Source organism: Chryseobacterium sp. MHB01 (genome assembly GCF_034651565.1).
GTDB lineage: Bacteria > Bacteroidota > Bacteroidia > Flavobacteriales > Weeksellaceae > Chryseobacterium > Chryseobacterium nepalense.
Window position 1 is genome coordinate 519045 of record NZ_JAYEDA010000001.1, and the last position, 115343, is coordinate 634387.

The window sequence follows — 115343 nt, forward strand, 5'->3', positions numbered from 1 at the left end:
AAAATCGGGCTTTACCTCAACAAAAGTATAAATCGTGTCATGGCATAAAAGGCAGTCTATTTCTTCTTCTTCAGTTTTTGGACTTTTATAATTCACAGTGGCAAATACACTTCCTGTTTTTTGCAGATCCAATGCATACGTTTCATGTTTTGCAATGGCCATATCATTTAATAAAGAAACAAAGTCACCGTATGTATTATTTTTATCTAAAATAAATTCTATTCCGGTATCTTTTTCATTGCGTTTTTGAAGTGACTTAATTTCCGAAACATAAAATTTCGAATTTTCTTTAGCTTTTGAAGGATCAACTTTTATTTTTTTATAATCCCAGTTTCGTACGGATTCAAAACTAAGAGTACTATTGATTTTATCTACTGTTAATTTTGGGGGAAGCCAAATATCAACTACATTATATTTAGTTTTATCAATGTAGGGATTAATATAGTACCAAAATAAAACAGGTACAATCAAAGCGCTGATAAGCCCGGGGAAATAATATATCTTTTTCATGCAAATTTTTTTTTGAGTTGAAGATTTTCTTTAATGCTAAACATTGAAATATTTAAGAATAGCAAAAACCCAAAGATGATGTAATAAGTTTGGTTGGGAACATGATTGATGAAGGTCTCAGGTTTAAGAAAATTCAATGCAATTTTCTCTTCATAATTCTCGCCCCCTACAACGCCTCCACAAATATATTCTCTCTCTACAGCGTTCGGATCTTTGTACATATGGACCGCAAAGAAATGATTGGTTTTCTCCACGTCTACTCCGTAGGTTTCCTGCTTTGCCAGCTTCATGGCATCAATTAAGGCAATAAAATCCTGATAATTATTTTTATCTCCGATCACAAATTCAATTCCAGTTTCCTTTTCATTTCTTGCCTGAAGCTTTTTTAATTCCGAAACATAGTATTGCTGATTTTGCAGGGCCGTATTGGGCTGTACAACGATTTTCTTATAATTCCATTTTCGGTAGGGTTCAAAAGTATTCAGTGAATTTTCCATCCCTTTCTTTACTTTTGCAGGCAGTCCCAAATCCATGACGGTGTATGGTTCATGGGTTCTTTGGCTCCCGTAAAACCAAAATAAAATAGGAATAAGTAAAGCGCTGATGAGCCCGGGAACGTAATACATTCTCTTCATGCCATTAATTTTTATTAAATATAAATAAAACTTCAATAAAAATAAAAAAGTGATCCGAAAAACGAACCACTTTACTATTTAATGAATAAAATTCTAAACTTTGAATTTTTGAACTTTAAATCAGGATTTACCAGTCTCTTTTTCTTAAAATCCAGTACGATCCGACAATGAAGATGGCACACCAGACCAGACATGCGATCATGCTTTCCGTAGGGTAGTGGAATTCATATTTAAGGCCCATCATCTTTGCCATATTGAGCCTTATCATAGGATTAGGAATCAGGCTGGACATACTTTCCAATGGTAAAAGATGCGTAATAAAGAAATCATTCTGAAGCACTTCATTTCTCTGAGGCCCCTGCATTCCGCGCACTTTCATATATACTTCCACACCGGATAAAATACCTTCGCCGATCCAGAAGACAAAAAGAGCAAGAAAAACAAAAACCGATTTCCTCAACAAAATTGAAAGAAACATAAGGAAACAGAAGAACGTAAACAGCTTCACAAAATAATTTCCGATAAAGAAGATTTCTTCAAAAACCTTCGCAGATTCCGTCGTATTGGAGTATTTGTATCCCAGAAACATTGTGATCGCAAAAACAACTACCGTAGAAACTATAGTGAAAATACTGATGGTCAGCAATTTTGAAGAGATAAATTCTTTCCTGCTCAATCCATCAATTGTATTCTGTTTAAACATCCTGTTGCTGAACTCCTGCGAAATCGAAAAAACAATGATCAATCCCAGGAAAATTTTCAGCAAAGCCACAATCCATGTTGTGAAATTCCAGATTTCCGGGAAATTATAAATGCCCTGTTCTTTCAGATTGATCGTTCCTCCGAAAAGATCAAAATCGATCAGTCCGATGAAAAGCAAAGCAATAAGGATCGCAAAATACAGGATTGTAAAAATCTTGAATGGTCTGTAGTTCAGATTTTTATAATATTCTAGTTTAAATAATTTTATCATGATTATTTGGTGTTTTTTACAAGTTCAAGGAATTGAGATTCAAGAGAAAGCTTTTTCTTCGTTAAATGAGAAAGAAATATCCCCTGTTCGGCCAGCTTCTGGTTTAATGCGGACGCTGAAATAGATGCATCATCGCGGATCTGGGCTTTCAGGATATCACCATCCAGATTAACAGAAGTGAACCAACCTAAAGAATTCAATGCATTCAAAAGCAATGTATTGTTGTCTGCTTTCAGTTCAAAATAGCCATTGTTGGCCGTCATTTCATCCACTCTTCCGCAGTAGATGGAATTTCCTTCCTTCAGTACAATCACGTGGCTGCAGATTTTTTCAATTTCATCAAGTAAATGACTTGCAATAATAATGGTAATTCCCTGTTTTGCAATATTGCTGATGATCTCACGGATCTGGATAATTCCTTCCGGATCGAGACCATTCGTAGGCTCGTCCAGAATCATCACTTCCGGATTATTCAGCATTGCAGAAGCAATAGCCAAACGCTGTTTCATTCCCAGTGAAAAAGTTTTGAAAGTATCTTTTTTCCTCTCCAAAAGGCCTACCGTCTGAAGAACCTCATCAACTCTGTTGTAAGGAGTGCCTTTAATTTCAGCCACTATTTTCAGATTGGTTTCCGCGCTCAGGTAAGGATAAAAATTAGGCTGTTCGATGATGGCACCTATTTTTTTGAGCGTGTCCGGATCGGTTCCTTTTTTGCAAACCAATACCAGTCACCGCTTGTAGGGTTAATAGTGGAGAGAAGCATTCCGAAGGTGGTAGACTTTCCGCTTCCGTTGGGGCCGAGTAAACCGTACACATTCCCCTTTTCTACATCAAAAGAAATATTGTTCACCACAACTCTCTTGAATTTCTTAGTAAGATTCTTTACTGACAGAATTTTTTCCATGTAATTTGTTTTACATAGTAGTAGTCTGTTTAAAAAATCATTTGTTACAGTTTTATCCTAAATCAATTTAAATTTAATTTCAAATACGCTATTTTTGGTATTAAATCTGTTTAAATTAATTTAAAATTAACAACAAAATGGAAATCTGCTATACTAAAATTCAAAAGCTGTTTAAAAATCTGTTATCCGGATTTATGAGTTTTTTATCATTGGTGCAGACGTTAGTATTTCATCAAATCTTTATTTCTTGTTGTTAAAAATAAATGTTTAAAAAAGTTTAGTAATAATTGAATCTTTATGAAATTAGTTGATTTGGCAAAAGAACTGAATGTTTCCGCGGAAGCAATAAAACAGTTTATTCAGGATTTCGATCTTGACCTCATAGATTGTATCAGTATCAATTTTGAAATAAAAAAAGACTTTGAAAAGTTTGTCCGTGAAAACATCGAGTTTCTAAGGCTTTACGAAAAAGACCTTGACAAAACCAAAACCCTGGAGCAGATTGCTGAAAAGATCAATCAGCCTAAAGAAGAGGTGGAGAAAGTAATCAAAGAAGCAGATCCTAATATTTTTGATAACGGTTTTTTTAAATCTTCGGTGTCCAGCTACGGCATTGATAACAGATTGGGAGGTAATTACAAATTTGTGTATGATTATTTCGGGCACAAAACAAGTCTGCAGAAAAGAGATTTTATCGGGTACAGGGATTTGTTCTTCCATATTTCCACTGTTCTGGAACCTTTCCTTAATCCGCAGCAGATCAAAGACTGGGGAATCAATAAGCCCGCAGGGATTATTTTATACGGTCCTCCCGGAAGCGGAAAAATTTTCTGGGCCAACAAAATTGCAGAAATTATCGGGTATCAATTTAAGGAAGTAAAAAAACATTATCTCGGAACTTCTTTTGTGAACGGAAATCAAACCAATTTTAATGACTTTCTCATAGCAATGATGAAGGAAGAAAAAGTTCTCCTGTTCATGGAAGATTTTGATAATATTATGATGGCCAGAAAAGCTGAAAACAACGTTGCTTCCTGTAATCTTGAAACTCAGGAGATTATTCTGCATTATATTTCAAAATTTGAACAGGAAGAACTGCTGATGGTAGGTTCTGCCAATTCTGTTTCCGAAATCGATGAAGAAATTCTGGCTCCCGGAAGATTTGATGTGATGATTCCTGTTTTTCCTCCAAATCTTGCGGAAAGGTCAGAAATTATACTGTATGCGATGACCAGAAACCTCGAGAAAGATTCTCTTTTATTTAAAATCCTGAAAAACAACAAAGCCGATAAAATTCCTTTCTGGCATACCATCTCCTCTCAAATGAAGGTGTTCAGCAATACCATGCTGATCGATTTTACACAAAGTCTTAAAAAAAGAATTAAAAATCTCTACCAGAAAACCAGAAATGAAAATCTTAAGATCGATCAGAATCTTCTGAAAGCTGCTCTCCGGGATTCAGCAGGAAAGCTGACGGAAGAATACCTGGACCAGATCGCCAGATTTTTAACAGATGTTATTGTTAATAATTTTGACCAGTTCCAGAACAGAGTTAAAGATCTTAAATCTGAGCTCGATGCATACAGAGTGGTGGAAGAACCTAGAAGAGTCATCGGGTTTGCTCATAATGAAGAGGAAGATAAAGATGCGGGCCCAAAAAAGATTTAGGAATTCTTAATTCATCTTTATTAAAAAAATAAGATTAGAATTAATTGAAAATAAATTTCCGATTTTATGAATTCATAAACAAGGAATAAAAATTTCCTATTTTTGCAAAAAAAAAAATCGTGATAAACAACGACCAGATAAAAGAAATTCAGTCAAGAATTGACGACCTCCATAAATATCTTCAGATCGATAAAAAGAAGATTGAAATTGCGAATGATGACGAAAAAACCGCAGCTCCTGAATTCTGGAACAACCCGAAAGAAGCCGAAGCATTCCTGAAGCAACTCCGCTCCAAGAAAAAATGGGTAGAGGCTTATGAAGAAATTAATACTCAGTTTGAAGACCTGCAGGTGTTGATGGATTTTGCCAGAGAAGATCCCGATTCTGAAAAAGAGCTTGATGAAACTTTTCCTCAATTAGTGGAGAAAATCGAAGATCTTGAATTCAAAAATATGCTTTCTAATGAAGGCGACGAGCTTTCTGCAGTACTACAGATTACAGCCGGAGCCGGAGGAACCGAAAGCTGCGACTGGGCTTCCATGCTGATGAGAATGTACACCATGTGGGCGGAAAAACAGGGCTATAAAATCCGTGAACTGAACTTTCAGGAGGGCGATGTTGCAGGTGTAAAAACGGTAACGCTTGAAATTGACGGCGAATTTGCCTTCGGGTATTTGCGAGGAGAAAACGGTGTTCATCGTCTGGTAAGGATTTCACCTTTCGATTCCAATGCTAAAAGACATACCAGTTTCGTTTCGGTGTATGTTTATCCTTTGGTAGATGATACGATAGAAATCAACATCAATCCTGCAGATATTTCCTTTGAAACGATGAGGTCTTCCGGAGCAGGTGGACAGAACGTAAACAAGGTGGAAACAGCCGTTCGTCTCCGTCACGCACCAACAGGAATTATCATTGAAAACTCCGAATCCCGTTCTCAGCTTCAGAACAAAGAGAAGGCGATGCAGTTGCTTCGTTCCAGATTATATGAAATGGAGCTTGAAGAAAGAATGAAAGCCAGAAATGAGATTGAAGCCAATAAAATGAAAATTGAGTGGGGAAGCCAGATCCGGAATTATGTGATGCATCCTTATAAACTGGTAAAAGATGTGCGTTCCGGATATGAAACTTCGGATGTGGATTCTGTAATGAACGGAAATCTTACGCCATTCCTGAAAGCATTTCTCATGGCCGATGGAACCGCAGTTTCTGATGATGATATGGACTTGTAAAAGTCATGTTTAAATTTCGTTAAAATCTTATAATAAATTTCGGAATGACGTTTATTAATCCTATTTTTGTTACTTATCAAAATGTATGGAAGACTTCACTAATTGGAAAGATTTATTAAATCCTGAGTTTTATATTAAGCTTGGCGGATTTTGGCTTATTCTGTTTATTATTTTTGCTGAAACAGGTCTTTTTGTAGGATTTTTCTTACCGGGAGATTCACTTCTTTTTGTTTCGGGGATTTATTCAATTGACATTATTAGTGCAACGTTCGGATCTACAGGAAATGATTTCTTAGATACATTTATTCTGGCCTCTTCTGTAGCACTTGCCGCGATTATAGGAAATGAAGTAGGTTATTATTTTGGAAGAAAGGCAGGTTCTGCCTTATATAAGAAGGAAGACACATGGTTGTTTAAAAAAAAATATCTGTATCAGGCTCATGATTTTTTCGAGAAAAATGGAGCATTAGCCATCATCATGGCAAGATTCCTGCCGGTAGTGAGAACGTTTACACCCATTGTTGCCGGAATCGTAAAAATGGATAAAAAGGATTTCTTAAGAGATAATATCATTGGCGCAGTACTATGGTCTTTCTTACTGATCTTTGCAGGACATTATCTTGATAAGCTTTTCATTGATCAGTTCGGAATCGATTTGAAGAAAAAACTTGAACTCATTATTATTGTTATTGTTCTGATTACAACAGTACCGGTAATCCTGAAATTTTTATTCGGCAAGAAACAGGATTTTTCAAAATATGAAAATCATAAATTTGATGAAGACGAAGAATAATTTCATTCAAATTAAATAATACAAGCCTGCTCAAAAAAGCGGGCTTTTTTATGCATAAGATAAAATGCAAGTAAAATGCAAGTGGAAGAAATTTAAATCAATTGAAACGTTGTTTTTATCAATTAACCATCAACCATCAACCATCAACTATCAACCATTATCAATCATCACTCATCGATTATTACCCATTACTCATTACTCATTTTTGTTGAATCCATTCCAGAATATTCGGATAAATTAGGGTGTCTCTTTTTTTCTTGTTGAAAAATCTTGGGGCATGTCCCGTATTTTTCATAAAGACCAGTTTGTGCAGAATTTTCCGGGCGGTTAAAGCCGAATCAAGAGCAAGTCCCTGTTTTTTATTCACCAGAAAGTCCTGGTTACCCTGGAAAATCAGAGTCGGAACATCAGAAACATTAGCTATCGGACTGGCCTTTTTGAATTCCTCCGACATATTTTTCCTGTGAAATTTTTTTCCTACAACAGCCTGAAGCGTAGGGGAAGAATATTTGGAATAGAACGAATTCAGATATTCAGCAGAATAAAAATCGGTAGGAGCACTCATGGAAATAATTTTCCGGATCTGTTCGGGATTCTTGTATCCGTACAATAAAGCAAGATGGCCGCCCGCGCTTTCACCCAAAAGAATATAATTGTTTGGCTGTAGCTCTGCTTTTTCCGCCAGTTCATTGAACTTGGTGATAACTGTATTGATATCTTCCAGCTGTTCCCGGTAGGTGATTTTTTTTGATTTTGAAACCAGCCTGTAATTCATATTGATGCTCGGAATATTATGATTAAAAAGCATTTTCTGAATGTGGATCATATGCTCTTTTTTTCCATATTTCCAGGCCCCTCCGTGAATCAATAAGACAACCGGAGCATCATTGGGATAATCCGAAGGAAGGAAAACATCCATTTTTTGCCTTTTATTTTCACCGTACTTGAGATTGTATATTTTCTGTTCATTATTGGTTCCTACCCAGACTCTGAATTTTGTATTGCATGACTGTAATACAAAGCTGATTAATCCCAGAACGAAAAAATGATAATTAAGAATCAGCTTTTTCATAGGTTAAAAATAAGGAAAAAATAAACTAATAAGCAGCAGGGAGAACATGATTCTACTCACAGTTAAAGCTTTCTGTCTTGAATTTGGGTCTTTTAGATTCACCATTGAGTATAAAAGACTGGTTGTTGAACCTTTTAGCTTCATCATTGAGCCTTTTTGCCTGGAATTTGAAGCTTTTAGGCTTATCCGCGAGTATAAAAGGGTGATCTTTGAACCTTTTTGCCTCATCATTGAACCTTTTTGCCTGAAATTTGAACCTAAAAGGCTCGTTTTATTATTTAACTCATGAATTTGACAATTGTTCGTTTTCAACGGCATGGTTTTAAATGTATATTTAAATTCTTTCCAAAACCTTGATCAATTCTATAACAAGTCAAATTAAATAATTATTTTTGTTTAACAATTATTAAAAAAATATTAAAATTTATGGCATCTGGTTTTTTTGCTATTTTGGATGACATCGCAGCTCTGATGGACGATGTAGCGGTAACGAGTAAAATTGCGACTCAAAAGACAGCAGGAATTCTGGGGGACGACCTGGCAGTAAATGCCGAAAAGGCAACCGGATTTCTTTCATCCCGCGAACTTCCGGTATTGTGGGCTATCACTAAAGGTTCTTTTGTCAATAAGTTAATCATTTTACCGATTGTATTTTTACTGAACTGGTTATACGCTCCGGCGATTAACTATGTGCTGATTCTCGGGGGGCTGTATCTTTCTTTTGAAGGCATGGAAAAAATTATTGAATTTTTATTCCACCGTGATAAAAAAGGTCATGAAGTAGAGAAGGAAGTTGAAGACACAAAAGGGCAGAGCCCGGAAGAAATTGAAAAAGCCAAAGTAAAATCAGCCATAACCACAGATTTTATTTTATCCATTGAGATCGTTATCATTGCGCTGGGAACGGTATTGGAAGAAAGTCATCCTTTTATCACGCAAATTCTTGTAACAAGTCTGGTTGCATTTATTGCTACGGTAGGGGTGTATGGAATTGTTGCTTTAATTGTAAGAATGGACGATGCCGGATTCAAATTGATCAAGAAAAGTAATGATAAAGGATTTTTTGGAAAGCTGGGACATTTTTTGGTAAAAGCTTTACCAATTGTCATCAAAGGATTGGGAATCATTGGTACTGTTGCTCTGATTCTTGTAGCCGGAGGAATTTTTGCACACAGAATCGATTATTTTCACCATCTGTTTCCAACGTGGCCTTCTATCCTTAAGGAACTTGTTTTCGGATTAGGTGGCGGGTTGCTTGCAGTAGCTCTTTTTACTGCCGGAAAAGGAATTTATTCGCTGGCTTTTAAAAGGAAATAGTTTATAATAAAATTCATTTTTCTTTATCGGCGGCTTCTGCGAAGCCGCCGATAAAGAAACTAAAAAAGAGGCTTAAAGCCTCTTTTTTATTATATATTAGTTGAACAAGTCTTTCACCTTATCAAAAAAAGTTTTTTCTTTTCCGGATGGCTCAGCAACCATTTCACCGCTGTTCATCTGTTTTTCAAAGAAATCTTTCTGTTCTTTAGTAAGCTTTTGCGGAGTCCAGACATTGATATGGATAAACATATCGCCCTTTCCGTAACTGTCGATGCTTGGAAGGCCTTTTCCTGCTAATCTGAGGATTTTTCCGGATTGCGTTCCGGCATCGATGGTAATTTTCACCTTTCCGCCAACAGTCGGTACTTCTTTTTTTGTTCCCAAGGCTGCTTCAGCAAAAGAAATATACAATTCCTGGTGAAGATTATCACCTTCTCTTTTGATGGTTTTATCAACCTCTTCTTCAATAATTACCAAAAGATCACCAGGAATACCGCCGAAAGGCGCATCATTTCCTTTACCTCTTACATTAAGCTGGATACCGTCTCTCGCTCCGGCAGGGATATTAATGGTAACTTCTTCTTCGTCCTTGATAAGTCCCTGTGCATTGGCACCGGCCGGAATTTTATCAGCAACTTTACCGATTCCCTGACAGGTTCCGCAGGTAGTCTGCGTCTGCATCTGTCCGAACATCGTATTCATGACTTTCAGCTGAACTCCCGAACCGCCGCAGGTAGGACACGTTTTTGAAGTCGCCCCTTCAGCAAACTTCATTTTCTTTACTTTGATGGTCTTCTGCGTTCCGTTCACCATTTCATCAAGATTCAGCTTGATTCTGATTCGTAAATTGGAACCTTTAACCTGCTGACGTCCGCCTCCGCCACCAAAACCTCCGAAACCGCCCCCGAAAATATCTCCGAACTGACTGAAAATATCTTCCATGTTCATTCCGCCGCCAAAGCCGCCGCCTCCGAAACCACCGTTTCCGCCAACTCCCGCATGTCCGAATTGGTCATATCTGGCACGTTTCTGTTCGTCGCTCAGTACTTCGTAAGCTTCTGCAGCTTCCTTGAATTTTTCTTCAGCATCTTTATCGCCCGGATTTTTATCAGGGTGATATTTGATGGCCATTTTACGGTATGCTTTCTTTATCTCGTCGGCTGATGCAGATTTGCTGATCTCAAGAACCTCGTAATAATCTCTTTTTGACATCTCTTTTCTATAATTGATTATTGATAAATGATAATAGATATTTAAAATGGGTAAATAAATGAATATACATCAATTATCACTCATCATTTATCATTCATAAATTTTAATTTCCGGTTACTACTTTTGCAAAACGGATCACTTTATCTCCCAGCGTATATCCTGTCTCAATCACGTCTACAATTTTACCTTTAAGATCTTCTGACGGAGCAGGAATCTGAGTAATGGCTTCATGGAAGTCTACATTAAAGCTGTCTCCCGGATTTACCTCCATTGCTTTCAGTCCTTTTTCGGTCAATTTGCTTTTAAATTTATTGTAGATCAGTTCAACGCCCTGAAGATCCGAAGGATTACCATTTTTGGCAATTTCCTTTAAAGCTCTCTCAAAATCATCCAGAACGCCCAGCATAGAAACCATCATATCCTGATTGGCATACTGGAAAAATTCCATTTTTTCTTTAGACGTTCTTTTTTTATAGTTTTCGAATTCAGCGTACAATCTGATATAACGGTCTTTTTCCTCTGCCAAAAGTTCCTCCGCAGAAGGTTTTGCTGTCACATTGTCTTCTGATATCGCTTCATTCTGAATATTCGTTTCTTCCTGATTATTGATGCTTTCTTCGTTGATATCCTGATTTTCCATAATTCAATATTTATTTGGGTTAGTATTGACAAACATTCTGCCAAAGGAGAAAGGGTGACAATTAGGCAGACGGAAGTTAGAAGTTAGAAGTTAGAAGTTAGAAGTTTGCGGAAAAACTATCAACGATCAATCATCAATCATTTTTTAGGAGCTTTTTCGCGCTATCCACTCATACTCCTCGCGCAGCCGCATGCTTTCACCGCCAACGCGTGCTGTGGGGTATCCGTTACTATCGCGGCTAGGGTAGTAGGCTTGGTGACTTCGGGAACCTTAGCCATCATTGAAATCGCGGTTTGCAATATAAATATACTGGAACAGGGTAGTCCCTTCCATAGAAGGGTGGCGAAGACTCAAGAATTTTTGAAGGCGTGGTTTATTAGTTTAATCTAAATAATTAAATCTATTTAAATTCCTTCTCCAAAAAATGTCTGATACAGAAGATAAACATTTAAAACAATAATAATAAAAGAAATAATCCAGACACAGATTTTTAGAAAGGGTTTATTCACGAATTCTCCCATCTTCGCTTTATCACTGGTAAACATCACCAAAGGAACAACGGCAAAGCTCAGCTGCATGGATAATATGACCTGGCTCAGTACGAGAAGATCCGTAGTGCCCTGTTCACCATAAAGAATGGCGACAATCAACGCCGGGATTACGGCAATCAATCTTGTTATAAGACGTCGCAGCCAGGGTTTTAATTTAATATTCAGAAAACCTTCCATTACGATTTGCCCGGCAAGAGTTCCTGTTAAAGTAGAATTTTGTCCTGAGGCCAGTAAAGCAACGGCAAAAACAATGCTTGCCATGGAAGCGCCTAAAATGGGAGTTAGTAATTTATAGGCATCATGAATATCCGCTACATCGTGATTTCCGGAAACATGGAACGTAGCAGCAGCCAGAATAAGGATGGCGGCATTAATAAAAAACGCAAGCATCAGAGAAAAAGTGCTGTCTAATGTTGCAAATTTTATGGCTTCTTTTTTTCCCTCACTATTTCTTGGATAATCCCTCGTCTGAACAATGCTGCTGTGCAGGTATAAATTATGCGGCATAACGGTTGCCCCCAAAATTCCTATAGCAATATAAAGCATCGCCGGATTCTGAACGATTTCTGCTTTCGGCACAAGTCCTCCGAAAATTTCGTTCACGGCAGGCTCTGAAATCACCAGTTCATATACAAAACAAGCGAGGATAATAAAAATCAGCCCACCTACAATACTTTCAATCCACCGGAATCCTTTAGACTGGAGCAGAAGAATGAAAAGCACGTCTATTGTCGTTATAACAATTCCCCAGGTAAGAGGAATCTGGAAAAGGAGATTGAGTGCAATGGCTGATCCAATCACTTCGGCAAGATCGCATGCAGCTATGGCAATTTCGCAAAATATCCATAATATAAAGTTGGTAGTGGGACTAAAATGATCCCTGCAGGCCTGAGCAAGATCTCTTTCGGCAACTACTCCAAGTTTTACAGATAAATGCTGTAACACCATCGCGAAAATATTCGAGATCAGTATTACGGAAAGCAGCGTATATCCGAATTGTGCTCCTCCCGCAATATCAGTAGCCCAGTTCCCAGGATCCATATAACCTACGGCAACCATCAGTCCCGGGCCGGCAAAGGCAAGATATTTCCTCCAGAAACTTCCGTTCTGAGGAACTTTCACCGAAGAATATACTTCGGATAGTGAATTTGAGGTCTTATCTCGTCGCCAGGCGTTCTTTAAATTCAGATTCATAAAAATGTTAGAAATGACTAACAAAAGTAATTAAATAAATGAAAACTACAAAATCATCAATAAAAGATCCCGAAACATTTCGGGATCTGTAATATATATATTTAAATAAAATTATTTTGTAAAACGCACCGCCATTTTACGGTCAACGGCTCTTTCAGCATCAGAAGCAGAGGCATCAACCGTTGCAAACTCGCTTCCATATCCGTCTGCTCCGGTAATTTGTGATCCAACACCTTGTTTATCCAGCCATGATCTTATAAATTTTGCACGATCGTCAGATAATTTTTGGTTAGTGTTTTCATCTCCGGTTTTATCCGTGTAACCTCCTATTTTAACCTTAACATCAGGATATGCTTTTAAAATAGCTGCCAGATTTTGAAGTTGGCCTTCAGATCCTGCTTCAAGCTGGTTGGCACTTCCCATTTTAAAATTTACATGGTCAAAATTATACCACGTATCTTTTAATGCGTCATCATTTTGTGCATTTTTATAACCGTCTGATTTCAGAAAAGCAATCATTCGGTCTTCCATACCTCCTTTGTAGCCTTTTAACGGAGTGCCGTTCAGATCAATATCTTCATCAGCCTGAGTAGTAGATATTCCTGTCGCGGTATTGTTTCCGGTAGTAGTTGCGGTATCGGTTACCACTTCGCCGGAATCAGTTACGATAGTGGTTGTCGTTGTTTCTCTTTGTTCACACTGTCTCCAAATGAAATAAGCTGCGGCAATCAGCAATAAAAAAGGCAAAAGCCATTTCCAGATAGACCCGTCCTTATCTTTATTTTTATCGGGAAAAGTTCCATTAAGGGTTGTACTTCTGGTAACTTGAATTTTAGGTTCCTCCTGAGCCGGCATGTTGATCTTATCTCTATCATTGTCAAATTTATATCTTGCATCCCAGTCTCCCATATTAAGAGAAGCAAAGGAAAGTCCTGCAGGCAATAAAGTTGAAACAATCCCTTTCTGGTCATTAAGAAGACCTGAAATTCCGGCTTTATCCAGATTATTATCTGCAGCGTATTTGCTGATGGTGCCGACAGTTGCGCCGGTAACCAAATGTAAAAGAGAGTTTGAAGAATTATTACTGATTTCTGCGTAAGTAGCAACAGAATTCACAAGTCCGTTCATCTTATCGCCGAATATCTGCGTAAGTACACTGGCAATCGATGAATTATTTGAAGAATTTCCTGAAAGGTTATTCAGGATATCTGGTGAAGAGGAATTCATGATAGCATCCAATATTAAAGGATTATCAGAGTTATTGGCCAGTCCTCCTACTACAGCAGGCAATAATCCGCCGATCGCTTTTGAAATTCCCGATTCGCTTTCGCCATACTGTAAAGCAGCCTGCGATACCAAAGCCGGTCCCAGCTGTCCTTTAATAAGATCAATAATGTTTAGAGACATAGTAAATTATTTTGAGATTAATGTTGTAGAATGCTATCAAAAACTCGTCCAAACGGCTGTGATAAAAAAAAATCTGCAAAAATCCATCGGATTTTTGCAGATTCAAAATCTTATTTAAGATAAGTTAATATGCTTTTGCAAACAAAACTCTTCTTTTTGAAGGTTTTCCGGAAATAAGAGATACGCCTTCCTCGATATCATCATCCAAAGGAATACATCTTATGGTTGCTTTAGTCTCTTCCTTGATCTGTTCTTCTTCTTCTGCAGTTCCGTCCCAATGTGCATATAGGAACCCTCCTTTTTCCTCAAGAACTTTTTTGAATTCATCGTATGAATCAACTTTTGTTATGTTGTTCTTTCTAAATTCGAAAGCTTTGTTATAGATATCCTGTTGTATGGTTTTCAGCAAATCTTCGATGTAAGAATCCAGTCCTTCAATAGAACGTACTTCTTTCGTAAGATTGTCTCTTCGTGCGATTTCTACCGATTTGTTCTCAAGATCTCTGGGACCCATTGCAATTCTTACAGGAACACCTTTTAACTCGTATTCTGCAAATTTCCAGCCCGGTTTGTTCTGAGTGTCATCATCAAATTTCACGGAAATTCCTTTCGCTCTTAGTTTAGCCTGAATATCCAATGCTACTTCACTGATTTCAGCAAGCTGTTCTTCACCTTTAAAGATCGGAACAATTACAACCTGAATAGGTGCCAGTGTTGGAGGAAGCACCAATCCGAAATCATCAGAATGGGTCATAATCAACGCTCCCATGAGACGTGTGGAAGTTCCCCACGAAGTGGCCCATGCGTGTTCTATTTTTCCTTCTTTATTGGTGAATTTTACATCAAAAGCTTTGGCGAAATTCTGACCTAAGAAGTGAGATGTTCCTGCCTGAAGTGCTTTTCCATCCTGCATTAATGCTTCTATACAGTAGGTTTCATCAGCTCCGGCAAATCTTTCGGAAGGTGTTTTTAATCCCTGAATGACAGGCATTGCCATAAAGTTTTCTGCAAAATCGGCATAGACTTTATTCATTTTTTCAGCCTCTTCAATCGCCTCATCTTTTGTGGCGTGAGCGGTGTGCCCTTCCTGCCAAAGAAACTCAGCAGTTCTCAGGAAAAGACGTGTTCTCATTTCCCAACGTACAACATTCGCCCATTGGTTAATCAATATCGGTAAATCCCTGTAAGACTGAATCCAGTTTTTATAAGTATTCCAGATAATGGCTTCTGAAGTAGGTCGTACGATTAGTTCTTCCTCAAGTTTTGCATCGGGATCCACAATCAGTTTAGAAGGGTTATCAGGATCTGTTTTTAATCGATAGTGGGTAACAACGGCACATTCTTTAGCAAAACCTTCTGCATTTTTTTCTTCAGCCTCAAATAAGCTCTTGGGCACAAAAAGCGGGAAATATGCATTTACGTGACCGGTCTCCTTGAATTTTTTATCCATTTCGTCACGCATTTTCTCCCAGATTGCATAGCCATATGGTTTAATTACCATGCATCCTCTTACTCCTGAGTTTTCAGCTAAGTCGGCTTTTACTACCAACTCGTTATACCATTTGCTGTAATCTTCGCTTCTTGAGGTTAATTTTGCCATTAATTTTTTTTTAATTTTTTTAACTTTTCGCTATTATTGTTATCTAAAAATAAAAATCTATTTTTGATAGATTTTTGTACCTGTGGTAATGGTACATTTTTGGTACATTTTGCAAATATAATTTAAATAAAAAAATTTTTACGTTATCATGAAAAGAAATATACATAAAAATTTGCTTGGCGCCATTAAATCCAAAGGGATTTTAGCGGTGGCAGGCGGATTATTACTTATGTCCTGCGGTGCCCAGATGGGTGGATACAGTGAGACAGATGGCGTTTATTACGACCCGAATAAAGACACCTTACCGGAAGGCGTAATTATCAACGAGAGAGGAAACAGGGTAGGAGAGGATTATAATTATTATCAGGATGATTCTAATCTTATTCAGAATGCAGAGATCAATTCCAGAACAGGGCGTTATGAAGACTGGAACAACTATAACTGGAATAATACAGCAACCGACTCAGACTGGGGAATGTATGCAGGAAGTGAAACCAACTACTACGATAACTCGTGGGGCTGGGGTTGGGGTAATCCTTGGGGCTGGGGCGGCTGGTACGGAGGCTATAATCCGTATTGGGGCTACGGCGGTGGCTGGGGCATCGGACTTTCATGGGGAGGCTCATGGGGTTGGGGCGCCGGCTGGAATATGGGCTGGGGATATTCACCTTATTGGGGCTATAATCCTTATTGGGGATGGGGAGGCTATAATCCATATTGGGGCTACGGTGGCTACTGGGGAGGTAATTACTATGCTCCTTATTACAGAAGAAGCGGTGTTAACGGAAGAGGATTTAATACTTATAACGGAAGTTTTGCCAATAAATACGGAGTTACCAGTTCAAACGGTTTCAGAAGAAGTTCTACCGGTACCGGAAGTTTCAGAGACAATGCAAATAATGGAGGCTTTAGAGGATCTAATAACAGCGGTGGTTTCAGACAAGGAAATACTACCAATGGTGGTTTCAGAAATCAAAATGGGGTGAGACCTCAGGGCGGGTTCCGTAACCAGGGTCAGCCAAGACCAAATTACAATTATCAGCAGCCTTCCCAACCAAGAAATGACGGCGGTTTCAGAAATAATGGCAGCTTTAATAATTCCAACAGTGGCGGTGGCTTCAGATCAGGAGGCGGTGGCTTTGGCGGAGGAAGCGGCGGCGGTTTTAGATCCGGCGGCGGTGGAGGCGGCGGCTTCCGTGGTGGCAGATAATTTAAGTTAAATAACTATTCAAAAAAATAATGTTAAAAAAATCTTTAGCAATAATGAGTATTTCTGCTGCATTTTTTGCGCAGGCTCAAGATGTTTCAGTGATAAGGAATACGACGGATGTTTATTCCAATGCACCTAATATCGGTTCAGCAAAATTTAATGCCATGGCAGGATCTAACGGTGCGTTGGGAGGGGATGCCAATTCTCTTCTTACCAACCCTGCCGGTCTTGGAGTTGCCATTTCAGGAGAAGTTTCGGGAACGCTTTCTGTTACCAGCAATAAGAACACATCTTCTTATGCCGGATCGTCTTACGGATATACGATCAACAAAGGAGATCTTGGAAATGTCGGAGCGGTAATGACCTTCCAATTGATGACCGAAAGTGCATGGAAATTCATCAACATTGGTGTGAATTACTCTAATCAATCGATCGATAATTATATTGAAACTCCCGGAAATAGTAACTTAATTTATGATTTTCCTGATGCTACGAGTTCTTCATTAGGCAGACACGCATATGACAGGTATGGCTATATGTCTAAAACGAGTTTTGGTGTAGGTGCAAATTATAACAATAATTTATATCTTGGAGCGGGTCTTAATTTTTTCAATTCGTCAATTGACCAATCTGATACTGCAATTTTTAATTCTTTATCAAATGGCAGCTCAGAATACTTCAGTAAGCAAAACACTCCTTTTTATGAAAGAGGAAACGGTTTTTCGGCATCACTGGGGGTAATTGGAAAATTTGGACGAAATTTTAGACTGGGTGCTGCATTGGAAACTCCTACTTTCTGGAATATTGACAGAAGCTATAGTTTTTATAATGACCCGATTTACGGTGATGATTATGCTGTTGAAGACAGAAAGCTTACTTCGCCGATGAAAGCTACCGTGAGTGCTGCATTTATTGCTAATAAAAGTTTTGCTTTAAACGTCGATTATACATTGGGTTTAACAAAGCCTAAATATAAAGTATATGGAGATGCAGAGACTGAACTGAATGATTTCTTCAAAGACAATTACAAAAATCTTTCGGAAGTAAAGATCGGAGCAGAATACAGAATTAAGCAATTCAGATTAAGAGGAGGTTATGCGTATGCTTCAAGTCCTTTTGATGCACTAAATGTTGACAGATATACGGATAATGGCGGTATCACAGGTCAGTCTTACAATAATCTTATTTTAAATGACAGGAATGCACTTTCAGTAGGTTTGGGATATGATTTCAGATCATTTTATATTGACGCATCGTATCAGAATGTGACCTCAAAATATAGCAATCCGTTTTTATATGGAGTTGTTGATAATGCTTATGAAGCAGGATATTATTCTCCGAGCCGTTTGATCTCAAGTGATGCATATGCAGTATCGGATGTGAAAAATGTGAGAAATAACTTCTTTATTACCTTCGGATGGAAATTCTAATGTAATATAAGATTATATAAACAAAAGCTCCGATAATTTCGGAGCTTTTGTTTATTAATCAGGAAGTTATGTAATCTAATGATGATGTCCCAAATGCCCATGATCATGAAAAAGATGCATGACCAAAGCCAACGAAACTCCCAGAATTACCAAACCAATTTTCAACCAGTCGATATTATGGTTTTTGTTGCTTTCAAATATAATGACTGAAGAAATATGCAGAAAGATACCTCCTACAATAGCCAGAAAATAAGGCTGCAGATACGGATCAAAGTAATTACCCAACAGCATTCCCATCGGCGAAGCCAGCGCAAATAAAGCTACAATCAGCAATGAAGGATAGGATGGTGCAGATCTGGATTCATTTTTTCTGTTAAATAGAAAAGCTCCCAAAATAAAGGATATAGGTAGATTGTGAAAAACAATTCCCCATAGATAAGGAGAAAGTTCATGTTCATCATTTGCCAGAGGAATTCCTTCTATAAATGCATGAATAAAAAGTCCTACCATTAATGCCGCGGGAAGAATATTATGCTCGCTATGATGATGAAAATGGCCGTGTTCAAAACCTTTGGTGAGCGCTTCCAGAATCATCTGTAGTAAAACACCAATAATGACGAAGATACCCAGACTGGTTCCTGTTTCCGCAGTATATACCTGAGGAAAGACTTCGTTAAGACAGATGGTAATCAAAAATCCGGCACTTAAAATTAATAAGTTTTTAGCCAGCTTTTCTTTTTTTCCAAAATATTTTCCTAAAAATACTCCGGAAACAACACTTAAAATCAGTAAAAGAACAGTTATCATTTTTTCTTAAATAAATTAATGCAGCGGGGGGATTTTTCTTTATCAAATTCATTCAGCTGATAATCGCCCCAGATTTTAATTCGTTCAAAACCGCATTCTTCAGCGTAACTATTTATCGCTTCCAATGTATGAAGTTTTACTTTTTCAAAAAAATGGTAAGGTTTTCCCTTATCTTCAAACCGGATATCTTTAATTATATGTCTTCCTTCTATTTTTTTTGTAATCTTAAATTCGATATCTCCACGCGTTACGACAGCTTCAGGAACAATATTCTTCCGTACGAATTCTTCATTCAGATAATCCAGCACAAAAAAGCCTCCTGGTTTAAGAGCGTTAAAAACCGAATGAAAAACTTTTTTGTCATCATTTTCATTATCAAAATATCCAAAGCTTGTAAAGAGGTTGAATACGGCGTCCATAGGATCCGCATCAATGGGATTCCTCATATCATGGACGTCAAATGATAATGTCTGATTCTCAAATTTTTTATCAAATTCTATGCTTTTTCTGGAAAGGTCCAGACCCAAAACATCATATCCTAATGTATTAAGGAAAACAGAATGTCTTCCCTTTCCGCAGGCAAGGTCGATAATCTTAGCATTTGGCGGCAGTTGAAGGTCTGCCGTAAGTTTTGTAATGAAGTTTTCTGCTTCCGTGTAATCTCTGTTACTGTAAAGCAAATGATAATAAGGGGTATCAAACCAAGATTCAAACCATTCCATAATGCAAAAATAACTAAATTTGTGCGGTAAAAGGAAAAAGTATTTAATATTGAAAGATCGAAATATTCAATCATGCAATAATCAGAATGTCTAATCTTTTAATTCTTAAATATTTAAACTTTTAATAATAAGATATGGATACAGAAAATATACAAATTCAGATAAAAACATTTTTTGGGCTAGAACAGATTTTAGCGGAAGAAATTAAAAAACTCGGCGGAAGAAAGGTGGAAGTAAAAAACAGGGCGGTCAACTGCGAAGGGGATCTCGGTTTTTTGTATAAAATAAATTATTCTGCAAGAACGGCTTTAAAGATTCTGGTTCCCATTCATGAATTCAAAGCCTTCAATCAACATCAGTTTTACGACAGGCTTTTCAAATTCAATTGGGAAGAATTTATGGATGTTGAACAATCATTTGCGATTGACGCAACGGTAAATTCAGAAACATTTAAGCATTCACAATTCGTAACCCTGAAGATGAAAGATGCTATTGTTGATTATTTTCAGGAAAAATTCAAAAGACGCCCCAATGTTGAAACCCGAAATCCTGATATTAAATTCCATCTTCATATAGACCGGGAATTAATTACCATTTCCCTGGATTCTTCAGGAGATCCTTTGTTTAAAAGAGGATACAGACGAGAGCAGGGGGAAGCACCCATCAATGAAGTTCTGGCAAGCGGAATGCTTCAGCTTGCGGGATGGGATGGAAAGGGAAATTTCCTTGATCCGATGTGCGGCTCCGGTACACTATTAATTGAGGCAGCCATGATTGCCATGGATCTTCCGGCACAACTTTTCAGAAAGAGATTTGCTTTCCAGAACTGGAAAAATTATGATGCCGATTTATTTGCGAAAATAAAAGAATTCAGAGTCAATCGAATAAAAGAATTCACCGGAAAAATAATAGGCTATGATATTGACGCCAGAATGCTGAATGCCGCCAGAATAAACATCGAAGCTGCAGAAATGGAAGACGTTATAGAAGTTAAGAAACAGAATTTTTTCGATTCTAAAAAAGAACTTTTCCCGCTATTGATGGTTTTCAATCCTCCGTACGATGAGAGAATTTCTATTAATGATGATGATTTTTACAAAAAAATAGGAGATACCTTCAAGACCAATTATCCTAATACTCTGGCATGGCTTATTTCTTCGGATTTGGAAGCGGTAAAGAAAATAGGACTTCGGCCTTCAAGAAAAATCAAACTTTTCAATGGAAAACTGGAGACCCGTTTTTTACAGTACGAAATGTATGAAGGAACTAAAAAAGTGCACAAATTAGAAAATTAATCATACTTTGAAATAATAAAAACCCTCCTAATCATTATTCAGGAGGGTTTTTTATGAGTTAAAATGTATTACAAATTATTTTTCCATAGTTGAGTAAATGAAATAAAATCTGCAACGCTCAGCTCTTCCGCTCTTTTGTCCATGAATTCATGGGTTTTTAAAGCCTCCGGAATATTGAGAATTTTCAGAGCATTTGAAAGTTTTTTTCTTCTCTGGTTAAACCCTGCTTTTACGATCTGTTTAAACAAAACTTCATTTCCGGAAAGTCCTTCTTTGGGATTTCTTGTAAGTCGGATAACCCCTGATTTTACTTTGGGAGGCGGGTTGAACACATTTTCATGAACCGTGAACAAATATGAAGTATCATAATAGGCCTGGATCAAAACAGTAAGGATTCCGTAATCTTTCGTTCTCGGAACCGCGGCTGTTCTTTCAGCAACTTCTTTCTGAAACATGCCCACCATTTCGGGGATCAGCTCATAATGATCTACGATCTGAAACAAAATCTGGGATGAAATATTATACGGGAAGTTCCCGATAATAGCGATTTGTTCGTTTTTGGTAAATTGAAAATCCTGTTTCAGAAAATCACCTACAAAAGTTTCTTCCGTTACTTTGGGATAATTATTTTTAAGATATTCAATGGATTCATTATCTATTTCAGCAAGATAAATATGTTGATCTTTTTCCAGTAGATATTTGGTGAGAACACCCATTCCCGGGCCCACTTCCATTACATTTTTGTAGCCATCAAAACTCAGACCTTCTACGATTTTTCTTGCGATGTTTTCATCTGTCAGGAAGTGCTGACCAAGATGCTTTTTTGCTTTTACACTCAATGTTTTTTATGATTTTATTAACAGTGATTTTCTCTTTTTCGTTCCCAAATTTCGGAAGTTTTTTTCTATTTTAGCCAAAAATTTTAATATTAATGGCTAAATCTGTAGATGAATTTAATAAGAAAAGGCTTAGGTCTAGCAATATTACAGTGGTAATAAGTATTGCCTTAGTGTTATTTTTATTGGGATTAATGGGACTTATTTTAATCAATGCCCAGAAATATTCCGATTATATCAAAGAGCAGCTTGTGGTAAATGCCTACTTCGCTGAAAATTATAATGCTAAAGATTCTGTAAAGATTGCGAAAATGGAAGCCGAAGTTTTCAAGGAAATTCAGACGCTGGCTCCGGTGAAAAAAGCAACTTATATCACCCGTGAAATGGCATCTCAGGAAGCTAAAAAAAGCATGGGAATCGATACGGATGCCCTTTTCGAAGAAAATATATTTCCATCATCTATAGAAATTGCATTAAAACCGGAATATGTAGATCCTGCCAAAATTGATGAGGCGCTGAAAGTAATCAAAGCTGTTCCGGGCATTGCTGAAGTAAAAAACGACAGTACGCTGATGGTGGATGTCTATAATAACCTGAGCAGGATTCTAAAGTGGATCTTAGGTTTTTCTATATTGTTTTTAATTTTGGCGGTTGTATTAATCAACAATTCAATCCGCTTGAAAATATTCTCCAAAAGATTTATCATTAAAACCATGCAGCTTGTAGGAGCAAAAAGAAGGTTTATTCTTAAGCCTTTTATTATTGAAGCGGTTGTTCTTGGGGCAATTGGTTCCGTAATCGGGCTTTTGGCATTGTTCGGGATCTGGTACTATTTTACAAGCCAGATCGGTTCAGCCTTCGTACAGGACAATAATCAGTATTTCTGGCTGGTATTATTGGTATTCGGAGTAGGAATTTTTATCACGGTCCTGAGTACGGTAGTTGCTACCTGGAGATTCTTAAGATCAAATGTTGACGATTTATATTATTCTTAAAATGAGCAAAAAAACAAATAAATTTTCCGCAGAAGACTTCGGAAAAGAACCCAATGAAGTACCTCAGGAAACAAACTTTTATTTCGGAAAGGAAAACTTTAAGTGGATGCTGATAGGTCTTGCATTTATCATCGTTGGATTTCTTCTGATGATGGGTGCCGATGCCAATACCGTAGACGGAAAATTTGATCCGAATTCATGGAATGACGGGATCTTTTCTATCCGTAGAATCAGAATTGCACCGCTGTTTGTAGTCATAGGATTTGTGATCGAGGTGTATGCTATTTTAAAAAGAAAATAAACAATATTTTAGAATATAAACTTTGTCAGAGTTCAGGACTTTGACAAAGTTTTTTTTGATAAATACAAAAAAATATGGATTTAATCAAAGCAATAATTATTGCAATCATTGAAGGATTAACAGAATATCTCCCAATTTCTTCTACGGCGCACATGGGATTTACGGCCAGTTTAATGGGAATGCCGGAAGATGAATTTTTAAAAATGTTCCAGGTTTCTATTCAGTTTGGAGCCATACTTTCTGTAGTTGTTGCTTACTGGAAAAAATTTTTTGATCTGAAAAATTTACAGTTTTATTTTAAACTCGCTTTTGCAGTGATTCCTGCTCTTGTGCTGGGTTATCTGTTTGACGATAAAATTGAAGCTGTACTGGGCAACCAGATTGCAATCTCTTCAGTTTTAGTATTGGGTGGAGTTGTTCTTTTATTTGCAGATCGATGGTTTAAAAATCCTAAAATTGACGACGAGAAAGGGATTACCATAAAGAAAGCGGTTACCATCGGCTTTTGGCAATGTCTGGCCATGATGCCGGGAACCAGCCGTAGTGCAGCCTCTATTATTGGAGGGATGACTCAGGGCTTAACGAGAAAGGCTGCTGCAGAATTTTCCTTTTTTCTTGCCGTTCCAACAATGTTGGCGGTTACGGTATATTCTGTTTTTGTAAAAACGTGGGGAAAAGAAACGGCAAATCCACAGAAAGGATATGAGATGATTATGTCTTCACAGGATCATATAGTTATTTTTATTATAGGAAACATTGTTGCTTTTATTGTTGCATTGATTGCCATTAAAGCATTCATCGGTGTTTTGAATAAATATGGTTTCAAGCCGTGGGGCTGGTATCGTATTTTTGTTGGAATAGCTTTGCTGATTTATTTTTATTTTTTTCAATAGGCTAGAATAAATCAAACATTACTCATTACCCATTACTCATTACCCATTACTTATTATCCATCGACCATGACAGCTGAAGACTTACAGTCAGGACATCTATTTTTATTGGACAAACCTTTGGATTGGACCTCTTTTCAGGCGGTCAATAAAATGAAATATAAACTCAAAAGAGAATTTAACCTCCCAAAAAAATTTAAGATCGGCCACGCAGGAACATTAGATCCGAGAGCGACCGGACTTCTGATTGTATGTTGTGGAAAATTCACGAAAAAAATTCCTGAAATCCAGGACGCACCGAAAGAATACTGGACGGAAATTAAGATAGGTGTTCAGACCGAATCCTACGATACAGAAAAGCCGGAAATTCTTCACCAGGATATTTCGCATATTACGGAAGAACAAATTCATAGCGCATTAGAAAAATTTATGGGTGAAATAGACCAGATTCCGCCGGTTTTTTCCGCTATAAAAATTGAAGGGAAAAGAGCATATGACCTGGCCAGAGCAGGTGAGGAAGTTGAAATGAAATCCCGGAAAACAACTATTTTTTATATCAATGAAATTAAAATTGACCTTCCGCTGGTGAGTTTTACCGTAGGCTGTTCAAAAGGTACTTACATCAGAAGCCTTGCACATGACATTGGGCAGGAACTGGGAGTTGGAGCATATCTTACACAGTTGAGAAGAACCAAAATCGGGGATTACAAGATTGAGGACGCAACTTCTGATTTTCTGGAAAATGATTTTAGATTTAATCTGTCATGAAAAAATTAATAATAGCATTTGCCTTACTTTCTTTTTTAAAAGCTTTTTCTCAGGAAACCAAAGCTGCCAAACAGACGATGGGATTTTATTTTAACCCCTCCCTGCATCTTGGTTTTAAATTAAATAAAGAGAAAGAAATTCCCAACAATACGCAATATATCACTTCACAGCCGCCACAGAAAATCATGTATGGCATTACGGCGATAGGCGGTTATAATTTTCTTCCTAACTTTGCTTTAGGAACAGGGTTCAGATATAGTTTTATTCAGGACAACTATCATCTGATTTATCTGATGGTACAGCCGAAATTTATTTTTGATCCCGGCGACAGGCCATTTTATATTGAACTGAATTATGGAAAGCAACTGAATCATTCGGCAGTTTCCGATGCTGAATTTTGGGGTGGAAGATTGGGAATACAGGTTTCTTATTCAAAAAGGATCAGCCAGGAAGGAGGTATTTTCCTGGAGAGTTATAAATTAGGGAATTCAAATCCATTTTTTATCGGTATAAGCTATGGGGTGACGATTTTCAGTAATAAAAATTATACAGGATACGGAGAAGATTAATGGAAAAAACACGCATTAATAAATATTTATCGGAAGTTGGATACTGCTCCAGAAGAGCAGCAGATAAGCTTCTGGAAGAAGGGAGAATCAAGATTAACGGAAAAATTCCGGAGATGGGAACGAAAGTTTCCGATGAAGACGTGATTGAAGTAGATGGAAAGCCGATCCGTGAGCCGCAGGAAGACCATGTGTATATTGCATTTAATAAGCCTGTAGGAATCGTTTGTACGACAGATACCAAAAGAGAGAAAAATAATATCATCGATTACATCAGCCACCCGAAAAGAATTTTTCCCATCGGAAGGCTTGATAAACCAAGTGAAGGCCTGATTCTTCTGACGAGTGACGGCGATATTGTTAATAAAATCCTGCGTTCAAGAAATAACCACGGGAAAGAATATATCGTACGGGTCGATAAGCCGATTACGCCGAAATTTCTCGAAAAAATGAGAAATGGTGTACCGATTTTAGACACGGTAACCAAAAAATGTGAGGTTGAAAAAATTGATGAAATGAACTTCCGGATTGTTCTTACACAGGGACTAAACCGCCAGATCCGAAGGATGTGCGAATACCTCGGGTATGAAGTGAAAAAACTCAAAAGGATACGTGTTTTGAATATTAAACTGGATCTGCCTATTGGAAAATGGAGAGATCTGACAGAAGAGGAATTATCATCACTTCAAAAACTGGTTGAAGGTTCCAGTAAAACTTTTGATTAAATTGTAAGGTTAACTATTTTAAGTTTTAGCTAAGCCTTTATTTTGTCCCTATTGAAACATCGGGACTAAAGCCCGACGCTGTGTATATATTTCCATAATTTAACTTAGTAGTTTTTAACTCATTTAAGATAAAGTTTCATTTTAGCCTCATATTCCGGTTTGATCTTTAAAAGTTTCCACAATTTCTTTTCATCTTTTTCGGTAAGCCTGTAGAAAATAATTTTATCTGCGGAATATTTAAAATAGGGATGGCTTTTAAGCCATTCTTCCGGCGCTTCGGTCAAGGTATATTTTATAACATTCGATGTGTTAAGCTGAGCTGTGGAAAGCAGTTTCTCCATTAATGGTATATCGATGTTATACGTTGTTAATATCTGCTCCTTATTCATAAATCCACCCAGTTTTTTCCTGAAACCAATCATAGAGCCGGCTGCTTTTTCATCGAATCCAAATTCTAAAAGCTGTCTGAAAGTAATCGAATTCAGATCAACTTTAGAAAAGTCTGTTTTTTCCTGCTGTTTAATTTCAGACGGTACAGTATTGTGCCGGGCTGCAATGGATTCTTGATTTAATCTGATAAACGGCTTCAGTTCCTCAAATTTCTCAGTGGATATTACAAAACATTTCTGAATATCTTCGAGGTTTTTAAAGCTTCCCTTTAAATTCCGTTCACGGTAATTGACAATAATCTGTGACTGCTTATCAGAAAAGCCCAGCAATTTCCAGCCGTCGGTGTCTAATAGATTCGGATCGAAAGGACGGTATTGAATTTTAGTTTTTCCGGAAATTGAATTATTCTTGTAATAATTAAATCCGGCAGGTGTTTTTTCAGGAAGAATAAGATAAGATGATAACTTTTGATAATTTTCTTCGCTAATAATAAAACACTCTTTGAATTTTTCTTTGCTTACAAAACTTCCTCCCAGATAGTTTTTATATTTAACAATAGCTTCCGCCTGCCGCTCTGAAAATCCAAGCTTTATCCAGTCAGCTACAGCATAAAAATCGGGATTAAATTTTTGTGAAACCGTTATTGATTTCTTTTTAAAATGAGCAAAACCGTTCATGTTTGCTTCCCTGTTGTTTTCAGGCAATAATATGTACGGTTCCAGTTCTGAAAATTTTTCTTCCGAGACCGCAAAGCATTTTTTAAATTGTTCTTTAGAAAGAAATTTTCCGCCTACTATTTTTTTATAATTAAAAATGGTTGCCGTCTGCTTTTTAGTGAACCCTAAATGTTGCCATTGCTTTTCATCAAGATCATTCGGATCAAATTCTGCCAAATGTAGAGCAGTTGTATTATTGACGATAAAATGCACATCGGAGAAGTTTTCCTTTTCTTTGCTCCTGTATTTTTGAAATCCAAACAAAATAATCAGCAGCATTCCCATGAATGCAAGCTGTTGGTAATAATTTTTTTTCATCGCCGCAAACTTAACAATTCTGTCAGTTATTAACAATGAGCGGATTGCAATTGGATGATTTCAGAATATAAATTCAGGAAAATGATTGAAAAATATCCTGATAAAAAGAAAATCAACTTCAAATTTTACTTATTCCGAATCTTTTTCCACCAAAGAATCTTTAAGTTTCAACAGTTCAGCTTTTACAAATTCAAGCCTGTCGATTAATGTAATTGTTTCCGAGATTTTGCTGTTGGTGGTAAGGGCAATTTTGGCGCCGTCGAGCGTGTAACCTTTTTCTTTAACCAGATGATAGATGATCTGAAGATTTTTGATGTCTTCGGGAGTGAAATAACGGTTGCCCTTTTTGTTCTTTTTAGGCTTAATGATAGGGAATTCCTGTTCCCAGTATCTTATTAATGAAGTGTTTACATCAAATGCTTTCGCAACTTCTCCTATGGAATAATACAGCTTATCTGGTAAATTTATCTTCATTTTTAGAATCCTAATTTTCAAAGATAAAAATTTTTTAAATCTCATCAGCAAAACACTTCCGGAAAAGTTGGATCACGGGGTAAAAATCATTCTTAGTCAGCGTTTTTATTTTCAGTCCAGTAAAAAACTAAATAACTGCAATGGATCCGTTATTAATGTCTGCAAATGAGAAAATAACTTTGAATCTGATTGTACAAATCGTAAATTGTGCCATTAAAATTAATGTTGTATGAAAAATATTCTGCGGTTTGTCCCTATTGGTTTGGTTTTAGTAGTACTCAACTGCAAATCAGTAAATACCAATACTATGTTTTATGAAGACGTACAGCCGAAAAAAATTTCGGATCAGTTTACTTTTACAGAAGGACCTTCTTCGGATAAAGAAGGAAATGTTTATTTTACCGATCAGCCCAACGATAAGATTTATTACTGGGATTGGAAAACCAACCAGATTGTTGAGTTTCTAAATAATACGGGAAGAGCCAATGGTACTCATTTCGACAAAGATGATAATCTTATCACCTGCTCGGATAATAAAGGAGAGATCTGGAAAATTTCAAAAGATAAAAAGATTGAAGTCTTGCTGACAAATGTAGAAGGCAAAAGACTGAATGGTCCTAATGATGTATGGAATGATAAATTCGGTGGAATGTACTTTACGGATCCTTTATATGAAAGAGATTACTGGATCGGTTTTAAGAAGGAAACACCTCATAAGAGTTTGTATTACAGGAATAAAGATGGTGCCGTAACAAAAATTGAAACCTTTACGCAGCCGAATGGAATTGTTGGCAGTGAAAAATTCAAAAAATTGTATGTATCAGATATTGATGCCGGAAAAACATATGTTTATGATATGCTGGGTGAAGGAAAATTATCTGAAAAGAAACTTTTCTGTGAGATGGGCTCCGATGGTATGACGATCGATAAGCACGGAAACCTTTATCTTACCGGAAATGGGGTTCATGTTTTCAATCATGAAGGAAAAAAGATTTACCATATTCCTATTGATGAGGACTGGACAGGAAATGTGACATTCGGAGGTAAGGATAATAATGTATTATTTATAACGGCTTCCAAATCAGTATACATTCTTCCTACAAAAGTAACGGGTGTAAGATAGATATCATTTTTGGCTAATACATTTAATAAATTACCAACCTTGTCGGAATGACAAGGTTTTTTTATTGGATATTCTTAACACCAAAAGAGCAAATGTAACAAGAAATATATTTATTGATAAAATTTATATGCATGGCATATCAAAAAAAAGATTAATCATATATCATTAAATGGTGATAATAATTTTACTAAAATAGAATTATTGGAAAAAAAATAAATTTTTCTTTAAGTTTTAAATAATTTATTAAAATTTCGTATTGTATAATTGATAATTTATTATGTATAAATTTAAATATTATTCAATATATTACTTTAAATTGACTAAAAAAACTGAATGATGAAAAAAAATTATGTTGCGGTTGCATTTTTGATATGCTCCGTAGGCTTATTAAAAGCACAGGAGAAAGACTCGGTGGCAACCACCAAAATTGATGAGCTTGTTATGGTCGGCACGAGAGCCGCTCCAAGATCAAGTGTAACTACGCCCCTTCCGATTGATAATATTGATGCATCTATTATTAAGTCGTCCGGATATACTCCGTTAGGGCAGACTCTACAGTATAGAATCCCTTCCTTTAATTCTACAAGTGCTGCAGTGCAGGATGCTACTTCATTGCTTGATCCTTTTGAAATAAGAAACATGGGGTCTTCCAGAACACTTGTTCTTATAAACGGAAAAAGAAAAAATCAGTCTTCTTTAATTTTTACTCAAAATACAATTGGAAAAGGTGAAACGGGAACCGATCTTTCCGCTATTCCCAGTATTGCTATAAAAAAGATAGAGATTCTTCGCGATGGAGCTTCTGCACAATATGGCTCTGATGCAATTGCAGGTGTTATCAATATTATCTTAAAGGATAAAATAGATTTTACTGAGGCCAACGCGAATTTCGGAATGTTTTCCAAAGGCGACGGATTTTCTCAAAACTTTAATATCATTACCGGAACAACATTTAAAAACGGAGGATTTGTCACTTTTTCGTCAAATATTCAAAATAATGATTATGCCTACAGAAACGGAAATGTAAATCCTTATTGGGAGGCACAAACTTTCGGGGCTGATCAAAATGTGGTAAATGCATACCTCGCAAAATATCCAGATGCGCAAAATAAGAATGCTTACCCTAAAAAAAGCAATATAAGTTTTCTTGTAAACTCATCCGTAATCTTGTCTGAACATTCAAGTCTTTATGCTAATGCTTCACTGGCAGTAAAAAAGGTGAATAGCTTTGCTAATCACAGAACTCCTTATTGGGTGAATCCTAATAATGTGATTAATTCACCGGATGGATTTACTCCGACTTTTATTGGTGATCTCACGGATTATGGAGCTACGCTCGGGTATAAAAACAAAACTGAAAATGACTGGAATATAGATATGAGCGCTACCTTTGGAGGCAATAAGATTTTATATACGGTTGGAAATACTTTTAACTCCTCTTTAGGAGCATCCAGTCCTATTAATTTTAAGCCCGGTGGTTTTAGATTCAATAATATTGTGGGTAATATAGATGTTTCAAAAAGGTTTTCAGAAAGTGTGGCATTGGCTTTTGGTACGGAAGCAAGAAGAGAAGAGTATGAAATCTATGCCGGGGATTATGCTTCCTATTATCAGACGGGAGCCATATCTTTTCCGGGGATTTCTCAGGATGATGCTGGAATATTTTCACGATATAATGTTGGTGTATATGCAGATGCGGCATTTGATATTTCTGATGCTACTTCGCTTATTGCTACAGCACGCTTTGAAAATTACAGTGATTTTGGAAATGCATTGGTGTGGAAGGTAAGTGCTAAACAGAATATTATAGGAAAAAAATTGATAGCAAGAGCTTCTGCGTCTACAGGATTTAAGGCTCCGTCCCTTCAACAGGTTTATCTGTCAACTATTCAGAATGTTTTTTCAAACGGAACCATTGTATCGGAAGGGCTTTTTAATAATGTCGGAAAAGAGGCCAAAGCGGTAGGAATTCCTAGTCTTGATGCCGAAAAATCCCTAAACTTCACTTTTGGACTTGGTATTCAGCCCAATAAAAATTTCTCAATTACCATAGACGGTTATCTGATTAAGCTTTATGACAGAATTTTATTGAGCTCCAGAATGAGTGACCAGGCAACTATTTTAAGCCCGTTATCAGCAATTGGAATTTCCAACGTTACGGCAGCAAGCTTCTTTATTAATGGAGTAGATACCAATACTTTAGGTGTTGACCTTGTTGCAAATTACAGAAATATTAATATAGCTACAGGAAAGATGGCTCTCAACCTGGCAATGAATATTAATCACTCTGAAATTACAAAGAATTCAAGCAAGTTGGATGGATTAAACCTTGTAGCTCCTTTCAATAGAACGGAAGAAGCGCTTGCAACTACATCAAGACCTTCTTTAAAAGCAGTATTTGGAATAGATTATGCCATTAAAAAATGGAATTTTTCACTCAACAATACGCTGTTTGGAAAAGCTGTCTATGCGAATAGCGGAATGCCGGGAGCCAGCCTTGCCTGGAATGACCCTTCTGCAGCTTCGCAATCATATCTGGAATTTAGTCCCAGAGTAACATCAGATCTTGCAATCAACTATAATATTAATGATAAAAATACCATCAATCTGAGCGTCATGAATATCTTTAATGTTATTCCTAAATGGGAGTTGATGAACCTCCCTTCCGGTACCTCGTATGACGAAATTTATAATGCCGTCACCTTTAACGGAAGGTATCAGCAGTCAAGTTATGATGCGCAGCATTTCAGCATATTTGGAACACAGTTTATGCTGGGATATAATATAAAATTTTAAATAGGTATCTTATAATACATATTTAATAGAATGTTGGTTTCAAGTTGCTTTCAGGAGAAAGCAACTTTTTTTATAAATTAATAAGCCACTTCCATTTTCACTTTTTTGCCTTTCAGCTTTTCGTTGGCCAGCTTTCGTAAAACAGAATTCACTTTATTTCTTGAAACCGCAACATAAGAAGTTGTATCTTTTACTTCGATTACGCCTACATCTTCTTTTTGAAGTTCGCCTTTTTTCAGAAGATATCCCACAATATCCACTTTGTTTACTTTATCTTTTTTTCCGGCACTGATGTAGATAGTCTGAAAGGGCGTTTTTTCAGGAACTTTGTCAAAACCACTAACATTCTCTTCTGGGGTATCATTTTTAATAAAAGGAAAATTTTCTTCCTCTGTCATGATCAGATAAGCGAAACCTTTCGCGTTCATCCTTGCAGTACGACCGTTTCGGTGGATAAAAGCATCTTCTTTCGGAGGTAACTGATAATGTACAATGGATTCAACTTCTGGGACGTCTAACCCTCTTGCCGCCAGATCTGTCGTAATTAAAATTCTTGCCGAATCATTTCTGAACTTTAAAAGTGCCCGTTCTCTTTCATCCTGTTCCATGCCTCCGTGGAATGTTTCCCTGTCAATTCCTTTTTGATGCAAAAGCTCGGAAATTCTATCAACAGCATCGCGGTGATTACAGAAAATCAGGGTTCTCTTATTTCCTATCTTACATATTAAATTAAATAAAGTGTCCAGCTTTTCTTCCGATGTGGTCATTACTTTTTTTAATTGAATATCGGGTTTTACCTCATTTAATTTTAAAAAGTTGATGATCTTTTCGTCTTTAAGTCTGGTGAATGCAGGAATATCGTCCATTGCCGTTGCAGACGTTAATATTCTTTGTGATAGACCTTTTAACGAATTACAAATAAATTCCATATCATCATGGAATCCCAATTCCAGCGCTTTGTCAAATTCATCCAGAACCAGAACCTGAATGGTTTTCGGATCAAAATTGTTATTTCTTATATGGTAAACTACTCTTCCTGGAGTTCCTATCAACACTGCCGGAGCTTCAATAAGGTTGTTGACTTCAATTTTTTTATCATGACCGCCATAACAAACCGAAACTTTAAAATCTGTTCCCATTGATTTGAAAACCTGTTCGATCTGTAAGGCCAGTTCTCTTGCCGGAACCAAAATCAAAGTCTGAATTCCTGATGCATTTTTGCTGAGATTTCGGAGAACAGGAAACAAAAAAGCCAATGTTTTCCCCGATCCGGTAGGAGAGAGCAAAACAACGTCCTGATTATTTTCCGTAGCTTTATATGTAGATTTCTGCATCTGATTCATCTCCTGAATCTGTAGTTTTTGGTAGATCGATTGTAATTCCATGGTGCAAAGGTAGTGAATTTACATGGCGGTAATGAAGGAGTTTGAGAGACGGGATTTTGTTTATTGTTTTAGATTATTCATCCGTTTAAGAATCTCTTTCCCCCGAACAAGAGTAACATTGTAAGTCTGTTCGGGATTATGTATTGCTTTTTCATATAAATCTCTGGCTAAATTATTATTTCCCTGCACAAGATTAATGAATCCCAAGATTTCATATATAAAGTTTTGCAGTTTGATATCTGGATTGTTCTGAGCAGATAAATACGTTAAAATCCTTTGTGCTGCATCAATTTTGGGATCTTTATATTGTTTAATTTCATATCCAAGAGGCTTGCTGAACCAATAGTCCCACATGCTGCCGTTATTGTGCTCATTCCATGAATATTTTATAAGTTGTAAGGCGACTTCCAGTAAGGCAGGATCTAAATTTTTATTTTTTGAAGGAGATGTTCTGCTTTCCCCAATATAACGATCAATGGTAGGCTCCATGCCTTTATCCTTCATTTCCTGGAAAATAGATTCTTTAAGGTAGAGGGCGTGATTTTTTGAGAAACTTTCATAAGCAAAGGAAGCAGGAAAGTGATCTGCCAGATTTTCTATTCTGTATCCTTTTTTCAGCTCAGCTTTTAAATCAATTTTATATACTGTATTGTAATCATGGAAAAGATATACGTAGATGATGCCTCTTTTCAGATCGCATATCGTAGAATATAGAGTATTCAGTTCTCCTTCCTGATGGGTTTTATCCAGAATGGTTTTTAGAAAATTAATGTTATTTTGCGTAGATTCCGAGAGCATTTCATTGGCGATTTCAGGTCTTCTGCATGCTAGTTTTCCATTGATCATATTACAATTTGAATTGATCTGAAAGTCTCCTTTTTTTTCAATAATACCTTTTGGATTGATCAGTACGGAGTTTCCTTCCTTATCAGCTAATAAGACCTGAGACTGGGAGATGTAATCATATTTTTTTAAGATTATGAGGGCCTCTTTTACGTTTTTACATTTTCCTAAAACCTCCCACATGATATCGCCTTTATAAGGGTTTGTCAGGTTGAGCTTACTTAAATCATAATTGGCTGCGGCATAATCAAAAAACAGCCCATGTTCATTCATTGCTGAAGCAATTTGCATATCCGGTGCTCCGAAACAAACAGAAGCATAGCGGTCTTTGGTAGCCGGGTTATACCATATTCTGTTAAAAGGTGTAGTATCATCTTCATTAGCTGCTGCATATACTTCTCCGCCTCTGGAACAGGAAAAAATAGTGCATGCTTTTGCCGTACCTGAGCCGTACATAAGGATACTCATCATCATTAAAAAAATAGTTTTATTCATAATATATAGTTTTTATATTGGTTGTTTGATTGTTGTAAATAAATGTTGTTAAATACTTAAATAAAATTTAATATAAATTACGCTTGTTTTTTAAGTATAACTTTTTTAATCATAACAGAAAGAAAATCTGCTTGTTATTATAAAATAAAACTCGTACCTTTGCACCACTTTTGTGGCGAAAAGGTTTGAAAAGTAAATAACTATAAATTAATTACTTCCGTATTTTTCAATTCACATTTATCAAACCGTTGAAAGAGAAGGAATACAAATTTTATTAGAATTATGTCAAAAGAGACAAATTCAGCAGAATTATTATTAAACCAAAACGTAGCACCTGAACAATTTGACTGGGATTCTTTCGAGTCCGGTCTTGATGCTGATGCTAGAAAAGAGAAAAGCGATCTTGAGGAAATCTACAACGGATCTTTAAACAACCTTGACGATAATGACGTATTGGTTGGTAAAGTAGTTAGATTAACTGACAAAGAGGCTATCGTAGACATCAACTTCAAATCTGAAGGTGTTATTTCTCTTAACGAATTCCGTTACAACCAAGGCCTTAAAGTAGGAGACGAGGTAGAAGTAATGGTAGACAGAAGAGAAGACAAAACCGGTCAGTTACAGTTATCTCACAGAAAAGCAAGAACGCTTAAAGCTTGGGATAAAGTAAACGAACTTCACGAAACAGGTGAAATCGTAAACGGTTTTGTAAAATCAAGAACGAAAGGTGGTATGATCGTAGACGTACACGGAATCGAAGCATTCTTACCTGGTTCTCAAATTGATGTTAAGCCAATCAAAGATTACGATCAGTTCGTAGGTAAAACAATGGAGTTCAAAGTTGTGAAAATCAACCCTGAGTTCAAAAACGTTGTAGTATCTCACAAAGCATTGATCGAAGCAGATATCGAAGGTCAGAAAAAAGAAATCATCGCTCAGCTTGAAAAAGGTCAGGTTCTTGAAGGTACTGTTAAGAATATTACTTCTTACGGTGTATTCATCGACTTAGGTGGTGTAGACGGATTGATCCACATTACAGACCTTTCTTGGTCTAGAGTGAACCACCCGTCTGAAATCCTTGAAGACGGACAGACTGTGAAAGTGGTTATCCTTGACTTCGATGATGAGAAAACAAGAATCCAGTTAGGTATGAAGCAATTAGAAGCTCATCCTTGGGATGCTCTTTCTGCTGACCTTAAAGTTGGAGACAGAGTAAAAGGAAAAGTAGTGGTTCTTGCTGACTATGGTGCATTTGTAGAAATCGCTCCAGGTGTAGAAGGATTAATCCACGTTTCTGAAATGTCTTGGTCTACTCACTTAAGATCTGCAGGTGACTTCGTGAAAGTAGGTGATGAGGTAGAAGCAGAAGTATTAACTTTAGACAGAGAAGAAAGAAAAATTTCTCTTGGTATCAAGCAATTAAGCAAAGATCCATGGGAAAATATCGAAGCTAAATATCCTGTAGGATCTAAGCATGTAGGAACAGTAAGAAACTTCACTAACTTCGGTGTATTCGTAGAATTAGAAGAAGGTATCGACGGATTAATCTACATCTCTGATCTTTCTTGGACTAAGAAAATCAAGCACCCATCTGAATTCTGTGCAGTTGGTGATAAACTGGATGTTGTAGTTTTAGAACTTGATATCCAGGCTAGAAGATTATCTCTAGGTCACAAGCAATTGACAGAAAATCCTTGGGATGCGTTTGAAACAAAGTATGCTGAAGGAACAATCCACGCTGGTAAAGCAGTAGAAGTTCATGATAAAGGAGCTTCTGTACAGTTCGAAGATGCTGAAGTTGAGGCTTTCTGCCCGTCAAGATTATTAGAGAAGGAAGACGGATCTAAAATCAAGAAAGGAGAAGAAGCTGATTTCAAAGTAATCGAATTCAACAAAGAATTCAAAAGAGTAGTAGTTTCTCACACAGGTATCTTCAGAGATGAAGAGAAAAAGAATGCAAGAGAAGCTTCTAACAACAGATCTAACAACACTTCATCTTCAAACAATGAAGAAAGATCAACTCTTGGAGATATCGATGCATTAGCAGAATTAAAAAGAAAAATGGAAGAAGGTAAATAATCTTCACATATTTTTGAAATAGGCCACTCTTTTGAGTGGCTTTTTTATTTTAATATCGTTTTATGAATAATTTTAATTTAATTAAATAAATAAGTGTAATTTGTAAAATATTAAAATTTATTAAATTATAATATTTTTGACTATTTTTGTAATTATATTTAATTTATTGTTGTTTTTATTGTATTTTATTTTTATTTTGGTCTCTTTATTTGAAGTTATGAAAAAATATAAATTACAATTACTGGTTGCTTTTTATGCATTTTTACCCTCAATTTTTTTTGGACAGGATAATCAGGCATTAATAAGAGATTACATTTCTAAAAATAAAATCAGAGAATACAAAAAATCTGATCTTATCAACTTCGTCATTGACAATATTGATAACTCAAAATCGATGAATGGTGAAATTGTGAAATTTCAGCAGATGTATAATGGATATCCTGTTTATAATGCTGAAGGAACGGCGCTTATCAGAGACCGTAAAATTATTTATTATTCAGATACTTTCCTGAAAGATTACAGCTCAGCAATATCAGGCAATTCTGCAATAACAAAAGCTACAGCACTACAAAAAATTTCTGAATATCTTCAACTAACGGAAATACAATCTTATTCAATATTAGAATTTAAAGATCCCGAACCTGAAAATGGGAAAATGGTAAAGCAAAAACTAACTTATGTTTATGACAATGGGATTTTAACGTTAGCCTATCATTTTTCTTTCCCGGAACCTGGTGCCTTACATTATTGGGATATTCTTATTGACGCTAATAATGGAAATATAATCAGCAAAACAGATCTTAATCTGTCATGCAATTTCCATCATGATGCATATTCTCATGATGCAGTCAATTCTCAACGAGATTTAATAGGTCCGGTATTCGAACCTTATAAAAATAGTTTTTCACTATTAGCGCCTGACAATGCAAGTTATACTATTTTTCCTTTACCCATTGAAGCTCCTACTTTCGGCTCAAGGTCTACTGTAAGTAACCCGTGGATTCTGTCTGCTTCTCCGGAAGGGTGGCACTACGACGGTAATACCCGGTACACTATAACAAGAGGAAATAATGTGTATGCCTATGAAGACAATGCCGCAGCAAATGTTGCCGGATTTTCCCCGGATGCTGGTGCAACCAGAAATTTTAATTATTATTTTGGTATTAATGATGATCCTTTTACGAATCAAAGTGCTTCTATTACCAATTTATTTTATCTGAATAATAGAATCCATGATATTTTCTACACGTTTGGATTTACTCCTTCAGCAAGGAATTTTCAAAATACGAATTTTGGATTAGGAGGTATAGGAAACGATTATGTACAGGCTGAAGCTCAGGATGGAGGCGGTACAAATAATGCAAACTTTTCAAGTCCGGCTGATGGAAGCAGGCCAAGAATGCAGATGTTTCTTTGGTCCACTGTAAACAGGATCTTTTTCTATAATGCTCCGGGTACTGCTGTAAACCGACAGCCTATAGCCGGAACCGCGGTATTTGGAAATGCTTTGGATGCTGTAGGAGTTACCGGTAACGTTCAATTGTCCTCCGTGCTGGATGGTTGTACAGCGATACCCGCAGGTTCACTTACCGGAAAAATAGGCTTGATAGAAAGGGGAACCTGCAGTTTTACTGAAAAGGTAAAGAATGCCCAGAATGCCGGAGCGTCTGCTGTCATTATTTATAATAGTTTAGCTAATGGTAATACGGTTGGAAACATGTCTGGTACAGATGCTTCAATAATAATTCCTTCTGTTTTAATCTCGAATACTGAAGGAGAGTACATTAAAGATCAGCTTTCTGTTAATACCGTTGTTAATGTAACTTTAAAAAATGATCCTGCACTCAGTATAACTCCTGATGGAAGTTTTGATAATGGAATTGTCGTTCATGAATATGGACACGGTATTTCAAACAGATTAACGGGGACAGGTTCCGGCTGTTTAAGTTCTACTGTAAGCAAAGAACAAATGGGAGAAGGCTGGTCGGATTTTTTTGCATTAATGTTAACCAATAAACCGGGCGACAATGCATCGGTAGCGAGAGGAATCGGTACTTATGCCATAGGGCAGCCTATATCAGGAGGAGGAATCAGACAGGCAAAATATTCACCGGATTTCGCAATTAATGATTATACTTATGGTGATACGAATGGTATGGAATATACAAATTCAAGCGGACAGATAGTTCCGGATGTACATTCAATAGGATTTGTATGGGCTTCAGTGCTTTGGGATCTTCACTGGCAATATGTAGCAAAATATGGCTATTCATCGGATGTTACTGCTAATACAACCAACGGAAGCTCAAGAATACTTCAGCTGGTAACAGACGCTTTGAAACTTCAGGTTTGTAACCCTACATTTATAGATGGAAGAAATGCAATTCTTAATGCCGAACTTGCTACTACACAAGGCGCGGACCGATGTATGATCTGGCGGGCTTTTGCGAAAAGAGGGCTTGGAGTTAATGCATCAGCAGGATCCAAAACAAATATTAATGATCAGATAGAAGATTTTACCACGCCGGCAGACTGTATTTTGGCAACAGGTGAGGTTAATACTTCCAATAATACAATTACGGTTTATCCTAATCCCGCTAAAAATGAGTTTTTCATTAATTTTCCAGACAACGTTTTAGGCAAAGTAAATGTCGAGATTTATGACATGTCCGGAAAACTGATTTTATCTGAAAATAAAATTTCTCCTGATATGAAAAAATCAATTTCTACCGATAAGCTGACAAACGGAACTTATCTGGTAAAAGTAAAAGGAATGGGTATTGATAAAACATCAAAACTAATAGTGAAAAAATAAGTCAGATAACAATAAAATTCCCCGGCGCAAGCGTAGCTTGCGCCGGAGAATTTATCTATACGCATCATATCGAATTATTCCATTTATAAGCCGTAACTTTGCGGGCTTTTAAAAATGAATCATGCAGAAGAAAAATGTATTGAAAGGAGTTTTGTTTGTAGGAATCGGAGCAAGCATTTACGGAATGCTCGCAACCTTTGTAAAACTTGCTTATCAGGATGGTTATACAACTTCAGAAGTTACGACATCGCAGTTTGTATTAGGTTTAATCGGGCTTTTGATATTGAATTTTATCCAGACCATTACTTCAAAAAAAGTACTTTCGTCACCCAGTTCCGGAGAAGTACGAAACTTACTGTTGGCGGGTACATCTTTAGGTTGTACAAGTCTGTTTTATTATATTGCCGTTCAGTATATTAATGTTTCAGTTGCGATTGTTTTGCTGATGCAGTCGGTGTGGTTCAGTGTTATTGTTGAAAGTTTCACAACCAAAAAACTGCCACAGATGCGGAAAATTATATCGGTACTTATCGTTCTGGCAGGAACAGTGTTGGCTACAGATCTGGTCAACACACAAATTGAAATTGATTTCAAAGGTGTTTTTTGGGGATTAATGGCAGCAGCCTCATACACTCTTACCATGTTTACTTCAAACAAACTGGCAACACACCTTCCGGTTTTCAGGAAAAGCATCATTATGCTTGCGGGAGGTTCTTTGGTGATCTTTTTGTTTTTGATATTTGCTCAAGTTGGTCCGTTGCATATTGACAGTTTAAAGACTTTCTATCTCAATTTTACAGAAAATACAGACCATATTCACGCTTTCAGGTATTCAATTTTATGGAAATACGGGTTTATTCTGGCATTATTCGGTACGATTATTCCACCGATTTTATTTAATATAGGTTTTCCTAATGCAGGGTTGGGTTTAGGAAGTATTGTTTCATCTCTGGAGCTGCCGGTTTCAGTAACAATGGCTTTCGTATTGTTGGGCGAAAAAGTGGCGGCTGTCCAGTGGCTGGGAATTGCATTGATTCTTTTCGCGATTGTTCTGATGAATCTCCCGTCTAAAAAAGAATCTGCTGTGGTATAGTGTTTGAACAATTCATGAATCAAAATAAACTGTTCTCTCAGCAGTTTTAAAAGTAATTGTAAATAAACCACTATGAAATATCTTAAAAATATTCTAACTATTGTAGTACTGATTCTTGTTCCTGAATTTCTTTTTTCACAGATAAAACCACTTGATGCCGAACTCACCAACTATCAGTACCCATTTAAAGTGTATTTTCTGGATGTTAAATCCCAGAATAACGATCTGAAAATGGCATATATGGATGTACAGCCTAAAGAGTCGAATGGAAAGACTATTATGCTTCTCCATGGCAAAAACTTTAATGGAGCCTATTGGGGAAAGACAGCAAAAGACCTTTCTGATAAAGGTTTCAGAGTAGTTATTCCGGATCAGATCGGATTCGGAAAATCATCTAAACCACAAAATTATCAATTCTCTTTTTCGCAGCTTGCCGAAAATACAAAAGCAGTTTTAGACCATCTTAATATAGATAAGGCTATCGTTTTAGGACATTCCATGGGCGGAATGGTAGCCACAAGATTTACTCTTCTTTATCCTGAAAGAGTGGAAAAATTGATTCTTGAAAATCCGATTGGGCTGGAAGATTATAAAACATTCGCAGCATATCAGACCATCGATCAGGCATATCAGTCAGAGCTGAAGAACACAGCTGAATCTTATAAAAATTACCAGCTCACATTTTATTACGATAATAAATGGAAACCTGAATATCAGCCCTGGCTGGACTTAATTGCAGGCTGGACTCTCCATCCTGATTATCCGAAAGTAGCGTGGGATGCTGCTTTAACCTCGGATATGATTTACAATCAGCCTGTTTGCTACGAATTTAAGAATATTAAAGTTCCAACACTTTTGATTATCGGAACAAGAGATCGTACCGCTATAGGAAAAGACAGGACGCCAAAGGAACTGCAGCCTAAAATGGGGCAATATCAGTTGTTGGGAAAAAAAACACAGCAGGAAATCAGGGGTTCAAAATTGGTGGAACTTGAAAATGTAGGCCATTTACCACATATCGAAGTGTATGATAAGTTCTGGAATGCGCTTTATGGTTTTATCAGATAACTCAAAAAAATTCGGCTGCAAATTATTGACAGCCGATTTTTATTTAAATTCATTTAAATCAGGAAATGAGTTCCATAATCCGTAAAGCTACTTTCAGAGCTTCTGTTCCGTCTTCAATAGGAACTTCAACATTTTTATTTTCAATAATGGAATCCGCAAAAGAATTCAGTTCATCAAGAATTGCGTTATTCGGCTGAATATCCGGATATTCAAATAAAATCTGATTTTTTTCACCCTCTGCATTTTCAATAATCATATCAAAAGGTGTCGGATGTTCCGGTGCATCTTTCATTCGGATAACTTCAGCTTTTTTCTCAAGAAAATCTACGGAAATATAAGCATCTTTCTGGAAAAAGCGGCTCTTTCTCATGGCCTTCATGGAAATCCTGGAAGTAGTAAGGTTAGCGACGCAGCCATTTTCAAATTCAATTCTGGCATTGGCAATATCCGGAGTTTTACTCACGACACAAACACCGCTTGCGTGGATGTTTTTTACCTTAGATTTTACGATGCTTAGCAGGATATCAAGATCGTGTATCATTAAATCCAGAACTACCGAAACATCCGTTCCGCGCGGATTAAATTCCGCAAGTCTGTGGATTTCAATGAACATCGGGTTTCTAATATACTCTTTTGTTGCAATGAAAGCAGGATTATATCTCTCAACGTGGCCCACCTGCGCTTTGATTCCTTTTTCCCGGCATTGTTTTAAAAGCTCTTCTGCCTGCTCAAGGGTTTGGGTAACGGGTTTTTCTATAAAAAAATGAAGGCCTTTTTCAATTGCCTGTAAAGCATAATCATAATGATAAATGGTTGGTGTCACAATATCCAGCATATCGATTTTATCCAGCAATTCAGCAAAATTTTCAAAATAAGGATATCCGAATTCCGCTTCCAGTTTTTTTCCATTTTCAACATCTTTATCATGAAAACCTACAAATTCATATTTATCCGATTGATTCAGAAGCTTTAAATGAATCTTTCCTAAATGTCCGGCACCTACCAAACCTGCTTTTAACATATGTTTATTAAATTTTTGTAAATATAAGAATTTTAAAGAACGGTAGGCGGATGATCATTTTTAGGTTGATAAATACTGAATGTTTTTTTACTTTTGTAAAAAAATTATCCCTGAAATATAAACTAAATTAAATGGCGCAAGACTCGTTTGTACACAAAGGTAAAAGAAAGATTTTGGTGGATTATCTCAGGAACAGGATCGGAATATCGGATGAAAAGGTACTTTCAGCAATGAATGAGGTTCCAAGGCACCTCTTTATAGAAAGTATTTTTGAAGATTTTGCCTATGAAGACAGAGCTTTCCCTATTCTTGCCCATCAGACGATTTCTCATCCTTCTACTGTGGCGGAACAGTCCGAACTTTTACAGGTAAAAGAAGGTGAGAAAGTACTGGAAATCGGCACGGGTTGTGGTTATCAGACGGCAGTTTTACTGGCCATGAAAGCCTTGGTGTTCACCGTTGAAAGGCAAAAAGATCTTTTTGATTTTTCCAAAAAGAAATTCCGAGAAATGGGTCTTTATCCGAAATTTCAGAGTTTTGGTGACGGTTTTGCAGGGCTTCCTACTTTTGCACCTTTTGACAAAATTATTGTGACCTGTGGGGCTTCCGTTTTACCTACGGAATTGCTGAAGCAGCTTAAAGTCGGCGGTAAAATGGTGATTCCTTTAGGTCCCACAGATGAACAGGTTTTATACAGGTTTACTAAAATTTCACCAACCGAATTTGAAAAAGAAGAATTCGGGGCTTACAAATTTGTTCCGATGCTCGGCAATACGAATTTATAGTTTTGCAATAAAATTTGGCGTTAAAATAGTGTGTCTCATTTATCAATTTTAATGGGACTTTTCTTTGGTGGTTTGTTTTTTGATGAAATATCAGCATCTAAAAAAAATCAATACATTACAATGAAGGTATTTATCAATAAACAAATTCCGGAAATAGGGATTCATATGTTAAAGGATGCGGGTTTTGAAATTTTTATTCCTGACCACGATAATCTATCAAGAGAAGAATGGATAGGGTATTGCCAGAGTCACGATATGATTTTAAGTGTTGGAACTGAATTCAAATTTGACAAAGACTTTTTCAATGAATGTCCGGATTTAAAAGCAATTGCTTTATATTCAGTAGGTTTCGATCATGTTGATATTCAGGAAGCAGACCGCAGAAAAATTCCGGTAGGAAATACACCTGATGTCTTAAGTAAAGCGACTTCGGATATTGCATTTCTTCTCATGCAATCGGTGGCAAGAAGGGCAAGTTACAATTATGAAAAGGTAAAATCAGGAAACTGGGGAGATTTTGATCCGCTTCATGCACTTGGTCAGGAGCTCTACGGAAAGACACTGGGAATTTTCGGATTGGGAAGAATCGGTTATGAAATGGCTAAAAAATCAAAGGCGGCTTTTGATATGGGCATTATATATCACAATCGTCACAGAAATGAAGAAGCTGAAATTGAACTGGATGCAAAATATGTTTCCTTCGAAGAACTCATCTCACAGTCGGATGTACTGAGTATTCATGCGAATTTTAAACCCGAACAGACGGAACTTTTCAATGCATCGGTTTTTGAGAAAATGAAAGAGAATGCCATTTTTATCAATACCGCAAGAGGAGGATTTCACAATCAAAAAGACCTCTATGCAGCGCTTACAGAACATAAAATTTGGGGAGCCGGACTTGATGTAACCAATCCGGAGCCTATATACAAAGATGATCCGATTTTGGAACTTTCAAATGTTTGTGTTCTCCCGCATATCGGTTCGGCAACAGTTGAAGCAAGAAACGGAATGGCAAAAATAGCGGCAGAAAATCTCATTGCCGTTTCAAAAGGTGAAAAAATGCCTGCTGCGGCCAATCCTGAAATTTATTCAGAAAGATAGAAAAGCTAATTAAATTATTAGTAAATTTAATATGCAAATATTAATATTTAATTGCTAAATCAAACCACCTGTTTTTAGACTTGGAATTATTTTTGTTTATGTTGTAATAACACTAAATATATAATATTATGATACCCGAAAACAGCGAACAGGAACAGGAAAGAAGATTGGAACAGAGAGATTACCAACCTAATGAAGATATATTTAATCAGGAAGAACATATCCCCTTAGATGGTGATGGAAAACCAGTGTTTAATGAAAGTTCCGACGATGATAAATTAGACAAAGGACTTGACATTCCCGGAGCTGATGATCAGGCCGGAACCGATGATATCGGGGAGGATGAAGAAAACAGCTACTGGGGATATAGTGATAATGAAGATGATCACGAAGAACAAAACGACGACTTGATACGTTAACCTTGCCTTAACCGGTAAGGTTTTTTTATTTCCTGAATGTAAGAAATAATTAAATTTTTTAATTCAAAACTAATGCTGAAAGAAAATTATATAAATGTTATACATATTAATTTAGTATAAATATTTATAACTAAAGAAAATGTAACAGTTTTAATTATTAAATTTATCATTAAACAGTGATTAATTATAATTAAATTATGCTGAAATATTTACAAATTTTGTTCGTTTCTATAAGCGTATTTACATTTTCACAGGTTCCCGTGAATGTGAAGGTAAAAGATAACGCCGGAAATGAAAGTTTTAATGTTACCTGTAATAATAATCTGGACCCAAACGGATGTATTGCCTTAAGTGTTGAATATCCCGTACTCAGGCAGACAGCAAGTTATCAGGTCAGCCAGGAGCCATACAGTCCTGCGATTCCGATGAATCAGGGAACATCACTTAATGCAAACTATGATGACCTTTTTGCAGTAAAACTGGATCTGCCTTTTAAATTTTGCTTCTACAATCAATATTTTCAATCGCTGGTAGTAGGATCCAACGGAATGGTGACATTTGACCTCGCTCAGCTTGGAAATATCAATTATCCAAATGTACAGTGGGCAAACCCAAGCCCAAATCTTCCTAAAAATTCTATTTTCGGGGTGTATCACGATATGGTATTTTCTGCAGGAGATGCATCGGAAATTTATTATTCTACGATCGGTACCGCACCTTACAGAAAATTTGTCATTAATTTTTTTGAGGGCCGCGTGTCCGGATGTACCGACAGATCTTCCTCACAAATTGTTTTGCACGAAACAACCAATATCATCGAAGTTTTTGTTGAAAAAAAGCCTACTCCTTGTCCTACAAGAAAATTCGAAAACGCTTTGATCGGCGTTCTCAACAGCGACGGAACACAAGGCGCATCTCCTGCAAACCGGAATACCGGCGTATGGCAGGCTCTCCAGGAAGGATGGAAATTCAGTCCGCTGGGAAATGTCATAGAACCTGAGGTTACATGGACAAATTCTGCAGGACAGAGTGTCGGTACAGGAGTTCAGACAACTGTTTGTCCTACTCAAAATGATACCTTTACAGCCAACGTAAAATTTAATATCTGCGGAAACAGTGATCTTATATTAACGGATGATTTTCCGGTAACGTTTGATCCTACTTATCCTATTGCAAAAAACTATACTCAGAATTTTTGTGGAAATACTTCTGTAAATCTTACGTTAAGCAGTTTTCAGGGGAATCTTACAACGCAGAATCCTGCAGGTTTTCAGTTTAGCTTTCATACCAGCCAGCAGGATGCGCAAAACAACGTGAATCCCCTGCCAAATAATTATACGCTTACAGCCAATACCGTTTTATATGTCAGAATTCAGAATCCGGCTGCGCCTTCCTGTTTCAGGATCGCGGTACTTACTTTAAATCTTATTTCTAAAAGTTTACTTAAAAATACGATTGAAATCTGTGATACCAATAATGATGGAATAGAGTCCAACTATGATGTTGCCTCATTTAATACAGAACTTTTTCCTCCCGGAACCACCGGAATTTCTTACTATTTGTCACAATCAGATGCCCAGAATAATACCAATGCCCTTGTTGCAGTAAATATTACAGCTGCTACAAATCTCTGGATAAGGCTGCAGGAGGGTAATTGCACGTATATTTTAGGACCTGTAAATTTTCAGCTCAGCCCGGGAGTAAACTTAAATAACCCTGTAAATTTTACCTATACAGTCTGTGATATCAATGCAGATAATCAGGAACCATTCAATTATTCAACGGTTATTGGTCCGCTTATTACCACCCAAACCGGCGTTGTATTTGAAGCATATAATACCTATAATGAAGCATTTACCGGAACCGGAACGGTTTTAAATACTATTAAAAGCGGGATTTATACTATTTTCATAAGGGTGGAAATTCCAAACGGATGTTTTGCAGTGGCCACCGTAAATATGAATGTAACTTTTACTAAAATTGTTGCTAATGAAAAGAAAATCTACATTTGTTTTAACGGTACGGATGATATTGCAGTAGATCTCAATACACTTTCTGCTGGAATGCTGGTCTCTCCAACTTCGGTTCCCGTGACGGAATTTTATACCACAGCAGCAAATGCCAATGCCGGAATTAGTCCTATCAGTCCCAACCAGACGATTACGACAGACGGAAACCTCGTAACACAGACTTATTTTGTTCGTTTCGAAAATTCTGATGATTGTTATACGGTGCGGCCGTTGGTGGTAAATCTTGTACATCCGGTAATTGTACAGTCTGCATTTACGGTGTGTGATTTCAATAATGATAATTCGGAAAATGTACAGCTTTCCCAGTTTTCTCCGGCAATTATAGGAAATCAGAATGCAACAACTATTTTTTATCAGACTTCTGCAAATGCCATAGCAGGAACAAATCCGATTACAAATATTACCCTGAGCGGAACCCAGCAGATTTTTGTAAAAATAACATCCTATAATTGTGAACAGATTTATCCGGTAAATCTAAGTCTGACTTCAACACCTACGGTAAACCCTGAAGTTACTTTAACACTTAATACGATTTGCGATAATAACAATGACGGCAGCGAAAACTACAATCTTACCCAGGCCCAGGCCCAGATTTATTCAGGGTCAAATGTAAGTTTTACGTATTACCTGAATTATAACCCTGCTACCAATGTATTCTCCAATCAGATTGCAAATCCTGCGCAGTTTCCTGTTTCTGCAGGAAATGCAACAGTGTATGTAAAAGTAAAATTCAATAACAGTGAATGTTTTTCTGTATCAAAACTCAATATTCAGATCACTTTTTTACCGCCGGTTGTTTTGAATCCTGCCATTCTGGAAAAATGTGACGAAGAATTTAATCTGAATGAAACCTTCCAGCTCAGTGATGCGGTTCCTCAGTTATTTATCGCATCACAGAATACCTATCCGTTATCATCAATAACAATTACTTATTACAATACAGCAGCTCAGGCTAATGCAGGAAATTCAGCCAATCAGATCGGGCCGGCGGTTATAACAACTGTTTCTTCCGTTCAGGTGTGGGCAAGATTTCAGTCGCAGACTACCGGATGTTATTCAGTAGCTCCTATTCAGCTTAAAACCTATTTTCCGCCTAAAGCCATTAATTCAACGATAACAGTCTGTGATGAAAATTTGGATGGAAACTATGAAGTAAATCTGCTGAATTTTACGAATCTCATGGTTGATATTCCAAATCCTGCCAATTCATTCTCTTTTTATCTTACCCAGCAGGATGCGGAGAACGGAACGAATGCGATTGCCAATCCCGGAAATTTTACAGCGAATCCTTTTCCTGCTCAGCTGTGGGTAAAAGTTCAGAATATTCCTGGCTGTGACGATATTGCATCTGTTAATTTCAATTTTGGAAACAAACTTGTTTTACAGAATCCCGGACCTTTCCAGATTGCGGTCTGCGACATAGGAAATAACGGAACGGAAAGCATTGATCTCACCCAATTCCAGAACCAGATCTATACAGGAGCGAATGTTACTTTCACGTATTATCCTTCTCTGGCTGATCTTAATAATGGGACGAATGCGATTACATCACCTTCAGCCTTTAATTACATTCAGAGTGCAGGTTCCAACATCATATATGTAAAAGTAAGTGTTCCAGGCTCTTGTCCGAATGTTGTACAGATCAATCTTTCATTGAAGCCGACTCCGGTGTTCGATATTCCTACTCTTTATTTCTGTCCGGAAGGTTCTTTGGATTATACAGTACATATTGAAGGATATACCATCACCAGCTATGTGTGGACCAATCCGGCAGGACAGATTATCTCTACAACAGATACGATAACCGGGATTACTGTATTAGGAAACTATACGCTTACTGTTACAGCCCAAAATGGATGTACTTTCACCGATACATTTGAAGTCAAGCATTTTGATGTTCCCGTAATAGAAAAACTGGAGTTCAACGGAAATACGGCAGTTGTTTATGCCACAGGTCTGCAGACAATCCTTTATTCTATCGACGGAGTAACATGGCAGGCCGGAAATACGTTTTATAATTTACCGACGGGAATTACTACTTTCTATGTAAAATACGTAAACAGTGATTGTATTGTAAAACAGCAGGGCGTTGTTCTGGATATTAAAAATGCCATTACCCCGAACGGAGACGGTATCAATGATCAGTGGATTGTTAAAGACCTTCAGGTATTCGGAAACAGGATGTCAACGGTTAAAATTTACGACCGGTACCAGTATCAGGTTTTCGAACAGAGTTCAAACACGCAGTTTTTCTGGGACGGAACCATTAAGGGACGTGCAATCCCTACTTCCAGTTATTGGTACGTCATTACCCTTCCGGACGGCAGAACCTTCACCGGTTGGATCCTTGTAAAGAATAATAATTAAACCTTAATTAAATAATTGAAACCTCATTGAATACTCAGTGAGGTTTTTTTATTTTTGAAAAACCCTCCTCATGCCCTCAAAAAATTTCCCTATGTGGAATTATTTTAACGAACAAAATTCCCCTCCCTTGGAAATCGAGGAACGAGATTCGCCGATTCCGATTTATAAATAAAAATGAAAGAGGCATTGGTAGATTCGACCAACGGGAGAAGACGGGGTGGTTAAAAGAACAACAACAAATAATAAATAGCACAGCATAAAACCACCCTGTCAAAAATTCTTTGAATTTTCGCTACCCTCCACAAGAAGGGAATTTCAGGAGTGCCAAATTTCAAACATTAGTTGCAGGAATTTTTGAATTTGAATATCTTTAAAACTTTGAATTTTCAACCAATTGTAAACGTTAAACATAGAACTTTAAACTGTAATATGACTTTCCAGGAACACATACAGCAAGGCATCCCAAGCCAACTGCCACAGCCGAAACCTTACGAAACCAATATCAACCATGCTCCGAAACGGAAAGAAATTTTAGGGGAAGAAGAAAAAAAGCTTGCCCTGAAGAATGCTTTGCGATACTTCGAGCCTCAGTTTCATGCAGAATTATTGCCTGAATTCAGGGAAGAGCTCGAAAAATACGGAAGAATCTATATGTATAGGTTCCGTCCGGATTATGAGATGAAGGCAAGGCCAATTTCAGAATATCCCGGTAAATCGGAACAGGCAAAAGCAATCATGCTGATGATTCAGAACAACCTGGATTATGCAGTGGCGCAGCATCCGCACGAGCTGATTACCTATGGTGGAAACGGAGCGGTTTTCTCAAACTGGGCGCAGTATCTTTTAACGATGAAATACCTGTCCGAAATGACGGATGAGCAGACTCTGGTCATGTATTCCGGGCATCCGATGGGATTGTTTCCTTCGCATAAAGATGCACCGAGAGTGGTCGTAACCAACGGAATGATGATCCCGAATTATTCCAAACCGGACGATTGGGAAAAGTTTAATGCATTAGGCGTTACGCAGTACGGACAGATGACAGCGGGAAGTTATATGTACATCGGGCCGCAGGGAATTGTTCACGGAACAACGATCACGGTACTGAATGCATTCAGAAAAATTAATAAACAACCAAAAGGCGGACTGTTCGTAACCTCAGGATTGGGCGGAATGAGCGGTGCACAGCCGAAAGCAGGAAATATCGCAGGCTGTGTTACAGTGTGTGCGGAAGTAAATCCGAAGATCACCAAAATCCGCCACGATCAGAAATGGGTAAACGAAATTCATGAAAACCTGGATGAACTCGTTTTCAGAGTAAGAAAAGCGCAGGAAAACAAAGAAACCGTTTCCCTGGCTTACCTGGGAAATATTGTTGAGGTTTGGGAAAAATTTGATCAGGAAAATATAAGAATTGATATCGGTTCAGACCAGACATCGCTTCACAATCCATGGGCGGGAGGCTATTACCCTGCGGGGCAGAGCTTTGAAGAATCCAATAAAATGATGGCTGAAAATCCCGAATTATTCAAAGAAAAAGTACAGGAAACGTTAAGACGACACGCAGAAGCGATCAACAAACATACCGCCAAAGGAACCTATTTCTTCGACTATGGAAATGCTTTCTTACTGGAAGCTTCCAGAGCAGGAGCCGATGTAATGGCAGAAAATCCTACACTCGGAAGAGAATTTAAATTCCCTTCTTATGTTCAGGATATTATGGGACCGATGTGTTTCGATTACGGTTTCGGGCCGTTCCGTTGGGTTTGTACCAGCGGAAAACCGGAAGATCTTCAGAAAACGGATGATATTGCCTGCGCCGTTTTAGAGGAAATCCAGCAGAATTCTCCGGAGGAAATCCAGCAGCAGATGAAAGATAATATCCAGTGGATCAAAGGGGCACAGGAAAACAAACTGGTCGTGGGATCACAGGCAAGGATTCTGTATGCCGATGCGGAAGGAAGAATGAAGATTGCGGAAGCATTCAACAAAGCTATTCGCAATGGGGAGATCGGACCGGTAGTGTTGGGAAGAGATCACCATGATGTTTCGGGAACGGATTCACCGTATCGGGAGACTTCCAATATTTATGACGGATCAAGATTTACCGCAGATATGGCGATTCACAATGTGATCGGCGACAGTTTCCGCGGGGCAACCTGGGTTTCTATTCACAATGGAGGCGGAGTAGGATGGGGCGAAGTGATCAACGGAGGTTTCGGCATGCTGTTGGACGGAAGCGATGATGCCGACCGAAGATTAAAATCCATGTTGTTCTGGGATGTTAATAACGGAATTTCCCGCAGAAGCTGGGCCCGAAATGAAGGGGCCGTTTTCGCGATCAAAAGAGCGATGGAAGCAGAACCGAAACTCAAAATAACGCTTCCTAATTTTGTGGATGAAAGTTTATTCTAACGTCATTGCGAGGAGGAATAACGAAGCAATCTGTTGAATGGTTGAAAATTATTTGAACGGATTGCTTTGCTTTGCTCGCAATCACGGACAATAATAAAACCTGCTGTAAGGCAGGTTTTTATCTATAATAAGAAAGTCGTCCCATCAAGTAGCTTTGCAAAAGCGTATCGAGAAGTTAAAGCTAAAAGTCTTCAATCAGTGGTTCTCGATACATTTTTCTGCGCTGCGAAAAACACTCGAACTGCCGGAAGCCGTTACTTCTTTGCAGAGACAGTCGTCACTTCGAGTAGCTTTTGGAAAAAGCGTATCGAGAAGTTGGGTAACAGGCTCTTGATACATCCGACTGCAACAGGATAATTGATACTGGAATATAAAAAAAACCTGCTCAAAAGCAGGTTTTTCGTTTTTAATCTATCGTTCTATTTGGGTCCGTTAAACGTTATTCCCAAAGAAAAAACAGGCTTGGTCAGTTGCGTTCCGTTGATAAAACTCCCGTTTCCCATTACAAACTGATAACCGATCCTAGACGTAACATAGATCCCGACCTTTTCTTTGGTGATATTTCCCAGTTTGTAAGAAAGATCCAGTCCCGGCTGTATATTATAAAACAAATCCCGGCTTAATCTTCGTGGTACTTCATATTCATTCACAAACCATACTCCCTTGATTTGATTGTAAGACATTTCCGTATATGTTTCATCAGGATTTACCAGGCTTAGAAAATAGATCCCCGTAGAAATATAAACGCTTAAAGAGAAATTTTCTTTTTTGATCAGATCATTTTGGGCAAGGACGTTGAAGGTAGTATGATAAGATCTGGTTCTGTTCGCCTGATATCCAAAATCTTCCGAATGATTCTGTTGGGTATACGCCAGTTCGCCACCCAGCGAAATACGGTCATTCACATATATTCTTCCATTCATTTGAAAAGCTGGCAGGTATTTTTTGAAGGCAGGTTGTAATTCTAATCCTGCAAAAAAGGCAATATGATCTTTTTGCGCAAAGAACAGATTACAGGTTGATAGAAATCCCAAAATATAAATCACTTTTTTCATACGCATATAATTTACTGTTACATAGGCTAGACCGTAATATTATTAAAGGTTGCACATCTTTAAAAATGGTACGTTCTATATACAAGACGAAAAAAGGATTGAATGGTTGCCTGATCACAAACGATTCTTAAAAATCAGATTTAGGTAATATAGGGTTTTAGGATAAAAATCTTTTTAGATGGTAAAAATCCCGTCACTTCGAGTAGCTTTGCAAAAGCATATCGAGAAGTCGGTGATACGTTCTCGATACATTTTCTCCGCTACGCTTCGAAAAACACTCGAACTGACGGAAGCCGTTATTTCTTTGCAGGGAAAGTCGTCACTTCGAGTAGCTTTGCAAAAGCGTATCGGGAAGTCGGTGATACGTTGTCGATACATTTTCTGCGCTGCGCTGCGAAAACACTCGAACTGACGGAAGCCGTTATTTCTTTGCAGGGAAAGTCGTCACTTCGAGTAGCTTTGCAAAAGCGTATCGAGAGGTTGGTGAAGTTCTCAATACATAGAATTACATCATAAACCCAAACTGACGGAAACGTAAATTGAAGCAGCGGTATTTATTACATGAAAATATATACAATTAACAGAACAAAAACTTCGTATCAGCTGTTTGATGACCATCAAGTTCTTGTTGGTGAAGTTCTTTTCGATTACCTGATAAGAAAGAATATACGGGTAAAAATAAACCACCAGCTTTATCAAATGAAGTACTCCGGTTTGTTTGGAAATCGGGTGAAATTCCTTGATGATAGCGGGAAGGTAATGATCGATCATTCAAAAAACAGGATGTTCTATTACGGTGATTCACATACTGAAATTTATGACTTTAAAACAGAAGGGTGGTGGCATACTTCTACCCATTTGCTAAATCATCGGGATGACAGGCTGCTGATGTCTGTGAAATACAAAAATCTGTTTTTTACCCGGAAATATCACATGGAGATTGCAGACCCTGACTTCAGGCATGTATTAGTGATGCTCGCCTTTTTATATTACAATATAGAAATTATAGAAAATTAATGTTAAATAAGCGTTCCGTCACTTCGAGTAGATTTTGAAGAAATCATATCGAGAAGCTACTGCTAAAAGTCTTTTCAATCACTGGTTCTCGATACGTTTTTCTCCGCTACGCTTCGAAAAACACTCGAACTGACGGAGCGACTTCCGTATAGTGACCCCGCTTTGTCAAAGTTCCGATCTTTGACAAAGTTTAAAAATAAGAAAATCTGCTGTTGGCAGGTTTTTGTTTTATTTCTCCCACAATTTCCTAATCAGCTTTAGCAGTACCGGTACTTCGTTTCCGGAGGCTTTATCATCTTCTGTAATGGATTCTGTTGGGATGTTACTTTCTCTGTCCTGTTGTATCATTTCCAATTCAAACATTTCATCTTCATCTGGCAGCTGCTTTACTGCTGAACCTCCTTTGTGTGGAAATTGAATATAACCCTCCGGCGGTTGGGGCAATCTTTCCCAGCATTGGGTTGAACATACATTTGCTAATAACGGCAATACATCGGTTCCTACTGTTAGTGAAATCCATACCTGATTGGTTTCTTCATAGCTCATCGCTTTGCTACAAATGCTGCATTGTACGGTATCACCCAAATAACGTATAGGATTATTACTGAGATCCGGAAAATCCATTCTGTTTTTGTAATTGCCGTACAAGGCTCTTGTACTGACTCTGCTGTCTTTTAGGTTTTTGCAGCGGGTGATTTCATAAGGAAACCAATGTAAGTGGTACGAGGTATAAGGGTCGAAATATTCCAGAGATTCCATTTGCCCGATTTCCGGCGGAATACGTTTTAAATTACTTCCATACAGCCAGACCTTTTTTACTTTTTTCAGTTTTGAAATAGTTTCAGGAAGGGTAAAAATTTGAGAGAACAATTCCTGTCCAAGTTCCTCTAATGGCGAAAACTCTTCTCTTTCTTCTTGGGCAACTTTATCAACATATTCGCAAAGTTTTTCCCAGGCGACAGAATGGATGTCCTGAACATTATTTTCAATTTTTTGTATTCTGTTAGCCATGTTGCTTATCCTTCAAGATTATTGTTCAAATATAAAAATTTCAGAGTGTTATTAATGGAAAAACCTGCCAAAAGCAGGTTTTTCTTATTAGTGTGGATTATATCAAAATTTTGAACATAAATAGTTTAATAGACTTTCTCCAATGGATTCGGGAACAACATCTGTATTGTTTTCAAGTCCTTCGCCTGATTTTATCAAATTTCCATCTAAGTATTCAGCATAGGTTACTAAAGCCATAGTTTTTTCGGAACAGTTGAATTTCCATTTTTGCATGGAAATAGTTCCATTTTTTTTAACTGTGCCTTTTTTTGTTTTTACAAATTTATCGACATGTACAATTTTCAACCAAGTAGAAATATATTCAGAATAATCTTTTTTATAATAATCTTTCACATAATATTCACTCTTTGTATTATCTGTTCCAACGTATTCCCATTCCGTCTGAGCAAATGAAAATACAGGAAGAAAAAGAAAAATTGATATTAGTTTTTTCATAGTATAATATTTGGTTTTGTATGCTCACGGATTACAAATCCGCGAGATCGGGTGATTCTTTACTTAAAGCTTTTCTCCAACAATTTTTTATCGTTCTCACTTAGTTTTTCATATTCTTCAACAGTAATCCCTAATCTTTTCAGATTTCGATTAATATAAGCATTAGTTTCATTAATCAATCTTTGAGCATCATTAATCAGTACCTGATATTGAAGATCAATCAATTTACTTAACAAGAGAGCTTCAGCAATCTTATAATGACTTATAAAATTTTCCTTTTTTTCAAAACCGTAACTAAGAGTGTTGGTGATCTTTTTATTGCTTTCGACATTAAATGCATCGTAATATTCTGTAAGAGGTTTCATAAGAATTCTCTGCATTGTTTTATTATTGAAATTTTCTAATTGTAAAACGCTTTCTATCGTTGATTTTAAAACCTTTCTGGCTTTCTGTAAGTATATAATTTTATTGTCGTGAATATTGTACTTTTCCAATTCTATTGTTAAAGAATCGGCTTTTGCAATTCGCTTATTTAAAATTTCATCAACATTTTGTCCAAATGAAATTTCAAATAGAAAAAGGAACAAGATAAGATAAAGCTTTTTCAATTTTTTTTATTAATAATGTATTGTTTGCTTATATGAGGGATTGAGGAAATTCGGATTCCAGTGTTTCTCTTTCAACAACTTCAATATTTTCCTTATTCTTTATGGCTAACGTTTCTTTATATTCCATTGCCTCAGGCTCGGAAGTAAACTCGGCAGAGAAACCAAGCTCTTTTATTTTCCTCTCAATTTCTTCAAGAGTTACATTGAAAAATTCTTTTCTGAAATTAAACAAGTTTAAGGCTTTTTCTGAAAATGCTTTATGCAACTCATATTCTAAAGTTCTTGCTTCATCACTATAAATTAATGCATGGACATCAAACCTGAATGGAACTGAGGCATCTCCTAATTCCTTAATTCTATCCATAGGCTCTAACCTTCGGGTCATTCCAATTTTAAACACATTTTCTCCGAACGAACCAATATTTGAAATGACATAAACGTGACCTCTTTTCGTTTGTTGAGCCATTGATAAAGCTCTTTCTTTCTTGAGTTGAGCTTCCTCCAATTCTTTTTCTAATTCCGATATTTTATTTTGTAATTCTTCCGGATTACCGTTTTTGTCAGCAAAATCTTTCTTCACCTTTTCAAGGACTTTCAGATAATAGGCCTCTTCTTTCTCAGCTTCTCTTTGAGCTTTTTCAAATTCTTTTTTGGCTTTTTCTTCCTCTCGCAATTCTTCTTGCAAAGCTCTGAGTTCTTCTTTTTCCTGCTGCTTTTTTGCTCTGTACTCATATTCAAGAATAAGCTCTTGCATTTTGAGTTTAAAATACTTTTGAGTAATTTCTACTGTCTGGCTTTCACCAAGTTTATTTAAAGTTTCAAAAGATTTATTCAACCTCTCTTTGATCTGATTTACATTATTCCATTTTACTTTAGCAATAAGAGAATCCGCTTCACCGTTAAAAGCTCGTAAGATCAGCTTTATGAATCTATTTGTTGATGCTTTTCCTTTTGAAAGACTTCCGTCAACTGTCCAGTTTGTTCTACATATTGCGGCTGTTCCGTCTTTGATCATTGCTTTTTGGAGCTCAATAATTTTATTCTGTTCGATCCTGTAATCATCTGATTTTTCAAAATCATATATAGGCTCATAAACACCGAATTCAGATAGTTCTAAATTATTTTCAAATATTGAAATATCATTTTTCAGTTTTTTGTAGACCGTAATTGCATCTATATATTGTTGATTTAATTTTATAAGTTTAGTCTGTTCCTGTGCGATTTCTGATATGATGGATTTTTTTTCTTTTTCCAGATCTATTATTGGAGAATACTTTTCCAGATCTTTTTCTTTTTGAGTTCTAGATTGATTACAAGCATCCAAATCAGATTTTAATTCTTGTATTTCATTTAATTCTTTGTTTTTTAAAAAGTCAAAAAATCCCATAGTTTAGTTTTTTTAATTTCTTTAAATATCATGTTCAAATGTAATAAGAACAGATAATATCCCGTTACGGTTTCCCGTAGCAGCATAATTTCTTGTTTATTTATCAAACAAATAGCCGTTAAAAATAAAAAACCACTATCACATTCCATTCCGTATTTCTACGTAATTTAGAAACAACCCTGAAACAAATCTCCGTACACCTCCGGAAGTCTCCAACAGTCTGCGGGACTCTTCCGCACATCTCCGGAGGTCTCCTGCAAGTTGCGGGAAACCTTCGGAGGACTTCTTTGGTCTTGCGCAAAGTGCGGGGAACTTCCGGAGAGCTCCGGAGGTTTCCAACAAGTTGTTTGTAACCTAACAACTTTTTTATATATTTGGAACAGTGATCTAAAAATTTACACAAATGAAAATTGCTCTTACTAAATTGAGTACCAAAGATCTGGCTACTCTTGCCCAACGAATTATTTCGAATGCCCAATCGGAAAAATACCCTGTTATTTCCAACCATCCTCTTGTATCAGCGATACAGACTTCGTATGCAGCGTACGATGAGGTGTATACCAAGCAGATCTACAGCGGAAAAGGAACAGATGTTGCTACCGCCGATTATGAACGCGACGTTGCTTACAAAAACCTCAAAGCGTTTCTGAACGGTTACCGTAAGCTTTCCACGGCGGTTAATTATCAGCTGGCCGAAGATCTGTACCAGGTATTCAAGCAGTTCGGACTGGATCTTGACCGGCTGAGTTATTCATCCCAGACTGCCCAGATGAAAAAGCTGATTGAGGAACTGGAACGTCCTGAAAACAAACAGAAAGTCACCGCACTTTCCCTGGATGCAGCATTAAACGAGATGAAAACCAAGCATGACGCTTTTGAACTGATCTTTGCCGATCAGGCGGAAGCGAATGCAGATCTCCGGCAGATGTCCAGCGCATCGGCCATCCGGAAGGATCTTGAGAAAAACCTCAAATCGTATTTCAATTTGCTCACGGGCATGAAGGAAGTGTCGGGATGGGAGCTTTTCTACAGCGATGTGAATGAACTGGTAAAAGCGGCCAAAAATTCTTCATCCGGAAAAGACAAAGAAAACGATCAGCCTAAAAACGAATAATGGAATTAACTCAGCACCCCGCTGAGTTTTTTTATGATTTGTACGGAAGAATTATGGGAATAAATGTTACCATTTCCAACCTTTTTAATGGATACTGCATCTTTATAAAAAAAGATCTGCTATGAAATTAACGATACCGACACCATGTCATGAAAACTGGGATCAGATGGCTCCCGCTGAACAGGGAAGATTCTGCTCTGTTTGTGTAAAAACCGTAAAAGATTTTACCGCCGTTCCGGATGAAGAAATGGTTGATGCCTTTTCGCAAAATTCTGAAGATACCTGCGGCCGTTTTACAACGTCACAGCTCAACCGCGACCTGCAGTTTTCGCTAGTCAATACCCTTTTTGCAAAATTTGCGGTAGGCTTTATCCTGACTGCAGGAGGATTTACGGCTGTTAAAGCCCAGCAATGCGAGCCTAAACGCGACAGCCTGAACGAGGGCAGCATAAATGGGAAAGTTGTAGCTCCTGTAGAGGAGGATTCTTTTGAATCCAGAAGTATTGTTGTCGGAGGAATTCATTCCGAAAGCATCAGAACTAATCTTCCGCTGTATGTGGTTGACGGGAAAAGAATGAACGAAAAGAAATTCAGAAATATTGATCCGAAGATGATTGAGAACATCCGGGTCGTGAGAGGAGAAGAAGCAATTGCGGCTTATGGCAGGAAAGCGAAGAACGGAGCTATTGTTGTGACCACGAAGGTAAAACAATGATTTTAAAACAATAAAATAATTGTTTTTGTTGGTTGTTGTCATTCTGAACAGAGCGGAGCGGCGTGAAGAATCTTTTTAACCGCAGATTTCTCGGATTTGCACGGATGATTGAGTGTTTATCGCTGTGGTGAGATTCTTCCTTCGTCAGAATGACATTTATTTCAAATAGAGCAAATCTATTAATTCGCTCTTTTTAAAATCAATTTTTAGGTCTACCTTTATTCTATTCAAATAATATCACTAAATAATAATACAATAAAAAAGATCTATGGAATCATCAAGCACTCCTTCATTTCACGAAATATTCAAATCCTACAACGAAATTCCGGAAGAATATAAAGTTCCCGAAATCCATCAGCGCGAATATCTCCTGAATGGAGAACTGGTGGTGTGGAGCGGAGATGTACAGGAAATCTATTCGCCGGTCTGCATTCCTACGGAAAACGGACTGCAGCGAAAGCTGTTGGGAAGCGTTCCCAATATCGGACCGAAAGAAGCAATGGAAGTGCTGGATGCCTGCGTAAAAGCCTACGATAACGGGCTGGGAGAGTGGCCAACGATGTCTGTGGAAGGGAGAATTAAATGTATGCAAAAGTTTGTATACCTTATGATCAGGGAGCGCGACGTGATCATAAGGCTGCTGATGTGGGAAATCGGAAAGACATTGGCCGATTCTACAAAAGAATTTGACAGAACGGTAGATTATATCAACCAGACTATTGATGCGCTGAAAGATCTTGACCGCGAGTCGTCCCGTTTCCAGCAGGAAGAAGGTACAATTGCACAGATCAGAAGAGCTCCTCTTGGCGTAGTATTAAGCATGGGACCGTTCAATTATCCTTTAAATGAAATATTTACCACACTTATTCCTGCACTGATTATGGGAAATACGATTTTGTTTAAACTTCCCAAACATGGTGTTCTGGCACATTATCCGCTGTTAAAAGCATTTAAGGAAGCATTTCCTAAAGGAACGGTAAATACGCTTTACGGAAAAGGCGCTGAGATCATCACCCCGATCATGGAAAGCGGAAAGGTAAATGTACTGGCTTTTATCGGTTCCAGTAAAGTGGCCAATGGTCTGAAAAAGCTTCATCCGAAGGTTAATCGTTTACGTGCTATTTTGAGCCTGGATGCGAAAAATGCTGCCATTGTTACTAAAAATGCAAATCTGGATGTTGCGGTAAGCGAATGTATCCTGGGGTCGTTATCTTTTAACGGTCAGCGTTGTACGGCTCTTAAGCTGATCTTTGTACAGAAAGATGTTGCTGAAGAATTTACCCAAAAGCTTACGGCTGCTGTTGCTGCCATGAAACCGGGGCTGCCGTGGGAAAAAGATGTTAAAATAACACCGCTCCCTGAAGTGAATAAACCACCTTATCTGAAAGAATGTATTGAAGATGCAAAGTCGAAAGGAGCAAAAGTTCTCAATGAAAACGGTGGTTTCGGTGAAGAATCTTTCTTTTTTCCGGCCGTTGTTTATCCTGTTAACAGCGATATGAAGCTGTATCATGAAGAACAGTTTGGTCCGGTAATTCCGGTCGTTCCTTTTGAGAGCATTGATGAACCGATCGATTACCAGGTGAATGCGGATCACGGGATGCAGGTAAGCATTTTCAGTGAAGACCCGATGGAAGTATCGAAACTGATTGATCCGTTTGTTAATCTCGTAAGCCGGGTGAATATCAATTGTCAGGCACAGCGTGGTCCGGATGTTTTTCCTTTCACGGGAAGAAAAGACAGTGCTGAAGGTACGCTTTCGGTTTTTGATGCATTGCGTTCATTCTCAATCCGCTCTTTGGTGGCCGCGAAAGTAACGGAATCTAATAAAAACCTTCTGAATACAATTGTACGGGATCATGATTCTAATTTCCTGAGTACGGATTATATTTTTTAGATTGTAAATAAAGGATGGGCTGTTGTCATTCTGAACAGAGTGGAGCGGCGTGAAGAATCTTTTCTATTCATTAAGCTTGTCATGCTGAAACCTTTAGGTTCGACGGAGTCAAAGCATCTCAACACTGATTTATTGTGCATTTTATTAATTGGTTTAAATTCTTACCGGATGACACAAGGAGGGATTTGTTGAAGCAATGAATGCTTGTTTTAATGATATGGTGAATAATTGTGAAGAGCGTTTTAAATCACCCCGTCGTAAATTCTTTGAATTTCCGCCAACCCTCCAAAGGAGGGGAATTGCTGAAAAATTATGTAGTTTATAATATAAAATAAATTCGCAGCACCAAAGGTGCTGCGAATTTTGATTAAATGAAATCAAAACATGTATTGAAGAGAATTGTTATTGTGACGTAAGGAATCTGCTGATAATACCGTTCAGTTCTTCCGCGTGGGTTACATTAAGACCATGCGGCGCTCCTTCTATGATCATGAAATCGTTGTTGATAATTCCCTGAGCAGCCTGTTTTCCTGCAGTGTCAATAGGAACGATATTGTCTGAATCTCCATGTACGATGAGTGTTTTTACCGTTACGTTTTTCAATTCGGGACGGAAATCCGTATTGGCCCAACTTTCTGCACATTTGATCGTCGCGATAGGATTGGCGAATGAAGCAATGGCCCAATCATAGTCTAGCTGTTTTTGGCTGACTGTTTTTGAAAGCAGTCCGACATTGTAAAAATCTTTGTGGAATGATTCCAGGAACGTAATGCGATCTGTTTTTAAAGCATTCATAATCTCATCCAGCTTTTCCTGCGGCACACCATCCGGATTATCATCTTTCTTTTTTACCAGCGGGATGATGGATGAAATTAATGCTACTTTATCGATGTTTTCGGTTCCGTAATTCGTAAGGTAACGCACTACTTCGCCGCCACCCATTGAGAATCCGAAAAGGATCACATTTTTAAGTTCGAGCTGTGTGATAATTTCATGAAGATCTTTTGCCAATCCGTCGTAATCATAGCCATCAAGGCTTGGGGATGATTTCCCAAAACCTTTTCTATCATAAGAAATAACGCGGTATCCTAGATTGAGAAGAACAGGAATCTGCATTTCCCATGATTTTCCGCTCAGCGGCCATCCGTGAATCAAAATAATAGGCTGTCCCGATCCTAAATCTTCATAATAAAGCTGGACGTTTTGATCGTCCTGTTTTGTAATAAAAGGCATATTTATATTTTTTGGTGTACTCAGGAATCACAAATATTAAGCCATAAAAATCAAATAATAACTTTTATTGTCAGTTTTTTATTAATTGGACAGAAATGATCTATTTAGTTGTGAAAAATTCTTTTTTTAAAATAATAATTTTAAATTTTTGCATCATTTGTATAAATTAGTTAAGCTCAGGTTAGTCATTTTTTATCCGGAATTATTAAAAAAAATAGTATTTATTGTAACATTTTTTAAGGGGGATAACTAACCTCACAGAGAGTAAGAAATTATGGCCTCAACAGAACAGGATTTTTTAGATAAAATTGAAAAACATAAAGGAATCATTTTCAAGATTTCTAAAATGTACATGGACGATAAGGACGACCGGGACGATCTTTTTCAGGAAATTACCTATCAAGTCTGGAAGGCATATCCTAATTTTAGAGGACAGAGTGAATTTTCTACCTGGCTGTATCGTATCGCTCTTAATACCGCCATTATTTTTCTTAAGAATGAGAAAAAAAGAAGTTTTATCAGCGGCGGATCTTACACCGAATATAAAATTGCACATGAAGAATTTAATAATGAAAAAGAAGAAAAGCTGAGTGATATGTACAAAGCCATCAATCAGTTGAATTCTATCGACAAAGCCTTTATTTTCTATTATCTCGAAGATTTTTCCGGAAAAGAAATTGCCGAACAGATGGGAATCTCTGAAGGAAATGTGCGGGTAAAGATGAACCGTGCTAAAAACAAACTTAAAGATATTTTAAACTCTAATAAATCACAATAGTAAAATCAAATGTCATGAATATAGATGAATTAAAAAATACATGGAATCAGGACGATTCTTTTGACGGAATACCGGGAATCAGCATGGAGCAGAAGAATAAAATTAATCTTCCTCTTGAAAAAATCCGAAGCAATATGCGCATGGAATTCTGGTCTACGATAGGGATTTTTATTTTTGCGTTCACTGTGATCGCTTTATCTTCCGGCCCTTTTAAGTTTAAATTTTATATTACCATTCTTATTGCTTCGATGGTTTTCGTGACTTTCTTTTTTTTCAGTCAGTTTTTTAAACTGTATAACAATATGAGCAGCCCGATGATGAAGACCTACGACAGCCTGAAAGACCTGCTTCACCAGTTTGATCTCAATAAGCAGTATTATCTTTCTTTCTATCTTTGTTTTGTCCCGTTTTTAGTGTGCGAAATTATTATTGTCCTTGAGTTTATTCCAAGGCCGGTGCCCCTTTCCCATCTGAAAATCGCCGGCATTCTTATCGGCAGTATTCTTATCGTGATGCCTTTGCTGTTTTTTATCGGTAAATGGTGGTTTAGCCGACTATACGGGAAACACATCCGGCAGATTGAATCTCTTGTCAACGAGCTTACCTAGCAGTTTCGGCGGGCTGAAAGCCCGCCGAAACCTTTTATTGTGTATAATAAGCCGGAAATTCTCTTATTATGGCATATATATCCCGCCATTCGAAATAATCCGGACTTGCACTGCTTACATTTTTAAAGCCCCGATCCCTGAACAGTTTTTTCGTTCTGGAAACATGAAAGTACTGGGAAACAACAATAAGGCTATCGAAAGACATCCGCTTTGTTAGGGTTAAAGTATTATCCACACTGGCTCTGGTATTATTTCCGAGATTATCGACGATAATTACGGAATCGGGAACATCATGGGTTTTCAGAAACTCTTTCATTTTATCTCCTTCATAAAAGCCTTCTTTTCCCAGTCCGCCACTTACCAGAATTTGTTTTACACGTCCTGCTTTAAATAATTGCACTCCGGTTCTCAGTCGCATTTCCAGTCATTTGGACAAAGTTCCGTCTTCATTAACCTTATTTCCTAATATAACGGCAAGATCTGCTTTTGTACCATTGTCAGAAAGTCCATCATAAACAATGAAGATTGAATGTCCGAGAAACCATGTAAGTATTATAAAAGCAAGTATTTTAAATACCTTCAATGTGTTTTTAATCATCAGTTAATATGATTATTTTATCGTTTTTTCTTTTTCAATTTCTTTAAGAATCCAGTTGAGCTGAGGATCTTTTTTATGGATAATATCATCCATTGTTTCCTTAACCTGAATATCCGGAGTTACTCCTTTTTTTGTATGCGTAGGCGTAATATCAGGTTGTACAAAAACAAGCCCGATCGGCAGATCTATCTTTGAATTGGGCAGAGTCTGGTATGAATAAAATCCGGCTACTGTTCCGTCATTGGCACCGCCGGTTTCTTCGCCGACGAGAACAGCTCTTTTATCATTTTTAAGTTTAGAAGTAAGAATGGATGATGCTGAAAAACTGGCTCCGTTAATCAACACGAAAACTTTTCCGGTAAAAACATTTTTATCGGGTTTTGAGAGTTTGTCAGCTTTTATTTTATAGTAAAATTTCCCGTCCTTTTTGTAAGTGCTGAAAGTCTGTGCAAAGAAAAAAGCAGGGTAAGCGAGAGTTTTGAAAGTGTATTGCAAAGCATTGCTTTTCCTGAAATAATTGGTTTTTAATGGTGTTGTTGCAGAGTTTACCTCGGAAGGTTTAATCAAAATATACGGTTCGGGAGAAAGATAGGAATACAACTTGTGAATTTCTTCCAGCGAACCTCCGTAATTGTTTCTTATATCAATAATAAGATATTTTGATTGTGCATTCTTTATGTTTTCAAAAGCATTTTTGTAAAACTTTCCTGAATATACTCCCGAAAAACTCTTCACCTGAATGTAAGCAATGGTACTGTCTTTACCAAGAAACCTAAAATTTCTGTTGTAAGAATCATTAAAAGCAACGTAATCATTGATTTTTTTCTCATCCGTTCTTTTTTTGTTTTCTTTTTCTTTTTTTAAATCACTCTCGGTTTTTGATTCTCGTGTCAGCTGATAGTTTTTTTTCTTGCCATTATAAACCGTTTCAATAAGGGCTTTATTTTGGAAGCCTTTTTCTGCCACGTAATAATTGAAAAAGAGGTCTTTCAGAAAATACGGCTTAAAGGTAGTGTTAAATCCGTCGGTGCTGATGAGCCTTCTGTATCTGTCGATATAATAAGAGACAGGTGTATGATCAATGGCCAGGATTTCTGTTCCGGGTTTGATATTTTCAATAGAATCTTTATTTCGGATAATAAAAAGACGGTTCCCCTGAATGTAATAATCAAAGCGGCTGAACATTCCTTTTTTATTTTCCAGGTCTCTGATTTCTTTTTTACTGATCCTTTTGGACGGAATTCTCAGCGAAAGATGACCTTCACGGATATCTGAAATTACCGGCTGCAGCTTAAAATAAAACTGAAGCGGTGTAAGTGGTGAATTAATGGTCTTTTTTACACTGTCAAATTTATGATCAAATTCCTGCTGTGAAATATACAAGAAAAGCTGGGGGTGCATTTCTTTGATCTTGGAGTAAGCAAAATCCACATCCTGTTTCAGCTTTTCAGGCGGAATAGATATTTTCTGCAGTTCGTTGTGTTTCCGGACAGATCCGCAGGCTGTAATCAACAGAAGAAATAACAGGATGAAATAATTTTTCTGCACTTTTTTTATTTCAAAATTAAAATTTTAGTTATTATGTTTAGAAAAAAGGCTTACTTTTTTCATATAAATTAAAGGTTTTATTTTCTGTAACCGTCATATATGATATTGTCATCTATTAACATTTATCTAAAAAAATGATTTACATAGTTATTAGTCTTGCTGTTTTACTTGTCTTGGTGTATTTTATCATTACCGGACAAGAGGTTTTTGGTTCAGAAGCAAAAGGAGAGCGGTTGATTAAAATGCAACGTTCCCGATATTATAAAAATAAGCAGTTCCAGAATATTTCTTATACTCCGGCGTTGGCAGAAGGTTATTCCATGCCCAAAGTAATGTTTAATTTTCTGTTTGACAAAAAAGATCCTCATCTCAAACCTTTATCAAGAATTCCCTCAATACATACAGACCTGAAAAGTCTGCCAAAAGATCAGGACGTTTTTATATGGCTTGGGCATTCCTCTTATTATATCCAGACCGACGGAATTTCTTTTCTTATTGATCCTGTGCTCAGTTCGTACGGCTCTCCTTTTAAGTTTTTCAATAAAGCATTTCCGGGGGCAGATGTTTTTAAACCTGAAGATATTCCTGCCATTGATTATCTGGTCATCACTCACGATCATTATGATCACCTTGATTATCCTACGGTAAAAGCGATTAAAAACAGAGTTGGGAAAGTTATTCTCCCTTTGGGAGTAGGTGCACATCTTGAACGATGGGGCTATGCACCGCAGCAGCTGATTGAAGAAGAATGGGGAACTGAAGTTGATCTGAAAAATGAGATTAAAATCATATTTACTCCGGCCAGGCATTTTTCGGGCCGTAAGATGAGAAGAAATGCTACTTTATGGACTTCATATGTTCTGAATACGCCTACTAAAAAACTATTTCTTGGTGGCGACAGCGGCTATGATACCCATTTTAAAAAAATTGGAGAAACTTACGGGCCGTTTGATTACGCAATCATCGAAAACGGACAGTATAATGAAGCCTGGAAATATATTCATGCTTTACCGGAAGATGTTATTCAGGCGAGTATTGATGTAAAGGCCAGAAATATTATCCCCGTACATTCTTCCAAGTTTGCCCTTGCTCTGCATTCCTGGAATGAACCTTTAAAAAAAGTGACAAGCCTGGCAGAAAGTAAGAACCTTTCTGTTGTAATACCAATGATCGGTCAGCCTGTCGATCTTAATACAGCAGAACATCATTTTGAAAAATGGTGGGAATTCGAATAATTAGGTGTGCCAGATATTTTTATAGCGTGAAGGATGATTTTCAAACTGCTGCCGTACAAAATCGCATTCAGGATCTATCAGGAGATCTTTTTCTTCTGCATAGCGTACGAGTTCATCCAGTAGCATTTTAGCATATCCCTTTCCTTCATGGTTTTCGTTAAGTTTGGTGTAATATACAATTAACAGTCTGCCATCAACCTCGATAGACATATATCCGGATTTTTTACCGTCTATCAGTATCTGCAACTCATCCTCATAGGGAGATATTTCAAATTTTATATTTTCCATAATATTTATATTTTCAGTGTTAATGAAATAATTTTGAAAATTTACCCTCTTAAAATTACAAATTAAAAATGATATACGAACGGAAACAGAACTTATTCATCATCCAACTATACATTCAATTTTTTAATAACCGGTCACGAGACCGGTTATTTTTATTTTATCTATTACTGTTATTTTTATATTAAGTGTTGTTTGATTTTTATAATTTTGATGAATGGAATTTAACGAAACAATAAAAGGTTTTTACAAACGTGTAGGACTGCAATGCATTAAAACACCGGGAGTAGGTCATTTCAATGTATTTTCACGTGAGAATTGTTCTTTAATAACACCTTATAGCAGAAGAGATTATTATAAAATTTCATTGATCATAGGAAAGGGTAAATTGCATTACGCGGATAAATGGATTTACGTAGATCGCCCTGCTATATTATTTTCAAATCCTTTAATTCCTTATTCCTGGGAAGCAGAAGATAATAACCAGAAAGGATATTTCTGCCTTTTTACCGATCATTTTGTGCATGACGGGAACCGTTTGGGAAATCTTCAGGATTCCAGCCTTTTTAAAATCGGTGGAACTCCGGTTTTCTTTATTAATGAGGAACAACAGAAAACTGTTGCGGACATCTTTATAAAGATGATGACCGAAATTCAGTCGGATTATCTGCATAAATATGATATGCTTAGGGCTTATTTGCATCTGCTGATCCATGAAGCCATGAAAATACATCCTGCGGAAAATTTCGAATCTTACCAGAATGCTTCACAGAGAATAGCTTCTTTGTTCATGGAATTACTGGAAAGACAGTTTCCTATTGACAGCCCGGAAAGGTTTTTAAAGTTAAAAAGTCCTGTTGATTATGCTGAAAGCCTTTCTATTCATGTTAATTCTTTAAACCGGTCTGTAAAGGAGATTACCGGAAAAACCACCAGTCAGCAGATTGCAGCAAGGATTATTCAGGAAGCCAATGCATTGCTGAAACATACAGATTGGAACATTGCCGAAATAGCCTATGGTTTGGGATTTGAAGAACCTTCTTATTTTACCAATTATTTTAAAAGGCAGACCGGAATATCACCCAATGCAGTAAGAACTGCTGTTGTTTGATTTTTATAATTCTTTGTTTGAATTCTATATTGAATACAAAGTAGGGCTGTTATAATTTTGTACTGTAAATTTTAAATCACAGTTATCATGAAATTTAGAACATTAGGAAAAACAGGAGAACGATTGTCTGCCATTGGATTAGGATGTATGGGAATGAGCACAGCATATGGACCAACTGACGAACAACAGAGCATAGATACATTGCATAAGGCGTTGGATTCGGGTATAAACTTTTGGGATACGGCAGATATGTATGCCAATGGCGAAAATGAGAAACTGATTTCAAAAGTGTTGGTTCCAAACCGCGATAAAATTTTTATTGCTACCAAATTCGGATTTCGCTTTAAAGACGGAAAAGCCGGCCATAGTGGAGTTCCCGGAACGTATTTTGACGGTTCACCGGAGTGGATTAAAAAAGCTGTAGATCTGAGTCTTCAACGGCTGAAAATTGATGAGATCGACTTATATTACGCACACAGGATAGACCCTAATATTCCTGTTGAAGAAACTGTCGGAGCCATGGCTGACCTGGTAAAAGCGGGAAAAGTAAAATATTTAGGATTGTCTGAGGCATCTGCAGAATCTATCAGGAAAGCGCATACAATTCATCCGATCACCGCATTGCAGTCTGAATATTCTTTACTGACAAGAGATATCGAAAAAGAAATTCTTCCAACGATCAGAGAACTGGGAATTACCTTAGTACCTTATTCTCCGTTGGCCAGAGGGCTTTTTTCGAATATTAATGAAACTGCAAATTTCGGGGACGATGATTTCAGAAAATCGCTGCCTCGCTATCAGGAAGAATATCTGGAAAATAACAGAAATCTGGCGAAAGAAATCAATGAATTTGCTCAATCCAAAGGTGTTAAAGGAACGCAAATAGCTTTAGCCTGGGTTCTGAATCAAGGGGAGGACATTATTCCTATTCCGGGCACAAAACGTATCCAATATTTAGTAGAAAATATCGAAGCATCAAATATTGAACTTTCTGCATCTGACCTGCAGAAGATTGATTTAATTTTAAATAAATATCCAAACGTTGGTGCACGATATAGCGAAGGCGCAATGAAATTGGTTAATAACTAAACATTACCATCAGATTTATTAATTCAAAGTCTGAGTTTTACAGAGTCTAAAATGATTACACTTAAAGAAAAAAATAAGTTTATTGCAACGATCCTGGCATTCGCTGTCATTCCGATGTCGGGTCTTGCAACAGACATTTATCTGCCGTCCATGCCCAGTATGGCAACAGAGCTGCACCAGCCGGAAAGCAATATTCAACTGACGCTTTCCATATTTTTAATAAGTTATGGATTAACCCAGTTTTTTGCGGGAAGTATTGTAGATTCATTCGGAAGGTACAGAATTTCCATGCTGTCCCTCGGTCTGTTTGTAGTATCTTTTCTAATTACAGCAACCACCCATAATATTTTTGTAATTTATGCCATGCGAGTTCTGCAGGGAATGTTGTCGGGATTTGCTGTTGTTGCCAAAAGAGCTTTCTTTGTCGATGTCTACGAAGGAGAGAAACGGAAACATTACCTGAGCATTATGACAATTGTCTGGTCGGTAGGTCCTATTATTGCGCCTTTTATCGGAGGATATTTACAGAAAAATTTCGGATGGCAGTCCAACTTCTATGTATTGGCAGGCTACAGCTTGTTGGTTTTAATTCTGGAATTTATTTTTTCAGGCGAAACATTGAAAAAAAGAAATCCGTTCCATCTGGAATTTCTCATTAAAGAATACAATACGATGTTCAAAGCTAAAGATTTTTTTTACGGAATGATTATGTGTGGACTGAGTTATTCGATGATTATGTTTTTTAATCTCTGCGGGTCTTTCATTATTGAGCATAAAATGGGCTACTCCGAAGTCGTTGCGGGCTACGTTTCGCTGATTCTGGGATTTGCCTGGATGGCAGGAGGATTTTTAGGAAAAGCACTCATTAATAAAGCATTTTTGCCGAAAATACGGAATGCCAATTTTATTCAGCTGCTATTAATCGTTCTGATGTTTATTGCCTCGTATTTTTCCAATAATATTTACAGTCTGGTTGCTTTTGCATTTTTGATACACGTTACTGCAGGGTTTATCTTTAATAATTACTTCTCCTACTGTATCGGAAGGTTCCCGAATTCTGCAGGCGTTGCGGGAGGTCTTACCGGCGGTGTTGCTTTTATCATCACCTCGGCCATCAGCTACGGGATTGTGGCGGTTATAAAACCACAGGTTCAGCTGGAAGTTGCAGAAGGATATTTCGTGTTGGGAATCTTAGGACTGTTTATTTTAAGCATGATTAAAATGAGAAAGGCACATGCGTAGGGCATCTTTTTAATTTTCTACGACATCAACAATAAATCCTCTCATTACCGGGAGGATTTATTATGATTTTTTATCAATATAAACGGGCATATCCGTTTACAGGTTAATTATAATCAAAATTGGCTTAGCTAAAAAAAGCCCCTAAAAAGGAGCTTTCATTTATATTATTTTTGACAAATTAAATTCCGTCAATGATTTCATTTAAAACCGTGCTTGGCCTCATTGCAGTATACGTTTTGTACGTATCCGTTTTGTAGTATCCTCCGATATCCTGAGGTTTACCCTGAGCACCAATCAGCTCAGCGTTGATTACTTCTTCGTTCTCTTTCATAGCCTGTGCAACCGGAGCAAACTCAGCAGCAAGTTCTGTATCGGAAGTTTGGTTCGCTAATGCTTCAGCCCAATACATGGCAAGATAGAAATGAGAACCTCTGTTATCGATCTGTCCCACTTTTCTGGCAGGAGATTTATCAGTCGCTAAGAATTTAGCATTTGCTTCATCCAATGCATCCGCCAAAACCTGAGATTTTGTGTTCCCCTGAGTTTGTGCTAAATGCTCTAAAGAAGCCTGTAATGCAAGGAATTCACCTAGAGAATCCCATCTTAAATAGCCTTCTTCCACAAACTGTTCAACGTGTTTTGGTGCAGAACCTCCGGCTCCCGTTTCAAAAAGACCGCCACCGTTCATTAATGGAACGATAGAAAGCATTTTTGCAGAAGTTCCAAGCTCAAGAATAGGGAAGAGGTCAGTAAGATAATCTCTCAATACATTTCCTGAAACGGAAATCGTATCTTTTCCTTCTCTTGCTCTCTTTAAAGTTTCGGTCATCGCATCTTTTACATCCATAATTCTGATGTCAAGGCCGTTGGTATCATGATCCGCTAAATATTTTTCAACTTTTTTGATGATTTCCCTGTCGTGTGCTCTTCCTTTATCCAGCCAGAAAATAGCAGGTGTATCGGATAATCTTGATCTGTTTACGGCTAATTTCACCCAATCCTGGATAGGCGCATCTTTTGTCTGGCACATTCTGAAAATATCTCCTTTTTCTACTTTCTGAGAAAGAAGAACGTTACCGTTTTCGTCCTGAACTTCAATTGTTCCTTCAGCAGAAGCCTGGAATGTTTTATCGTGAGAACCATATTCTTCTGCTTTCTGAGCCATTAAACCAACATTCGGAACAGAGCCCATTGTCGTTGGATCTAATTTTCCGTGCGCTTTCATATCATCAATAACAGACTGATAGAAACCGGCATACGAACGATCCGGAATAATACAAACCGTATCTTCTTCTTTTCCGTCTTTGTTCCACATCTTTCCTCCACCTCTTACCAAAGCCGCCATAGAAGCATCAACGATGATATCAGAAGGAACGTGGAAATTGGTAATTCCTTTGTCTGAATTTACCATGGCCACTCTTGGTCCGTTCGCCAAAGCCGCTTCAATATCAGCCTTGATTTCAGCTTCCTGAGCAATTCCTTTAATTTTATCGAAAAGATCAGCAAGACCGTTATTAGGATTAATATCTAAAGACTTAAATGTTTCAGCATATTTAGTGAATACATCCTTAAAGAAAGTTTCCACAATAGCTCCGAAAATAATAGGATCGGAGATTTTCATCATCGTAGCCTTAAGGTGTGCGGAAAGAAGTACATTTCTGTTTTTAGCCTCTTGAATTGCCTGCTGAACAAATGCTTTCAGGGCTTTAAGGTTCATTATGGATGAATCAATAACTTCTCCAGCCTGAAGATTGGCGAAATCTTTCAGCTGAGTTTCAGAACCGTCATTTCCTTTAAATACAATTTTATATTTTGTTGCATTTTCTAAAGTGGTTGAAGTTTCCGTTCCGTAGAAGTCCCCGCTTTCCATGTGAGCAACATCTGTTTTGCTGTCAGAAGCCCAGTCGCCCATTCTGTGAGGATTTGCCTTGGCATAGTTTTTAACAGCTTTAGGAGCACGTCTGTCAGAATTTCCTTCCCTTAGCACAGGATTTACAGCACTTCCGAGAACTTTTGCATACTTCGCTTTAATGGCTTTTTCTTCATCATTTTTAGGCTCAGCCGGATAATCAGGAACTGCAAAACCTTTAGCCTGCAGTTCAGCGATTGCTGCATCAAGCTGAGGTGCCGAAGCAGATATATTAGGTAATTTGATAATATTAGCGTCAGGTTGTGTAGCCAATTGACCCAGTTCAGCCAAAGCATCACCGATTTTCTGATCTTCTTTCAGAAATTCCGGGAAGTTTGCTAAAATTCTTCCTGCCAAAGAAATATCCGGTACTGCAATCTCAATGTTTGCTGATTTTGTGAAAGCTTTTACAATCGGTAAAAACGAGTGTGTAGCCAACATCGGAGCCTCATCTGTAAGGGTGTAATAGATTTTTGATTTGTCTGACATTATACTGTTATTTATTATTTGATTTTTTAAGACTCACAAATTTAGGTAAAAATTAATTTTTTAGATGATTATAAGCCAATATTTTCCACTTTAAGATTAATTTAACCTCAAACCGGATAAAAAGCACTGTTTTTTAATTAAATTTGAGGAACTAAAAAAAGAATTATGTCAACAACAATTACTTTAAAAGGAAATGAAGTGCATACGATCGGGAAATTACCGGAAATAGGCTCCACCATCAGGGATTTTGCACTGGTAGATTCAGGTTTGCAGGTGAAAACGCTTGAAAACTTCAGCGGAAAGAAAAAAGTATTCAATATCTTCCCGAGTATTGATACGCCTACGTGTGCATCATCTGCAAGAAAATTCAATGAAGAAGCTTCTGCATTGGAAGATACTGTTGTTATTAATGTTTCTAAAGATTTACCTTTTGCTTTGGGAAGATTCTGCGCTGCGGAAGGCCTGAATAATGTTGAAACCCTTTCAGACTTCAGAAGCAACTTTGGGGACGATTATGAAGTAACTATCACGGATTCTCCAATGAAAGGACTCCTGAGTCGTGCCGTAATCGTTACTGATGCCGACAATAAAGTAGTGTATACAGAACAGGTTTCGGAAATCGCCGACGAACCAAATTATGAAGCCGCTTTAGCTGCATTGAAATAATTAAAGATCATATTTTAATAATTGCCTTGTGGAATTTTCGCAGGGCTTTTTTGTTTATTTAAACACAAATTTTTCTCTAATATTCAATAATACTGTACTATTCATCAACAATATTCTTGCTGATTCATGCTTAAAAATATTGAGCTCAATCATCAAAATTTAATTCTAATAGTCCTACCTTTACATCATGAAACGTTCCGGAACAGCAGATTTACCGCTTCACTATGGCAAAGTACCGCCGTGGTTGTATGAACGCATGTCTGTTCTCGGCCTTTCCATTATTGAGGTGATTCTCGCAGATTATGGAAAAGATGAGGTGCTGAGAAGACTCGCAGATCCGTTTTGGTTTCAGAGTTTTGGTGCTGTGATGGGGATGGACTGGCATTCTTCAGGGATTACCACTTCCGTTATGGGAGCGTTGAAACGTTCCATCAACCCAAATTCCCAGACTCTCGGATTGTATATCTGCGGCGGAAAAGGAAAGTTTTCACGAGAAACTCCTTCGGAACTGATTCAAATTGCTGACAAAACAGGTTTGAATGGAAACGAACTGGTAAGAGCCAGCAAGCTTTCGGCAAAAGTAGATAATACGGCCATTCAGGATGGTTATCAGTTATACCTGCATAATTTTATCCTGGCAGATAACGGAAACTGGAGTGTCGTTCAGCAGGGAATGCATGAATCCGACAGTACGGCAAGAAGATATCACTGGCATTCTGAAAATATTAAGTCATTTGTAGAAGAACCACACACGGGAATTAACGGAATTTCGAGAGGTAAAATTTTAAATCTTACTGATTCCTATGCTTCGCAAAGCAGAAAAGGCATCCTGGAAATTTCCCATACCGATTCCGCAGAAATCATGAGCGATTTTGCAAGGTTAATTCTTCCCGCTCATCATGATGTACAGGCTTCCGATGTTGACTTGAAACGTCTCGGAGCACTGTTGTATGTGACCCAAGAACAGCAGCCTCAAAATTTTGAAGATTTACTGATGCTGGAAGGAGTAGGGCCAAGAACGATGCAGTCGCTGGCTTTGGTAAGTGAAGTAATTCACGGGGCGCCATCAAGGTTTAATGATCCGGCAAGATTTTCATTTGCCCACGGCGGAAAAGACGGTCATCCTTTTCCTGTTCCCACTAAAGTATATGATGAAAGCATCAGTATCATCAGAAAAGGAATCGAAAAATCAAAGCTCGGTAATTCCGATAAATTAAAAACATTAAATAAACTTCACGATATTGTTGTAAAAACCGAACAGGATTTTACCCCTGATTTTGATATTCAGGAAGTGATTGAAGAAGAGAGACAGAATTCATGGCGGTTTGGCGGGAAAACGGTTTTTGGTGATGCTCAGAAGCCTTCACCACCAAAACCGATCCAGCTTTCTCTGTTTTAACAAAATAAAAAAGCCTTATACTTTTCAGTATAAAGCTTTTGTTTGAATGTTGGATACTGATTTTTTAAATTGCTGTGGATAAGGTTAAGCTTTCCCAATCTCTGGCATCTTTTGTAATCGCTTCAATCTTATTGTTCAGGAATTCCGGAGCTCCTACTCCCAACAGCAAATGTACCGGCGGATTTTCCTCTTTACTGATTTGTATTAAAACATCAGCTGCTTTTTCAGGATCATTCGGCTGATTACCGTTAATCTCATCCAAATGTGCTTTCTCTGAATTTCTTGCGGCTTCATAGGCTTCAATAGAATTTTCAGGCGTTTTTACCGAATCTTTTGTCAGGAAGTCCGTACGGAAATAAGCAGGATAAACAACCGTTGCGTGAATTCCGAAATCTCTCGCTTCTTCGGCCAGAGCCTCTGTAAAACCGGCTACCGCAAATTTGGAGGAACAGTAAACTCCCCAGCCCGGAAAACCTCCGTAATATCCTCCAACAGATGAAATGTTGAAAATATTCCCGGATTTTTGTCCTCTGAGATAAGGCATTGCATTCCTGATTACATTCAATGTTCCGAAAACATTAACGTCAAAATTTGCTCTTGCCTCAGCATCACTTAATTCTTCCAGGGTACCCAATTGTCCGTATCCTGCATTGTTAACGATCACATCAATATTGCCAAAATGTCCTACCGTTTTATCCAAAGCAGATTTTACATCATTGTTATCCGTAATATTCATACTCAACGGGAGAAAACTTTCGGAAACTTCTCCGAATGCATCTGTTAAAGATGTTACCGTACGGCTTGTTGCAGCTACTTTATAGCCATCAGATAATAATTTTTTTACCAGTTCAAACCCAAGACCTTTAGACGCTCCTGTCACGAACCATACTTTTTTTGATTCCATTTTTAATATTTTTTATTGTTTTAAATGATGGTACAAAGGTGATAAGAAGATGGTTTTTAAAAGTAGCCTGATCCACGAATGATGTATCCAAATCGTGAATGATTCAATAATCCGCATTTTATTATAATAGTGATACAGTTTGAATTGAAAGAATGAGGTTAAAGCTAAGGTAAACAATCCGGCTTCCATCTACAATATAATTTAGGCTTTAAGTCACTCTTTTAATTATTATTGAAAATCTACCACGGACTGATTCCGGTTTCATCTTCAATATCATTACTGAAATATTGTCCGGTCGGCCCATTTTCATCCGTTATTGTATGTTTAATAATGAACGAAGCTGCGCTTTCGACAGAACCGGGACCGCTGTGGCCATTAAAATCGGTTGCTGTATAACCCGGATCAATTACATTAACCTTGAATGGAAGTTCTCTCAGCTCATAAGCTAAGGCAATAGTATACGCATTAAGAGCCGATTTGGAAGGGCCATACGCGGCGGTTTTTATGTGATAATATTTCCATTCAGGATCAGTATGTAAAGTAAGTGAGCCTAATCCGGAAGTAATATTGCTGATTCTTGGGCTGTCTGATTTTTTAAGCAAATCTAAAAATGCCTGGGTAACATTGATTACACCAAAAAAATTCGTATCAAAAACTTCCCGGATGTCATTAACGGATGTTTCGGCAGCGGTCTGGGGATTTACGCCCAAAATTCCGGCGTTATTAATCAGGATATCCAGTTTTCCCTGTTCGTTTTCAACCACGTTCTTTGCTTTGGCTATTGATTCAGGATTGATAACATCGATTTCAATTGCTTTGATATTCTGAAATCCCTGCTCTATTAATCCTTTTACAGTTTCTTCTCCTTTTGCGAGATTTCTGCTTCCTAAATACACAAATAGTCCTTTTTCTGAAAGTTGTTTTGCGGTTTCAAGGCCAATACTTCTGTTGGCGCCTGTAATTAATACTGTTTTCATTTTTTATATTTTAACTGATGTAAAATTCCGATAATAAAACAGGATGACATTTGCCATTTGGCAAAAAGAGAAAAAATGATAAAACTTAAAGAACACTTGGTGTTTTAAGCGCATGCATACCCCTCACTTAGAGGGATGTTAAAAATTCAAAGAATTTTTGACGGGTGGTTTAAGAAAAACTCTTTAAACACCTTATAATTAATTTTCCAGATTACAAATTTACAAAGTGATATTCTTCCTGATCCTGCTTAGAGAAGACTGGGTCACCCCAAGATAAGAAGCCACGTAAGAAAGCGGAATTCTGTTGACTGCCGTAGGATAGATTTCCAGAAACTTCAGGTAACGGGTGGTCGCATCTTCTGTCACGAGTGGGCTTCTTCTTTCCACCTTCTGCATCAAAGCTCTGGAAATGATTTTATGAACGATGGCATCAAAACCTACGATGGTCTGCAGGAGTTCCATCCAGTCTTTTCTTTCAAAAACAACAAGCTTACAGTCTGTTACGGCCTGAACATAGGAGCTTGAACAAATCTGATTGTCAAAACTTTCAAGATCCACCACCAGATTATTTTCTTCGATAAAATATTTGGTAATTTCCTCGCTTTTATTGTTATAATAACATACCCTTAAAATGCCGTCAATGATAAATCCCACCTGTTTTGAAATTTTTCCTGCTTCAGAAAAATATTCTTCTTTGGGCAGACTGATCTCTGTTGCTTTTGCTGCAATAAAATCCATCTGCTGCTGGTTGAGATTCCCGAATCTGAGGATAAAGTCAAATAATTCTTTCATGGATGCAAGATAAGGAAAGAGAATATAGTGGCATTTGCCATTTGGCAAATAAAAAATCGGTTGTTATAGAATTAAACATCTTTTATAAAGTCCTCATATTCATAATAAAATCTTTCAAAGGCATCCATTTTATCAACAAAAAACTGAAAAGTTTCCTGCCATGTATTTTTATTGAAAATAGAAACGCCATGCTTTTCAATCCAGATCCTGCTGATGACTTTTCCGTTTTCCAGCGTGTAAAATTCTTCTTTATGAAAATCGCCGATAAAATCTTTCAGAATATCTTCCAGCGACCATATTTTATTATAATAGGCATCCCTGAAAACTTCATCTTTCATTTCGATATCAAGAGAGACCTCCGCCTTTTTATTATCTGCGTAAAACTTGAACGACATATCCTTAATCTTGGTATCGTATAAAATCCACTTTCTCGGGAAAGATTTTCCAAAGGCCGTCCAAAACTCTTTTTTTAACTGTTGTGCTTCCTGTTTGCTGAACATATAGCAAAAGTAGCTATTTTGACCTTAATAGAATAAAGTAAGAAGTGAAAGTCCCTGAAATATTCTTCACGGGACTTTGATTGGTTGATGGGGCAGTATTAATTTCGCTCAGTTCTTCCTGCCGCTTCTGGCGTGACAGGGGTGAAAAAGTTAACAAGATTTCCGTCAGGATCACGAAATAAAAGTGATTTATTTCCCCAAGGCATTATTGTTGGTTGCTGTACGATGCTTCCCTGAAGATAAGCAGATAATCTTTCATAATCTTGATCAACATCATCTACCTTAAATTCAATGATAATGCTGCGGTTTTGTCCCGGTTGAGCTATATCATTACCGCCAAAAAACTGTAATGTTTTTGTACTTCCGATGGCTAATGTCGTTGTTGATGTCCGTAATTCAACAAAATCAGGAGTATATCGTACAACGGACAATCCTGTGATATCTTCATAAAACTTGATTAATCGTTCTATTTCTGCAGTAATAATGCGGATTGATGATAAATTCATTTTTTAATATTTAATTATATGCCAAAATTAATCCGACCTTGTGACAACTGGATGTCAGCAGTATTTAGCCTAATCAAATAAAATTAATTAGTTCTGCAAAATACATGTGGTTTATATCCGGATCTTTCAACTTATCAGGTTATTAATGCATTTAAAACTATTTTCTTATTTTTGTAGTAATGCTGTCTAAAAAATCCCAATATGCGTTTAAAGCGCTGTCGTACCTTGTAGAAAAAAGAAACGACGGGCCTATTCTTATTTCCGAAATTGCAGATCATAAGAAGATCCCTTTGAAGTTTCTTGAAAATATCCTGCTCGAATTGAAAAAAGCCGGCATCCTTGATAGTAAAAAAGGAAAAGGAGGAGGCTATTTTTTTAAAGAAAATCCAGAAAATGTAAAGCTTGCTAAAATTATCCGCCTTGTCAACGGGCCAATTGCCCTGCTTCCCTGTGTAAGCCTGAATTTTTACGAGAAATGTGAAGACTGTACGGAAGATCACTGTGGCCTGCATGATGTGCTGATTGAAGTTAGAGATGCTTCGCTTAACATTCTTGAAAGAAAAACTTTAATGGATCTTGTCGACTGACCCGATCCTTTTTTTGAATTATTAGTCTACTTTTTTGGTGGGATAATAATTTTATTAGATATTTGCATTACTTCAAATGAATAAATTATGATTTCAAAAGAAGATGCAGAAACACTCAAACAGCTTTCAGCAGAGGAGGGATTGAAATTTATTTCTTCACGATTTCCGGAAACAGCTGTTTTTTCAACATCACTTGGTCAGGAAGATCAGGTTATCACCGATATTATTTTCAGAAATGAACTTCCGATAAAGGTTTTTACACTGGATACAGGCAGGCTTTTTTATGAACACTATGAATTGCTTTCAAAAAACAACTCGAGGTACAAAATAAAAACGCAAGTCTATTTCCCGGAACCTTCGGATGTGGAAAAATATGTGAATGAAAAAGGGATCAATGCGTTTTATCATTCTGTAGAAAACAGAAAAGAATGTTGTTTTATAAGAAAGGTTAAACCTTTAAATCGTGCTCTTGAAAATGCAGAAATCTGGATCACAGGTCTGCGTTCGGAACAGTCGGAAAACCGGGAGAATATGCCGGTTATCGAATGGGATGAAGAGCGGAAACTTTGTAAATACAATCCGCTAATTGACTGGAATTACCAGCAGGTTCTCGTTTATCTGCAACAGAATAAGGTTCAGGAGCTGCCTTTGCATAAAAAAGGATTCATCAGTGTCGGCTGTGAGCCATGCACGAGAGCTGTTGTTGAAGGAGAAAATCCGCGTGCAGGACGCTGGTGGTGGGAAAATTCACAAAAAGAATGCGGTCTTCATTCGCATTAATTCAAATATTACTTTCAAAATGAATACATATAAACTAGACTACCTGGAACAGCTGGAGGCTGAAAGTATTTATATCATGCGGGAAATTGCCGCACAGTTTGAAAAACCGGCTTTGCTTTTTAGCGGCGGAAAAGATTCCATCACATTGGTTCATCTGGCCAGGAAAGCTTTTGCACCCATGAAAATCCCTTTTCCGTTGGTTCATATCGATACAGGGCACAATTTCCCGGAAGCTTTGCAGTTCAGGGATTATCTTGCAGAAACGATTGACGCAGAACTCATCGTGAGGAGTGTAGAAGATACCATTAACACTAAAAAATTAGCAGAACCTAAAGGGAAATTCGCCTCTCGAAACTGGCTGCAGACGCATACTTTGCTCGATACGATTGAAGAATTCGGGTTTGATGCATGTATCGGAGGAGCAAGAAGAGACGAAGAAAAAGCAAGAGCGAAAGAACGTTTTTTCTCCGTTCGGGATGAATTCGGGCAATGGGACCCAAAATTACAGCGCCCCGAACTCTGGAATATTTACAACGGAAGAATCAGTAAAGGTGAGAATGTGAGGGTTTTCCCGATTTCCAACTGGACCGAACTGGATGTATGGAATTATATCAAGAAAGAAAATATTCAGCTTCCATCCATTTATTTTGCGCATGATCGTGATGTGATTGAACACGAGGGGCAGCTGATTGCCGTTTCGGATTTTATCCGGATTGATGAGCACGATACGATTGTCAATAAAAAAGTCAGGTACCGAACAGTAGGAGACATGACCTGCACGGCAGCCGTAGAAAGCTATGCGGAAACTCTTGATGAGGTTGTGAGCGAAATCACGGCTTCCAGAATTTCAGAACGCGGTGAAACCAGAATCGACGATAAAGTGACGGAAGCTGCCATGGAAGACAGGAAAAAGGGCGGATATTTTTAATAAGCAATGCCAATTGTGCTTCAAATTTGTTTTTAAATTTAATATAATTTCTAACACGAATGATAGGTAATGTAATTTGATGAGCTCAGAAATTACTTATTACCTATTACTCATTATTAATAAACTAAACATGGACATATTACGATTTATCACTGCAGGAAGCGTGGATGACGGTAAAAGTACCCTCATCGGAAGGCTTCTTTATGACAGTAAAAATATATTGGTCGACCAGCTGGAAGCACTGGAAAAGCAATCAAAAAATAAGAATGAAAACGGAATAGATCTTGCGATTTTGACAGACGGATTACGGGCTGAAAGAGAGCAGGGAATTACTATTGATGTGGCTTACCGCTATTTTTCGACGCCCAAAAGAAAATTTATTATTGCCGATGCTCCCGGACATATTCAGTACACCAGAAATATGATTACCGGAGCTTCAAACTCACAATTGATTGTTATTCTTATCGATGCAAGGCAAGGGGTTATCGAGCAGACTAAAAGGCATTCTATTATTGCTTCATTGCTGAAAATCAAAAATGTAGCGGTTGCTATCAATAAAATGGATCTTGTTGATTATTCGCAAAGAGTTTTTAATGATATTAAAATCCAGTATGAAGAAGTAGCTGCAAAATTAGGACTTGAAAATGTGAGTTATTTTCCTATTTCAGCATTTTATGGCGACAATATTGTTACTCAATCAGAAAATATGAGCTGGTATGATGGTTCTTCACTGCTTGAGTTTCTGGAAACCGTTCAGGTACACAGTAGTGATGAATTTGAAAGTCCAAGATTCCAGGTTCAGTATGTGATCCGCCCACAAACCGATGCGCTTCATGATTATAGAGGTTATGCCGGAGAAATAATTTCAGGAGTCTATAAAAAGGGTGATGAAGTTACGGTACTTCCGCAAAATATCAAGTCAAAAATATCAGCAATTGAAACCGGCGGAAAACCAGTTGATGCCGTTTTTGCCGGACAGCCTGCCGTTATTCACATTGAAGATGATATTGATATCAGCCGCGGTGATTTCCTCGTTAAACCGGACAGCCTTCCAAAAACGGAAAATGAAATTGAAGCGGTTGTCTGCTGGTTGGATAAAAAGGAATTAACAGAGGGGAGTAAGTATTTTATTCAACATAAAAGTAAACTTCTGAAGACCCTTGTAAAAGAAATTGAATATAAAATTGACGTCAATACGTTAGAAAAGATACCGGTTACGGAAAATATCAGGCTTAATGAAGTGGTAAAAGTCCGATTGAAAACGGCTTCGCCTCTTGTCTTCGATAGTTTTGAGGAAAGCCAAAATACAGGAAATGCCATCCTGATCGACGAAACAAGCAATTCTACAGTTGGCGCTGTCATGATCTTGTAATGTAAATACATACTTGTTTTATCAACATAAAATAAACAGAAATGATCATCTCCAGGAAAGTTCAGTTCAGGCTTAATGTATTTTTTGTAACGGCCGCTGTGTTGTCTCTTACTGTTTTCACCATGTTCGAACTCGGATATCTGGATGAGCTTTTCACGATCCTTGCTAAAGATAACTATATTTTTTACTGGATGCTGCTGGTGGGGGTTTTAGCTGAAATTGTAGCCGGATCCATGGGAATGGGCTATGGCGTAATCTGTACTACCACCCTGTTGTTTTTGGGTATTCCGCCGCATGCGGTAAGTGCAAGTATTCACTCTGCAGAAAGTTTTACCACTGCGGCAGGAAGCATTAGTCATATAAGGCTGAAAAATGTGAGTAAAAATCTGGTGAAAAGGCTTGCGGTTCCGGCTGTGATCGGTGCTGTGATCGGTGCCATTTCATTGACATATCTTGGCGAATATTATTCAAAAATAACCAAAACGGTTATCTCTTTTTATACACTGTATCTGGGAATTCGGATTTTCTCAAATGCCTTTAAGAAAAAACAGGATAAAAAATTAAAAAGAAAAACAAATCTTACGAGACTTGGTTTAGCAGGAGGATTTATAGATTCTTTCGCCGGCGGAGGATGGGGACCTTTGGTAACAGGAACGTTAATCAAAAATTCCTTCACGCCAAGGTTTGCAGTGGGAAGTTCTACGGTTGCCAAGTTTATTTTAACGCTTACTGCAGCCATTACGTTTATGCTTACATTGGGCATTCAGCACTGGAATATCATTCTCGGACTTTTGATCGGCGGGATCTTTACCGCACCTTTTTCTGCGATGCTTACGGCGAAACTTCCTGTAAAAAGCATGTTTGTGGTTATTGGGCTTCTCGTAATCATTATGAGTTCCATAACGATTTATAAATCTGTTTTTTAGTATAGAAAGCTTCTGTGTTGAAAAATAACGGTAATAAAAAATATTTTTGATTTGAAAATATTTTACTTTTACATCATTAAAAAAATACTATGAACATACATGTTGTTGCTGTTTTTAAATTCAATGAAAACTATTTAATGGAAGCTGTTGAGCTTTTTCAGACGCTGGTAAGAGAAACCCGAAAAGAAGAAGGCTGCCTTCAATATGACCTCATAGAAGATAAAAACAATAAAGGAACATTCTTTATGGTGGAATTATGGGAAACCGAAGACCATCTGAACCGTCACAGCGGACAGGATCATCTGCTGAACTTCAGAAAAGAAGTATCCAAAATGCTGGAAAGTTCTACTGAAGTGTATAAAGGTTTTAAAACACTTTAAAAAAATAAGAATCAATTCCGTGAAATCTAAAAGGCTGTCCACTATGCGGGCAGCCTTTTATTATAGAAAAAATAGAAAGTATTATTTTGAAAGTGAATTGTGAATCGTTAATTTTAAAATTCTCAATTGATATTCACAATTGCCTATTTCACGATCAGCTTTTTCGTTTCCGTTTGTCCGCCGAACGTTATCTTCACAAGATAATGTCCTGAAGATAGGTGGGAAAGATTCAGATCCTGTTTGTAAAAACCTTCCTGGTTGGTCAGTTCAGCAGAATACACTTTTTTGCCTGATAGATCATACACTTCCACATTCCCTTTTTTGCTGAGCTTTTCTTTAACATCAAATAAAATAGTTACTTGTTTATCTGCCGTTGTCGGGTTAGGATAAATTCCGAAAGAAGCTTTTTTACCGGCAATATCGGTTGTCCCTAAAACAGAAGTGATATTTTTATACTTAAAATACATATTTCCGGTCTGTGAACCTTCATTTGATGTGAAATACATTCTATAGTATTCAGATCCCTGTTTGATATAATACACCACATCATTGTATACGCCCATCGTCGGTTTCCACGAATGGCCGATTGCTGTAATATTGTTTGAAAATGCAGCAGATGAAGGAAGAATAGTGGTGGTGGTTGCCTGTGTTTCCGGCTGTACTTTCGCTACGCTAATATTAGAATTCTGAATCACACCGGACATCCTGTACTTCATGGTAGCGGGCTGGCCTGTATTTGGATCGATGTATGGATAATCGGTCCAGTACCTGGTGAACATAAAGTCCCAATTAGTCTTTGATGGCTCAAGATTGGTCACCTTATCTCCGGTTGCAAAAGAGAAATAATTAAAATAAGCATCGTCAGTTCCGTTGGCAATGGTTTTTGAAACCGTAGTATCCCACGAGGAAGTGGTGGCATTCCATTTGGCATATTTAAAAGTATACCCTCCGAAATAGTCGTCAATCATAAATTTATAATAAGTATTGCTCGAAACATACTTCAGTATAAAAATTACTTTTCCTTCAATATGATGATTTCCCGGATTATATTCACCCCAGCCGTAAGTAGCCGTTCCCTGTTCAAAAGCGCCTTCCTGGATAGATGTTGTATTGTCAAGATTATATAATGGTGATCCATATGAAGAAACAACGTTTGTGGTAATGGAATTCCAGTCGTTCGGATTAGCGGAGGCCTGATAGACTTCTATATTTTGTGCATCATTGATTCTTGTCCCGAAATTCATGCTCGAATTTCTGAAAAACGCAATATCCCAGGTATTGGCAGGCTGGGATTGTATAGTATTGGAACTAAGATCGAAAAATAAACGGTTCTGGTAACTGGCACCCATAGACATATTTACTGTAGTATATCCGTTGGCATCAACCTGTGAAAGAACAGTCTGCTGTACCCCTAATGCGAACATTGAAGCGAAAAGTAGTTTTGTTTTCATAATATCAGATGTAAATTATTATTTAGAATTATTCTACAAAAATATGTTATTTATTTTTATTTGTTCTAAATAAAATATGATTTTTGTCGTGTGTTAAAATATGATTTTAATTATTTAAGAAAATAATAAGGTTCAGCCTTCTATTAAAACATAAAAAAGACCGATCTATGAAATCATAAATCAGTCTCCCGCTGTAAGGCTGTCTAATTAATCTTATTTCTTTATAAACTTGGATTTTACTGCAGAACCTTCTGTAGTTTCAATAATGATATAATATACTCCTGCCTGCAATGTACTGATATCGAAAGATCTTCCGGCTAATTTGCCGCCCGCCACTTTTTGTCCGGATGCAGAATAAATACTGATGTTTTCCGGATCTTTTTTAGTGATAAACTGTAACACAGTATTTTCTGCATTCACTGCAAATCTTACAGATTCCTGAGATTTGATATGATCGGAAACAGCAAGATTTGAAGCAGTGTTATATACTACATTATCAATCTGTACTGCCACGTGCGTTGCCGAAGGGGTAAAGCGGAATACAATATACTGTGAAGAAGAAGCCGGAATGGTAAGGCTGATATTCTGAACGGCTCCGATTGTTGATACAGTGATTGGATTTCCAACGGCAACAAAGGTAGACATATCCGCAGGATTCGAAGCCAGTCCGATCTGTATCGTTCCCGGACCTGGCGACGGAGAAACCAGAGTAGTCTGGAAAGATAATGTTTTGTCGCCTGCAGGAGCTGTAATTTGAGGAGAAATGAGGTAAGACGGTGCAGAACCGTTGTTTCCGGCATAAGACTGTACGAACTTATTAGCAGAATTATTATTGTCTATAGCAACGATCATTCTGGGAGATACCGGTGGGAATTCCTGGGTTGGAGAAGCCGTTATGGCCGACCAGCCGCCTTGTGGGAAAGTAGTGTTCCCTGCGGTAAAGCCGTCAAAGTTTTCATTAAGTGTTGCTACCTGCGCATGTGCAGCCATTGTTGTAAAAAGTAAAGTTCCTAAAAGTAGTCTTAGTTTCATAACATTATTTTTATTTAGAATTATTCCACAAAATTATAATATTTATTTTTAACTATTCTAAATAAAATTATATATTTGTCAAAAATTTTTCGTCTATGAAAAAGAAAGTGCTTTCCATACTATCCTTATCCGTTGTTTTATGGGTGAATGCACAGGAAAAAGATTCTCTTAAGCAGAAAACAATAGATGAGGTAATTATTACCGGGCAATTTATGCAGCAATCTATTGACAAATCGATCTATAAAGTTGAAGTAATTGATGCGCAGCAGATCAAAAATATGGCGGTAACCAATGTTGCCGAAGTGCTTAATCAAAATCTTAATATTTTAATAGAACCCAGTAAAAGTTCAGGAAACTCCAGTGCGAATATTATGGGGCTCAGCGGTGAATATACCAAGATACTTATTGATAATATTCCGGTTGTAAGCGATGAAGGCATGGGAAATCTGGTAGATCTTACCAAAATCAATGTCAACAATATCGAAAGAATTGAGGTAGTAAAAGGTTCAATGGGCGTGGAATACGGAAATAATGCGGTAGCCGGAGTCATCAATATCATTACGAAAAAAAATTATAGTAAAAAGTTTACCGCGCTGGCATCCATACAGGAAGAAACGGTGGGAAAAGACTACGACTGGTTCAAAAAAGGAAATGGACGCCATATCCAGTCACTGAATCTTGGGTACAGGTTTAATGACAACTGGTCTCTTTCTGCAGATATCAATCATAATGATTTCCAGGGTTATAAAGGTTCGCTTAACGGATATAAATATTTTAGTGAAAATAACGACGGAAAGCGCGGGTACGACTGGCAGCCGAAAGATCAGCTCACCACAAACGGAACAATCCGCTACAATAAAGACAATACAAGTTTCTTTTATAAGCTGAACTTTCTTACGGAAGAAATTAATTATTATAACCCCTTAGTCACAGACCTTCCTCTGGGTGGAGGAAACAGAACATATACCGCAAACGACAAAGATTATCGTACCAACCGTTGGATTCACCAGTTTAATATTCAGACAAAATTCGGAAGAATTAACTATAACGGAGACTTCTCTTATCAAAGCCAGGAAAGAAAATCACAGGTTTATGCGTATGATGTTCCCAACCGACAGGAAATCTCCAGAGATTCTGAAATTACATTCTACAAATCCGACGTATTGTACTCAAGGGGAATGTTCAGTAATTTTTTAGATAACGAAAAAATTAATTTCCAGCTTGGATACGAATTAGACCGTACGAAGGGTTTTGCCGATGCAACTACTTTTGAAAGCAATAACAATGGAAAAAGTATTGAACGCGCTATATTCAATTATGCTAATTTCTTATCAGCTGAATGGAAAGTAAATGACTGGTTTTCATTCCGTCCCGGAGTAAGGCTGGCCCTGAGCGACAGGTTCAGTTCGCAATATAATTACTCGGGAACATTAAGATTTACAACCTCTGAAAATTCGGACATCCGTGCCGTTTTCGGTTCAGCCAACAGATTTCCAACTTACGATGAATTATACACTTTTGTAGTAGATAACAATCACGACATCAGAGGAAATGAAAATTTAAAACCTGAAACCGGTTATTCTGCTTCCGTTTTCTGGGACTATGCTTTAACCAACTCCAGCAACTGGAAATTTAATTTTAGCTTATCAGGAATGTACCTAGACGTGCAAAACAGAATACAAGATGTGATCATCAACAATAGCCCGCTGCAAATAACTTTCCTGAATGTAGACGATTACAGATCAATCTTATTCGGAGGGGGAATTAACGTAAGAAAAGGAGATCTTTCTTTAAATGCAGGAGTTTCGGTTATGGGTGTTTCACAGATTTTAAATACAGGAAACATCACTTCACCTGATGATTATAATTATTATGCTGAAGCAAATCTTGCTGCCAACTACACTTTGCCGTTGTCAAAAACTTTGTTTGCACTGTATTATAAATACACCGGAACTCAGCGACGCTACACTTATCAGGGAAAAGAAAACGATCCGGGAGATCCGGGGCAATATATTTTAGGGGAAATCGGGGATTTCAGTATGTTGAATTTCACGGTGAGCCAGCCTTTCTTTAATAATCATTTTGAAATAAGCGCAGGGATCAAAAATATCTTCGACGTGACGAGTGTGAAAAATACCATTCAGTCTGGGGATACCCACAATGCCTCTTCCGGACTGCAGAATCTGTTCTATGGACGAAGTTATTTCATGAGGTTAAATTATAATTTTTAAATACATTAAAAATGAAAAAAATACTCTATTGTTTGCTTGTAGGAGCTTCCTTTATTTCTCAATCCTGTATTAATGATAATGAAGATCCTGTATCGGTAGCCAAAATAGAAGGAGCCATTGCAGATCCAAGGGTAGGTGGGGCAACACAACCCAATCAGGTGTGGATTGATCTCAGCGAAACTGATCCGATAACGAAAGGACCTGTACAAAAACTTACCAGAAGAACCGATTGGGATCTCGCCCTATATTCAGGACCGGAATTTAAAGTCGTGTTGAATTCTTCCATCATGATGGCTGCAGCTAAAATCCCTAATGTTACAGATTTCAGTCAGGTCACGGAAGCTACCGTTTCCACCTTGAAAAATCAGGTTCAGGTAGCCAACTTCAATCCTGCCAACGAGGTTTATATCGATGATGTTAAAGGAAATTTTCCTTCCGGATATACTGCTATTGAAGAAATTAAAGCCAATGATTCTGAGAATGCGGTTTATCTTGTTAATATGGGTAAAGAAATCTATAATGGTTCCGTACCCGTTGGTTCCGTAGCTACGGGAGGTGACAGCCGCGGATGGAAAAAAGTACAGATTGTTCGTTCAGGAGAAGGATATAAAGTAAAATCTGCCGATATAGACGGAAACAATTATTTTGAAATAATGGTAGCCAAGAATACGGCTTATAACTACAATTTTATCAGCTTAAAAAATAAAAATGAAGTATCCATTCAGCCTGAAAAGAAAAAATGGGACCTGTGCTTCACAGTATTTACCAACACGATTGCCGGAGCAGGAAGCTATATTTATGCCGACTTTGTAACGATCAATAATGTTGGTGGAACAGGCGCTTACGAGGTACTTGTTTCTGCAGGAACTTCAGGAGTGGAAGCGTATAATAATTTTAAAACTTCTGATATTAATTCTTCCAAATTCATCTACAACGATCAGCGCGTAATCGGTTCCAACTGGAGAAATCCTGTAGGTACCAATGGCCTGGAAGTTTACGGGGACCGGTTTTATATTCTCAAAGATCCCAACGGGTATTATTTCAAGCTGAGATTTACCAGACTTACCAAAGCCAATACGGACGATCAGGGAGTTAAAGATGAAAGAGGTTTCCCTTCTTTCGAATATAAACCTTTGTAAATTAATAATATTTAATATCAGTGTGCTTAGCTGAGCGCAACGCCTTTGCGAACGGAAATATTCACAATTATTTTTAACAAATCCTTTGTGGACGTTGCGTTACATCAAATTAAAATAAACAAATAATAAGTATATCTATGAAAAAATTCATCCTTGCAGCTTCTGTACTGATGGCAGTATTTTCCTGTAAAAAGGAGGAAGGTGCTAAAACGGAAACTAAAACGGAAACAAAAGCCGAAACACCGAAATCAAGTAATAAAATAGTAACGCTTAATGGTGGAATCACGGAAATTGTAGCAGCTTTAGGCCACGAAAAAGAAATCGTGGGAACAGATGTTACCAGTACTTATCCGGAATCTCTTAAAGCGACAGCGAAAGATTTAGGGCATGTACGATCAATGACAATTGAGCCGATCATGGCCGTATCTCCGACATTGATTTTAGCTTCAGATAAAGACATTAATCCTGAACTGATGGGTAAAATCAAATCTTCAGGAATTAAAACTGAAATTTTTAAGCAGGAATTTACCGTAGACGGAACCAAAAAGCTAATTGCAGATGTTGCAAAAGCCATCGGAAATACAGATTATCAAAAGCTCAACGATAAAATTGATGCGGATTTGAAGCAGATTCAGCCTATCGCTAAAAAGCCGAAAGTACTATTCATCTACGCCAGAGGAAATATGCTGATGGTTTCAGGAAAAAATACACCCATGGCTTCTTTAATTGAAATTGCAGGAGGCGAAAATGCAGTTAATGACTTTGAAGATTTTAAACCTTTAACACCGGAGGCTGTGGTAAAAGCAAACCCTGATGTTTTATTCTTCTTCACCAGCGGACTGCAGGGTGCCGGAGGAAATGAAGGCGCGCTTAAAATGCCGGGTGTTGCCCAAACCAACGCCGGAAAAAATAAAAAGATCATCGCAATGGATGGCGGACTGGTTTCCGGTTTCGGACCAAGGCTGGGTGAGGCTGCTGTGGAATTAAACAAACTTCTCATTGAAAACGCAAAGTAAATTATACGTTTACCTTACCATAAGTGCCATACTGCTTCTCATCATAGTAGTATGGTCACTTAATACCGGAGTTTATGATTTCGCCGGCAAATCTGCTTTTGAAGTGTTGGGAAAAGTTATAAAAGATGATCCGGACTTGTCTTTAAGTGATCAATATGTAGTCTGGGACGTAAGGGCTGCCAGGATTATAATGGCCATACTTATCGGAAGTATGCTTGCCGTTTCCGGAACGAGCCTTCAGGGATTGTTTAAAAATCCGCTGGCAACAGGAGATTTAATCGGACTGACATCGGGAGCAACGTTACTTGCCGCAATTACGATTGTTTTAGGAGGACATTTCAGACAGTATCTTCCTGAAGCTGTACAATTTTCGCTGGTGGGTATTGCCGCTTTTGCCGGTTCATTATTATCAATGTTGTTGGTGTATAAAATCTCAACAAGTGGAGGAAAAACCAATGTGGTTATGATGCTGTTGTCCGGAGTTGCCATAACAGCCATCGGATTTTCTATCACCGGATTCCTGATTTATATTTCAAAAGACGAGCAATTGAGAGATTTAACATTCTGGAATTTAGGAAGTTTAGCCGCTGCGACCTGGACGAAGAACATCATTTTAGGAATTGTTCTTCTGATTTCCTACAGCATTCTGTTGCCTAAAGGTAAAGCACTGAATGCAATGATGCTAGGTGAAAAAGATGCGCAACACTTGGGAATCAACGTCGAAGCCTTGAAAAAACAGATTATCATTATTACGGCATTAATGATCGGAAGCTGTGTGGCTTTTTCGGGAACAATTGGGTTTGTCGGACTTATTGTGCCGTATATTTTAAGGCTTTTATTTAAATCAGATTATGCTTTTATCCTGCCTTTATCAGCAATCTGCGGAAGTATTTTATTATTAACGGCGGATACATTCAGCAGGAGCATTGTTGAACCTTCGGAGCTTCCTGTCGGGATTTTAACAGCATTAATGGGAGGTCCGATTTTCATTGCCATTTTAATTAAATTCAAAAAATCACTGTCATGATAAAGGCACATCAGATCAGTTACAGACATAAAGAATTTCATATTCTGGATTCGGTGGATGTTCACCTCGGATATGGTGAATTTTTGGCTATCGTAGGCCCGAACGGAGCCGGAAAATCAAGTTTGTTGAGTATCCTGGCAAATGAAGTAAAGTCAAAACAACGGGTTTTATTTAAAGATAAAAATATCAGCGACTGGAAAGTCGATGAGCTTTCAAAACATAAGGCAAAATTTTCACAGCATAACAGCAATGATATTCCGCTTGAGGTGAAAGATGTTGTGATGATGGGACGCTACCCGTATTTCGATGCACAACCGGCTCAGGAAGATTATGAAGCCATGAATACGATGATGTACGAGACCGATATTTTCCATCTTAAAGAAAGAGAATATAACACGTTATCAGGAGGCGAAAAACAAAGAGTGCACTTATCCAGGGTCATGGCACAGCTCCAAAATGAAATTGCCCACAAAGTTCTTTTTCTCGATGAACCTTTGAATAATCTGGACGTAAAACATCAGTACAAAGCATTGGAAATCATCAAAAAATTTACGGGAAAAACGAATTCAGCCATTGTTGTACTCCATGATCTGAATCTTGCTGCGCAGTACGCGGATAAAATCTTACTAATGAAATCTGGACGTGTGACGGCCTGTGGAACACCGACAGAAGTTTTTACCGCTGAAAATATCAGTGAAGCCTACAATTTTCCCTGCACGATCTGTGATCATCCGATTACGGGCAGGCCAATGATTATTTTCGGATAAAATGGAAAAACAGGATTTAAAAATATTAGCACAAAACCTTGCCAATCCGCAGGGAAAGAAGGGAATTGAAATTGGTGAGATAATGAATGACACCAATATCGGAATGACACTGGAAAGTATTCAGACGCTTTTAATAGAAGACGATGAACACATCCTTGAAATCGGGCACGGAAATGCTGACCACGTAAAAAGCATTTTAAACAAAGCTACAAATATAAAATATACCGGAATTGATATTTCCGAAACCATGCACAACGAGGCAAAAAGACTGAATAAGCATTTTGAAGGTCAGGTGGATTTTGTTTTGTATGAGGGAAGGAAATTACCATTTCAGGATAAAACTTTCGACAAGATATTTACGGTAAACACCGTGTATTTCTGGGAGCAGCCTGTTGAATATTTAAATGAAATATACCGGGTTCTGAAGGACAACGGAACCTTTGTATTAACATTCGGACAACGAGAATTTATGGAAAAACTGCCTTTCACACAGTTTGATTTCAAATTGTACAGCAACACTGAAATGGAAGAAATAATCTCGAAAAGCCATTTTAAAAGAATGAAAATTTCAGAACGGGAAGAGCAGATCAAAAGCAAAACATCAGAAGAAACAATAACAAGAAATTATACAATTTTAACCATTAAAAAATAAAATAATGAGCACATTAGTACACGATCTTAAAGAAAAATGGGAAGCTCTTAAAGCAGATAATCCTCATTTGAGAATTCGCAATGCAGCGGCAGAGCTGGGTGTAAGCGAAGCAGAACTGCTGGCTACGAATGTTGGCGAAGGTGTAACGGTTTTAAAGCCGGAATTTAAAGATATTCTGACGGAAGCGGAACAGCTGGGAAAAGTAATGGCGCTTACCCGTAATGACGAATGTGTTCATGAAAGAAAAGGAACCTACCTGAATGGTGATTTCAGCAGTCCTCATGCACAGCTTTTCGTGGGAGAGGATATTGACCTCAGAATTTTTCTTAACCACTGGAAGTTCGCTTTTGCAGTGGTGGAAGGTGATAAAAAAAGCCTGCAGTTCTTCGGAAAAGACGGACTGGCATTACATAAAATCTATTTAACCAAAGACAGTAATGAAGCTGCTTTTGATGCAATAGTGGAAAAATTTAAAGCAGATGAACAGCATTCAATCATAGAATGCGAAGCGGTAGCTCCTAAAGCGGAAGAAAAGCCGGATTCCGAAATTGATGTGGAAGGTTTCCGAAAAGCCTGGACGGACCTGAAAGATACGCATGATTTCTTTATGATGACCAGAAAATTCGGGGTGAGCAGAACGCAGGCATTACGACTGGCTCCGGAAGGTTTTACCAAAAAAATCGACAGCTCGAAAGTAGTTAACGTTTTGGAAGACGCTTCTGAAAAACAGCTGCCAATCATGATTTTTGTTGGAAACAGAGGAATTATCCAGATTCATACAGGGAATGTGAAAAAAACACTTTGGCACCAGCAATGGTTCAATGTGATGGATCCGGACTTTAACCTTCACCTTGATGTCACAAAAATCGCTGAAGCATGGATCGTGAAGAAACCTACGGAAGACGGAGAGGTTACGGCTATTGAAGTATTCAACAAAGAAGGAGATTTCATCGTACAGTTTTTTGGAAAAAGAAAGCCGGGAATTCCGGAACTGCAGGAATGGAAAAACCTTGTTGCAGACCTTGAAAAATAAATAGTTAGATCGTTTTTTTTAGCCGTTTTGTTTTGTGCAGGGCGGCTTTTTTGATCTAAACACAATTTGCAAAAATATTTCATAAATAACCCAAATCCTTTTATTAAATTATCATGGACCTGAAAAATCAAAAAGTATTGTGATATTTGTGAAAATTATTTGTGTTAAAAAATAAATAAAATGAAAAACATTTTCTCAATAATATTGCTTGCTCTTTTTTGCTCATTGAATGCCCAGAATTTCAAAGCTTATCAGTTCTATAATAAAAAAGGAAAAAAAATCAGCACCGAAAAAATGGTGAAGGAACTTGCTGATTACAATATTGTTTTCTTTGGTGAAAATCATAATAACTCCATCAATCACTGGCTTCAGCTGAAAGTTACCGAGGCGCTTTACCAAAAGAAAAACGGACAGCTGATCCTGGGTGCCGAAATGTTTGAAAGAGACAATCAGGAACAGCTTAATAAGTATTTTTCCGGAATATTCGATTCCAAAGGATTGAAAGATTCTGCCCGTTTGTGGAATAATTTTTCAACAGATTATAAACCTTTGGTTGATTTTGCAAAAGCCAAAAAACTGCCTTTCATTGCCACCAATGTTCCCAGAAGATATGCTTCCCAGACTTCAAAGGAAGGACTGGAATCTTTGAATAGTTTACCGGCGAAAGATAAAACCTATATTGCACAGCTTCCGATAACAGTCACTCTGGAAACGCCAGGTTATCAGGAAATGAAAAAAATGATGGGCGACCATGCGGAAGAAATGAAAGTAATGAATTTTGTCTCCGCACAAGCCATTAAAGATGCCACCATGGCGGAATCGATTCTTAAAAATATTCAGTCCGGAAAAACATTCATTCATTACAACGGAAATTACCATAGCAAAGAGTTTGGTGGAATTTATTGGTACATCAGACAAAAGAATCCTGATCTTAAAATGGCTGTAATCTCCGTTTTTGAATCGGAAGATCCTGAGCTGAAAGTTCCGGAAAAAGGGTATGTGCCAACAGATTTTAACCTGATATTGCCTGCGGATATGACGAAAACGTATTGAAGGTAGTAAGTGAAACGTAATATGTAAGATGTAAGATGTAAGAAGTGAGAAGTGAGAAGTGTTTTAATTTTAGAATTTAAATAAAACTTAAAAAAATCAATAAAGTTATTCACGATCATCTGAGAATCTATAAAATCTGTGGTCAGAGATACCAAAAAGCTGCTATGATCTTTAAATAATACGAATCGGCTTTGAAAAATTTAAAACATCTTTTATTTTTGTCTGATATTCCGGTAATATGAAAAAAATATCATTTCTCTTCATCTTTTTAATGAGTCTTTTGAACGCACAGAAACTTTCTTCTGATGAGATTTTTATTATTAATCAGGGAGATACCAATACTGCACTGCCGATTTACCAGACTACTGATGAACATCAGCATAAAACTTTACTAAGTCTTTCTACGGAAATTGATCCGTTGGATAAAAATACCGCAGTTTTAGTTAAAAGGATGAAAGAATCCCTGCTGTCAACGGATGGCGGAGTAGGAATCGCGGCACCGCAAGTGGGAATCAACCGAAAAGTGATCTGGGTACAGCGTTTTGATAAGGTAGGTGAACCGTTAGAATACTTCATCAATCCTGTCATTGTCTGGAGATCTGAGCTGCAGAATCTCGGTCCGGAAGGCGACCTCTCAATTCCTGATTTCAGGGATCAGTTTTACAGAAGCAAAGTGATCCAGCTGGAATATGTTGACTTAAAAGGGCAAAAGTATTCAGAAATTGTGGAAGGTTTTACTGCCGTGATCTTCCAGCATGAGATCGACCATCTTTTCGGAATTTTAATTTCTGATAAAAAAGAGAAAGAAAAGAATAATGCGTACCAGAAAGTGGACGCTTTTAAAAAAGCAGATTCTGTGACCAGATAGTTTCTGTGATATGAAAAAATCTGCTTCCTGAGAAACAGATTTTATTTTAACCGCAAACCGAAGGTTTAAACTTTATTACAGGTAACAAGCTAATTTCTAATTATTCGTTACCGAAAGTTTCACCTCGATATTATTTCTTGTAGCGTTGGAGTAAGGACAGATCTGGTGTGCTTTTTCTGTTAAAGACTGTGCTTCTTCCAGGGAAACTCCTGGAATATTGACATCAAGCTGAACAGCCAGTCCGAAACCTCCGTTTTCAATTTGTCCGATGCTCACTTCCGCAGTAACAGTTGTCTCTCCTGTCTGGACTTTTGATAAAGAGATAACCCTGTTCAGTGCACTGTCAAAACACGCTGAATATCCCGCTGCGAAAAGCATTTCCGGGTTGGCGAAATCATCGTTGGCTCCTCCGAGAGCTTTCGGCATTTTAACATCTAAATCAAGGACTCCGTTGTCGCTTTTTACATGTCCATTTCTTCCTCCTGTTGCTGTTACTTTTGTTGTATATAAGGTTTTCATTTATTTTTCTATTTTATTTAATATTTTTAATACACTTGTTTTAAGATCAATCCAGTCCTGCTCGGATACATCGATCTTTTTATATATTTTTTCCGGAATTTCACAGGCTTTTGCTTTTAAAGCTTTCCCTGTTTCCGTGGTGAATACTTCAACCACCCTTTCATCTTCCTTTTTCCTTTTCCTCTGGATGAAACCTTTGGTTTCCAGCCTTTTCAGTAAGGGCGTCAGTGTCCCGCTGTCGAGATACAGCTTTTCGCCGATATGGTTTACAGAGAGGCCATCATTTTCCCATAATACCATCATTACAAGATACTGGGGATAGGTAATATCCAGCTCATCAAGGAACGGGCGGTAAAGGCCGGTGATCTCTTTTGCGATTACATACAGCGGAAAGCAGAGTTGGTTTTGCAGTTTTAAAGATTCCTGTTGTTCCATGATTTGAAAAAATTAAGGTGTTGATTATTTTTTAATAATAAATTCCTCCATTGGAATTCTCACTTTTTTCATGTGCGAAAGCCAGTCGTTTTTTTCGTCCCGGTATCCCAGATACAGTAAACTTACGCTCTTTAATCCCAACTCTTTCAGGCCTAAAATTTCATCCACTACTTCATTGCTGAACCCTTCTGCAGGGGTGCTGTCGATTTTCAGTTCTGCTGCCTGAGCCATGGCAAGTCCCAGAGCAATATAGGTTTGTCTTGCCGTATGCGCGAAATGCTGTTCAGGAGTTTGCGCTCCGTATATTTCTTTAAGTTTATCAGTGTAGCTTGAAAAACGGCCTTTAGACAGATCTCTCACATCAGTATGATAATCATATACTTTATCGATTTTTTGATCGGAATAGCTGTCCCATGCGGCGAATACCAATACGTGGGAAGAATCTCTCATCACTTCCGGATTCAAGGCTCCCTGAACCATTTTCTCTTTTAATTCCTGATTTTCAACAACAATAACACGAAATGGCTGTAAACCCGATGAAGTGGGAGCAAGCCTTGCTGCTTCTAAAATTTTATTTAAATCTTCTTCTTTGAGTTTTTTTGTAGGATCATATGCTTTTACAGCATGTCTCCAATTTAAATCTTCTATTAATGACATTTTGCTAATTATTTTATTTGAATTAGTCTATGCAAAAATGTTGCCAAATTAAATTGTGTGCAATTTAATTTAATATTTTGATTTTTTTGCGACAAAATGTTCTTTATAAATTTGAAGTTTATTGTTTCCTGGCTACGCTATAATTATAATCGTAAGTGAATCTATTTTTTGAATTTGGCTGCTTTGAAGCTTTTTAATACTGCTTTTCCCAATGCTTCATCGGTAAAAATAACTGCAGCTTTAAGATCTTTTTTATTATCAAACAAATGGTTGTAATTTACCATATGCATGGTTGCATTTTTGGAAATTGTTGCATTTAAGGTAAATTTCATAAACTCAATTCCATCAATAATTTCGGTGGTCGTAGAAGAATCAATTTTTGTTTCCGGATAGTTTTTAACTTGAGTTTCGTATATCAGCTTATTTATATTATTAATGGCAGATCTATATTCTCCTTGTGTCTCAAAATCGTAATTCTGTGTATTTAAAACAAACATATTATTGTCGTCATGACTAAAAATATTAGCTTTTTGTATGTCATTTAAAACAAATACAGAATCATGCAAATCCTCAATGACCTTTTTACCTTTTTGAACTTTTTCAAGTTTTGTTTCTTCGTCAAGTTTTGAAAAACTATCCGGAACAATCATTGACAAGCCTATAGACTTATCAATCACTTTAAGCCCTTGTTTTTCTATTTTTTCAGAACATGATGTTAAAAGGAAAATAAGGCATATAATTAAATAAGCTCTCATACTTTAATTTGTTTGTGGTTATTAGTTAAAATTTTATTTCCGCTTCAAAAACCTCCTCAAAATGGTTTCTGATCTTTGATTTGAGATCTTCCATTTCTTCAGGTGTAAGTTCTCTTTCCAGCTCTCTTTTTAAGGAAGTTACCTGTTTGTCTTTGATTCCGCACGGAATGATGTATTCGAAATAGCGCATATCAGTATTTACATTTAGTGCAAAACCGTGCAGCGTAACCCATCGAGAAGCTTTCACGCCCATTGCGCAGATTTTCCTGGCGTAAGGTTTTCCTACATCCAGCCAGACTCCGGTTTCCCCTTCGGAACGTTCGCCTTTCAGTCCGTATTCTGCAATGGTTCTGATGATCACTTCCTCCAGATTCCGCATATATTTATGAATATCGGTGAAAAAGTTTTCAAGATCTAAAATTGGATAGCCCACAATTTGTCCGTATCCGTGATAGGTAATGTCACCGCCGCGGTTTACCTTTACAAAAGTCGCATCGATTTCCTTTAATTTGTCGATTCCGGCGAGCATATTTTCTTCATGTCCGCTTTTTCCTAAGGTGTAAACATGCGGATGTTCTACTAAAAGGAAGTGGTTAGGTGTAGTAGAATGCTCTTCTGCAGGCAGATCTCGGTTTTTGATTTTAAGATCAATGATGTTTTTCATCAGAGACTCCTGATAATCCCACGCTGACTGGTAATCTCTTGTTCCCAAATCTTCAAATTCTACAACTTTATTCTGATGTGTATTCATTTTATTTTTTGATGACACAAATTTAGTGATTTTTACGCTTTGATCGAATGGATGAAATCTATAGCCTCGTTCTTCCAATTTCTATGACTGAGTAAAATATCGACAAAGGCAGTTCCTATAATTCCGCCGGCGGCCTTTTCATTAACATTTTCAAAATCCTGTTTTGTTTTAATCCCGAAGCCGATCATTATCGGATTTTTTAAAGCTAAAGAGGAGATTCTTGAAAAATAGTCTTCATTGTTTAAATCTGCATTTTGATTTCCGGTGGTCGATGAGGAGCTTACGGCGTACAGAAACCCGGAACTTAAAGAATCCAGATACAAGATCCTTTCACTTGATGTTTCAGGAGTGATCAGGAAAGTAAAATTCAAGTTGAATTTTTTAATAATTGAATGATAGTTTTTTTCAAATTCAATGGGGGGCAGGTCAGGAATAATAAGTCCTGAAACACCACTTTCGGAACATTCTTTACAAAACCTTTCAAAGCCGAAACTTAAGACGGGGTTGATGTAACCCATTAAAATCAAAGGAATTTTGAGTTCATTTTTAATGGATTTTAATTGTGAGAAAAGCTTGTCGATGGTCATTCCGTTTTTCAGTGCCAATTCGTGAGCCTTCTGAATAACAGGTCCGTCGGCAACCGGGTCGGAATAAGGCATTCCGATTTCAATCATATCCGCACCGGAATCCTGAATAAGTTTTATAATTTCTCCGGTGTCTTCCAGTTGAGGAATTCCTGCGGTGAAGTATATGTTTAGTTTTTTCATTTTAAACCTTTTTTAATGTTGTTGTTTTAACCGCAAAAGAGACAAAAGATATTTGTAAATATTAATCAAAACCAACAGCTTTCAAAAGTGTAAAATCTTTGATTATGTTTTCTTTAATAATTTACTTCTTTTACGGGTTGATAAAAACGTAATACGATTTATTTTATAGATGTTTCAGATATGTTTCCATATCTTTATCCCCGCGGCCGCTGAGGCAGATCACCACAAGATCATCTTTTTCGAATCTTTTTTTATCCAAAACGGCTAAAGCATGAGCACTTTCCAGAGCCGGAATAATGCCTTCGATCCTGGTGAGCTGAAACGCCGACTGCAAGGCTTCCTCATCATTAATGCTGAAAAATTCTGCCCGGTTTTCTTTAAATAAATTAGCATGGAACGGCCCAATTCCCGGATAATCCAGGCCTGCGGAAATGGAGTGGGGTTCAATGACCTGTCCGTCAACTGTCTGCATCACCAGGCTTTTGCTTCCATGAAGAATGCCTAAAGTTCCCAGAAAAGTTGTGGCAGCAGATTTTCCCGAATCTACTCCGAAACCTCCGGCTTCGGCTGCGATCAGTTGTACATTTTTTTCCTCTACAAAATGGTAAAAAGCCCCTGCAGCATTGCTTCCACCGCCAACGCAGGCAATGACGTAATCAGGATTTTCACGCCCCGTCTGTTCCAGCAGCTGTTCTTTGATTTCTTTTGAAATAATACTCTGAAATCGGGCTACGAGATCCGGAAAAGGGTGTGGTCCCACCACACTTCCAATGACATAATGTGTGGTTGAGGGATTGTTGATCCAGTCGCGCAAGGCTTCATTCACCGCATCTTTTAATGTCTTGGAACCTGAAGTTGCGGGAATGACTTCTGCGCCAAGCATTTTCATTCGGGCAACGTTCGGGGCCTGTCGTTGAATGTCAATTTCTCCCATGTAAACAATACATTCAAGACCTAATAAAGCACATGCTGTTGCAGTAGCTACTCCATGTTGACCTGCCCCGGTTTCTGCAATAATCCTGTTTTTCCCGAGTCGTTTTGCCAATAAAACTTGGCCGATTGCATTGTTGATTTTGTGGGCTCCGGTATGGTTAAGGTCTTCTCTTTTGAGGTATATTTTGGTATTGTATTTCTCACTTAAATTTTTTGCAAAATACAAAGGGGTTGCACGCCCAACGTAATTTTTTAATAAGCTCTGATATTCTCGTTGAAAACTTTCAGATTCAATGATTTCAAGATAACCGGATTGTAATTCTTCTACATTGGGATAGAGCATTTCGGGGATGAAAGCTCCTCCGAATTCGCCGTAATATCCGTGTTTATCGGGATTTTTGTAATTCATATTTTGGTTTTTAAAGTTATATTATTTTGATTGGGCGAGTCCCGAAGGGACGGCATATGTCAGGATTGGATGCAGTCCAATTAAACTAATCCCATAAATATTTTTCATCATATTTCATTTTGTGTTTTTCGAGAATGTCTATCAGTTCTTCCTTGTAGTGGTTTTTTTGATGGTGCTGTCTTTGGTTTCTGATATATTTTCTGACAACAAATACATTTTCTTCAGTCACTGAAAAAGCTCCGTAGCCATCCTGCCAGAAGAAATTTTCATATTCTTTTCCTTTTGTTTTTATCCATTTTGATGAATTGGCTTTAATTTCCTGAACGAGTTTCATTAATGCAATTTTCTTTGAAAGTACACAGAGTATATGAATATGGTTATCTGTTCCTCCAATTTGCAGTGCTGTACTTTCTAAATTTTTACAAATGACCGCGATGTATGAAAATAATTCCTTTTCTATTTTTTCATCGATGAAATCTTCTCTGTACTTTGTACTGAAAACAATGTGTACATAATTTTTTACTAATGATTGTGACATCTGTTTGTGTTTTTAAATTGTTTTGATGTAATTTAAATCGGACTTACATCCGATTCTGTTATAGGTCGTCCCTTCGGGACTCTGTTTGGATTTTAAAAATTATTATTTTATATCGGATTCACATCCGATTTTGTTGCAGGTCGTCCCTTCGGGACTTCGTTTTCATTTGATATTATTTTTTAAAATTTTTATTTTTTCCAAATCTTTGACACCGGGTTTTATTTCAAAGCGCGAATTGATATCGATGGCAAAGGGTTTTTGTTTTAAGTGCTTTACTTTTTCAATATTCTCTGATGAAATGCCGCCGCTTAGAAAGTAGGGAAGTGAGATTTCAATAGAGTTCAAAATGTTCCAGTCGAAAGTTGTTCCGGTTCCTCCAAAGGCTGTAGAATCGGTATCAAAAAGAAGATAATCTGCTGATTGGTTTTCATGGATAATTTGTTGTAATTCATCTGATATTTGATTTACCATTCTTATGACTTTAATAATTCCGGTTTCCGGATGTATTTTTTTTCTTAATTCAATGGTAAAATCTTTGCTTTCATCGCCGTGGAGCTGGATAAAATTCAATTTTGCTTTTTCTGCGGTTTCCGCTATTCTTTCTAAACTTTCATTGACAAAAACCCCGACTTTTCCCCGATGTTTGATTTCTCCAATTTGTTTTAAACTCAAATGATTTAAAATATATCTGGGTGATTTTTCATAAAAAATAAAACCAAGAAAATCCGTTTTCATTGCAGTCAGCTCTTCGATTTGTTCCAGTTGTGTTAAACCGCAAACTTTCAGTTTCAACAGATCATTTCCGGGTAGTAGTTTTTGCCGCTCCATCATTGTTAAATTTTTAGACTGTTACATTGTTACATTCAAAACAAATTCTCTGAACTTATTTCCCGGATTTTCATCTTTCATAAAGTATTCTCCCATAAGGAAACCGTCAAACCCTTTTTCTTTCAAATACAAGAAATCTTCAATGCTGTAAATTCCGCTTTCGGCAACGGAAAAGGTCTCTTTTGGAAGCAGGTTTTTTAACTGAACGGAATGTTCGAGATCTACACGGAAATCTTTTAAATTCCGGTTGTTGATTCCAACCAGGTCAATATTTTTGTTGTAATGTTTTAATTCTTCTTCGGTATGAATTTCCAGCAAAACCTCTAAGCCGAGCTGATGAGCGAGATCTGTAAATTCATCAACCTGAGAAATGGAAAGGCAGGCAGCAATAAGCAATACAATATCGGCTCCCATATTTTTAGCTTCATAAAACTGATATTCATCCACCATAAAATCTTTTCTTAAAATAGGAATACTGATCTGTTGCCGTATTTGAATGATATCATCAAAGCTTCCTCCAAAAAAATCCTGATCTGTTAATACCGAAATTGCGCTTGCTCCTGATTTTTCATACGCTGAAGTGATCTCCAGTGGAGAAATAGTATTATTTATAATTCCTTTTGACGGAGACTGCCTTTTGAATTCGGCAATGATTCCGCTTTTGGTTTTGATGGTTTTCTTTAAAGAATAGGTTTTTCTCTCAAAGAATGCTGAATCTTTAAGTTGCTGAACAGAAATTTTCGACTTTGAAAACTCAATTTCCTCCTTTTTTCTCTGCACGATTTGATCAAGTATATTCATAAGGTATTATTTTAATAACAGTTCGAAGCTGTTCAGTGCTTCTCCGCTATAAAGACTTTCTTTAGCAAGGGTTAGACAATTGTTATAATCCCCGAATTTTTTTGTATGAAAAAGCGCAATGGCAGCATTAACCAAAACCACTGCATTTTGCTGTGACGTTCCTTTTCCTTGTAAAATGTTTTTAAATATTTCCGCTGTTTCCTGAATAGATGATCCCGCCTGAATGCTTTCAGCAGTTACAGGTTCGAAGTCCAGATCCGATGTAGAATATACTTTCTCGCCCTCTTTGGTAATGATTTTCGTGTCATGGGTGAGGCTGATTTCATCGTAACCGTCCATTCCGTGAACGATCATAAGTTCACGCTCATCTTTTTGCAGCAGATATTGATAAATTCTTGCAATCTCAAGATTATAAACACCTATTACTGAAAACCGGGGCTTGGCAGGATTCACCAACGGACCCAGAAGATTAAAAAATGTTCTTAGTCCGAGTGACTTTCTCAACGCGCCTACGGATTGAAGGGCAGGGTGAAAGTAAGGTGCGTGAAGAAAACAAATATTGGATTGATCCAGTTCTTTTTGCAGTTCTTCCGAGGTTTTTTTGAAGACATATCCTGTTTGTTCCAGAACATTTGAAGAACCTGTGAGGGTTGATGCTCCGTAATTTCCGTGTTTTATTACTTTTTGTCCGGCACCAGCGACAACAAAGCTCGCTAATGTTGAAATGTTTATGGTATTTTTTCCGTCGCCACCTGTTCCCACAATGTCAATCGCATCATCTGCATTAATTTCTACCGGAACAGCCATTTGCAGAAGAGCTTCACGAAATCCCTGAAGTTCAGGCAGCGTAATATTCCGCATCAGGAAAATGGTTACAAAAGCGGTTACTTCAGTAGCGTTGAACTTATTTTGTGCAATTTCAATCATAATGGCTTTTGCCTGCGATTTAGACAACGTATGATGATTGAAAAGGTATTCAAGAATCTCTTTCATTGATTTTGATTTAGATAAATTATTAATCCAGCAGAAAGTTTCTGATAATCACTTCTCCTTCCGGTGTCAGAATGCTTTCAGGGTGAAACTGTACGCCATGAACATCATAGGTTTTATGCTGCAATGCCATGATCATTCCGTCTTTGTCTACTGCTGTTACTTCAAGCTCTTCAGGAAAATCTTTGGGATTCACTACCCAGCTGTGGTATCTTCCCACTTCCATTCCGCTGTTGAGATCTTTGAAAATTTTCGTCTCCTGTTTTATAATTTCTGCGGATGTTGCAACACCGTGGAAAATTTCCGAAAGATTAATAAGACTTCCTCCAAAAGCTTCTGCAATAGCCTGCTGCCCGAGGCAAACTCCTAAAATACTTTTTGTGGAAGCATATTTTTTAATTAATTCCAGTAAAATTCCGGCTTCTTCAGGAATTCCGGGTCCGGGTGAAAGTACAATTTTATCGTATTGATCAATCTCTTCCAGCGTAATTTCGTCGTTCTTCACTACATCTACTTTAATCTGAAGTATTCTTTCGATCATCTGAACCAGATTATAGGTGAAGCTGTCGTAATTATCGAAGACAAGAACTTTAGTTGCTGGTTGTTGGTTGTTGGTTGTTGGGTTATATTTCATTTTATTTTTTCATTAATTATTCTGCCAGCTTTTCTGCCTTTTCCACTGCTTTTTTCAACGCATTAAGCTTATTATTGACTTCCTGCAGTTCACTTTCAGGACTTGATTTCGCGACCAGTCCGGCTCCTGCCTGATAATACAACGTATTGTTTTTGCTTAAAAAGGTACGGATCATGATGGCCTGGTTGCAGCTTCCGTTCAATCCGAAAAAACCGATGCACCCGCCATAATAGCCACGGGAATTTTTTTCGTAGGTATTGATAAGCTGTAAAGCTTTATGTTTTGGGGCTCCGCTTAAAGTTCCCTGTGGAAAGGTTGCCGCCATCATTTCAAAAGGCTTTGTATTTTCCGGTAAATCTGCTGTAACTTCACTTACCATATGAATAACATGTGAAAATAACTGTATTTCCTTGAGCTTTGTTACGGTTACATTTTTTCCCAGCTTTCCGAGATCATTTCTCGCCAGGTCAACGAGCATGGTATGTTCTGCATTTTCCTTAGGATCTTTTTTCAAAGATTCAGCCGACTGTAAATCGGTTTCAAAGTCGCCGGTTCTTTTGAAAGTTCCCGCTATAGGATGGATAATCGCTTTGTTATCTTTAATAATCAATTGGCTTTCAGGACTTGAACCGAATAATTTATAGTTTCCGTAATCAAAGAAAAATAAATAGGGTGAAGGATTGATATTTCTCAAAGCGCGATACACATTGAACTCGTCACCTTTAAATTTCTGCTCAAATCTTCTGCTCAAAACCAGCTGGAATACATCGCCTCTCATACAATGTTTCTGTGCCGTTTTTACCAAGTCAATATATTCTTCATCCGTAATATTAGAGGTTTCTTCTCCGTTTTTTTCAAACGGATAAATTGCGGGGTTTTTGTTTTTAATAAAGCTTTCCAGTGTGTATATGTCAGATCTTATTCCTTCAATTTGATTTTCAATAAGGTGCATTTCATCATTATAATGGTTAATGGCAATCACATATTGGTAGAGCCGGTAGCGCATAAGAGGAATTTCTACTTCCGGACTCTGCGGCTTAAATTCAAGTTTTGCAAAGAACTGTACGGCTTCAAAACTGGTATATCCGAAAAGACTTTGAGCGGTTTCTGCAATTGGATCATGTGTTTTTTCACATTCAAACACATTTGAAAATTCGTTAAAAATACCGGCAATATCTTTATCTAAATCACATTTTATGGGCTGTTGTCCTGGAAGTTTAACCTCATATTCATGGATATTTTTAACTTCAATACCGGCGATGGCATTAATGGCAATAAACGAAAAATTATTTTCGATATTTTTAGAGTCCGAACTTTCCAGCAGAATGGTATCCCTGAATTTGTCACGCACTTGCAGGTAAATATTCATCGGAGTCTGAAGATCTCCGAGACTTTTTCTGGAAACGGTTTTTATTTTTATTTTTTTACTGAACATTGCAGTTTCTTTAAATGATTTAAACAAAAAAAAGACTTCAACGGAATACGTCAAAGTCTTTATTATATAATTTTAAATTATAATCGCTGTACAAGAATCACCAACACGACAATAACTTCAGACCCGACGAAGAGTTTGGAAGCCACCACCAATTTTTATTGTTGTTGATATTAAACATGCTACAAATGTAAATATTTTTTTCAATACAAAAAATAAAATCCAGAAAAATTAATTCCCATCCATTATCATTCTAATGATGACAAACCTGCTGCATAAAGTCTTAAAGAAGTAATTTATTTCTCAGAAATATTTTTAAATCGGATAATTATCATGAGTTTAAAACTTTATTTTTTATATTTTTGCTTAATAATTTTATAGAAAATGAAAAAAGTATTAGCAATCGCATTTATCGGAGGTTTATTAGTGGCTAACTGTTCTAAAAAGCCAAATCATGACTTACAAGACAGCAACACAATGTTGCCTGAGCCGGACGCACCAACTGCAGTACAGCAGGATTCCAGCGCAACCACAAGAGATACACCGGAAGCTGATGTGAATGCTGCGATGTCAGTTCCTGCCAAAGACGCAAAAGCTGATACGCTTACGAAATAATGAAAAGACTTTTTCTTACAGGGATCATGGGCTTATTCCTGATTTCCTGTTCCAAAAAAGAAAATGTACCGGTTGATACAGCATCTCCGGAAAAAAGGGTTGATGCGGGATCTGCAAAAAGCAGTCTTTCCGGAGAACAGATGATCGAAAGTCTGGACTGTTCCGGATGTCATGCGGTTAATGAAAGAATGATAGGACCTTCTTACCAGGAAATTGCAGATAAATATGCTGAAAAAGATATTGAACTGCTTGCTTCCAAAATTATAGAAGGCGGCAGTGGAGTCTGGGGCAGTGTGCCGATGGCACCTCATCCTCAGGTATCAAAAGAAGAGGCAAAAAAAATGGTGGAATATATTTTAACATTAAAGAAAAAATAATTTCATCCTGAAAAATAATAAAGCTGTTTCTCATTACGGGAGACAGTTTTTTTTATCCTTATTTAGCAATAATCTTACCCAATTTACTCCGAAATGAGACAAAATTTTGAATTTTAAGGACAAAAACCCTTATCTTTGCGCGTTATTGAAATATAGAAATAATGCAATTATCAGAACAGGAAATTATCAGAAGAGAAAAGCTGAACAAGCTTGTTGAAATGGGGATTAACGCATTCCCGGCAGATGAATATGTAATTACAGATACTACAGAATCTATAAAACAGGATTTCGCTGATAATAAACAGGTTAAGATTGCAGGAAGATTAATGTCAAGAAGAATTCAGGGAAAGGCATCTTTCGCTGAATTGCAGGATTCTACAGGCAGAATCCAGGTTTATTTCAACAGGGATGAAATCTGTACCGGTGAAGACAAAACTTTATACAATGAGGTGTACAAACATCTTTTAGATATAGGAGATATTATCGGGGTTGAAGGAGAATTGTTCACAACGCAGGTTGGCGAAAAAACGGTTTTGGTAAAAAACTTTACCCTTCTTACAAAATCACTTAGACCGCTCCCTCAGGCAAAAACTGATGAAAACGGAGTGGTGCATGATGCATTCAATGATCCGGAACTAAGATACAGACAGCGTTACGTAGATTTAACGGTAAATCCTCAGATAAAGGAAGTTTTCGTGAAAAGAACCAAATTGTTCAATGCGATGAGGACATTCTTTAATGATGCCGGATATTTTGAGGTGGAAACTCCGATCTTACAGTCTATTCCGGGAGGAGCAGCGGCAAGACCTTTCATTACACATCATAATGCTTTAGACATTCCATTATATTTAAGAATTGCCAATGAATTATACCTGAAAAGATTGATCGTGGGCGGTTTCGACGGGGTGTACGAATTCTCCAAAAACTTCAGAAACGAAGGGATGGACAGAACTCATAATCCTGAGTTTACAGCCATGGAAATCTATGTAGCTTATAAAGATTACAACTGGATGATGGATTTCACGGAAAAATTACTGGAATTCTGTGCTATTCAGGTAAATGGTACGACAAAGGCTACATTTGGTGAATATGAAGTAGATTTTAAAGCACCTTACCAAAGAATTTCAATGACGGATGCAATCCTGAAATTCACAGGTTTTGATATTACAGGGAAAACAGAGCAGGAATTGTTTGATTTCGCAAAGTCTATCGGAATTGAGGTGAACGAAACAATGGGTAAAGGGAAAATTATTGATGAAATTTTCGGGGAGAAATGTGAAGGAAACTTCATCCAGCCAACTTTCATTACCGATTATCCTATCGAAATGTCTCCTTTGACGAAGAAACACAGAAGCAAAGAAGGTCTTACGGAACGTTTTGAGCTGATGGTTTGCGGAAAAGAAATAGCGAATGCTTACTCGGAGCTGAATGATCCGATTGATCAGAGAGAACGTTTTGAGGATCAGTTAAAATTGTCTGAAAAAGGGGATGATGAAGCAGGTCAGTTTATCGACGAAGATTTCTTAAGAGCCCTGGAATACGGAATGCCGCCAACATCAGGTTTAGGAATCGGAATGGACCGTCTGATCATGTTCTTAACGAATAATGCATCCATTCAGGAAGTATTGTTCTTCCCGCAGATGAGACCTGAAAAAGCAGTTCCGCAAATAGAATTAGGTGAAGACGAAAAAGTGATTCTTGAAATTTTAAATTCCCAGGAAGAACCGTTTACTTTGGCAGAAGTGAAAGAAAGAAGCCAGCTTTCCGGTAAAAAATGGGATAAAGCTTCAAAAACTCTGACAAAGAATAATCTGGTGAAAGTTGAAAAGATTGATGAGGTTTTGTTGATAAAGTTAGCATAAAACTCATTTATGAAAACTAGTACGGCATTCTTTTTTTGTTTTTTTTACATTTTTACTTTTAGCCAAAGACATTTAACAGCTGTTTTAATTGTCAAAGAAAATAATGACTCTTTAAGAGTAAAAGTTGATATACCAATGATTAAAGAATCATCACGAGTAAATATCGACGAAGACAGCTTTTTTCGTAAAGTAAAAGTTGTTGATGATAATGGTAAAAAATTATATACAGTTCAGCCCCAAGATATTAAAGAACTATCTTTTTCAGACTTAGATGGTAAAAAAAAGATTTATCATAAAGAAATTTCCAGAAATCGTTTAATGCAGCTTTTATATGATGGAAATATTAAATTGTATAAGCAATTTATCCCTCAAATGCATTATACTGCAATTTATTATTTGTTTTTAGATTCTAAAAGGGAACCTATTAAAGTTGGCTTATTTGAAAATAATGAGAAAATTTTATTAAGAATTACAGAATCTAAACCTGAACTAATAAATAAAATTAAAGAATTGAAAGGTGGGGAAGACGAAATGATAGAAATATTAAAAGAATTTGAAGAATCTTAATAATATAAAAAGTTTATAATTTAATTTATGGGGTAGTTCGCGCTTCCCCATAATTTTTTAAAAAAATAGACAGACTATTTCTATTAATTCTCCGTTTCCATTAAAAACTATCAGATGAAAACTCTCGTATTGCTGGTTTTCTGTTGTATAAGCATCCATTCACAGATGCTCACTTCTGTCTATTTCGATTATGACAGTTATACACTCACGAAAGAATCCCGAAGAAAATTAGATAGTCTGGTAAACCTGAAAAGCAATCTGAAATTCAGGATTTTTGGAAACTGTGATATTTCCGGAAGTTCAGAGTACAATAAAAAGCTATCTGAAAGTAGAGCTAATGCAGTGAATAAATATCTTCAGGCAAGAATCGGAAATACGATTGCTCTGGAAAGCGTTGTTGGGTTGGGAAAAGAAAAGCAGATCAATGACAACAGTACCGAAGAATTGCGCCGTAAAAACAGGAGAGTAGATATTTTTATTGATCAGGTGCTGAGGGCGGGCGAAATAAAATCAGGCAGAACATTTGAAAGCTTTTTCAGCAGGAAGGTTGCTGATATGAAAGTTGGAGAGACTTATTCTTTACCGAATGTCAATTTTATCGGAGGGCGCCATGTCTGGTTTCCAAAAGGAAATAAAGTTCTGATTCAGCTGGCTGATGTGCTGAAAAATAACCCATCTCTTGAAGTGGAGCTTCAGGGACATATCTGTTGTGATTATGATAATTTCGATGGTGAAGATCTCGATCTGAAAACTTTTAATCTTTCTTGGACAAGAGCTCATGCGATCAGAGAATTTCTCGAAAAGCAGGGAATCGATTCGCGGCGGATAAAAGTTACCGGAATGGGACATCTCAATCCCGTCGTTTATCCTGAACGTACTGAAGAAGATATGATAAAAAACAGGCGGGTGGAAATTGTAGTGCGTAAAAAGTAAAAATTTATTAATCTGTTATTTTCAAATATCTTTTCTGGTAATCGGGATTATAACAGTGATAAGAAATCAAATTTGCTGTTTTTTTCAATCCTTTATTTCCTTCGTTTTTATAAAGTAAAATTTCATCTTGAGTAAGTTGTATCCAGACTTCCCATACACCGTGAGTTCCGCAGGTTACTTCCATCAGATAAGTGTCATGATGATTTTTAAATAATCTGTAAATATACGGGCTCAATGAAATGAGTTTAAAATTTTTCAGATCAAATTCCACCATAACAAAGTTTTTATTGAATGTTGTTATTTAATATTATCTTCTTAGTTTGCTGAACGAAGCCATCAGGTAAAATAAAAACGGTAAAATAAAAATAGACCCTAAAATCAGCGCCCACCCTAAAGCGGAAATGGTTTTCGGAGCTGCAACATGCTCCAGTAAAGAAAGGTGCTGCCCGTTTCCGAAAAGAATAATATTGGGATTATGCTGGTAGGTTGCTGCAACTAAAATCATAATCACCTGAAACCCGGCTAATGCCCTTACAGGAAGAAGTTTTTTGGTATTCATAGCTCTGAGAATCAACAGGAGACAAACGGTTGCAAAAGCCGTTGCCATCATTCCCAGTGGCTTTGAAAAAACCCACATGATCAAGGGAATATCAGACAGATATGCTGTTAAGAAAACCAGTGCTCCTGTAATGACAACAAAAATCATCGTTTGTTTCGATTTTTTAATCATTAAATTAAGTTCGAGGCGGTCAACTGTTTCTCTCAAAGCAAAAACAGAAGCCAGATAAGCACAGATGGAAACTGTGAAAAGTCCTACAGCAACCCCGAACCAGTTCAGCCAGCTGAAAATATAGAGATCTAAAAACCCTTTGGCATCAGGATTAATAGAATGCGAAATAGTTGCAGCAGCAATTAATCCCAGAAAAAAAGGTGTCAGAAGACTTGAAAAATAAAAAATCTGCGTATATAGCCTCTGCCATTCATCTTTCACGGCATCATAATGCCTGAATGTAAATGCCGTTCCTCGCGCAATGATCCCGATAAGCATTAAAACCAGAGGAATATGCAGATAAGTTGATAATGTGGTATAGATTTCAGGAAACCCTACAAAAAGAATAACAATAGCGATGATCAGCCACATATGGTTGGCTTCCCACACCGGAGCAATCGATTCATACATGATCACTTGGGTTTTAGGACGGTTCTTTTTTCTCGTAAAAAGCTCTACGATTCCTGCACCAAAATCTGCTCCGCCCAAAATCACATAAAGACAGATCGACAGCCAGAGGAAACCTATAACTACGTATATCATAATTTTTTTTGTTTATCGTTAAACTGAGGATCCGTAGGATCGTAAAGTTTCGGGACCATTTTGATCTGTCTTGTCAGAAGGAAAATAATAACGAAAGACAGTGAAACAAAAACAGCGGTAAAGAAATAGAATGAATACTGAATTCCGGGCATCGGTGTTACGGCATCAACAGTTTTCATAATTCCGTAAATAATCCAAGGCTGCCTCCCCACTTCCGTTACGGTCCATCCGGCTTCCAGTGCGATATATCCAAAAGGTGTTGCTATTAAGAATGTTTTCAGCAGCCACTTCTTTTTCAGCCACTCTTTTTTGAAAAACGCAGCATATAAATAAATAATTCCTATAATAATCATCACCACTCCGAAGAAAATCATAATCTGAAAGGCAAAATGTACTACAGCAACAGGTGGCCATTCATCCCTTGGGAAATCTTTCAGTCCTTTTACTTCAGAATTAAAATCATTGCTTACGAGATAGCTTAAGACTTTAGGGATTTTTATGGCATATTTTATTTCTGCTTTTTCTTCATCCGGAATTCCGCCAATCACAAAAGCTGCACCTTTTTCCGTTTCAAAATGTGCTTCCATTGCTGCTAATTTGATAGGTTGTCTTTCCGCAACAGATTTCGCGGCAACATCACCACTAAGAGGTGCCCCAAACGCTCCTATTAATGCGAATCCGGCAGCAATTTTAAAAGCTTTGGTATGAAATTCAATATTCTTTTTGCGAAGAATCATATAGGCATGAAGTCCTGCAACGGCGAATCCTGTGGCGCAAAATGCAGCGACTGTCATATGTAGCGCCTGCGGAAACCACGCATCATTAAACATTGCTTTAATAGGGTCTATATCCAGGTACTGTCCGTTAATATAATCAAAACCGGCAGGAGAATTCATCCATGCATTGGCTGCAACGACTAAAATTCCGGACGCTAAACCGCTTATACCTACCAGAAAGCCACAGAACCAGTGAAACCATTTGTTGAATCTGTCCCAGCCGTAAAGAAAAAATCCTATGGCAATAGCTTCTATAAAAAAGGCTGTTCCTTCCAGGGAAAATGGCATCCCGAAAATAGGGCCTGCATGTTTCATGAATTGTGGCCAGAGAAGTCCGAGTTCAAAAGAAAGCATCGTTCCGGAAACAGCTCCGGTGGCAAAAAGTATGGCGACGCCTTTGCTCCATGCTTTGGTGAGACCTTTGTAGATTTCATTATTTGTTTTTAAATATTTCCAGTGGGCAAACGCCATCAGAAAAGGCATAACCATTCCCACACATGAAAAAATAATATGAAAACCGAGGGACATTGCCATTTGGGCACGAGCTGCAAGGAAATCGTCCATAAATACTAAATTTTAAGTAAATAAATGTAAGGATAAATTGCCTATATACGAATATGATTTCCGACAGTTATTATTCAGATTGAAGATTTTAACTTTGTATTTTTTATGAGTAAATTCTATTCGGTTTCTGTGGAAAAGTCTCCTGGTTTTTGACATATTTTAACTTTCATAACTCGAAAAAAATCACGATATTTGTGGGTCTTTGCATTTAGCAGGATTTTTAATATTTTATATGAGTCAGAAACAATATACAGCTAGTAGTATTCAGGCATTGGAAGGGATGGAGCACGTTCGTATGCGTCCTTCAATGTACATTGGTGATGTAGGAGTAAGAGGTCTACATCATTTGGTTTATGAAGTAGTGGATAATTCTATTGACGAGGCTTTGGCAGGATACTGCGATACCATCTTTGTCAGCATTAAAGAAGGAAACGGAATTGAAGTAAGTGACAATGGTAGAGGTATTCCGGTAGACTTCCATGAAAAAGAACAAAAATCTGCTCTTGAGGTTGTAATGACAAAAATCGGGGCCGGAGGTAAGTTCGATAAAGATTCTTATAAGGTTTCCGGAGGTCTTCACGGAGTTGGGGTGTCTTGTGTAAATGCACTTTCCAATGAAATGGTAACCACCGTTTATAGAGACGGAAACATTTATCAGCAGATCTATTCCAGAGGAAAAGCACAGACCGGTGTTGAAGAAATCGGGAACAGCGACAAGCGAGGAACCAAACAGTTCTTCCAGCCGGATGATACTATTTTTACCGAACTGGTTTATAACTATGATACCTTAGCGAGCCGTTTAAGAGAACTTTCTTACCTTAATAAAGGAATTACAATTACCTTAACTGACGAAAGAGAAAAACTTGAAGACGGGTCTTTCAGGTCTGAAGTTTTTCATTCCGAAGGCGGGCTAAAAGAATTTGTTGCATACATTGACGGAAACCGTGAATCCATTATGGAAAATGTGATTTTCATGGAAGGCGAAAGAGATGATATTCCGGTGGAAGTAGCCATGCGTTATAACACATCATTTACCGAAAATCTTCACTCGTATGTTAATAATATCAATACACATGAAGGAGGAACTCACTTAGCAGGTTTCAGACGTGCTTTGACGAGAACCCTTAAAAAATATGCCGATGATCTGGGTATTCCTCAAAAGGAAAAAGTAGAGGTCACAGGAGATGACTTCCGTGAAGGATTAACAGCCGTGATTTCTGTAAAAGTAATGGAACCTCAGTTTGAAGGGCAGACGAAAACAAAATTAGGGAACTCTGAAGTTTCCGGTGCCGTAGACAAAATTGTTGGTGAAATGCTGACAAACTTCCTTGAAGAAAACCCTAACGAAGCGAAATTAATCGTACAGAAAGTGGTTTTAGCTGCAAAAGCTAGACAGGCGGCAAAGAAAGCCCGTGAAATGGTTCAGAGAAAATCTCCGATGGGAGGTTCCGGGCTTCCGGGAAAACTTTCAGACTGTTCTTCAAAGGATCCT

At 37.4% G+C, this 115343-nt stretch carries 109 protein-coding genes and 1 pseudogene (2 of these 110 cut by a window edge); 57 read left to right on the forward strand and 53 right to left on the reverse strand.

Translation table 11 applies throughout. The features are described from left to right. The 4 genes and pseudogenes from U9K52_RS02465 to U9K52_RS02480 all read right to left on the reverse strand — a co-directional run. Nucleotides 1–510, reverse strand: the 5' portion of a protein-coding gene (locus tag U9K52_RS02465) for a hypothetical protein (RefSeq protein ID WP_322925083.1). The gene continues 138 nt to the left of window position 1, outside the view; 510 of the gene's 648 nt are visible here — the first part of the coding sequence; the start codon lies at nucleotides 508–510; its stop codon lies beyond the left edge, outside the window. After that, a complete protein-coding gene (locus tag U9K52_RS02470; protein WP_322925085.1) occupies nucleotides 507–1145 on the reverse strand; it encodes a hypothetical protein in 639 nt (212 codons plus the stop codon). The genes U9K52_RS02465 and U9K52_RS02470 overlap by 4 nt, the downstream gene beginning before the upstream one ends. Before the next feature lie 127 nt (nucleotides 1146–1272). Then, the gene (locus U9K52_RS02475; RefSeq protein WP_263603707.1) at nucleotides 1273–2118 is read right to left on the reverse strand and encodes an ABC transporter permease; all 846 of its coding nucleotides are present in this window, start codon (nucleotides 2116–2118) and stop codon (nucleotides 1273–1275) included. A gap of 2 nt (nucleotides 2119–2120) precedes the next feature. Further along, nucleotides 2121–3022 (reverse strand): annotated as a pseudogene (locus U9K52_RS02480) (ABC transporter ATP-binding protein). 297 nt (nucleotides 3023–3319) lie between these two features. On the opposite strand from U9K52_RS02480, the gene U9K52_RS02490 reads away from it, so the two are divergent. The 3 genes from U9K52_RS02490 (at nucleotide 3320) to U9K52_RS02500 (ending at nucleotide 6715) form a co-directional block, all read left to right on the forward strand. Then, the gene (locus U9K52_RS02490) at nucleotides 3320–4690 is read left to right on the forward strand and encodes an AAA family ATPase (protein ID WP_248392077.1); all 1371 of its coding nucleotides are present in this window, start codon (nucleotides 3320–3322) and stop codon (nucleotides 4688–4690) included. Between the two features lie 119 nt (nucleotides 4691–4809). After that, nucleotides 4810–5922 carry a peptide chain release factor 2 gene (gene prfB / locus U9K52_RS02495; RefSeq protein ID WP_322925093.1) on the forward strand — a complete coding sequence of 371 codons (1113 nt, stop codon included), beginning with the start codon at nucleotides 4810–4812 and terminating at the stop codon, nucleotides 5920–5922. A gap of 85 nt (nucleotides 5923–6007) precedes the next feature. After that, on the forward strand, nucleotides 6008–6715 hold the full coding sequence (locus tag U9K52_RS02500) for a DedA family protein (protein ID WP_248392081.1): 708 nt from the start codon (nucleotides 6008–6010) through the stop codon (nucleotides 6713–6715). Nucleotides 6716–6914: 199 nt separating this feature from the next. Here the strand turns inward: U9K52_RS02500 and U9K52_RS02505 are convergent, their stop codons facing one another. Further along, nucleotides 6915–7787, reverse strand: coding sequence for an alpha/beta hydrolase (locus tag U9K52_RS02505; RefSeq protein WP_263603705.1), 873 nt, complete (start codon nucleotides 7785–7787; stop codon nucleotides 6915–6917). A gap of 426 nt (nucleotides 7788–8213) precedes the next feature. Between U9K52_RS02505 and U9K52_RS02510 the strand changes: the two genes are divergently transcribed. Then, the gene (locus U9K52_RS02510) at nucleotides 8214–9104 is read left to right on the forward strand and encodes a DUF808 domain-containing protein (protein ID WP_248392085.1); all 891 of its coding nucleotides are present in this window, start codon (nucleotides 8214–8216) and stop codon (nucleotides 9102–9104) included. A gap of 96 nt (nucleotides 9105–9200) precedes the next feature. Here the strand turns inward: U9K52_RS02510 and dnaJ are convergent, their stop codons facing one another. From dnaJ to proS, 5 genes are all read right to left on the reverse strand, one after another. Next, nucleotides 9201–10316, reverse strand: a complete 1116-nt coding sequence (dnaJ, locus tag U9K52_RS02515) for a molecular chaperone DnaJ (protein ID WP_248392087.1) — start codon at nucleotides 10314–10316, stop codon at nucleotides 9201–9203. A 103-nt stretch (nucleotides 10317–10419) separates the two neighbouring features. After that, nucleotides 10420–10956 carry a nucleotide exchange factor GrpE gene (locus U9K52_RS02520; protein WP_248392088.1) on the reverse strand — a complete coding sequence of 179 codons (537 nt, stop codon included), beginning with the start codon at nucleotides 10954–10956 and terminating at the stop codon, nucleotides 10420–10422. A gap of 404 nt (nucleotides 10957–11360) precedes the next feature. Beyond that, nucleotides 11361–12701 carry an Nramp family divalent metal transporter gene (locus tag U9K52_RS02525; protein WP_263603704.1) on the reverse strand — a complete coding sequence of 447 codons (1341 nt, stop codon included), beginning with the start codon at nucleotides 12699–12701 and terminating at the stop codon, nucleotides 11361–11363. Between the two features lie 111 nt (nucleotides 12702–12812). Continuing rightward, nucleotides 12813–14108 carry an OmpA family protein gene (locus U9K52_RS02530; protein ID WP_322925100.1) on the reverse strand — a complete coding sequence of 432 codons (1296 nt, stop codon included), beginning with the start codon at nucleotides 14106–14108 and terminating at the stop codon, nucleotides 12813–12815. Between the two features lie 124 nt (nucleotides 14109–14232). After that, a complete protein-coding gene (proS, locus tag U9K52_RS02535; protein WP_248392091.1) occupies nucleotides 14233–15708 on the reverse strand; it encodes a proline--tRNA ligase in 1476 nt (491 codons plus the stop codon). Between the two features lie 148 nt (nucleotides 15709–15856). Here proS and U9K52_RS02540 point away from each other — a divergent pair, with 148 nt between their 5' ends. After that, on the forward strand, nucleotides 15857–16918 hold the full coding sequence (locus U9K52_RS02540; protein ID WP_322925103.1) for a hypothetical protein: 1062 nt from the start codon (nucleotides 15857–15859) through the stop codon (nucleotides 16916–16918). Between the two features lie 53 nt (nucleotides 16919–16971). After that, entirely contained in the window at nucleotides 16972–18348 is a 1377-nt protein-coding gene (locus U9K52_RS02545) for a hemin receptor (protein WP_312175825.1), read from the forward strand. Between the two features lie 75 nt (nucleotides 18349–18423). Here the strand turns inward: U9K52_RS02545 and U9K52_RS02550 are convergent, their stop codons facing one another. Continuing rightward, nucleotides 18424–19152: a ZIP family metal transporter gene (locus U9K52_RS02550; protein ID WP_323673777.1), complete on the reverse strand. Its 729-nt coding sequence runs from the start codon at nucleotides 19150–19152 to the stop codon at nucleotides 18424–18426. After that, nucleotides 19152–19877 carry a class I SAM-dependent DNA methyltransferase gene (locus U9K52_RS02555; protein ID WP_263603699.1) on the reverse strand — a complete coding sequence of 242 codons (726 nt, stop codon included), beginning with the start codon at nucleotides 19875–19877 and terminating at the stop codon, nucleotides 19152–19154. Before U9K52_RS02555 ends, U9K52_RS02550 begins: the two co-directional genes overlap by 1 nt. A 134-nt stretch (nucleotides 19878–20011) precedes the next feature. Between U9K52_RS02555 and U9K52_RS02560 the strand changes: the two genes are divergently transcribed. Then, the gene (locus tag U9K52_RS02560) at nucleotides 20012–21172 is read left to right on the forward strand and encodes a THUMP domain-containing class I SAM-dependent RNA methyltransferase (protein ID WP_322925109.1); all 1161 of its coding nucleotides are present in this window, start codon (nucleotides 20012–20014) and stop codon (nucleotides 21170–21172) included. 68 nt (nucleotides 21173–21240) lie between these two features. Here U9K52_RS02560 and rsmA read toward each other — a convergent pair whose 3' ends face one another. Next, entirely contained in the window at nucleotides 21241–22011 is a 771-nt protein-coding gene (rsmA, locus tag U9K52_RS02565; protein ID WP_263603697.1) for a 16S rRNA (adenine(1518)-N(6)/adenine(1519)-N(6))-dimethyltransferase RsmA, read from the reverse strand. Between the two features lie 92 nt (nucleotides 22012–22103). Between rsmA and U9K52_RS02570 the strand changes: the two genes are divergently transcribed. The 6 genes from U9K52_RS02570 (at nucleotide 22104) to rluF (ending at nucleotide 26253) form a co-directional block, all read left to right on the forward strand. Further along, the gene (locus tag U9K52_RS02570; protein ID WP_263603696.1) at nucleotides 22104–23003 is read left to right on the forward strand and encodes a cell division protein FtsX; all 900 of its coding nucleotides are present in this window, start codon (nucleotides 22104–22106) and stop codon (nucleotides 23001–23003) included. A 1-nt stretch (nucleotide 23004) separates the two neighbouring features. Next, entirely contained in the window at nucleotides 23005–23304 is a 300-nt protein-coding gene (locus U9K52_RS02575; RefSeq protein WP_248392112.1) for a DUF3098 domain-containing protein, read from the forward strand. 74 nt (nucleotides 23305–23378) lie between these two features. After that, entirely contained in the window at nucleotides 23379–24197 is an 819-nt protein-coding gene (locus tag U9K52_RS02580; protein WP_322925114.1) for an undecaprenyl-diphosphate phosphatase, read from the forward strand. Nucleotides 24198–24263: 66 nt separating this feature from the next. Continuing rightward, entirely contained in the window at nucleotides 24264–24962 is a 699-nt protein-coding gene (gene truB, locus U9K52_RS02585; protein ID WP_322925117.1) for a tRNA pseudouridine(55) synthase TruB, read from the forward strand. Then, a complete protein-coding gene (locus U9K52_RS02590) occupies nucleotides 24959–25531 on the forward strand; it encodes a hypothetical protein (protein ID WP_322925119.1) in 573 nt (190 codons plus the stop codon). The genes truB and U9K52_RS02590 overlap by 4 nt, the downstream gene beginning before the upstream one ends. After that, the gene (gene rluF, locus U9K52_RS02595) at nucleotides 25531–26253 is read left to right on the forward strand and encodes a 23S rRNA pseudouridine(2604) synthase RluF (protein WP_312175808.1); all 723 of its coding nucleotides are present in this window, start codon (nucleotides 25531–25533) and stop codon (nucleotides 26251–26253) included. Before U9K52_RS02590 ends, rluF begins: the two co-directional genes overlap by 1 nt. 119 nt (nucleotides 26254–26372) lie before the next feature. On the opposite strand, the gene U9K52_RS02600 is transcribed toward rluF, so the two are convergent. Next, entirely contained in the window at nucleotides 26373–27677 is a 1305-nt protein-coding gene (locus U9K52_RS02600) for a hypothetical protein (protein WP_322925121.1), read from the reverse strand. 129 nt (nucleotides 27678–27806) lie between these two features. Continuing rightward, the gene (locus tag U9K52_RS02605) at nucleotides 27807–28151 is read right to left on the reverse strand and encodes a MerR family transcriptional regulator (RefSeq protein WP_029294276.1); all 345 of its coding nucleotides are present in this window, start codon (nucleotides 28149–28151) and stop codon (nucleotides 27807–27809) included. Nucleotides 28152–28380: 229 nt separating this feature from the next. Between U9K52_RS02605 and U9K52_RS02610 the strand changes: the two genes are divergently transcribed. Next, nucleotides 28381–29274: an SMP-30/gluconolactonase/LRE family protein gene (locus tag U9K52_RS02610; protein WP_322925124.1), complete on the forward strand. Its 894-nt coding sequence runs from the start codon at nucleotides 28381–28383 to the stop codon at nucleotides 29272–29274. Nucleotides 29275–29607: 333 nt separating this feature from the next. Continuing rightward, nucleotides 29608–32070, forward strand: coding sequence for a TonB-dependent receptor plug domain-containing protein (locus U9K52_RS02615; protein WP_322925127.1), 2463 nt, complete (start codon nucleotides 29608–29610; stop codon nucleotides 32068–32070). Nucleotides 32071–32147: 77 nt separating this feature from the next. On the opposite strand, the gene U9K52_RS02620 is transcribed toward U9K52_RS02615, so the two are convergent. Beyond that, nucleotides 32148–33455, reverse strand: coding sequence for a DEAD/DEAH box helicase (locus U9K52_RS02620; RefSeq protein WP_322925129.1), 1308 nt, complete (start codon nucleotides 33453–33455; stop codon nucleotides 32148–32150). A gap of 60 nt (nucleotides 33456–33515) precedes the next feature. Continuing rightward, entirely contained in the window at nucleotides 33516–34793 is a 1278-nt protein-coding gene (locus tag U9K52_RS02625; RefSeq protein WP_322925132.1) for a carcinine hydrolase/isopenicillin-N N-acyltransferase family protein, read from the reverse strand. Nucleotides 34794–35075: 282 nt separating this feature from the next. Here U9K52_RS02625 and rpsA point away from each other — a divergent pair, with 282 nt between their 5' ends. From rpsA to U9K52_RS02645, 4 genes are all read left to right on the forward strand, one after another. Beyond that, nucleotides 35076–36872 carry a 30S ribosomal protein S1 gene (gene rpsA / locus U9K52_RS02630; protein WP_248392132.1) on the forward strand — a complete coding sequence of 599 codons (1797 nt, stop codon included), beginning with the start codon at nucleotides 35076–35078 and terminating at the stop codon, nucleotides 36870–36872. A gap of 217 nt (nucleotides 36873–37089) precedes the next feature. Continuing rightward, complete coding sequence (locus U9K52_RS02635; RefSeq protein ID WP_322925134.1) at nucleotides 37090–39687, forward strand: T9SS-dependent M36 family metallopeptidase; 2598 nt, start codon at nucleotides 37090–37092, stop codon at nucleotides 39685–39687. A gap of 121 nt (nucleotides 39688–39808) precedes the next feature. Beyond that, the gene (locus U9K52_RS02640) at nucleotides 39809–40780 is read left to right on the forward strand and encodes a DMT family transporter (protein WP_322925135.1); all 972 of its coding nucleotides are present in this window, start codon (nucleotides 39809–39811) and stop codon (nucleotides 40778–40780) included. Between the two features lie 72 nt (nucleotides 40781–40852). Then, entirely contained in the window at nucleotides 40853–41848 is a 996-nt protein-coding gene (locus tag U9K52_RS02645; protein WP_322925137.1) for an alpha/beta hydrolase, read from the forward strand. Nucleotides 41849–41906: 58 nt separating this feature from the next. Here the strand turns inward: U9K52_RS02645 and U9K52_RS02650 are convergent, their stop codons facing one another. Further along, nucleotides 41907–42869, reverse strand: a complete 963-nt coding sequence (locus tag U9K52_RS02650) for a Gfo/Idh/MocA family oxidoreductase (protein WP_322925139.1) — start codon at nucleotides 42867–42869, stop codon at nucleotides 41907–41909. 131 nt (nucleotides 42870–43000) lie between these two features. On the opposite strand from U9K52_RS02650, the gene U9K52_RS02655 reads away from it, so the two are divergent. From U9K52_RS02655 to U9K52_RS02675, 5 genes are all read left to right on the forward strand, one after another. Beyond that, entirely contained in the window at nucleotides 43001–43654 is a 654-nt protein-coding gene (locus tag U9K52_RS02655) for a protein-L-isoaspartate(D-aspartate) O-methyltransferase (RefSeq protein WP_248392144.1), read from the forward strand. 30 nt (nucleotides 43655–43684) lie between these two features. Then, complete coding sequence (locus U9K52_RS02660; protein ID WP_322925142.1) at nucleotides 43685–44755, forward strand: D-glycerate dehydrogenase; 1071 nt, start codon at nucleotides 43685–43687, stop codon at nucleotides 44753–44755. 128 nt (nucleotides 44756–44883) lie between these two features. Then, nucleotides 44884–45174: a hypothetical protein gene (locus tag U9K52_RS02665; RefSeq protein WP_263603681.1), complete on the forward strand. Its 291-nt coding sequence runs from the start codon at nucleotides 44884–44886 to the stop codon at nucleotides 45172–45174. A gap of 197 nt (nucleotides 45175–45371) precedes the next feature. Next, entirely contained in the window at nucleotides 45372–49571 is a 4200-nt protein-coding gene (locus U9K52_RS02670) for a T9SS type B sorting domain-containing protein (RefSeq protein WP_322925145.1), read from the forward strand. Nucleotides 49572–50000: 429 nt separating this feature from the next. Beyond that, nucleotides 50001–51986 (forward strand): urocanate hydratase, encoded by a 1986-nt coding sequence (locus tag U9K52_RS02675; RefSeq protein ID WP_322925146.1) that lies wholly within the window; start codon nucleotides 50001–50003, stop codon nucleotides 51984–51986. Between the two features lie 419 nt (nucleotides 51987–52405). On the opposite strand, the gene U9K52_RS02680 is transcribed toward U9K52_RS02675, so the two are convergent. After that, nucleotides 52406–53041, reverse strand: a complete 636-nt coding sequence (locus U9K52_RS02680; protein ID WP_322925148.1) for a hypothetical protein — start codon at nucleotides 53039–53041, stop codon at nucleotides 52406–52408. A 561-nt stretch (nucleotides 53042–53602) separates the two neighbouring features. On the opposite strand from U9K52_RS02680, the gene U9K52_RS02685 reads away from it, so the two are divergent. Continuing rightward, on the forward strand, nucleotides 53603–54058 hold the full coding sequence (locus tag U9K52_RS02685; RefSeq protein ID WP_322925150.1) for a hypothetical protein: 456 nt from the start codon (nucleotides 53603–53605) through the stop codon (nucleotides 54056–54058). A gap of 228 nt (nucleotides 54059–54286) precedes the next feature. On the opposite strand, the gene U9K52_RS02690 is transcribed toward U9K52_RS02685, so the two are convergent. The 5 genes from U9K52_RS02690 to U9K52_RS02710 all read right to left on the reverse strand — a co-directional run bounded on the left by U9K52_RS02690 (nucleotide 54287) and on the right by U9K52_RS02710 (nucleotide 57898). Then, nucleotides 54287–55069, reverse strand: a complete 783-nt coding sequence (locus U9K52_RS02690) for a hypothetical protein (RefSeq protein WP_322925152.1) — start codon at nucleotides 55067–55069, stop codon at nucleotides 54287–54289. Nucleotides 55070–55171: 102 nt separating this feature from the next. Further along, complete coding sequence (locus tag U9K52_RS02695; protein WP_322925154.1) at nucleotides 55172–55564, reverse strand: surface-adhesin E family protein; 393 nt, start codon at nucleotides 55562–55564, stop codon at nucleotides 55172–55174. A gap of 59 nt (nucleotides 55565–55623) precedes the next feature. Beyond that, the gene (locus U9K52_RS02700) at nucleotides 55624–56172 is read right to left on the reverse strand and encodes a hypothetical protein (protein ID WP_322925156.1); all 549 of its coding nucleotides are present in this window, start codon (nucleotides 56170–56172) and stop codon (nucleotides 55624–55626) included. A 28-nt stretch (nucleotides 56173–56200) separates the two neighbouring features. Continuing rightward, the gene (locus tag U9K52_RS02705; protein ID WP_322925158.1) at nucleotides 56201–57559 is read right to left on the reverse strand and encodes a DUF4041 domain-containing protein; all 1359 of its coding nucleotides are present in this window, start codon (nucleotides 57557–57559) and stop codon (nucleotides 56201–56203) included. A gap of 138 nt (nucleotides 57560–57697) precedes the next feature. Further along, nucleotides 57698–57898 carry a hypothetical protein gene (locus U9K52_RS02710; protein WP_322925159.1) on the reverse strand — a complete coding sequence of 67 codons (201 nt, stop codon included), beginning with the start codon at nucleotides 57896–57898 and terminating at the stop codon, nucleotides 57698–57700. Nucleotides 57899–57962: 64 nt separating this feature from the next. Between U9K52_RS02710 and U9K52_RS02715 the strand changes: the two genes are divergently transcribed. From U9K52_RS02715 to U9K52_RS02725, 3 genes are all read left to right on the forward strand, one after another. Next, nucleotides 57963–58673: a DUF6261 family protein gene (locus tag U9K52_RS02715; protein ID WP_322925161.1), complete on the forward strand. Its 711-nt coding sequence runs from the start codon at nucleotides 57963–57965 to the stop codon at nucleotides 58671–58673. 121 nt (nucleotides 58674–58794) lie between these two features. Next, nucleotides 58795–59388 (forward strand): TonB-dependent receptor, encoded by a 594-nt coding sequence (locus U9K52_RS02720; protein ID WP_322925163.1) that lies wholly within the window; start codon nucleotides 58795–58797, stop codon nucleotides 59386–59388. A 268-nt stretch (nucleotides 59389–59656) separates the two neighbouring features. After that, complete coding sequence (locus U9K52_RS02725; protein ID WP_322925165.1) at nucleotides 59657–61285, forward strand: NADP-dependent glyceraldehyde-3-phosphate dehydrogenase; 1629 nt, start codon at nucleotides 59657–59659, stop codon at nucleotides 61283–61285. 402 nt (nucleotides 61286–61687) lie between these two features. Here U9K52_RS02725 and U9K52_RS02730 read toward each other — a convergent pair whose 3' ends face one another. Next, the gene (locus tag U9K52_RS02730) at nucleotides 61688–62518 is read right to left on the reverse strand and encodes an alpha/beta fold hydrolase (protein ID WP_263603668.1); all 831 of its coding nucleotides are present in this window, start codon (nucleotides 62516–62518) and stop codon (nucleotides 61688–61690) included. Nucleotides 62519–62792: 274 nt separating this feature from the next. Between U9K52_RS02730 and U9K52_RS02735 the strand changes: the two genes are divergently transcribed. Both U9K52_RS02735 and U9K52_RS02740 read left to right on the forward strand, forming a co-directional pair. Then, nucleotides 62793–63296 (forward strand): RNA polymerase sigma factor, encoded by a 504-nt coding sequence (locus U9K52_RS02735; protein ID WP_263603667.1) that lies wholly within the window; start codon nucleotides 62793–62795, stop codon nucleotides 63294–63296. 14 nt (nucleotides 63297–63310) lie between these two features. Next, nucleotides 63311–63904 (forward strand): hypothetical protein, encoded by a 594-nt coding sequence (locus U9K52_RS02740; protein ID WP_322925169.1) that lies wholly within the window; start codon nucleotides 63311–63313, stop codon nucleotides 63902–63904. A 34-nt stretch (nucleotides 63905–63938) separates the two neighbouring features. Here U9K52_RS02740 and U9K52_RS02745 read toward each other — a convergent pair whose 3' ends face one another. Genes U9K52_RS02745 through U9K52_RS02755 form a run of 3 tightly spaced genes read right to left on the reverse strand, consistent with a single transcriptional unit; the run spans nucleotide 63939 to nucleotide 66050 of the window. Beyond that, nucleotides 63939–64322, reverse strand: a complete 384-nt coding sequence (locus U9K52_RS02745) for a YdcF family protein (protein ID WP_248392180.1) — start codon at nucleotides 64320–64322, stop codon at nucleotides 63939–63941. Nucleotides 64323–64328: 6 nt separating this feature from the next. Next, on the reverse strand, nucleotides 64329–64487 hold the full coding sequence (locus tag U9K52_RS02750; RefSeq protein WP_322925171.1) for a hypothetical protein: 159 nt from the start codon (nucleotides 64485–64487) through the stop codon (nucleotides 64329–64331). A 27-nt stretch (nucleotides 64488–64514) separates the two neighbouring features. Beyond that, nucleotides 64515–66050, reverse strand: a complete 1536-nt coding sequence (locus U9K52_RS02755; RefSeq protein WP_322925173.1) for a S41 family peptidase — start codon at nucleotides 66048–66050, stop codon at nucleotides 64515–64517. A gap of 134 nt (nucleotides 66051–66184) precedes the next feature. On the opposite strand from U9K52_RS02755, the gene U9K52_RS02760 reads away from it, so the two are divergent. Continuing rightward, nucleotides 66185–67285 (forward strand): MBL fold metallo-hydrolase, encoded by a 1101-nt coding sequence (locus U9K52_RS02760; protein WP_322925175.1) that lies wholly within the window; start codon nucleotides 66185–66187, stop codon nucleotides 67283–67285. Here U9K52_RS02760 and U9K52_RS02765 read toward each other — a convergent pair whose 3' ends face one another. Then, nucleotides 67286–67573 (reverse strand): GNAT family N-acetyltransferase, encoded by a 288-nt coding sequence (locus U9K52_RS02765; RefSeq protein WP_248392189.1) that lies wholly within the window; start codon nucleotides 67571–67573, stop codon nucleotides 67286–67288. Nucleotides 67574–67787: 214 nt separating this feature from the next. Between U9K52_RS02765 and U9K52_RS02770 the strand changes: the two genes are divergently transcribed. The 3 genes from U9K52_RS02770 (at nucleotide 67788) to U9K52_RS02780 (ending at nucleotide 71012) form a co-directional block, all read left to right on the forward strand. Then, entirely contained in the window at nucleotides 67788–68681 is an 894-nt protein-coding gene (locus U9K52_RS02770) for a helix-turn-helix domain-containing protein (RefSeq protein ID WP_248392191.1), read from the forward strand. Between the two features lie 87 nt (nucleotides 68682–68768). Continuing rightward, complete coding sequence (locus tag U9K52_RS02775; protein WP_322925180.1) at nucleotides 68769–69770, forward strand: aldo/keto reductase; 1002 nt, start codon at nucleotides 68769–68771, stop codon at nucleotides 69768–69770. Nucleotides 69771–69821: 51 nt separating this feature from the next. Further along, a complete protein-coding gene (locus tag U9K52_RS02780) occupies nucleotides 69822–71012 on the forward strand; it encodes an MFS transporter (protein ID WP_322925182.1) in 1191 nt (396 codons plus the stop codon). A gap of 178 nt (nucleotides 71013–71190) precedes the next feature. Here U9K52_RS02780 and U9K52_RS02785 read toward each other — a convergent pair whose 3' ends face one another. Then, nucleotides 71191–73410, reverse strand: a complete 2220-nt coding sequence (locus tag U9K52_RS02785) for an NADP-dependent isocitrate dehydrogenase (RefSeq protein WP_322925184.1) — start codon at nucleotides 73408–73410, stop codon at nucleotides 71191–71193. A 165-nt stretch (nucleotides 73411–73575) separates the two neighbouring features. Here U9K52_RS02785 and tpx point away from each other — a divergent pair, with 165 nt between their 5' ends. Then, the gene (gene tpx, locus U9K52_RS02790) at nucleotides 73576–74076 is read left to right on the forward strand and encodes a thiol peroxidase (RefSeq protein WP_322925186.1); all 501 of its coding nucleotides are present in this window, start codon (nucleotides 73576–73578) and stop codon (nucleotides 74074–74076) included. Nucleotides 74077–74263: 187 nt separating this feature from the next. Then, nucleotides 74264–75475 carry a DUF763 domain-containing protein gene (locus U9K52_RS02795; protein WP_322925188.1) on the forward strand — a complete coding sequence of 404 codons (1212 nt, stop codon included), beginning with the start codon at nucleotides 74264–74266 and terminating at the stop codon, nucleotides 75473–75475. A gap of 64 nt (nucleotides 75476–75539) precedes the next feature. Here the strand turns inward: U9K52_RS02795 and U9K52_RS02800 are convergent, their stop codons facing one another. The 5 genes from U9K52_RS02800 to U9K52_RS02820 all read right to left on the reverse strand — a co-directional run bounded on the left by U9K52_RS02800 (nucleotide 75540) and on the right by U9K52_RS02820 (nucleotide 79154). After that, nucleotides 75540–76379 carry an SDR family NAD(P)-dependent oxidoreductase gene (locus U9K52_RS02800; RefSeq protein ID WP_322925190.1) on the reverse strand — a complete coding sequence of 280 codons (840 nt, stop codon included), beginning with the start codon at nucleotides 76377–76379 and terminating at the stop codon, nucleotides 75540–75542. A gap of 239 nt (nucleotides 76380–76618) precedes the next feature. After that, on the reverse strand, nucleotides 76619–77356 hold the full coding sequence (locus tag U9K52_RS02805; RefSeq protein ID WP_322925192.1) for an SDR family oxidoreductase: 738 nt from the start codon (nucleotides 77354–77356) through the stop codon (nucleotides 76619–76621). 219 nt (nucleotides 77357–77575) lie between these two features. Continuing rightward, nucleotides 77576–78148, reverse strand: a complete 573-nt coding sequence (locus tag U9K52_RS02810) for a Crp/Fnr family transcriptional regulator (RefSeq protein WP_263603656.1) — start codon at nucleotides 78146–78148, stop codon at nucleotides 77576–77578. A 71-nt stretch (nucleotides 78149–78219) separates the two neighbouring features. Further along, nucleotides 78220–78648, reverse strand: a complete 429-nt coding sequence (locus tag U9K52_RS02815) for a DUF4268 domain-containing protein (protein WP_248392215.1) — start codon at nucleotides 78646–78648, stop codon at nucleotides 78220–78222. Between the two features lie 98 nt (nucleotides 78649–78746). After that, entirely contained in the window at nucleotides 78747–79154 is a 408-nt protein-coding gene (locus U9K52_RS02820) for a VOC family protein (protein WP_322925196.1), read from the reverse strand. 179 nt (nucleotides 79155–79333) lie between these two features. Here U9K52_RS02820 and U9K52_RS02825 point away from each other — a divergent pair, with 179 nt between their 5' ends. From U9K52_RS02825 to U9K52_RS02850, 6 genes are all read left to right on the forward strand, one after another. Then, nucleotides 79334–79741: an RrF2 family transcriptional regulator gene (locus tag U9K52_RS02825; RefSeq protein WP_029294220.1), complete on the forward strand. Its 408-nt coding sequence runs from the start codon at nucleotides 79334–79336 to the stop codon at nucleotides 79739–79741. Between the two features lie 87 nt (nucleotides 79742–79828). Beyond that, the gene (locus tag U9K52_RS02830) at nucleotides 79829–80521 is read left to right on the forward strand and encodes a phosphoadenylyl-sulfate reductase (protein WP_322925200.1); all 693 of its coding nucleotides are present in this window, start codon (nucleotides 79829–79831) and stop codon (nucleotides 80519–80521) included. Between the two features lie 7 nt (nucleotides 80522–80528). Next, nucleotides 80529–81449, forward strand: coding sequence for a sulfate adenylyltransferase subunit CysD (gene cysD, locus U9K52_RS02835; RefSeq protein ID WP_323673778.1), 921 nt, complete (start codon nucleotides 80529–80531; stop codon nucleotides 81447–81449). Between the two features lie 130 nt (nucleotides 81450–81579). Next, nucleotides 81580–82821 carry a sulfate adenylyltransferase subunit 1 gene (locus U9K52_RS02840; RefSeq protein ID WP_322925201.1) on the forward strand — a complete coding sequence of 414 codons (1242 nt, stop codon included), beginning with the start codon at nucleotides 81580–81582 and terminating at the stop codon, nucleotides 82819–82821. Between the two features lie 41 nt (nucleotides 82822–82862). After that, nucleotides 82863–83747: a sulfite exporter TauE/SafE family protein gene (locus U9K52_RS02845; protein WP_248392237.1), complete on the forward strand. Its 885-nt coding sequence runs from the start codon at nucleotides 82863–82865 to the stop codon at nucleotides 83745–83747. Nucleotides 83748–83836: 89 nt separating this feature from the next. Further along, complete coding sequence (locus tag U9K52_RS02850; protein WP_322925205.1) at nucleotides 83837–84127, forward strand: putative quinol monooxygenase; 291 nt, start codon at nucleotides 83837–83839, stop codon at nucleotides 84125–84127. A 143-nt stretch (nucleotides 84128–84270) separates the two neighbouring features. Here U9K52_RS02850 and U9K52_RS02855 read toward each other — a convergent pair whose 3' ends face one another. Both U9K52_RS02855 and U9K52_RS02860 read right to left on the reverse strand, forming a co-directional pair. Further along, nucleotides 84271–85578: a T9SS type A sorting domain-containing protein gene (locus U9K52_RS02855; protein ID WP_322925207.1), complete on the reverse strand. Its 1308-nt coding sequence runs from the start codon at nucleotides 85576–85578 to the stop codon at nucleotides 84271–84273. Nucleotides 85579–85791: 213 nt separating this feature from the next. Beyond that, nucleotides 85792–86610, reverse strand: a complete 819-nt coding sequence (locus tag U9K52_RS02860; RefSeq protein ID WP_263603650.1) for a T9SS-dependent choice-of-anchor J family protein — start codon at nucleotides 86608–86610, stop codon at nucleotides 85792–85794. Nucleotides 86611–86705: 95 nt separating this feature from the next. On the opposite strand from U9K52_RS02860, the gene U9K52_RS02865 reads away from it, so the two are divergent. The 9 genes from U9K52_RS02865 (at nucleotide 86706) to U9K52_RS02905 (ending at nucleotide 96396) form a co-directional block, all read left to right on the forward strand. Then, nucleotides 86706–88841 carry a TonB-dependent receptor plug domain-containing protein gene (locus tag U9K52_RS02865; protein ID WP_322925209.1) on the forward strand — a complete coding sequence of 712 codons (2136 nt, stop codon included), beginning with the start codon at nucleotides 86706–86708 and terminating at the stop codon, nucleotides 88839–88841. An 11-nt stretch (nucleotides 88842–88852) separates the two neighbouring features. Beyond that, nucleotides 88853–89980, forward strand: coding sequence for an HmuY family protein (locus U9K52_RS02870; RefSeq protein ID WP_322925211.1), 1128 nt, complete (start codon nucleotides 88853–88855; stop codon nucleotides 89978–89980). 137 nt (nucleotides 89981–90117) lie between these two features. After that, on the forward strand, nucleotides 90118–90996 hold the full coding sequence (locus U9K52_RS02875; protein ID WP_248392256.1) for a heme/hemin ABC transporter substrate-binding protein: 879 nt from the start codon (nucleotides 90118–90120) through the stop codon (nucleotides 90994–90996). Then, the gene (locus tag U9K52_RS02880) at nucleotides 90980–92023 is read left to right on the forward strand and encodes an iron ABC transporter permease (protein ID WP_322925213.1); all 1044 of its coding nucleotides are present in this window, start codon (nucleotides 90980–90982) and stop codon (nucleotides 92021–92023) included. Before U9K52_RS02875 ends, U9K52_RS02880 begins: the two co-directional genes overlap by 17 nt. Beyond that, on the forward strand, nucleotides 92020–92790 hold the full coding sequence (locus tag U9K52_RS02885; RefSeq protein ID WP_322925215.1) for a heme ABC transporter ATP-binding protein: 771 nt from the start codon (nucleotides 92020–92022) through the stop codon (nucleotides 92788–92790). Before U9K52_RS02880 ends, U9K52_RS02885 begins: the two co-directional genes overlap by 4 nt. 1 nt (nucleotide 92791) lies before the next feature. After that, entirely contained in the window at nucleotides 92792–93442 is a 651-nt protein-coding gene (locus tag U9K52_RS02890) for a class I SAM-dependent methyltransferase (protein WP_322925217.1), read from the forward strand. A 4-nt stretch (nucleotides 93443–93446) separates the two neighbouring features. Beyond that, nucleotides 93447–94475 carry a hemin-degrading factor gene (locus U9K52_RS02895; RefSeq protein ID WP_322925219.1) on the forward strand — a complete coding sequence of 343 codons (1029 nt, stop codon included), beginning with the start codon at nucleotides 93447–93449 and terminating at the stop codon, nucleotides 94473–94475. Between the two features lie 180 nt (nucleotides 94476–94655). Next, nucleotides 94656–95528, forward strand: a complete 873-nt coding sequence (locus U9K52_RS02900) for a ChaN family lipoprotein (protein WP_322925221.1) — start codon at nucleotides 94656–94658, stop codon at nucleotides 95526–95528. A 238-nt stretch (nucleotides 95529–95766) separates the two neighbouring features. Continuing rightward, complete coding sequence (locus U9K52_RS02905; RefSeq protein WP_322925223.1) at nucleotides 95767–96396, forward strand: peptide deformylase; 630 nt, start codon at nucleotides 95767–95769, stop codon at nucleotides 96394–96396. 96 nt (nucleotides 96397–96492) lie between these two features. Here U9K52_RS02905 and U9K52_RS02910 read toward each other — a convergent pair whose 3' ends face one another. The 13 genes from U9K52_RS02910 to U9K52_RS02970 form a co-directional block, all read right to left on the reverse strand. Continuing rightward, entirely contained in the window at nucleotides 96493–96915 is a 423-nt protein-coding gene (locus U9K52_RS02910) for an organic hydroperoxide resistance protein (RefSeq protein WP_169229868.1), read from the reverse strand. Further along, complete coding sequence (locus U9K52_RS02915) at nucleotides 96916–97350, reverse strand: MarR family transcriptional regulator (RefSeq protein WP_322925225.1); 435 nt, start codon at nucleotides 97348–97350, stop codon at nucleotides 96916–96918. Between the two features lie 24 nt (nucleotides 97351–97374). Further along, complete coding sequence (locus U9K52_RS02920) at nucleotides 97375–98007, reverse strand: NAD(P)H-dependent oxidoreductase (protein ID WP_322925227.1); 633 nt, start codon at nucleotides 98005–98007, stop codon at nucleotides 97375–97377. 161 nt (nucleotides 98008–98168) lie between these two features. Then, nucleotides 98169–98762: a hypothetical protein gene (locus U9K52_RS02925; RefSeq protein WP_263603638.1), complete on the reverse strand. Its 594-nt coding sequence runs from the start codon at nucleotides 98760–98762 to the stop codon at nucleotides 98169–98171. 25 nt (nucleotides 98763–98787) lie between these two features. After that, complete coding sequence (gene lipB, locus U9K52_RS02930) at nucleotides 98788–99513, reverse strand: lipoyl(octanoyl) transferase LipB (RefSeq protein ID WP_312174145.1); 726 nt, start codon at nucleotides 99511–99513, stop codon at nucleotides 98788–98790. Between the two features lie 32 nt (nucleotides 99514–99545). After that, entirely contained in the window at nucleotides 99546–100280 is a 735-nt protein-coding gene (trpA, locus tag U9K52_RS02935) for a tryptophan synthase subunit alpha (RefSeq protein ID WP_322925232.1), read from the reverse strand. 163 nt (nucleotides 100281–100443) lie between these two features. Continuing rightward, nucleotides 100444–101622, reverse strand: coding sequence for a tryptophan synthase subunit beta (gene trpB, locus U9K52_RS02940; protein WP_322925234.1), 1179 nt, complete (start codon nucleotides 101620–101622; stop codon nucleotides 100444–100446). Between the two features lie 85 nt (nucleotides 101623–101707). Continuing rightward, nucleotides 101708–102160, reverse strand: coding sequence for an IS200/IS605 family transposase (gene tnpA, locus U9K52_RS02945; protein WP_322925236.1), 453 nt, complete (start codon nucleotides 102158–102160; stop codon nucleotides 101708–101710). 162 nt (nucleotides 102161–102322) lie between these two features. Next, the gene (locus tag U9K52_RS02950; RefSeq protein WP_322925238.1) at nucleotides 102323–102991 is read right to left on the reverse strand and encodes a phosphoribosylanthranilate isomerase; all 669 of its coding nucleotides are present in this window, start codon (nucleotides 102989–102991) and stop codon (nucleotides 102323–102325) included. Nucleotides 102992–103009: 18 nt separating this feature from the next. Beyond that, a complete protein-coding gene (gene trpC / locus U9K52_RS02955) occupies nucleotides 103010–103789 on the reverse strand; it encodes an indole-3-glycerol phosphate synthase TrpC (RefSeq protein WP_322925240.1) in 780 nt (259 codons plus the stop codon). Between the two features lie 6 nt (nucleotides 103790–103795). Beyond that, a complete protein-coding gene (gene trpD / locus U9K52_RS02960) occupies nucleotides 103796–104782 on the reverse strand; it encodes an anthranilate phosphoribosyltransferase (protein ID WP_322925242.1) in 987 nt (328 codons plus the stop codon). Between the two features lie 22 nt (nucleotides 104783–104804). Next, a complete protein-coding gene (locus U9K52_RS02965) occupies nucleotides 104805–105413 on the reverse strand; it encodes an aminodeoxychorismate/anthranilate synthase component II (protein ID WP_322925244.1) in 609 nt (202 codons plus the stop codon). Between the two features lie 16 nt (nucleotides 105414–105429). Then, nucleotides 105430–106848 carry an anthranilate synthase component I family protein gene (locus tag U9K52_RS02970; protein WP_322925246.1) on the reverse strand — a complete coding sequence of 473 codons (1419 nt, stop codon included), beginning with the start codon at nucleotides 106846–106848 and terminating at the stop codon, nucleotides 105430–105432. A 381-nt stretch (nucleotides 106849–107229) separates the two neighbouring features. Between U9K52_RS02970 and U9K52_RS02975 the strand changes: the two genes are divergently transcribed. From U9K52_RS02975 to U9K52_RS02995, 5 genes are all read left to right on the forward strand, one after another. Next, entirely contained in the window at nucleotides 107230–107460 is a 231-nt protein-coding gene (locus tag U9K52_RS02975) for a hypothetical protein (RefSeq protein WP_169229170.1), read from the forward strand. Further along, complete coding sequence (locus U9K52_RS02980) at nucleotides 107460–107837, forward strand: c-type cytochrome (protein WP_248392343.1); 378 nt, start codon at nucleotides 107460–107462, stop codon at nucleotides 107835–107837. The genes U9K52_RS02975 and U9K52_RS02980 overlap by 1 nt, the downstream gene beginning before the upstream one ends. Nucleotides 107838–107998: 161 nt before the next feature. After that, complete coding sequence (gene lysS / locus U9K52_RS02985; RefSeq protein ID WP_263603628.1) at nucleotides 107999–109699, forward strand: lysine--tRNA ligase; 1701 nt, start codon at nucleotides 107999–108001, stop codon at nucleotides 109697–109699. Between the two features lie 9 nt (nucleotides 109700–109708). Then, on the forward strand, nucleotides 109709–110266 hold the full coding sequence (locus tag U9K52_RS02990; RefSeq protein ID WP_248392349.1) for a hypothetical protein: 558 nt from the start codon (nucleotides 109709–109711) through the stop codon (nucleotides 110264–110266). Between the two features lie 114 nt (nucleotides 110267–110380). Continuing rightward, entirely contained in the window at nucleotides 110381–111199 is an 819-nt protein-coding gene (locus tag U9K52_RS02995; RefSeq protein WP_322925253.1) for an OmpA family protein, read from the forward strand. Between the two features lie 7 nt (nucleotides 111200–111206). Here the strand turns inward: U9K52_RS02995 and U9K52_RS03000 are convergent, their stop codons facing one another. From U9K52_RS03000 to U9K52_RS03010, 3 genes are read right to left on the reverse strand one after another with little or no spacing between them, the layout of a single operon-like run. Next, nucleotides 111207–111473: a hypothetical protein gene (locus tag U9K52_RS03000; RefSeq protein WP_322925255.1), complete on the reverse strand. Its 267-nt coding sequence runs from the start codon at nucleotides 111471–111473 to the stop codon at nucleotides 111207–111209. 33 nt (nucleotides 111474–111506) lie between these two features. Further along, on the reverse strand, nucleotides 111507–112511 hold the full coding sequence (locus U9K52_RS03005) for a cytochrome d ubiquinol oxidase subunit II (protein WP_263603624.1): 1005 nt from the start codon (nucleotides 112509–112511) through the stop codon (nucleotides 111507–111509). Further along, complete coding sequence (locus U9K52_RS03010; RefSeq protein WP_322925258.1) at nucleotides 112508–113851, reverse strand: cytochrome ubiquinol oxidase subunit I; 1344 nt, start codon at nucleotides 113849–113851, stop codon at nucleotides 112508–112510. The genes U9K52_RS03005 and U9K52_RS03010 overlap by 4 nt, the downstream gene beginning before the upstream one ends. 232 nt (nucleotides 113852–114083) lie before the next feature. Here U9K52_RS03010 and gyrB point away from each other — a divergent pair, with 232 nt between their 5' ends. Continuing rightward, nucleotides 114084–115343 carry the 5' portion of a DNA topoisomerase (ATP-hydrolyzing) subunit B gene (gyrB, locus tag U9K52_RS03015; protein ID WP_248392359.1) on the forward strand. It continues 675 nt past the right edge of the window, so 1260 of the gene's 1935 nt are visible here — the first part of the coding sequence; its start codon is at nucleotides 114084–114086; the stop codon falls past the right edge of the window.

What these genes read in the sequence shown, in the direction of transcription:
- U9K52_RS02820 (WP_322925196.1), bottom strand. Translation starts at nt 79,154, where the DNA reads ATGAATTTATCATCAATCCGCATTATTACTGCAGAAATAGAACGATTA.
- U9K52_RS02740 (WP_322925169.1), top strand. Translation starts at nt 63,311, where the DNA reads ATGAATATAGATGAATTAAAAAATACATGGAATCAGGACGATTCTTTT.
- U9K52_RS02605 (WP_029294276.1), bottom strand. Translation starts at nt 28,151, where the DNA reads ATGAAGATAAATTTACCAGATAAGCTGTATTATTCCATAGGAGAAGTT.
- U9K52_RS02705 (WP_322925158.1), bottom strand. Translation starts at nt 57,559, where the DNA reads ATGGGATTTTTTGACTTTTTAAAAAACAAAGAATTAAATGAAATACAA.
- U9K52_RS02725 (WP_322925165.1), top strand. Translation starts at nt 59,657, where the DNA reads ATGGAATCATCAAGCACTCCTTCATTTCACGAAATATTCAAATCCTAC.
- truB (WP_322925117.1), top strand. Translation starts at nt 24,264, where the DNA reads ATGACAGCTGAAGACTTACAGTCAGGACATCTATTTTTATTGGACAAA.
- U9K52_RS02995 (WP_322925253.1), top strand. Translation starts at nt 110,381, where the DNA reads ATGAAAACTCTCGTATTGCTGGTTTTCTGTTGTATAAGCATCCATTCA.
- U9K52_RS02615 (WP_322925127.1), top strand. Translation starts at nt 29,608, where the DNA reads ATGATGAAAAAAAATTATGTTGCGGTTGCATTTTTGATATGCTCCGTA.
- U9K52_RS02815 (WP_248392215.1), bottom strand. Translation starts at nt 78,648, where the DNA reads ATGTTCAGCAAACAGGAAGCACAACAGTTAAAAAAAGAGTTTTGGACG.
- U9K52_RS02650 (WP_322925139.1), bottom strand. Translation starts at nt 42,869, where the DNA reads ATGTTAAAAGCAGGTTTGGTAGGTGCCGGACATTTAGGAAAGATTCAT.
- U9K52_RS02970 (WP_322925246.1), bottom strand. Translation starts at nt 106,848, where the DNA reads ATGTTCAGTAAAAAAATAAAAATAAAAACCGTTTCCAGAAAAAGTCTC.
- U9K52_RS02470 (WP_322925085.1), bottom strand. Translation starts at nt 1,145, where the DNA reads ATGAAGAGAATGTATTACGTTCCCGGGCTCATCAGCGCTTTACTTATT.
- U9K52_RS02795 (WP_322925188.1), top strand. Translation starts at nt 74,264, where the DNA reads ATGAAACGTTCCGGAACAGCAGATTTACCGCTTCACTATGGCAAAGTA.
- trpB (WP_322925234.1), bottom strand. Translation starts at nt 101,622, where the DNA reads ATGAATTACAAAAATCCCGATAAACACGGATATTACGGCGAATTCGGA.
- U9K52_RS02730 (WP_263603668.1), bottom strand. Translation starts at nt 62,518, where the DNA reads ATGCCTTTTATTACAAAACAGGACGATCAAAACGTCCAGCTTTATTAT.
- U9K52_RS02830 (WP_322925200.1), top strand. Translation starts at nt 79,829, where the DNA reads ATGATTTCAAAAGAAGATGCAGAAACACTCAAACAGCTTTCAGCAGAG.
- U9K52_RS02475 (WP_263603707.1), bottom strand. Translation starts at nt 2,118, where the DNA reads ATGATAAAATTATTTAAACTAGAATATTATAAAAATCTGAACTACAGA.
- U9K52_RS02770 (WP_248392191.1), top strand. Translation starts at nt 67,788, where the DNA reads ATGGAATTTAACGAAACAATAAAAGGTTTTTACAAACGTGTAGGACTG.
- U9K52_RS02980 (WP_248392343.1), top strand. Translation starts at nt 107,460, where the DNA reads ATGAAAAGACTTTTTCTTACAGGGATCATGGGCTTATTCCTGATTTCC.
- U9K52_RS02905 (WP_322925223.1), top strand. Translation starts at nt 95,767, where the DNA reads ATGAAAAAAATATCATTTCTCTTCATCTTTTTAATGAGTCTTTTGAAC.
- U9K52_RS02520 (WP_248392088.1), bottom strand. Translation starts at nt 10,956, where the DNA reads ATGGAAAATCAGGATATCAACGAAGAAAGCATCAATAATCAGGAAGAA.
- U9K52_RS02680 (WP_322925148.1), bottom strand. Translation starts at nt 53,041, where the DNA reads ATGAAAAAAGTGATTTATATTTTGGGATTTCTATCAACCTGTAATCTG.
- U9K52_RS03010 (WP_322925258.1), bottom strand. Translation starts at nt 113,851, where the DNA reads ATGGACGATTTCCTTGCAGCTCGTGCCCAAATGGCAATGTCCCTCGGT.
- U9K52_RS02555 (WP_263603699.1), bottom strand. Translation starts at nt 19,877, where the DNA reads ATGGAATGGTTTGAATCTTGGTTTGATACCCCTTATTATCATTTGCTT.
- U9K52_RS02875 (WP_248392256.1), top strand. Translation starts at nt 90,118, where the DNA reads ATGAAAAAATTCATCCTTGCAGCTTCTGTACTGATGGCAGTATTTTCC.
- U9K52_RS02685 (WP_322925150.1), top strand. Translation starts at nt 53,603, where the DNA reads ATGAAAATATATACAATTAACAGAACAAAAACTTCGTATCAGCTGTTT.
- U9K52_RS02675 (WP_322925146.1), top strand. Translation starts at nt 50,001, where the DNA reads ATGACTTTCCAGGAACACATACAGCAAGGCATCCCAAGCCAACTGCCA.
- U9K52_RS02665 (WP_263603681.1), top strand. Translation starts at nt 44,884, where the DNA reads ATGATACCCGAAAACAGCGAACAGGAACAGGAAAGAAGATTGGAACAG.
- U9K52_RS02910 (WP_169229868.1), bottom strand. Translation starts at nt 96,915, where the DNA reads ATGAAAACCTTATATACAACAAAAGTAACAGCAACAGGAGGAAGAAAT.
- U9K52_RS02540 (WP_322925103.1), top strand. Translation starts at nt 15,857, where the DNA reads ATGAAAAGAAATATACATAAAAATTTGCTTGGCGCCATTAAATCCAAA.
- U9K52_RS02975 (WP_169229170.1), top strand. Translation starts at nt 107,230, where the DNA reads ATGAAAAAAGTATTAGCAATCGCATTTATCGGAGGTTTATTAGTGGCT.
- U9K52_RS02575 (WP_248392112.1), top strand. Translation starts at nt 23,005, where the DNA reads ATGAGCAAAAAAACAAATAAATTTTCCGCAGAAGACTTCGGAAAAGAA.
- U9K52_RS02990 (WP_248392349.1), top strand. Translation starts at nt 109,709, where the DNA reads ATGAAAACTAGTACGGCATTCTTTTTTTGTTTTTTTTACATTTTTACT.
- U9K52_RS02885 (WP_322925215.1), top strand. Translation starts at nt 92,020, where the DNA reads ATGATAAAGGCACATCAGATCAGTTACAGACATAAAGAATTTCATATT.
- proS (WP_248392091.1), bottom strand. Translation starts at nt 15,708, where the DNA reads ATGGCAAAATTAACCTCAAGAAGCGAAGATTACAGCAAATGGTATAAC.
- U9K52_RS02765 (WP_248392189.1), bottom strand. Translation starts at nt 67,573, where the DNA reads ATGGAAAATATAAAATTTGAAATATCTCCCTATGAGGATGAGTTGCAG.
- U9K52_RS02965 (WP_322925244.1), bottom strand. Translation starts at nt 105,413, where the DNA reads ATGAAATATAACCCAACAACCAACAACCAACAACCAGCAACTAAAGTT.
- tpx (WP_322925186.1), top strand. Translation starts at nt 73,576, where the DNA reads ATGTCAACAACAATTACTTTAAAAGGAAATGAAGTGCATACGATCGGG.
- rpsA (WP_248392132.1), top strand. Translation starts at nt 35,076, where the DNA reads ATGTCAAAAGAGACAAATTCAGCAGAATTATTATTAAACCAAAACGTA.
- U9K52_RS02530 (WP_322925100.1), bottom strand. Translation starts at nt 14,108, where the DNA reads ATGTCTCTAAACATTATTGATCTTATTAAAGGACAGCTGGGACCGGCT.
- U9K52_RS02570 (WP_263603696.1), top strand. Translation starts at nt 22,104, where the DNA reads ATGGCTAAATCTGTAGATGAATTTAATAAGAAAAGGCTTAGGTCTAGC.
- U9K52_RS02695 (WP_322925154.1), bottom strand. Translation starts at nt 55,564, where the DNA reads ATGAAAAAACTAATATCAATTTTTCTTTTTCTTCCTGTATTTTCATTT.
- U9K52_RS02920 (WP_322925227.1), bottom strand. Translation starts at nt 98,007, where the DNA reads ATGTCATTAATAGAAGATTTAAATTGGAGACATGCTGTAAAAGCATAT.
- trpA (WP_322925232.1), bottom strand. Translation starts at nt 100,280, where the DNA reads ATGAAAAAACTAAACATATACTTCACCGCAGGAATTCCTCAACTGGAA.
- U9K52_RS02800 (WP_322925190.1), bottom strand. Translation starts at nt 76,379, where the DNA reads ATGGAATCAAAAAAAGTATGGTTCGTGACAGGAGCGTCTAAAGGTCTT.
- lipB (WP_312174145.1), bottom strand. Translation starts at nt 99,513, where the DNA reads ATGAATACACATCAGAATAAAGTTGTAGAATTTGAAGATTTGGGAACA.
- U9K52_RS03000 (WP_322925255.1), bottom strand. Translation starts at nt 111,473, where the DNA reads ATGGTGGAATTTGATCTGAAAAATTTTAAACTCATTTCATTGAGCCCG.
- U9K52_RS02950 (WP_322925238.1), bottom strand. Translation starts at nt 102,991, where the DNA reads ATGATGGAGCGGCAAAAACTACTACCCGGAAATGATCTGTTGAAACTG.
- U9K52_RS02720 (WP_322925163.1), top strand. Translation starts at nt 58,795, where the DNA reads ATGAAATTAACGATACCGACACCATGTCATGAAAACTGGGATCAGATG.
- U9K52_RS02635 (WP_322925134.1), top strand. Translation starts at nt 37,090, where the DNA reads ATGAAAAAATATAAATTACAATTACTGGTTGCTTTTTATGCATTTTTA.
- U9K52_RS02500 (WP_248392081.1), top strand. Translation starts at nt 6,008, where the DNA reads ATGGAAGACTTCACTAATTGGAAAGATTTATTAAATCCTGAGTTTTAT.
- U9K52_RS02780 (WP_322925182.1), top strand. Translation starts at nt 69,822, where the DNA reads ATGATTACACTTAAAGAAAAAAATAAGTTTATTGCAACGATCCTGGCA.
- U9K52_RS02655 (WP_248392144.1), top strand. Translation starts at nt 43,001, where the DNA reads ATGGCGCAAGACTCGTTTGTACACAAAGGTAAAAGAAAGATTTTGGTG.
- U9K52_RS02915 (WP_322925225.1), bottom strand. Translation starts at nt 97,350, where the DNA reads ATGGAACAACAGGAATCTTTAAAACTGCAAAACCAACTCTGCTTTCCG.
- rluF (WP_312175808.1), top strand. Translation starts at nt 25,531, where the DNA reads ATGGAAAAAACACGCATTAATAAATATTTATCGGAAGTTGGATACTGC.
- U9K52_RS02690 (WP_322925152.1), bottom strand. Translation starts at nt 55,069, where the DNA reads ATGGCTAACAGAATACAAAAAATTGAAAATAATGTTCAGGACATCCAT.
- U9K52_RS02640 (WP_322925135.1), top strand. Translation starts at nt 39,809, where the DNA reads ATGCAGAAGAAAAATGTATTGAAAGGAGTTTTGTTTGTAGGAATCGGA.
- U9K52_RS02865 (WP_322925209.1), top strand. Translation starts at nt 86,706, where the DNA reads ATGAAAAAGAAAGTGCTTTCCATACTATCCTTATCCGTTGTTTTATGG.
- U9K52_RS02855 (WP_322925207.1), bottom strand. Translation starts at nt 85,578, where the DNA reads ATGAAAACAAAACTACTTTTCGCTTCAATGTTCGCATTAGGGGTACAG.
- lysS (WP_263603628.1), top strand. Translation starts at nt 107,999, where the DNA reads ATGCAATTATCAGAACAGGAAATTATCAGAAGAGAAAAGCTGAACAAG.
- U9K52_RS02600 (WP_322925121.1), bottom strand. Translation starts at nt 27,677, where the DNA reads ATGAAAAAAAATTATTACCAACAGCTTGCATTCATGGGAATGCTGCTG.
- U9K52_RS02825 (WP_029294220.1), top strand. Translation starts at nt 79,334, where the DNA reads ATGCTGTCTAAAAAATCCCAATATGCGTTTAAAGCGCTGTCGTACCTT.
- U9K52_RS02590 (WP_322925119.1), top strand. Translation starts at nt 24,959, where the DNA reads ATGAAAAAATTAATAATAGCATTTGCCTTACTTTCTTTTTTAAAAGCT.
- U9K52_RS02805 (WP_322925192.1), bottom strand. Translation starts at nt 77,356, where the DNA reads ATGAAAACAGTATTAATTACAGGCGCCAACAGAAGTATTGGCCTTGAA.
- U9K52_RS02900 (WP_322925221.1), top strand. Translation starts at nt 94,656, where the DNA reads ATGAAAAACATTTTCTCAATAATATTGCTTGCTCTTTTTTGCTCATTG.
- U9K52_RS02580 (WP_322925114.1), top strand. Translation starts at nt 23,379, where the DNA reads ATGGATTTAATCAAAGCAATAATTATTGCAATCATTGAAGGATTAACA.
- U9K52_RS02760 (WP_322925175.1), top strand. Translation starts at nt 66,185, where the DNA reads ATGATTTACATAGTTATTAGTCTTGCTGTTTTACTTGTCTTGGTGTAT.
- U9K52_RS02845 (WP_248392237.1), top strand. Translation starts at nt 82,863, where the DNA reads ATGATCATCTCCAGGAAAGTTCAGTTCAGGCTTAATGTATTTTTTGTA.
- U9K52_RS02490 (WP_248392077.1), top strand. Translation starts at nt 3,320, where the DNA reads ATGAAATTAGTTGATTTGGCAAAAGAACTGAATGTTTCCGCGGAAGCA.
- dnaJ (WP_248392087.1), bottom strand. Translation starts at nt 10,316, where the DNA reads ATGTCAAAAAGAGATTATTACGAGGTTCTTGAGATCAGCAAATCTGCA.
- U9K52_RS02645 (WP_322925137.1), top strand. Translation starts at nt 40,853, where the DNA reads ATGAAATATCTTAAAAATATTCTAACTATTGTAGTACTGATTCTTGTT.
- U9K52_RS02620 (WP_322925129.1), bottom strand. Translation starts at nt 33,455, where the DNA reads ATGGAATTACAATCGATCTACCAAAAACTACAGATTCAGGAGATGAAT.
- U9K52_RS02525 (WP_263603704.1), bottom strand. Translation starts at nt 12,701, where the DNA reads ATGAATCTGAATTTAAAGAACGCCTGGCGACGAGATAAGACCTCAAAT.
- tnpA (WP_322925236.1), bottom strand. Translation starts at nt 102,160, where the DNA reads ATGTCACAATCATTAGTAAAAAATTATGTACACATTGTTTTCAGTACA.
- U9K52_RS02510 (WP_248392085.1), top strand. Translation starts at nt 8,214, where the DNA reads ATGGCATCTGGTTTTTTTGCTATTTTGGATGACATCGCAGCTCTGATG.
- trpD (WP_322925242.1), bottom strand. Translation starts at nt 104,782, where the DNA reads ATGAAAGAGATTCTTGAATACCTTTTCAATCATCATACGTTGTCTAAA.
- U9K52_RS02870 (WP_322925211.1), top strand. Translation starts at nt 88,853, where the DNA reads ATGAAAAAAATACTCTATTGTTTGCTTGTAGGAGCTTCCTTTATTTCT.
- U9K52_RS02670 (WP_322925145.1), top strand. Translation starts at nt 45,372, where the DNA reads ATGCTGAAATATTTACAAATTTTGTTCGTTTCTATAAGCGTATTTACA.
- U9K52_RS02775 (WP_322925180.1), top strand. Translation starts at nt 68,769, where the DNA reads ATGAAATTTAGAACATTAGGAAAAACAGGAGAACGATTGTCTGCCATT.
- U9K52_RS02745 (WP_248392180.1), bottom strand. Translation starts at nt 64,322, where the DNA reads ATGCGACTGAGAACCGGAGTGCAATTATTTAAAGCAGGACGTGTAAAA.
- U9K52_RS02850 (WP_322925205.1), top strand. Translation starts at nt 83,837, where the DNA reads ATGAACATACATGTTGTTGCTGTTTTTAAATTCAATGAAAACTATTTA.
- U9K52_RS02625 (WP_322925132.1), bottom strand. Translation starts at nt 34,793, where the DNA reads ATGAATAAAACTATTTTTTTAATGATGATGAGTATCCTTATGTACGGC.
- U9K52_RS02715 (WP_322925161.1), top strand. Translation starts at nt 57,963, where the DNA reads ATGAAAATTGCTCTTACTAAATTGAGTACCAAAGATCTGGCTACTCTT.
- U9K52_RS02890 (WP_322925217.1), top strand. Translation starts at nt 92,792, where the DNA reads ATGGAAAAACAGGATTTAAAAATATTAGCACAAAACCTTGCCAATCCG.
- U9K52_RS02785 (WP_322925184.1), bottom strand. Translation starts at nt 73,410, where the DNA reads ATGTCAGACAAATCAAAAATCTATTACACCCTTACAGATGAGGCTCCG.
- U9K52_RS02860 (WP_263603650.1), bottom strand. Translation starts at nt 86,610, where the DNA reads ATGAAACTAAGACTACTTTTAGGAACTTTACTTTTTACAACAATGGCT.
- U9K52_RS02505 (WP_263603705.1), bottom strand. Translation starts at nt 7,787, where the DNA reads ATGAAAAAGCTGATTCTTAATTATCATTTTTTCGTTCTGGGATTAATC.
- U9K52_RS02545 (WP_312175825.1), top strand. Translation starts at nt 16,972, where the DNA reads ATGAGTATTTCTGCTGCATTTTTTGCGCAGGCTCAAGATGTTTCAGTG.
- U9K52_RS02810 (WP_263603656.1), bottom strand. Translation starts at nt 78,148, where the DNA reads ATGAAAGAATTATTTGACTTTATCCTCAGATTCGGGAATCTCAACCAG.
- trpC (WP_322925240.1), bottom strand. Translation starts at nt 103,789, where the DNA reads ATGAATATACTTGATCAAATCGTGCAGAGAAAAAAGGAGGAAATTGAG.
- U9K52_RS02840 (WP_322925201.1), top strand. Translation starts at nt 81,580, where the DNA reads ATGGACATATTACGATTTATCACTGCAGGAAGCGTGGATGACGGTAAA.
- U9K52_RS03005 (WP_263603624.1), bottom strand. Translation starts at nt 112,511, where the DNA reads ATGATATACGTAGTTATAGGTTTCCTCTGGCTGTCGATCTGTCTTTAT.
- U9K52_RS02735 (WP_263603667.1), top strand. Translation starts at nt 62,793, where the DNA reads ATGGCCTCAACAGAACAGGATTTTTTAGATAAAATTGAAAAACATAAA.
- U9K52_RS02610 (WP_322925124.1), top strand. Translation starts at nt 28,381, where the DNA reads ATGAAAAATATTCTGCGGTTTGTCCCTATTGGTTTGGTTTTAGTAGTA.
- U9K52_RS02925 (WP_263603638.1), bottom strand. Translation starts at nt 98,762, where the DNA reads ATGAGAGCTTATTTAATTATATGCCTTATTTTCCTTTTAACATCATGT.
- U9K52_RS02560 (WP_322925109.1), top strand. Translation starts at nt 20,012, where the DNA reads ATGGATACAGAAAATATACAAATTCAGATAAAAACATTTTTTGGGCTA.
- U9K52_RS02895 (WP_322925219.1), top strand. Translation starts at nt 93,447, where the DNA reads ATGAGCACATTAGTACACGATCTTAAAGAAAAATGGGAAGCTCTTAAA.